Origin of the sequence: Halomonas nitroreducens, from assembly GCF_003966155.1 — a bacterium.
In the GTDB taxonomy this organism is placed as follows: domain Bacteria; phylum Pseudomonadota; class Gammaproteobacteria; order Pseudomonadales; family Halomonadaceae; genus Halomonas; species Halomonas nitroreducens.
In genome coordinates, this window is record NZ_RXNS01000017.1 from 1 (window position 1) to 97,865 (window position 97,865).

Annotated in this window: 95 protein-coding genes, 2 tRNA genes and 2 pseudogenes; 31 read left to right on the top strand and 68 right to left on the bottom strand. The window is 65.9% G+C overall.

Translation table 11 applies throughout. From position 1 onward, the window contains the following. Positions 1 to 657: 657 nt before the first annotated feature. The 4 genes and pseudogenes from EKG36_RS16060 to EKG36_RS20975 form a co-directional block, all read right to left on the bottom strand. Complete coding sequence (locus tag EKG36_RS16060) at positions 658 to 1,998, bottom strand: flippase (protein WP_185827581.1); 1,341 nt, start codon at positions 1,996 to 1,998, stop codon at positions 658 to 660. Between the two features lie 228 nt (positions 1,999 to 2,226). Then, complete coding sequence (locus tag EKG36_RS16065; protein WP_126485932.1) at positions 2,227 to 3,024, bottom strand: GumC domain-containing protein; 798 nt, start codon at positions 3,022 to 3,024, stop codon at positions 2,227 to 2,229. A 1,066-nt stretch (positions 3,025 to 4,090) separates the two neighbouring features. Continuing rightward, a pseudogene (locus EKG36_RS16070) lies at positions 4,091 to 5,028 on the bottom strand (IS481 family transposase). A gap of 369 nt (positions 5,029 to 5,397) precedes the next feature. Further along, on the bottom strand, positions 5,398 to 5,871 hold the full coding sequence (locus EKG36_RS20975; protein WP_281274433.1) for a pilin: 474 nt from the start codon (positions 5,869 to 5,871) through the stop codon (positions 5,398 to 5,400). A gap of 356 nt (positions 5,872 to 6,227) precedes the next feature. Here EKG36_RS20975 and pilB point away from each other — a divergent pair, with 356 nt between their 5' ends. Both pilB and EKG36_RS16085 read left to right on the top strand, forming a co-directional pair. Beyond that, entirely contained in the window at positions 6,228 to 8,021 is a 1,794-nt protein-coding gene (pilB, locus tag EKG36_RS16080; protein WP_126485934.1) for a type IV-A pilus assembly ATPase PilB, read from the top strand. Positions 8,022 to 8,178: 157 nt separating this feature from the next. Next, positions 8,179 to 9,411, top strand: coding sequence for a type II secretion system F family protein (locus EKG36_RS16085; protein ID WP_126485936.1), 1,233 nt, complete (start codon positions 8,179 to 8,181; stop codon positions 9,409 to 9,411). A gap of 122 nt (positions 9,412 to 9,533) precedes the next feature. On the opposite strand, the gene EKG36_RS16090 is transcribed toward EKG36_RS16085, so the two are convergent. Then, on the bottom strand, positions 9,534 to 10,205 hold the full coding sequence (locus EKG36_RS16090; protein ID WP_126485939.1) for a TetR/AcrR family transcriptional regulator: 672 nt from the start codon (positions 10,203 to 10,205) through the stop codon (positions 9,534 to 9,536). Between the two features lie 267 nt (positions 10,206 to 10,472). On the opposite strand from EKG36_RS16090, the gene lexA reads away from it, so the two are divergent. Then, the gene (lexA, locus tag EKG36_RS16095; protein WP_126485941.1) at positions 10,473 to 11,135 is read left to right on the top strand and encodes a transcriptional repressor LexA; all 663 of its coding nucleotides are present in this window, start codon (positions 10,473 to 10,475) and stop codon (positions 11,133 to 11,135) included. 47 nt (positions 11,136 to 11,182) lie between these two features. After that, positions 11,183 to 12,241, top strand: coding sequence for a DNA polymerase IV (dinB, locus tag EKG36_RS16100; protein WP_126485943.1), 1,059 nt, complete (start codon positions 11,183 to 11,185; stop codon positions 12,239 to 12,241). Between the two features lie 26 nt (positions 12,242 to 12,267). On the opposite strand, the gene EKG36_RS16105 is transcribed toward dinB, so the two are convergent. The 4 genes from EKG36_RS16105 to purU all read right to left on the bottom strand — a co-directional run bounded on the left by EKG36_RS16105 (position 12,268) and on the right by purU (position 14,907). Beyond that, positions 12,268 to 12,615 carry a hypothetical protein gene (locus EKG36_RS16105; protein ID WP_148113487.1) on the bottom strand — a complete coding sequence of 116 codons (348 nt, stop codon included), beginning with the start codon at positions 12,613 to 12,615 and terminating at the stop codon, positions 12,268 to 12,270. Positions 12,616 to 12,808: 193 nt separating this feature from the next. Further along, positions 12,809 to 13,240, bottom strand: a complete 432-nt coding sequence (locus EKG36_RS16110; protein WP_126485947.1) for a low molecular weight protein-tyrosine-phosphatase — start codon at positions 13,238 to 13,240, stop codon at positions 12,809 to 12,811. Between the two features lie 128 nt (positions 13,241 to 13,368). Continuing rightward, positions 13,369 to 14,040 carry an energy-coupling factor ABC transporter permease gene (locus EKG36_RS16115; protein ID WP_126485949.1) on the bottom strand — a complete coding sequence of 224 codons (672 nt, stop codon included), beginning with the start codon at positions 14,038 to 14,040 and terminating at the stop codon, positions 13,369 to 13,371. 12 nt (positions 14,041 to 14,052) lie between these two features. Further along, the gene (gene purU / locus EKG36_RS16120; protein ID WP_126485951.1) at positions 14,053 to 14,907 is read right to left on the bottom strand and encodes a formyltetrahydrofolate deformylase; all 855 of its coding nucleotides are present in this window, start codon (positions 14,905 to 14,907) and stop codon (positions 14,053 to 14,055) included. Between the two features lie 441 nt (positions 14,908 to 15,348). Between purU and EKG36_RS16125 the strand changes: the two genes are divergently transcribed. Next, positions 15,349 to 16,941, top strand: coding sequence for a ribonuclease J (locus EKG36_RS16125; protein ID WP_126486105.1), 1,593 nt, complete (start codon positions 15,349 to 15,351; stop codon positions 16,939 to 16,941). A gap of 76 nt (positions 16,942 to 17,017) precedes the next feature. Here the strand turns inward: EKG36_RS16125 and EKG36_RS16130 are convergent, their stop codons facing one another. From EKG36_RS16130 to mobA, 7 genes are all read right to left on the bottom strand, one after another. Continuing rightward, entirely contained in the window at positions 17,018 to 17,308 is a 291-nt protein-coding gene (locus tag EKG36_RS16130; protein WP_126485953.1) for an H-NS family histone-like protein, read from the bottom strand. A 233-nt stretch (positions 17,309 to 17,541) separates the two neighbouring features. Beyond that, positions 17,542 to 18,534 (bottom strand): GTP 3',8-cyclase MoaA, encoded by a 993-nt coding sequence (gene moaA, locus EKG36_RS16135; protein ID WP_126485955.1) that lies wholly within the window; start codon positions 18,532 to 18,534, stop codon positions 17,542 to 17,544. Beyond that, positions 18,531 to 18,986, bottom strand: a complete 456-nt coding sequence (gene moaE / locus EKG36_RS16140; protein WP_126485957.1) for a molybdopterin synthase catalytic subunit MoaE — start codon at positions 18,984 to 18,986, stop codon at positions 18,531 to 18,533. Before moaE ends, moaA begins: the two co-directional genes overlap by 4 nt. Positions 18,987 to 18,990: 4 nt before the next feature. Beyond that, entirely contained in the window at positions 18,991 to 19,803 is an 813-nt protein-coding gene (gene moaC, locus EKG36_RS16145) for a cyclic pyranopterin monophosphate synthase MoaC (RefSeq protein ID WP_126485959.1), read from the bottom strand. Between the two features lie 12 nt (positions 19,804 to 19,815). Further along, positions 19,816 to 21,069: a bifunctional molybdopterin-guanine dinucleotide biosynthesis adaptor protein MobB/molybdopterin molybdotransferase MoeA gene (locus EKG36_RS16150; protein WP_126485961.1), complete on the bottom strand. Its 1,254-nt coding sequence runs from the start codon at positions 21,067 to 21,069 to the stop codon at positions 19,816 to 19,818. Then, the gene (mobB, locus tag EKG36_RS16155; RefSeq protein WP_126485963.1) at positions 21,066 to 21,653 is read right to left on the bottom strand and encodes a molybdopterin-guanine dinucleotide biosynthesis protein B; all 588 of its coding nucleotides are present in this window, start codon (positions 21,651 to 21,653) and stop codon (positions 21,066 to 21,068) included. The genes EKG36_RS16150 and mobB overlap by 4 nt, the downstream gene beginning before the upstream one ends. Beyond that, a complete protein-coding gene (gene mobA, locus EKG36_RS16160) occupies positions 21,650 to 22,255 on the bottom strand; it encodes a molybdenum cofactor guanylyltransferase MobA (protein WP_126485965.1) in 606 nt (201 codons plus the stop codon). The genes mobB and mobA overlap by 4 nt, the downstream gene beginning before the upstream one ends. A 205-nt stretch (positions 22,256 to 22,460) precedes the next feature. Here mobA and EKG36_RS16165 point away from each other — a divergent pair, with 205 nt between their 5' ends. From EKG36_RS16165 to EKG36_RS16175, 4 genes are all read left to right on the top strand, one after another. Further along, entirely contained in the window at positions 22,461 to 23,045 is a 585-nt protein-coding gene (locus EKG36_RS16165) for a cupin domain-containing protein (protein WP_126485967.1), read from the top strand. A gap of 217 nt (positions 23,046 to 23,262) precedes the next feature. Beyond that, complete coding sequence (locus EKG36_RS16170) at positions 23,263 to 25,845, top strand: EAL domain-containing protein (protein ID WP_126485969.1); 2,583 nt, start codon at positions 23,263 to 23,265, stop codon at positions 25,843 to 25,845. A 175-nt stretch (positions 25,846 to 26,020) separates the two neighbouring features. After that, a complete protein-coding gene (locus EKG36_RS20840) occupies positions 26,021 to 26,347 on the top strand; it encodes a hypothetical protein (protein WP_246007537.1) in 327 nt (108 codons plus the stop codon). Positions 26,348 to 26,568: 221 nt separating this feature from the next. Next, positions 26,569 to 27,990 (top strand): sensor domain-containing diguanylate cyclase, encoded by a 1,422-nt coding sequence (locus EKG36_RS16175; protein WP_246007538.1) that lies wholly within the window; start codon positions 26,569 to 26,571, stop codon positions 27,988 to 27,990. Between the two features lie 200 nt (positions 27,991 to 28,190). On the opposite strand, the gene EKG36_RS16180 is transcribed toward EKG36_RS16175, so the two are convergent. The 8 genes from EKG36_RS16180 to EKG36_RS16215 form a co-directional block, all read right to left on the bottom strand. Continuing rightward, complete coding sequence (locus EKG36_RS16180) at positions 28,191 to 29,432, bottom strand: uracil-xanthine permease family protein (RefSeq protein WP_126485971.1); 1,242 nt, start codon at positions 29,430 to 29,432, stop codon at positions 28,191 to 28,193. Between the two features lie 125 nt (positions 29,433 to 29,557). Beyond that, entirely contained in the window at positions 29,558 to 31,198 is a 1,641-nt protein-coding gene (locus tag EKG36_RS16185) for a glycerol-3-phosphate dehydrogenase/oxidase (protein WP_126485973.1), read from the bottom strand. A 146-nt stretch (positions 31,199 to 31,344) separates the two neighbouring features. Then, positions 31,345 to 33,084: an ABC transporter substrate-binding protein gene (locus EKG36_RS16190; protein WP_126485975.1), complete on the bottom strand. Its 1,740-nt coding sequence runs from the start codon at positions 33,082 to 33,084 to the stop codon at positions 31,345 to 31,347. Between the two features lie 310 nt (positions 33,085 to 33,394). Next, the gene (locus tag EKG36_RS16195) at positions 33,395 to 33,667 is read right to left on the bottom strand and encodes a DUF2160 domain-containing protein (RefSeq protein ID WP_126485977.1); all 273 of its coding nucleotides are present in this window, start codon (positions 33,665 to 33,667) and stop codon (positions 33,395 to 33,397) included. Between the two features lie 12 nt (positions 33,668 to 33,679). Further along, positions 33,680 to 34,573 carry a carbohydrate ABC transporter permease gene (locus EKG36_RS16200; RefSeq protein WP_221766104.1) on the bottom strand — a complete coding sequence of 298 codons (894 nt, stop codon included), beginning with the start codon at positions 34,571 to 34,573 and terminating at the stop codon, positions 33,680 to 33,682. 1 nt (position 34,574) lies between these two features. Beyond that, positions 34,575 to 35,456, bottom strand: a complete 882-nt coding sequence (locus tag EKG36_RS16205) for a carbohydrate ABC transporter permease (RefSeq protein ID WP_126485979.1) — start codon at positions 35,454 to 35,456, stop codon at positions 34,575 to 34,577. Next, entirely contained in the window at positions 35,449 to 36,549 is a 1,101-nt protein-coding gene (locus EKG36_RS16210) for an ABC transporter ATP-binding protein (protein ID WP_126485981.1), read from the bottom strand. The genes EKG36_RS16205 and EKG36_RS16210 overlap by 8 nt, the downstream gene beginning before the upstream one ends. Before the next feature lies 1 nt (position 36,550). Next, positions 36,551 to 37,639, bottom strand: coding sequence for an ABC transporter ATP-binding protein (locus EKG36_RS16215; protein ID WP_126485983.1), 1,089 nt, complete (start codon positions 37,637 to 37,639; stop codon positions 36,551 to 36,553). Between the two features lie 785 nt (positions 37,640 to 38,424). On the opposite strand from EKG36_RS16215, the pseudogene EKG36_RS20845 reads away from it, so the two are divergent. Both EKG36_RS20845 and EKG36_RS20615 read left to right on the top strand, forming a co-directional pair. Continuing rightward, positions 38,425 to 38,577: pseudogene (locus EKG36_RS20845) on the top strand (IS21 family transposase); the annotation flags it as partial. A gap of 155 nt (positions 38,578 to 38,732) precedes the next feature. Then, the gene (locus EKG36_RS20615; RefSeq protein ID WP_246007539.1) at positions 38,733 to 39,095 is read left to right on the top strand and encodes a S24 family peptidase; all 363 of its coding nucleotides are present in this window, start codon (positions 38,733 to 38,735) and stop codon (positions 39,093 to 39,095) included. A gap of 6 nt (positions 39,096 to 39,101) precedes the next feature. Here the strand turns inward: EKG36_RS20615 and EKG36_RS16230 are convergent, their stop codons facing one another. From EKG36_RS16230 to EKG36_RS16285, 12 genes are all read right to left on the bottom strand, one after another. Next, positions 39,102 to 39,425 carry a rhodanese-like domain-containing protein gene (locus EKG36_RS16230; RefSeq protein WP_126485988.1) on the bottom strand — a complete coding sequence of 108 codons (324 nt, stop codon included), beginning with the start codon at positions 39,423 to 39,425 and terminating at the stop codon, positions 39,102 to 39,104. Between the two features lie 25 nt (positions 39,426 to 39,450). Continuing rightward, positions 39,451 to 39,888 carry a hypothetical protein gene (locus tag EKG36_RS16235; RefSeq protein ID WP_126485990.1) on the bottom strand — a complete coding sequence of 146 codons (438 nt, stop codon included), beginning with the start codon at positions 39,886 to 39,888 and terminating at the stop codon, positions 39,451 to 39,453. Positions 39,889 to 39,979: 91 nt separating this feature from the next. Then, entirely contained in the window at positions 39,980 to 42,418 is a 2,439-nt protein-coding gene (locus tag EKG36_RS16240) for a heavy metal translocating P-type ATPase (RefSeq protein WP_126485992.1), read from the bottom strand. A 130-nt stretch (positions 42,419 to 42,548) separates the two neighbouring features. Further along, entirely contained in the window at positions 42,549 to 42,929 is a 381-nt protein-coding gene (locus EKG36_RS16245; RefSeq protein ID WP_126485994.1) for a hypothetical protein, read from the bottom strand. Positions 42,930 to 42,933: 4 nt separating this feature from the next. Beyond that, positions 42,934 to 43,602 carry a MerR family transcriptional regulator gene (locus EKG36_RS16250; protein ID WP_126485996.1) on the bottom strand — a complete coding sequence of 223 codons (669 nt, stop codon included), beginning with the start codon at positions 43,600 to 43,602 and terminating at the stop codon, positions 42,934 to 42,936. Positions 43,603 to 43,691: 89 nt separating this feature from the next. After that, on the bottom strand, positions 43,692 to 44,075 hold the full coding sequence (locus EKG36_RS21120; RefSeq protein ID WP_425459608.1) for an NAD(P)/FAD-dependent oxidoreductase: 384 nt from the start codon (positions 44,073 to 44,075) through the stop codon (positions 43,692 to 43,694). A 322-nt stretch (positions 44,076 to 44,397) separates the two neighbouring features. Continuing rightward, positions 44,398 to 45,027, bottom strand: coding sequence for a uracil phosphoribosyltransferase (gene upp, locus EKG36_RS16260; RefSeq protein ID WP_126485998.1), 630 nt, complete (start codon positions 45,025 to 45,027; stop codon positions 44,398 to 44,400). A 136-nt stretch (positions 45,028 to 45,163) separates the two neighbouring features. Further along, positions 45,164 to 45,847, bottom strand: a complete 684-nt coding sequence (gene ung, locus EKG36_RS16265; protein WP_126486000.1) for a uracil-DNA glycosylase — start codon at positions 45,845 to 45,847, stop codon at positions 45,164 to 45,166. Positions 45,848 to 45,850: 3 nt separating this feature from the next. Next, a complete protein-coding gene (gene gpt / locus EKG36_RS16270) occupies positions 45,851 to 46,330 on the bottom strand; it encodes a xanthine phosphoribosyltransferase (RefSeq protein ID WP_126486002.1) in 480 nt (159 codons plus the stop codon). A 7-nt stretch (positions 46,331 to 46,337) separates the two neighbouring features. Next, positions 46,338 to 46,883 carry an adenine phosphoribosyltransferase gene (locus tag EKG36_RS16275; RefSeq protein ID WP_126486004.1) on the bottom strand — a complete coding sequence of 182 codons (546 nt, stop codon included), beginning with the start codon at positions 46,881 to 46,883 and terminating at the stop codon, positions 46,338 to 46,340. Positions 46,884 to 46,905: 22 nt separating this feature from the next. Beyond that, positions 46,906 to 48,210: an NCS2 family permease gene (locus EKG36_RS16280; RefSeq protein WP_126486006.1), complete on the bottom strand. Its 1,305-nt coding sequence runs from the start codon at positions 48,208 to 48,210 to the stop codon at positions 46,906 to 46,908. 176 nt (positions 48,211 to 48,386) lie between these two features. Then, entirely contained in the window at positions 48,387 to 49,016 is a 630-nt protein-coding gene (locus EKG36_RS16285; protein WP_126486008.1) for a riboflavin synthase subunit alpha, read from the bottom strand. Between the two features lie 464 nt (positions 49,017 to 49,480). On the opposite strand from EKG36_RS16285, the gene EKG36_RS16290 reads away from it, so the two are divergent. The 4 genes from EKG36_RS16290 (at position 49,481) to EKG36_RS16305 (ending at position 52,627) form a co-directional block, all read left to right on the top strand. Continuing rightward, positions 49,481 to 50,530, top strand: coding sequence for a methionine ABC transporter ATP-binding protein (locus EKG36_RS16290; protein WP_126486010.1), 1,050 nt, complete (start codon positions 49,481 to 49,483; stop codon positions 50,528 to 50,530). Further along, positions 50,511 to 51,164: a methionine ABC transporter permease gene (locus tag EKG36_RS16295; protein ID WP_126486012.1), complete on the top strand. Its 654-nt coding sequence runs from the start codon at positions 50,511 to 50,513 to the stop codon at positions 51,162 to 51,164. Before EKG36_RS16290 ends, EKG36_RS16295 begins: the two co-directional genes overlap by 20 nt. Before the next feature lie 99 nt (positions 51,165 to 51,263). Next, positions 51,264 to 52,061: a MetQ/NlpA family ABC transporter substrate-binding protein gene (locus EKG36_RS16300; protein ID WP_126486014.1), complete on the top strand. Its 798-nt coding sequence runs from the start codon at positions 51,264 to 51,266 to the stop codon at positions 52,059 to 52,061. Positions 52,062 to 52,159: 98 nt separating this feature from the next. Further along, positions 52,160 to 52,627 (top strand): GAF domain-containing protein, encoded by a 468-nt coding sequence (locus EKG36_RS16305; protein ID WP_126486016.1) that lies wholly within the window; start codon positions 52,160 to 52,162, stop codon positions 52,625 to 52,627. 19 nt (positions 52,628 to 52,646) lie between these two features. Here the strand turns inward: EKG36_RS16305 and EKG36_RS16310 are convergent, their stop codons facing one another. From EKG36_RS16310 to glpK, 4 genes are all read right to left on the bottom strand, one after another. After that, positions 52,647 to 53,294: a dienelactone hydrolase family protein gene (locus EKG36_RS16310; RefSeq protein ID WP_126486018.1), complete on the bottom strand. Its 648-nt coding sequence runs from the start codon at positions 53,292 to 53,294 to the stop codon at positions 52,647 to 52,649. A gap of 279 nt (positions 53,295 to 53,573) precedes the next feature. Beyond that, positions 53,574 to 53,650, bottom strand: a tRNA-Val gene (locus tag EKG36_RS16315). A 27-nt stretch (positions 53,651 to 53,677) separates the two neighbouring features. Further along, positions 53,678 to 53,754: transfer RNA gene (locus EKG36_RS16320), tRNA-Val, on the bottom strand. Positions 53,755 to 53,859: 105 nt separating this feature from the next. Then, complete coding sequence (glpK, locus tag EKG36_RS16325) at positions 53,860 to 55,368, bottom strand: glycerol kinase GlpK (protein WP_126486020.1); 1,509 nt, start codon at positions 55,366 to 55,368, stop codon at positions 53,860 to 53,862. Between the two features lie 212 nt (positions 55,369 to 55,580). On the opposite strand from glpK, the gene EKG36_RS16330 reads away from it, so the two are divergent. The 3 genes from EKG36_RS16330 to EKG36_RS16340 all read left to right on the top strand — a co-directional run bounded on the left by EKG36_RS16330 (position 55,581) and on the right by EKG36_RS16340 (position 59,213). Further along, entirely contained in the window at positions 55,581 to 56,339 is a 759-nt protein-coding gene (locus tag EKG36_RS16330; protein ID WP_126486022.1) for a DeoR/GlpR family transcriptional regulator, read from the top strand. Positions 56,340 to 56,571: 232 nt separating this feature from the next. Further along, complete coding sequence (gene glpD / locus EKG36_RS16335; protein ID WP_126486024.1) at positions 56,572 to 58,071, top strand: glycerol-3-phosphate dehydrogenase; 1,500 nt, start codon at positions 56,572 to 56,574, stop codon at positions 58,069 to 58,071. 77 nt (positions 58,072 to 58,148) lie between these two features. Beyond that, positions 58,149 to 59,213 (top strand): endonuclease/exonuclease/phosphatase family protein, encoded by a 1,065-nt coding sequence (locus EKG36_RS16340; protein ID WP_126486026.1) that lies wholly within the window; start codon positions 58,149 to 58,151, stop codon positions 59,211 to 59,213. Between the two features lie 21 nt (positions 59,214 to 59,234). Here EKG36_RS16340 and EKG36_RS16345 read toward each other — a convergent pair whose 3' ends face one another. After that, positions 59,235 to 60,614: a class II fumarate hydratase gene (locus EKG36_RS16345; protein ID WP_126486028.1), complete on the bottom strand. Its 1,380-nt coding sequence runs from the start codon at positions 60,612 to 60,614 to the stop codon at positions 59,235 to 59,237. A gap of 204 nt (positions 60,615 to 60,818) precedes the next feature. On the opposite strand from EKG36_RS16345, the gene EKG36_RS16350 reads away from it, so the two are divergent. The 3 genes from EKG36_RS16350 (at position 60,819) to ehuB (ending at position 62,806) form a co-directional block, all read left to right on the top strand. Further along, positions 60,819 to 61,187, top strand: a complete 369-nt coding sequence (locus EKG36_RS16350) for a phasin family protein (RefSeq protein ID WP_126486030.1) — start codon at positions 60,819 to 60,821, stop codon at positions 61,185 to 61,187. Between the two features lie 107 nt (positions 61,188 to 61,294). Further along, positions 61,295 to 61,834 (top strand): carboxypeptidase-like regulatory domain-containing protein, encoded by a 540-nt coding sequence (locus EKG36_RS16355; protein ID WP_126486032.1) that lies wholly within the window; start codon positions 61,295 to 61,297, stop codon positions 61,832 to 61,834. A gap of 96 nt (positions 61,835 to 61,930) precedes the next feature. Next, positions 61,931 to 62,806: an ectoine/hydroxyectoine ABC transporter substrate-binding protein EhuB gene (ehuB, locus tag EKG36_RS16360; protein ID WP_126486034.1), complete on the top strand. Its 876-nt coding sequence runs from the start codon at positions 61,931 to 61,933 to the stop codon at positions 62,804 to 62,806. Between the two features lie 3 nt (positions 62,807 to 62,809). On the opposite strand, the gene hda is transcribed toward ehuB, so the two are convergent. Continuing rightward, the gene (hda, locus tag EKG36_RS16365) at positions 62,810 to 63,511 is read right to left on the bottom strand and encodes a DnaA regulatory inactivator Hda (RefSeq protein WP_126486036.1); all 702 of its coding nucleotides are present in this window, start codon (positions 63,509 to 63,511) and stop codon (positions 62,810 to 62,812) included. Further along, positions 63,508 to 64,584: an AI-2E family transporter gene (locus tag EKG36_RS16370; RefSeq protein WP_126486038.1), complete on the bottom strand. Its 1,077-nt coding sequence runs from the start codon at positions 64,582 to 64,584 to the stop codon at positions 63,508 to 63,510. Before EKG36_RS16370 ends, hda begins: the two co-directional genes overlap by 4 nt. Before the next feature lie 156 nt (positions 64,585 to 64,740). Here EKG36_RS16370 and purM point away from each other — a divergent pair, with 156 nt between their 5' ends. Beyond that, the gene (purM, locus tag EKG36_RS16375; RefSeq protein ID WP_126486040.1) at positions 64,741 to 65,814 is read left to right on the top strand and encodes a phosphoribosylformylglycinamidine cyclo-ligase; all 1,074 of its coding nucleotides are present in this window, start codon (positions 64,741 to 64,743) and stop codon (positions 65,812 to 65,814) included. Then, a complete protein-coding gene (purN, locus tag EKG36_RS16380) occupies positions 65,811 to 66,551 on the top strand; it encodes a phosphoribosylglycinamide formyltransferase (RefSeq protein WP_126486042.1) in 741 nt (246 codons plus the stop codon). The genes purM and purN overlap by 4 nt, the downstream gene beginning before the upstream one ends. A 111-nt stretch (positions 66,552 to 66,662) precedes the next feature. On the opposite strand, the gene dcd is transcribed toward purN, so the two are convergent. The 3 genes from dcd to EKG36_RS20520 form a co-directional block, all read right to left on the bottom strand. Continuing rightward, positions 66,663 to 67,229, bottom strand: coding sequence for a dCTP deaminase (dcd, locus tag EKG36_RS16385; protein WP_126486044.1), 567 nt, complete (start codon positions 67,227 to 67,229; stop codon positions 66,663 to 66,665). A 134-nt stretch (positions 67,230 to 67,363) separates the two neighbouring features. Then, entirely contained in the window at positions 67,364 to 68,167 is an 804-nt protein-coding gene (gene apbC, locus EKG36_RS16390; RefSeq protein WP_185827585.1) for an iron-sulfur cluster carrier protein ApbC, read from the bottom strand. Between the two features lie 157 nt (positions 68,168 to 68,324). Next, a complete protein-coding gene (locus tag EKG36_RS20520; RefSeq protein WP_185827583.1) occupies positions 68,325 to 69,473 on the bottom strand; it encodes a coiled-coil domain-containing protein in 1,149 nt (382 codons plus the stop codon). Positions 69,474 to 69,769: 296 nt separating this feature from the next. Between EKG36_RS20520 and EKG36_RS16400 the strand changes: the two genes are divergently transcribed. Continuing rightward, positions 69,770 to 70,702 (top strand): YihY/virulence factor BrkB family protein, encoded by a 933-nt coding sequence (locus EKG36_RS16400; protein ID WP_126486048.1) that lies wholly within the window; start codon positions 69,770 to 69,772, stop codon positions 70,700 to 70,702. A 17-nt stretch (positions 70,703 to 70,719) separates the two neighbouring features. Here EKG36_RS16400 and EKG36_RS16405 read toward each other — a convergent pair whose 3' ends face one another. The 17 genes from EKG36_RS16405 to EKG36_RS16485 form a co-directional block, all read right to left on the bottom strand. Continuing rightward, positions 70,720 to 72,144, bottom strand: a complete 1,425-nt coding sequence (locus EKG36_RS16405; protein ID WP_221766105.1) for a phospholipase D family protein — start codon at positions 72,142 to 72,144, stop codon at positions 70,720 to 70,722. Positions 72,145 to 72,308: 164 nt separating this feature from the next. Then, complete coding sequence (locus tag EKG36_RS16410) at positions 72,309 to 72,521, bottom strand: hypothetical protein (protein WP_126486052.1); 213 nt, start codon at positions 72,519 to 72,521, stop codon at positions 72,309 to 72,311. 28 nt (positions 72,522 to 72,549) lie between these two features. Further along, entirely contained in the window at positions 72,550 to 73,194 is a 645-nt protein-coding gene (gene ureG, locus EKG36_RS16415) for an urease accessory protein UreG (RefSeq protein ID WP_126486054.1), read from the bottom strand. 10 nt (positions 73,195 to 73,204) lie between these two features. Continuing rightward, positions 73,205 to 73,903: an urease accessory protein UreF gene (locus tag EKG36_RS16420; protein WP_126486056.1), complete on the bottom strand. Its 699-nt coding sequence runs from the start codon at positions 73,901 to 73,903 to the stop codon at positions 73,205 to 73,207. Further along, positions 73,893 to 74,396 (bottom strand): urease accessory protein UreE, encoded by a 504-nt coding sequence (gene ureE / locus EKG36_RS16425; RefSeq protein WP_126486058.1) that lies wholly within the window; start codon positions 74,394 to 74,396, stop codon positions 73,893 to 73,895. The genes EKG36_RS16420 and ureE overlap by 11 nt, the downstream gene beginning before the upstream one ends. An 11-nt stretch (positions 74,397 to 74,407) precedes the next feature. Beyond that, complete coding sequence (gene ureC, locus EKG36_RS16430; RefSeq protein WP_126486060.1) at positions 74,408 to 76,120, bottom strand: urease subunit alpha; 1,713 nt, start codon at positions 76,118 to 76,120, stop codon at positions 74,408 to 74,410. Next, positions 76,117 to 76,446 (bottom strand): urease subunit beta, encoded by a 330-nt coding sequence (locus EKG36_RS16435; protein ID WP_126486062.1) that lies wholly within the window; start codon positions 76,444 to 76,446, stop codon positions 76,117 to 76,119. Before EKG36_RS16435 ends, ureC begins: the two co-directional genes overlap by 4 nt. Positions 76,447 to 76,481: 35 nt before the next feature. Next, positions 76,482 to 76,784 (bottom strand): urease subunit gamma, encoded by a 303-nt coding sequence (gene ureA, locus EKG36_RS16440; protein WP_126486064.1) that lies wholly within the window; start codon positions 76,782 to 76,784, stop codon positions 76,482 to 76,484. Positions 76,785 to 76,944: 160 nt separating this feature from the next. Beyond that, positions 76,945 to 77,859: an urease accessory protein UreD gene (locus tag EKG36_RS16445; protein ID WP_126486065.1), complete on the bottom strand. Its 915-nt coding sequence runs from the start codon at positions 77,857 to 77,859 to the stop codon at positions 76,945 to 76,947. A gap of 393 nt (positions 77,860 to 78,252) precedes the next feature. After that, positions 78,253 to 78,951, bottom strand: a complete 699-nt coding sequence (urtE, locus tag EKG36_RS16450) for an urea ABC transporter ATP-binding subunit UrtE (protein WP_126486067.1) — start codon at positions 78,949 to 78,951, stop codon at positions 78,253 to 78,255. Next, positions 78,951 to 79,790 (bottom strand): urea ABC transporter ATP-binding protein UrtD, encoded by an 840-nt coding sequence (urtD, locus tag EKG36_RS16455; protein WP_126486069.1) that lies wholly within the window; start codon positions 79,788 to 79,790, stop codon positions 78,951 to 78,953. Before urtD ends, urtE begins: the two co-directional genes overlap by 1 nt. Continuing rightward, positions 79,787 to 80,929, bottom strand: a complete 1,143-nt coding sequence (gene urtC / locus EKG36_RS16460) for an urea ABC transporter permease subunit UrtC (protein ID WP_126486071.1) — start codon at positions 80,927 to 80,929, stop codon at positions 79,787 to 79,789. The genes urtD and urtC overlap by 4 nt, the downstream gene beginning before the upstream one ends. A gap of 3 nt (positions 80,930 to 80,932) precedes the next feature. Then, positions 80,933 to 82,537: an urea ABC transporter permease subunit UrtB gene (gene urtB, locus EKG36_RS16465; RefSeq protein ID WP_126486109.1), complete on the bottom strand. Its 1,605-nt coding sequence runs from the start codon at positions 82,535 to 82,537 to the stop codon at positions 80,933 to 80,935. Positions 82,538 to 82,620: 83 nt separating this feature from the next. Continuing rightward, positions 82,621 to 83,943 carry an urea ABC transporter substrate-binding protein gene (gene urtA / locus EKG36_RS16470; protein ID WP_425459609.1) on the bottom strand — a complete coding sequence of 441 codons (1,323 nt, stop codon included), beginning with the start codon at positions 83,941 to 83,943 and terminating at the stop codon, positions 82,621 to 82,623. A 329-nt stretch (positions 83,944 to 84,272) separates the two neighbouring features. Then, complete coding sequence (locus tag EKG36_RS16475) at positions 84,273 to 85,799, bottom strand: tripartite tricarboxylate transporter permease (RefSeq protein WP_126486073.1); 1,527 nt, start codon at positions 85,797 to 85,799, stop codon at positions 84,273 to 84,275. Beyond that, positions 85,799 to 86,251: a tripartite tricarboxylate transporter TctB family protein gene (locus EKG36_RS16480; protein WP_126486075.1), complete on the bottom strand. Its 453-nt coding sequence runs from the start codon at positions 86,249 to 86,251 to the stop codon at positions 85,799 to 85,801. Before EKG36_RS16480 ends, EKG36_RS16475 begins: the two co-directional genes overlap by 1 nt. Next, a complete protein-coding gene (locus tag EKG36_RS16485) occupies positions 86,251 to 87,237 on the bottom strand; it encodes a Bug family tripartite tricarboxylate transporter substrate binding protein (protein WP_126486077.1) in 987 nt (328 codons plus the stop codon). Before EKG36_RS16485 ends, EKG36_RS16480 begins: the two co-directional genes overlap by 1 nt. A 197-nt stretch (positions 87,238 to 87,434) precedes the next feature. Here EKG36_RS16485 and EKG36_RS16490 point away from each other — a divergent pair, with 197 nt between their 5' ends. Genes EKG36_RS16490 through EKG36_RS16505 form a run of 4 tightly spaced genes read left to right on the top strand, consistent with a single transcriptional unit; the run spans position 87,435 to position 91,151 of the window. After that, the gene (locus tag EKG36_RS16490) at positions 87,435 to 88,043 is read left to right on the top strand and encodes a helix-turn-helix domain-containing protein (RefSeq protein WP_126486079.1); all 609 of its coding nucleotides are present in this window, start codon (positions 87,435 to 87,437) and stop codon (positions 88,041 to 88,043) included. Next, complete coding sequence (locus EKG36_RS16495; protein WP_126486081.1) at positions 88,040 to 88,702, top strand: response regulator transcription factor; 663 nt, start codon at positions 88,040 to 88,042, stop codon at positions 88,700 to 88,702. Before EKG36_RS16490 ends, EKG36_RS16495 begins: the two co-directional genes overlap by 4 nt. After that, a complete protein-coding gene (locus EKG36_RS16500) occupies positions 88,699 to 90,072 on the top strand; it encodes a sensor histidine kinase (RefSeq protein ID WP_126486083.1) in 1,374 nt (457 codons plus the stop codon). The genes EKG36_RS16495 and EKG36_RS16500 overlap by 4 nt, the downstream gene beginning before the upstream one ends. Next, positions 90,069 to 91,151, top strand: a complete 1,083-nt coding sequence (locus EKG36_RS16505) for an ABC transporter substrate-binding protein (protein WP_126486085.1) — start codon at positions 90,069 to 90,071, stop codon at positions 91,149 to 91,151. The genes EKG36_RS16500 and EKG36_RS16505 overlap by 4 nt, the downstream gene beginning before the upstream one ends. A 31-nt stretch (positions 91,152 to 91,182) precedes the next feature. Here the strand turns inward: EKG36_RS16505 and EKG36_RS16510 are convergent, their stop codons facing one another. From EKG36_RS16510 to EKG36_RS16530, 5 genes are all read right to left on the bottom strand, one after another. After that, a complete protein-coding gene (locus EKG36_RS16510; RefSeq protein ID WP_126486087.1) occupies positions 91,183 to 91,605 on the bottom strand; it encodes a septal ring lytic transglycosylase RlpA family protein in 423 nt (140 codons plus the stop codon). Positions 91,606 to 91,653: 48 nt separating this feature from the next. Continuing rightward, entirely contained in the window at positions 91,654 to 92,529 is an 876-nt protein-coding gene (gene cobA, locus EKG36_RS16515) for a uroporphyrinogen-III C-methyltransferase (RefSeq protein WP_126486089.1), read from the bottom strand. Positions 92,530 to 92,730: 201 nt separating this feature from the next. After that, on the bottom strand, positions 92,731 to 94,191 hold the full coding sequence (locus EKG36_RS16520; protein ID WP_126486091.1) for a sodium-dependent transporter: 1,461 nt from the start codon (positions 94,189 to 94,191) through the stop codon (positions 92,731 to 92,733). A gap of 175 nt (positions 94,192 to 94,366) precedes the next feature. Then, positions 94,367 to 95,470 carry a 4-hydroxyphenylpyruvate dioxygenase gene (gene hppD / locus EKG36_RS16525; protein WP_126486093.1) on the bottom strand — a complete coding sequence of 368 codons (1,104 nt, stop codon included), beginning with the start codon at positions 95,468 to 95,470 and terminating at the stop codon, positions 94,367 to 94,369. A 249-nt stretch (positions 95,471 to 95,719) separates the two neighbouring features. Continuing rightward, the gene (locus tag EKG36_RS16530) at positions 95,720 to 96,025 is read right to left on the bottom strand and encodes an MTH1187 family thiamine-binding protein (RefSeq protein WP_126486095.1); all 306 of its coding nucleotides are present in this window, start codon (positions 96,023 to 96,025) and stop codon (positions 95,720 to 95,722) included. Between the two features lie 130 nt (positions 96,026 to 96,155). Here EKG36_RS16530 and cfa point away from each other — a divergent pair, with 130 nt between their 5' ends. The 3 genes from cfa to EKG36_RS16545 all read left to right on the top strand — a co-directional run bounded on the left by cfa (position 96,156) and on the right by EKG36_RS16545 (position 97,808). Continuing rightward, on the top strand, positions 96,156 to 97,307 hold the full coding sequence (gene cfa / locus EKG36_RS16535) for a cyclopropane fatty acyl phospholipid synthase (protein ID WP_126486097.1): 1,152 nt from the start codon (positions 96,156 to 96,158) through the stop codon (positions 97,305 to 97,307). Positions 97,308 to 97,310: 3 nt separating this feature from the next. Beyond that, positions 97,311 to 97,556: a class I SAM-dependent methyltransferase gene (locus EKG36_RS16540; RefSeq protein ID WP_281274434.1), complete on the top strand. Its 246-nt coding sequence runs from the start codon at positions 97,311 to 97,313 to the stop codon at positions 97,554 to 97,556. 63 nt (positions 97,557 to 97,619) lie between these two features. Next, a complete protein-coding gene (locus tag EKG36_RS16545) occupies positions 97,620 to 97,808 on the top strand; it encodes a class I SAM-dependent methyltransferase (RefSeq protein ID WP_246007542.1) in 189 nt (62 codons plus the stop codon). Positions 97,809 to 97,865: the final 57 nt, after the last annotated feature.

Below are 97,865 nucleotides of genomic sequence, written 5' to 3' on the forward strand. Positions count from 1 at the left end.
CGAAACCTCAGCTTGCCAGAAATCGTGCACCTGAATCCCGAGCGGGTCCCGATGTCACAGGCATCAGGATTTTAAAGAGCCGAAGTCATTTCATGTGCCAACTATGTTGACAGGCTCCGTCACCGAACTATAACGACGGTGTCATGCAGTGTAGACCGCACCCTGCATGAGCCAACCCAAGCCTTAAAGGGGACCAACGCGTGATAGGCCATTTTGTCACCTACTCTACGCGTACTGCCGTCCCTCAGCATCTATGTCGTCGTTATACTGGCCCGGATGCATGATCAGCACGATTCGCAGGGCACGGGTTAGTGAACCTCTTCCACGAAGCCATGAGTCAGGGCGCTGCCAAGATTGCACGGGCTTGGGTCGGCGTATTTCCTTGCGGAGATCGATCACGGCCTCTCCGGCAAAAGGGAGAGGCTGACCGGTAGGCAGCAGATAGAGGCTCACATGATTCCATGAAAGTCTTTACGCCAACCTTACCGGGGCGAGGCCGCCTCATCGTAAAAATGGACCACATTAGTGTCCTGGTTTATTGCCGGCTTCGGGCAAGTAGACCATAGCAACAATCATGCTGCTCAATCTTGTCGCATTTAGGGAGTCATGAGCACACTGGGTCTTCAACCGACCACCTGTCGGTTTGGGTGCACGTTTTCAGAAAGCAAAAGTTTGTATCCCGAGCTTCGCCCTTGCCACCCTCCACATGTATACATTCCAGAAGCAGATGGTTAGCGCAGTGGCAAGTCCAGCACCAACCGTGCCATATAATGGAATCAGCAATGCGTTCATTATGATATTGATAAGTGTAGCCATGACCATGGCTCTCATGGAGTCGACTTGGTGGCCCGTCATGTTCAATAACACACCTACTGACCCAAACAGTGCGTTTACCAGCTGCCCAACCACCAACACGAGTAATGCATGGTATCCATGAGAGTATTCAGCACCAAACACAAAACCTAGGAACCACTCACCGAAAACAGCAAAAAACAGAAACACTGGCGCTGCCAGCAGGACAGAAAATCGAGAGCTTTTAGAGACAACGTTCTGCAATCGATCCATGGCGCCTTGAGCATGCAGCCTTGCCACATGGGGAGAGACAGCCATGTTGACCACTTGCAAACCAAATGACACAAGCACAGAAACTGATGCCGCCACTTTGTAGACACCGACATCTTCTGAAGTACTCAGAAAGCCCAGCATAACGACGTCGGTTTGACTATTTAGCATTTGCAGGCCAACTACCATTCCCAAGGGCACAGCCGCATAGAGCCACGCCAAGGAGTGATAGCATGCCGATGAGGCTCTGGCAATCTCGCCTGGTTTGACTTTTTTTAAGATCCACGCCCCTGCAATAAACGCTATCAAGGCAGCCGATGCATGCAGGATCATCGCTGTGACTGACGTGAGTATGTCGCCAACAGCCCAAGCCACTAGTATTAAAATGACAAAAAGCAGTGGGCGAAACACCAGCTCAGGGAGCTGTCCTAACACAACCCTCCGTAACCCTCTAAGTGCAGCGCCTCGTAGATTTCCCAGAGCAACAAGAGGAATTAACGCGAAGCTTGCCAATAGAGTTTGCCTCGTCAGCTCATTGAGGTCTCCCTCCCACAAATAGAGCCCGAGTAGCGCCACCAGAGTTATGACCCCTGAGGTGATCCATACAGCAAGCGTACTCCATCGCCACAACCCCCTCAGAAGCTCCCACTGCCCACAGGCATGTGCTTTTGCGGTCTCGCGCATCACCAACTGTGGAATCCCAAGCTGAGCGGGTATCGCCATCAGCGAAACCAAGGCATACGCAAAGGAGTATGTGCCATATGCGCCTGCACCAAGACTACGTGCCAGAAGCGTCGCGACTATAAAAGCGAGAAATGTATGACCCACCTTTACAACAGCACTGCCGGCTCCGCCCCGAAAGAGCTGGGCTTTAAGGCCGTTTCCGTGAAATTTTGCTCGGAGATGTCGAATCGACAAAACCTTACCAACATTCACAAGCCGTACCTTCTTAATAACATTCAACCATCTACCACGCGGCTTCAAAGGTGCAATTATTGGTTAACTATCTCATTAGAAACTTGCGGCGTGTAATACCGCTTCTAAATATGACTCTATCGCATGGCTAAGGCATCAAATTCCATTCAAGGAGCGGCACGCCCCCATCAGGCACTAAGAGAGGCAGCTTTATTGTAATAAAAGAGAGTGCAACCCAACCGATGAATGTCAGCCCTCAGCCAGGCTTTTTTTAACAGCAAGCACGAATTGCATCATAAACGCCGACAATACGGCAAACAGCAGACCGAAAGCGATAGACAGTGCCAGAAGTAAACTGCGGCTCATGCCAACCGGGTTTAGCCCCCGCGCTGCAACTTTCTCGACCATCCCTTCTTTCAACTGACCCAGCTGTGCCTGAAGCTCTAATATACGGCTGGAATAGCTTGCCATCAGTTGACTTGTATATTCGCTATTGGCCTCTTTTACGGCCTCCAATCCACGTTCAGTGCTTTCCAACTGGCTTTCAAGCACGGCACGCCTTTGCTCGATCAATTCTTGCTGGTTCTCCATGACACGCTCAATCAAATCTTGGTGCAGGGTCTCAACATGATCTGCGAATTGCTCGGCGGCTTCACTATTGATCACCAACAGCTTTGTATCCGCCGGATTGGAGAAATGGATGCGAAATGGCAAACTTTCTAGATTCGTCGATTCCAGCAGGCCCCGAGTTGCCGGTGCGAAATACAGGTTCTTCAGCTTCGATTCGACGCTCTTCGGCGATTCTAGCGCTACGCTGCCTCCATGATCGCTCGACAATGCTGCCTGTTCGGCCAAATGGTATATCGTGACGTATTCGTATTGACGGGGCATCATCGCGATGTAACCAAGGGCCATCACCATGAACAGGGAGAACACGACAGCCATTATTTTCCATCGCAAAATCAATATTTTAGCAAGATCAACAAAGGATATTTCATCCTCTTTCGAGGTTGAAAGGCGGCCTTTGCCAGAATATTGGTCACTCATATGCAATCTCTTGTGTCTGAAAGAGAAGCAGGCACGCTACCGCCCTGGGATTCTCCCGGGCTTGTTCCCACGCCCTTCAAAAACAGGGGTATCGCCGGGCAAGCCTCGCTCCCGTCCCGATACCCGTCGATGATGCCGCCATTCTACGCAAGTGCTCGAATGGGCTCTACGCTCGCTGCCGCCTCCACGGCAAAAGTGTTGGTCCGAAGCTAAGGCGACTTGGATCATGAAGGATACAGACCCACTGCCAAGGCCACAACGGCGGCAGCAGCGCTAGTTGCGCCCCACGAAGCCGATGAAGGGGACCATCAAAAGCGCAGGCCCTGCAGGGCCTAGAGAGCAAGCAGACAGCGCCTGCCAGCGTGTTTTACGCCGTCGCCGCCGTGAGGCAAGAGGCCGGTGGGCAGACCTTTGACGGGGAAATCACGGTCCAGACGGGCATTGAGCCTCACTGCCCCCATGAGACTGCCTCCTCCTCAAGGAATCATGCTGTCTCCTGCTCATCCCATCGGCACTGAGGAAGGCATTTGGCAGCTGCCCAAGTCGGAGTAATGGTGGCTATCTGGATGATGCCGCCAGCGCCCCCAGCGGTGGCATCAATCAAGCAACGCCGATTGCATGCGACTGTTTAGTACAATCGATGCCCGACACCTTCGCGCCCTGGGCCGCTGGCAGGGCTCAGCCACAGTGCGCATGAGCCCGACGGCGGGGACTATGCGCCACCTGTCCAGACCCGTTCGGGAGGGGCCCTCGGCAATCTCCAACTGGGCGGGTTGTCCCCCTTGCGCCTCATGAGCTCAAAGGCTGCGGGTACAATGAGTCGTCGCTACGATGTCAACCAGGCAATGACGCCCCGACCCCAAGGGGTAGTATCGAGATGATCCATGCCAGGCGCATCGGTTTCAGGATGCAGGCCATGCCGCGTATAGGTGGTCCCAGGAGGCTCGGCAGCTTCGCATGCCCTGGCTATCTCATCACTGGACATCCAACCGGCTGGGTGGAGGCTGTCCCTATGGCCATCGATGCGCCCCCTCGTCCGGCCATCTGCCCCGCTGGAAAGTGCGGGCTAGATGTGTAAACCCACCAGGTTGTTCACGGAATGCCCCAGCCGGCTAATGGGAGGTTGGTAGTTCAGGCTGGCATGGGGCCGATGCCAGTTGTATTGGTGGAGCCAGACGGGCAGATGCTTGCCTCGTGCCTCCGAACTCTCGTAGCGCCACGCATAGGCCCATTCACGCAGCGCGGTTTGATTGAACCGCTCTGCCTTGCTATTGGTACGGGGACTGTAGGGAGGGGGACGCTTGTGATTCAGACACAGGCGGTGAAAGGCTCTGAGCGGGTAGCAGGCGCCGTTGTCGGTCAGCACCCGCGTAAAACGGGCCCCAGTCCTCGGTAATAGCGCATGGCGTCCAACAGCGCGTAACAGGCACTCCAGCCGGTTTCATCGGGGTAGCGGGTACCAGAGGCCACCCGCGGGAGATCGTCGATCGCGATGTGGACATACTCCCACCCGGCACTAGGAGAGACCTGCTGCCTATCGCCGGTGACCCGATGTCCCGGCCGCGCGAAGCGGTCGAGCTTCTTGATGTCCAGATACAGGAGCTCCCCGGGGGCGTCATGTTCGTAGCGGTTGTCGGGCCGGGCAGGCTCAAGGGCTGCCAACCGGCTTAACCCCGCGCACCTAAGTATCCGGGCCACTGTGCTATGGCCGATGCCCAGCCGCTTGGCGATCTGGCGATAGGTCTGGCACTGCCGGCGTCGTTCGATAAGCAGCTCTCTGACCTCGTCAGAGACCACATGAGGGCAGCGCCGCGTGCGCGATGAGCGGTTCTGCAGCCCGGTCTCGCCTTCTTCCCGGTAACGGCGCACCCACTTGTAGACCGTTCGCCCGCTGACGCCCTGAGCCTGGGCGACCTCCTCCGGACGGAGCCCTTCATCCAAGACGCCATGGACCAGCAGGGCTCGACCATGTGGAGTGAGACGGGCATTCTCATGGGTGTTCATCCGGGCCTCTTGGAGGTTGGCTTGGGTCACACCTCCAATTGTCCGGGTAGGCTGCGGATGAACAACCTACCGATCGATTACAGCTAGCGATGGAAATATCATCGTGCTGTGAACCGGGAACGGGGACAGACTTCCTTCCGACATCGGCTCGCCCCCGCTATGGTCGACCAGCTCCGCCAGACCACCCACAGCGGCCTGGTGCTGGGCAGCGAACGCTTCAAGCGGCAGGTGGCCGAGTTGCTCGACCGCCGCACGACACGCGGCAAGTCCGGGCGCAAACCCCGAGACCGTGAGAGCGGAAGCGTTGGATAAAAACGGCCGGCAAGAGCCGGCCGATTTTTTCATCGGGCTCCCCCCGATTAAATACGATTATTCACATTCAGCAGGCAGGTAAGCGTCACCAATAGTAGTATTCGACGCACAATCCCACGATATATTCCCACCATTATCAGTGGCATCAAAAGACAAGATCTTACCATCAGGATCACTAGATTTAATGCCAGTCAAGGTATACTGAATCTCACCACCAGCAACAAATGCCACCTTGCTTAAATAATCGCTTTCACTGGCTTGAGTAACACCAGCTAAATCTGTATCCACAGGATTATCTTTGGCTGCGGGCCAACTACCTTCTTCAGCATAATATTCTGACATCCGTAGCTTATCACCTTGCGCCAAAGAGAAAACCTCACTCACTTTGGCTCGCGCTACATAGTCTTGATAAGCAGGAATAGCGATAGAAGCCAAAATACCAATAATCGCCACCACGATCATCAGCTCGATCAGGGTAAAGCCGCCCTGACCCCCCTTGACGTACCGCTGCATGCCTTGTCTTTTCATCATCTTCACCCCTTGCTCCATCCCGCCTGCCCAGGCTGATATCGAATAGTGGTACAGGCGAACTCGTTGCCATGCCTCGGAACCCGGTCAGGATGCCGCTCGGTCAGCCGGCTTTTCCGGGTCCCCGCAGGCGGCAAGAAGGCCGCCCTACCGTTACATTAATTTACATTTTGCCACCCTGCAAGGACAAGGTACCACATTGTGTGACCGGAGGACTGACCGCCACCATACTGACGCTTGCCGTCCTGTCGTCAAGCCAAAGGTTGAAGGCCACGGGTCTGCGCTGGGCGACCCCCATGCTTACAGGCTAGAATCAAGCAGGAAAGCCATCAGCTTCCGCGGCGAGACAATTACCCCCTATGAATGACTACCGCCCTCCCGGCCCCGAGCAGGCCTATACACCCGAGCCCGCCAGCTCGCCCCTTTCCGGCGCCGCCCACCGCAGCGGCCTGCGCGGGCTGAGCCGGCGCCTGATGCACGATGGCTACCTGAGCGAGGCCGCCGCCGCCCGCGCCGAGCAGGAGGCCCGGGAGGGCGAGATCTCGCTGCTGGAGCATGTGATCCAGTCCGGCCTGGTGCCGGCCCGCCAGGCCACCCTCACGGCGGCCTGGGAATATGGCCTGCCGATCATCGACCTGGATGCCCTGCGGCTCGAGAGCCTGCCTCCTGCGGCGGACTACCCGGACAAGATCCTGCGCCGCCTGGGCGTGCTGCCCCTCAATCGGCTCGGCCATCGCCTCACCGTGGCGGTGCCCTACCCCTCCACCCTGGCCCAGCTGGATGAGCTGCAGTTCGCCACCGGCCTGACGCCGGAGGGCGTGCTGGCCCCTGTGGACCAGCTCGGCCCGGTGCTCGAGAGCTACCTCGCCCGCAACGAGAACACCATGCTCGACGAGCTGGCCAACGTGGACGACGCCATCGGCGAGCTCAGCTACGACGAGGGCGTCACCGACGTCGTCGACGAGCAGCAGGCCGTGGCCGCCGCCGGGGACGACGCGCCCATCGTCAAGTTCGTCAACAAGATCCTGCTGGACGCCATCCGCCGCGGCGCCTCGGACATCCACTTCGAGCCCTACGAGACCAGCTACCGGGTGCGCTTTCGTATCGACGGCATGCTGCACGACGTGGCACACCCGCCCTTCGCCATGCGCACGCGCATCGCCGCCCGCCTCAAGGTGATGTCGCGCCTCGATATCTCGGAGCGGCGCCTGCCCCAGGACGGCGCCATCAAGCTGAGGATCTCCACCACCCGCTCCATCGACTTTCGCGTCAACTCGCTGCCCACCGTCTATGGCGAGAAGATCGTCCTGCGGATTCTCGACCCGGCCTCGGCGCAGCTGGGCATCGAGCAGCTGGGCTTCACCCCTGAGCAGCGCGAGATCTACGAGCAGGTGCTGGACGACCCCCAGGGCATGATCCTGGTGACCGGCCCCACCGGCAGCGGCAAGAGCGTGACCCTCTACACGGGCATCAATATCCTCAACGAGGTGGAGCGCAACATCTGCACCGCCGAGGACCCGGTGGAGATCAAGGTGCCCGGCGTCAATCAGGTGAACGTGCTGCCCAAGATCGGCCTCGACTTCGCCAGCGCCCTGCGCGCCTTCCTGCGCCAGGACCCGGACGTGGTGATGGTCGGCGAGATCCGCGACCTGGAGACCGCCGAGATCGCCGTCAAGGCCGCCCAGACCGGCCACCTGGTGCTGTCCACGGTGCACACCAACTCCGCCGCCGAGACGCTGACGCGCCTGGCCAACATGGGCGTGGCACCCTTCAATATCGCCAGCTCCGTGAGCCTGATCATCGCCCAGCGCCTGGCGCGGCGCCTGTGCAAGCACTGCAAGCAGCCGGCCGATATCCCCCGAGAGGCCCTGCTCAACCAGGGCTTCACCGAAGCCGAGGTCAGCGAGGCCACCATCTTCGAGCCGGTGGGCTGCAAGCACTGCACCCAGGGCTTCAAGGGGCGGGTGGGTATCTACGAGGTGGTGCCGATCAGCAATCCCATGAGCCAGCTGATCATGAAGCAGGGCAACGCCATGGACTTCGCCACCCAGGCCCGCGAGGAGGGCCACCCGGACCTGCGCCGCAGCGGCCTGCTCAAGGTGATGCAGGGGTTGACCAGCCTGGCGGAGGTGAATCGCGTTACCAAGGATTAACAGGGGGAAGTCGCGAGGTACAAGGAGCAAGGCGTCAAGACCTTGCGGTAAGGCGTGAGGAGCAAGGAGTGAGGTGAATGCCCCCCAGGCTTGATGCCTCGCCCCTCGCCCCTCGCCCCTCGCCCCTTACACACGATAAATCGCAGGGAACAGGACCATGGCCACAGCCACGTTACGCAAGTCGCAGAAACTCAAGCTCTACCGCTGGCGATGGACCGGCAAGGGTCCCCACGGCCGCAAGGTGAGCGGTGAGATCATCGCCGGCCGGCGCGTCGAGGTCGAGAAGGAGCTCGCCGGCCAGAACATCATGATCAAGAACATCCGCCGCAAGGGGGGCATCGGCGGCGGCATGGGCAAGATCAAGCCTCGCGATATCATGCTGTTCGCCCGTCAGATGGCCACCATGATCCGCGCCGGCGTGCCGGTGCTCCAGGCCTTCCAGGTGGTCGCCGAGAGCCTCAAGAAGCCGGCCATGTGCGCGCTGGTCCAGGAGCTGATGAACGACGTGGCCGCCGGCGCCAGCTTCTCGGAGGCCCTGAAGCGCCATCCAGAGCACTTCGACCGGCTGTTCTCCAACCTGGTGGAAGCCGGCGAGCAGTCGGGCTCGCTGGATCGCATGCTCGAGCGGGTGGCCACCTACAAGGAGAAGCTGGAGACCCTCAAGAGCCGGGTCAAGAAGGCGCTGTGGTATCCCGCCGCGGTGATCGCCGTGGGCATCGCCGTCACCGCCCTGCTGCTGATCAAGGTGGTGCCCCAGTTCGAGAGTCTCTTCCATGGCTTCGGGGCGGAGCTGCCGGCCATGACGCGCATGACCATCGAGCTCTCCGAGTTCGCCCAGGCCTACTGGCTATGGGGGCTAGGCGGCGTGGCCGCCTTCATCTTCCTGATCCGGGCAGGGATGAAGCGCTCGGAGGCCTTCACCTACCGCATGCACGCGCTGGCGCTGCGCATCCCGGTGATCGGCAAGATTCTCGACAAGTCCGCCGTGGCGCGCTACTCGCGGACGCTGGCCACCACCTTTGGCGCCGGCGTGCCCCTGGTGGAAGCCCTGGATACCGCCGCCGGGGCCACCGGCAACAAGGTCTACGAGCGGGCCGTGGAACAGATTCGCGAGGATGTCTCCACCGGCCAGCAGCTGCATTTCGCCATGCGCATGACCGAGCAGTTCCCGCCGCTGGCGGTGCAGATGGTCGGCATCGGCGAGGAAGCCGGCTCGCTGGATGCCATGCTCAACCGGGTGGCGGACTACTACGAGGAGGAGGTCGACAACATGGTCGATACCCTCACCTCGCTGCTCGAGCCCTTTATCATCGTGGTGCTGGGGGTGATGGTCGGCGGCCTGGTGATTTCCATGTACCTGCCGATCTTCGAGCTGGGGAGCGTGATTTAGGGGCGAGGGACGAGGGACGAGGGACGAGGGACGAGGAGCAAGGATAACCCTCGAACCACGTGCCTCGAACCTCGAACCTCAGCTATTGCCCCTCACTCCTTTCACCTTCCCCCACCGCCCCCTCAGCTCGCCTGGCGCACGGCCGCCGGCGGCTCCGGCAAGGGGGCGTTCATGGCCGCGACCACCACCGGGCGCAGGCGGCGTACCAGGTCGCGTACCGTGACGTGCTCGTCATAGTCCTTTTCGGCGATATCGCGCAGCGCATCCAGGCCCGAGAGGGTGAAGATCACTGTGCCCAGCATGAAGTGCAGGCGCCAGAAACGCTCGGCATCCGGCAGGTCGGGGGTGGCGCGGCGCACCAGCTCGGTGAAGCGAGTGAAGACGCTGCCATACTCGTCCTGGATGTATCGTCGCAGGTGCCCCTGGGCCTGGCTGTAGGCCAGCCCCAGCAGGCGCATGAACACCTTCAGGCTGTTGCGCTCCGCCGGTACCTCCAGCACGGTGCGCGCCATGGTCTCCAGCAGCTCCTCCAGGGGGATCTCGTCGCCCTCCCCCGCGTGCCGCGCCTCGAGCTCGTCCAGGGCGGTGTGAAAGCGCGCCGTGAAGGGATCGAGGTAGCGGGCGAAGACCGCCTGGATCAGCGACTTCTTGGAGCCGAAGTGGTAGTTGACCGCCGCGAGGTTGACCTTGGCCTTGCTGGTGATGTTGCGCAGCGAGGTCTCGGCGAAACCGCGCTCGGCGAACAGCACCTCGGCAGTATCGAGGATGCGGGTAACGGTATCGGGCTGAGCCATGGTGTGCGTCCGGGTTGGAAACATTTGTTTGAATATGTCCCGAGTCTATGACACCCAAGGGCCTTGGCTCAATGCAGAGGCGGTCACGTGTTTGAAACGTATCCCCCGTGGAGCCTGGCCGCGCGAGCGACGCCCGGCGGACTGAGGTGCCGGACGGAGGCGTGAACCGGCCAACTCGCCTTTTACTGGATGGATACCCATGCTGTATACTTGCCCAATAGACTGGCAGCATGGATGCCACCCACTGGTCCCCGCCCCGGAGGTCGCATGACTCGCCCCCTCACCCCGCGTCAGCAGAATGTCTTCGACTTCATCGTCAAGACCATGAACGAGCTGGGCTACCCCCCGACCCGGGCCGAGATCTCCCGCGCCCTGGGCTTCAAGTCGCCCAACGCCGCCGAGGAGCACCTGCGTGCCCTGGAACGCAAGGGCGCCATCCGCATGATCCGCGGCACCTCCCGGGGCATCCGCCTGCCGGCCCAGGAGCCGGAGGCCGCGGCCGCCGCTGCGCCCCCGGAAGACACGCCCCCGCAGGGCCTGCCGATCATCGGCGAGGTGGCCGCCGGCAGCCCGATACTGGCTGCCGAGCATATCGACCGCTACTGCCCGCTGCCCCCGGAATACTTCACCCCCCGGGCCGATTACCTGCTGCGGGTGCGCGGGCTGTCGATGAAGGACGTGGGCATCCTCGAGGGCGACCTGCTTGCCGTGCATCGTACCGAGCGGGTCCGCGACGGCCAGATCGTGGTGGCCCGCCTGGAGGACGACGTGACCGTCAAGCGCTTCCACCGCCAGGGCCACACCGTCACCCTCGAGGCCGAGAACCCCGACTTCGCGCCCATCGAGGTGGATCTTCGCCACCAGGCGCTGGAGATCGAGGGCATCGGGGTTGGGGTGATTCGCGGCGGCAATGGCCAGGCCCTCGGCTAACCCACGGTTTCTGGCCGGCGCCCCTCGCACCGGCCATTCCCTGACCCATGACCCAGCGAGTTCGCAAGATCCTGCATGCCGACTGCGACTGCTTCTATGCGGCCGTGGAGATGCGCGATGACCCCAGCCTCAGGGAGATTCCCATCGCCATCGGCCGCTCGCGGGAGCATCGCGGGGTCATCGCCACCTGCAACTACCCTGCCCGCACCTATGGCATCCATTCCGCCATGCCCACGGCCCGGGCCCTGCGGCTCTGCCCGCACCTGACGCTGCTGCCCGGCGACTTCGACAAGTACCGGGAGGTCTCCCGGCAGATCCAGGCCATCTTCCATGAGCTCACGCCCCTGGTGGAGCCCCTCTCCCTGGACGAGGCCTTCCTGGATGTCACCGACGTGGAGGGCTTCCAGGGCAGTGCCACCTGGATGGCCCAGTGGCTCAAGCGGGAATGCCTGGCGCGCACCGGCATCACCGTCTCGGTGGGCGTGGCCCCCTCGAAGTTCCTGGCCAAGATCGCCAGCGACTGGGACAAACCCGACGGCCTCACCGTGATTCCGCCCGAGCGGGTCGAGGGCTTCGTCGAGTCCCTGCCGGTCACCAAGCTGCATGGGGTGGGCCCGGCCACCGGCGCCCGCCTGGAGGCCCTGGAGATCGCCACCTGCGCGGACCTGCGCCGGCAGCCGCTGGAGCGGTTGCTCGAGGAGTTCGGCAAGTTCGGCCACCGTCTCTATGAACTGGCCCGAGGCATCGACGAGCGGCCGGTCAAGGTGGAACGCGAGCGCAAGTCGGTGAGCGTGGAGTCCACCTTCGACCGCGACCTGCCCGACCTGGAGACTGCCAGGGCCGCCCTGGCCCCGCTGTGCGAGCGTCTCGAGGAACGCCTGGCCCGCCACGGGCATCCCCCGCTGACCGGCATCTTCGTCAAGGTGCGCTTCGATGACTTCAACCTGACGACCCTGGAGAGCCGCGGCTTGGCGACCGACCTGGCCAGCTACCGGAGCCTGCTGGAACAGGCCTGGGCCCGGGCCCACCGGCCAGTGCGCCTGCTGGGGGTCGGGGTGCGGCTATTGCCGGAAGGTGCCCGTCAGCAGTTGAGCCTGCCGATCTGAGCCGTAGCCTCTCAGCTGTGTGGCCCTTAGCCCCTGCAGCCGGCCCTGTCGCCCCCGCCGGTCTGCGGCAAGTAAAGCCCCTGGCGGCGTGCCTCCCTGGCGATGGCGGCGTCTCCCCGGCAGCGTGCCACCCGATGGATCGCCAGGCGACGGGGCAGGAATAGCACTTCCATGAGCAGCCAGGCCAGCAGGAAGCCGGGCACCACCAGCCGGCTCCAGCCCAGCAGGGTGAACTGGCTCAGCAGGGCCAGGCTGGCCGGCGTCAGCAGCAGGCCGAACCAGACCTGGTGAAGGCCGAGAAAGCGATTGTCGTTCAGCAGCTGTCGACGCAGGGAGCGGGGGGATTCGCCCAGGGGAGACGCCTTGATGTTCACGTAGAAGCTCGCACCAGCAACCATCGAGGATGGGCTACTATGCCAGCCCCGGCACCTCGCCAAAGCCGGCTGAAGATCATCAAAACCCGACCTTCTCCCCGTATGGTTACCGTAGGGCTACATAGGAACGTGATCTGGCTACATTAGCTAACACTGTGGTCAGGCAAGGGGACCAAGCGAAGCCAGGCTCGACCTAGAGCTTCCCCTGCCAGCTGGCGACCGCCTTGACCAGCAGCTGGTGCACCTGACGATAGACCTCGGGTGAGCGCCGGTGCGGGTCGGGGATCTCCTGGTGCCCTTCCAGCCAGCGCCCCAGCAGCATCGTCTTGCCCAGCGAGGCGGCATCGAGGTGCGACACCTCCCAGCGCTGGTTCTCGGTCATCACCAGCACCAGATCCGCGGCCCTGAGCATCTCGACCGTCAGCTGGCGGGCCTGATGTCCCTCAAGGGTCAGCCCCTCGGCCTCGGCCAGGGTGACGACCGCGGGGTCGGCCTCACGCCCCTGGGGGGCGGCCAGCCCCGCCGACTCGATGCGCCGGTCGGGATAGGCCTGGCGCAGCAGCGCCTCGGCCACCGGGCTGCGACAGACATTCCCCGTGCATACCACCAGAATGCGCTCGAACATGTGCGCTCCTTGTTCAGTGTCGGCAAGCCCTTGCCCCTCGCTCCTCGCTCTTCGCCCCTCGCTCCTTACCCTCTTGCTCCTTGCTCCTCACTCCTTGCTCCTCGTCCCTTACTCCTCAGTCCTCGCCCCTATTTCGTATCGATATAGCGGTGATCGTTGAAGGTGGCCACCCAGTCGGGGTGGTAGACCATCAGGATGCTCATCAGCATGCCGGTGATGAAGGCTTCCGAGGGCATCAGCAGGGGCAGGAAGCGGGCATACTCCAGCGCCTGGTGCATGGCCTGGGCATCGGTGGCGCCAAGGGCCATCAGGCCCACTGCGGCGCCCCCAGCTCCCAACGTGGCCAGCGCGGAGCCAAAAAAACAGCCCACGAACAGGAACACCATCAGGTGGTCGGGCAGGTGCCGGTCCACCAGGCGCCAGACCACACTGATGACCAAGGCCGGCACCACCCCGGTGACCAGCACGTTGACGCCCAGTAGCGGCCATTCGACCCGCCCCAGCAGCACCATGGCAAGGTTCACCGCCACGATGGAGAGCAGCGCCAGGGGCGCCTTGAACACCAGCGTCAGCAGGGCGGTGAACATCAGGTGCAGGGTGAGCCAGTCCACCGCCTGGGCGCGCAGTTGCCACAGCAGCATGACCATCACCGTGGCCGCCAGCCAGCGGTGTTGCAGCGCATGGTCGTCGAGTAGCGCCTGCCAGGGGCGGCGGCTCAGCGCCAGGCCGACGAAGGCCAGCGAGACGCCAGCCCCCAGCCACAGCAGCCACGGCGCCAGTATCAGCTCGGAAAACGACATCGCGCCTCCGGTTCAGGCGAAGACCACGGTCTTGTTGCCGTGCACCAGCACGCGATCCTCCAGGTGCCAGCGCAGGCCACGGGCCAGCACGGCCTTTTCCACGTCACGGCCGAACCTCACCAGGTCGTTGGGGGTATGACAGTGGCTGACCCGATGAATATCCTGCTCGATGATCGGACCGGCATCGAGCTCCTCGGTGACGTAGTGGCAGGTCGCGCCGATCAGTTTCACGCCCCGCTGATGGGCCTGGTGATAGGGCTTGGCACCGGCGAAGGACGGCAGGAAGCTGTGGTGGATATTGATCACCCGCCCGGCATAGCGCTCGCACAGGCTCGGCGGGAGGATCTGCATGTAACGCGCCAGCACCACGCAGTCGGCGCGCGCCTCGTCCACCAGCCGCTGCACCTCGGCGAAGGCCGGCGCCTTGTCGTCGGCGCTCACCGGCACATGGTGATAGGGAATGCCATGCCACTCGACCAGGGCGCGAAGATCGTCATGGTTGGAGATCACCGCGGCGAGGTCGCAGTCCAGCTCGCCCGCGGTCCAGCGGTAGAGCAGGTCCACCAGGCAATGACTCTCCCGGGATACCATCAGCACCACCCGACGGCGTTGGCTGGTATCGTTGAGCGCCCAGTCCATCTCGAATTCTTCGGCGATCGGCGCGAAGGCGTCGCGCAGCGACTCATGGGACATGCCGATCGAATCGGCGAGGATCTCGTAGCGCATGAAGAAGCGCCCCGACTCGAGATCGGAGTGCTGGCTGGCCTCGGTGATGGACCCCCCATAGCCGGAAATGAAGGTCGATACCCGGGAGACGATCCCCAGGCGGTCGGGACAGGAAACCACCAGTCGATAGTAGTGTGACATCGGATGACCGTTGCTGTTGGGCGGACGAGAGAGCCCGCATTGTAGCGAAATCCTCGCGTCGGGTCAGACCGGGAGCCAGCACCGGGGATGATCAGACGGAAAACGTGAGACGCTTGATAACAGGGCAATCGCAGTCGGGTGGCGCCGGGGACAGGTCGAAGAGGGGGTCCTACGCCATGGATGGCGTCGGTAGCGCCCAGGGAGGGGTTCACAGCGCCCCCTCGTAGAACTGTCGACGGAGCAGCTCCTAGCACCAAGGCTATTTGCTATAGCCCTGCGCTTGATAAGGGCTTCGTTGTGGGCCCGGGCGACGATCCCGTATAGTGAAGACACATTTCCCGGCCACCGGCCTTCTCGATGCCCCTAGCCCGTGCCCAGATTCGTCCCCGCCGTCGCCCGCCGCTGCACTTCCTGCCGCTGGGCGGATGCGGCGAGATCGGCATGAACCTGAGCCTCTACGGCCACGCGGGAGAGTGGATCGCGGTGGATTGCGGCATGATGATCCGCCAGGACCTGCCGGACAGCCCCCTGCAGGTGCCCGACCTCTCGACACTGGCCACGCTGGGCATCCAGCCCTCGGCGCTGATCATCACCCATGGCCACGAGGATCATATCGGTGCCGCCGCCTGGCTGTGGCCGAAGTGGGGCTGCCCGATCCATGCCACGCCCCTGGCCGCCGGCCTGCTGCGTGCGAAGTTTGCCGAGCGCGGACTGCGCCAGGAGGCCATCCGGGTCATCGAGCCCGGCGATGCCCTGGAGACCGGGCCCTTCACCCTGCGCTACCTGCCGCTCACCCACTCCATTCCCGAGAGCTGCGCACTACTGATCGCCGCCGGCGAGCACCGGGTGCTGCATACCGGCGACTGGAAACTCGACCCCGAGCCGTTGATCGGCCCGCCCGTGGTTCCCGAGACCTATCGCAGCCTGGCGCCGGTGGACCTGGTGGTCGGCGATTCCACCAACGCCCTCGTCCCCGGGCACTCCCGCAGCGAGGGCGAGGTCGCACTGGCCCTGGAATCGGCGATTGGCAGCTGTCGGGGCCGCGTGGTGGTCAGCTGCTTCGCCAGCAACCTGGCCCGGGTGCTGGCCATCGCTCGCGCCGCCGACCGCTGTGGGCGCCGGGTGAGCCTGATGGGCCGCTCCATGGAACGCATGGTGGGGGTGGCCCGGGGACTCGGCTACCTGGAGGATTTCCCGCCGCTGGTACCGGTCTGTGACCTCGGTTACCTGCCCCCCGAGGAGGTGCTGGTGATTGCCACCGGCAGCCAGGGCGAGCCCCGGGCCGCCCTGTCCCGGCTGGCCCGGGGGCGCCATCGTCACTTCGAGCTGGAGAGCGGCGACAGCGTGATCTTCTCGGCTCGGGCCATCCCCGGCAACGAACGGCTGATCGAGCGCTTGAAGGCCGCCCTGGGGCGCTTCGGCGTGACCCTGATGGACGATACCAACCACCCGGAACTGCACGCCTCCGGGCATCCCGCCCAGGAGGAGCTCACCACCCTCTATGGTTGGGTGCGCCCCCGGCGCCTGCTGCCGGTGCATGGCGAGCCACGCCATCAGCAGGCCCATCGGGCGCTCGCCGCAGAGCTCGGCATCGAGGCCCCCCTCACGCCCCAGAACGGCGACCTGATCCGCCTGGATGCCGAGGGCCTGCACCTCGAGGCCCGTCATCCCCAGTCGCCCCGCATGATCCACCAGGATGAGGTCGCGCCGCTGCCGGGGTTGGGCGGCGAGGATCGCTCACGCCATGGCCAGCTTCACCTGGCCTTGACGGTGGCCGCCACCGACCATGGCTGGACACGCCTGGGTCGGCTGCTGCTCGATACCAGCCAGTCGTCGCCGGTCGACGAGGACGCCTTCACCGACTGGCTGGACGACTGCCTCGAGGATATTCACGTCGACACCCTCGCCGACCTGCGCCTCGCCCTGCGCCCGCGGCTGCTGGCCTGGATGGGCGAGCACCTGCGTCGGGTGCCGGAGATCCACCTGCAGATTCTCGCCGCCGAGTCGGAAGTCCTCTCAAGCTCGTCTGACTGAAGAGGCAAGGCAACAAAACAAAGCTCCCGCCGTGATGGCGGGAGCTTTGTTCATCGCGCGATGACAGCGCCTGGGTTCAGGCGTTGTCGGCCTTCTTCGGCGGACGGCCACGCTTGCGCCGGGGCTGCTCCGGCACCAGGTCATCGACGGAGAGACCCGCCTCATTGATCTGCTCACGGATCTCGGCCAGCTTGCGAGCCTTCAGGGCTTCCTCTTCCTGGCGACGACGCTCCTCATCGTTTTTCTGCTCGATGACCTCACCGATCACTTCGGCGAGCTTATGGAGTTGCTCCATGCTGAGCTGGCGAGCCGCGGCACGCGCCACGTTCTTGTTGCGAGCGATGCGCTCCAGGGATTCGTTGGACATTGCCCCCTCCGTATCGGGAATTCTCACGTTCGGTTGTGATCAACCGGGCCATAACGAAAGTATATTCGCAGACACCCGTTTGGCAAGAATAGCCGGCAGAAATTACCTGACCTCCGTGCGTGCCTGTGGCGGGAGGTATCGTGAGAGGGAGGAAAAAATCGGCAGAGTAAGGGAGCGTGGAGGGAGCATGACCCGCCGGAAAAGGGAGTGCCTTTCCCGGCGGGACGGCAGGATTAACCGCCGGTCATGTTCATGAAGCGCACCACCTGTACGTCGCCGTCGGTGGTGAAATGATGGCGTTCCGGCTTCAGCGGCATCGCCTTGACGATGGCGTCCTTGAGGGCATCGATATCCCCCGGATGGCGACGCAGCACGGCCCGCAGGTCCACCGAGTGCTCGTTACCCAGACACAGCAGCAACCGCCCTTCCACCGTGACGCGCACCCGGTTGCAGGTCGAGCAGAAGTTGTGGCTGTGGGGCGAGATAAAGCCCACCCGGGTCTCGCTGTCCGGCATGCGGAAATAGCGCGAGGGCCCAAGCGTCGTCTCGGTGGTGGGCAGCAGCGCATGTCGCTGCTCGATCAGCGCCTGCACCTCGTCGCTGGAGCAGAAGGTCTCGGCCCGGGAGTGATCCGAGACATCGCCGAGCGGCATCTCCTCGATGAAGCTGATGTCCACGCCTTCCCGGCGGGCAAAGTCGACCAGGTCCACCACTTCGTCGTCGTTGCGGCCCTTGAGGATGACCGCATTGAGCTTGATGCGCTCGAAGCCGGCCTCGCGCGCGGCGCGAATGCCATCGATCACCTTGGCCAGCTCGCCGGTGCGGGTCAGGCGGCGGAAGCGTTCCGGATCCAGGGAATCGAGACTGATATTGAGCCGCTCAAGCCCCGCCTCGCGCAGCCGCGGGGCGAACTTGCGCAGGCTCGCGCCGTTGGTGGTCATGGCGAAGTCCCTGAGGCCCGGCAAGGCACCGATCTCGTCCACCAGGTGGTCGATGTCGCGACGGACCAGCGGCTCCCCGCCGGTCAGGCGGATCTTCTCCACCCCCATCTCGGTGAAGGCCCGGGCCACCAGCGCGAGCTCCTCGAGGGTCAGCACCTGGGCCCGCGGCAGGAAGGTCATTTCCTCGCTCATGCAATACACGCAGCGAAAGTCGCAGCGGTCCGTGACGGAGATACGCACGTAGCGCACTCGCCTGCCGAAGTCGTCGATGAGCTCGTCGTTCATGTTGAAGTCTCCCAGCGACGGGCATCGCGATGATCGCCCTCGCGTTCGGCCACCCAGTAGGCACCGCTGGCCGTGTGTTCTTTCTTCCAGAAGGGCGCGCGGGTCTTGAGGAAATCCATGATGAAGTCGCAGGCCTCGAAGGCCGCGCGCCGATGGGCACTGGCCACCACCACTAACACGATAGGATCCCCGGGGGCCAGGCGGCCAACCCGGTGAATCAGCCGCACGCCCTGGAGCGGCCAGCGCTGCTCGGCCTCGGCGACGATGTCGGCCAGCGCCGACTCGGTCATGCCGGGATAATGCTCCAGGGTCAGGGCCTGGACCTCGGGGCGTTCGTTGAAGTCGCGCACCAGCCCGGTGAAGCTGACCACCGCGCCGATATCGCTGCGCCCGCGGGTCAGGGCCTGCTGCTCGCTGCCGGCATCGAAGCGTTCTTGCTGCACACGAATCATCTGACTAGCCCCCCGTCACCGGTGGAAAGAAGGCGACCTCGTCCTCGGCGGTCAGCGGCGTGGCGTTGCCGGCCATCACCTGATTGACCGCGCACAGTACCCGGCCTTCGTCGAGGCCGGCGAAGCGCGCATCCATGGACTTGAGCAGCGCCTTGAGGCCCGCCACATCGGCGCTTTCCAGTTCGGCGAAGGGCACCGAGACCTCGCCCACGCCGAGACGCTCGCGGAGCTCGGCCAGGCACTTGACGCGGATACAGGGCTCGCCCATGGCACAGCGTACTCCCAGCGACACCTCCCCGGTGGCACCCTCGCCGGTGACGATCGGTGCCGGCTCCATGGCAGCGGGCCCGCGCTGATAGTCGCCGGACTTGCCGCCGGTCTTGGCATCCAGGTGGATGCTGCCGATCTCCATGTCCTTGTCCACCGCCTTGCACATATCGTAGAGGGTCAGGCAGGCCACCGACACGGCGGTCAGCGCCTCCATCTCGACCCCGGTGCGACCGGTCAGCCGGCAGGTGGCGCTGACGTGCACGCAGGAAGCGGCCTCGTCCAGGCGAAAGTCGACGCTGACCTTGGACAGCGCCAGGGCATGGCACAGCGGGATCAGCTCATGGGTGCGCTTGGCGGCCTGGATGCCGGCGATACGCGCCGTGGCCAGCACATCCCCCTTGGGCAGGTCGCCATCGGCCAGCAGGGCCAGGGTCGCGGGGCGCATATGGATGACGCCGGAGGCCCGCGCCTCACGGCGACTCTCCGCCTTGTCGCCGACATCGACCATGTGGGCTTCACCGCGGGGATTGAGATGGGTCAGGCTCATGGATTCAGCGCCTCATGACAGTCGAAAAAGGGGTTGGATGGTCACCGCCTCGCCGGCCTCGACGCCGTCGCGCGCCTTGTCGAGTTCGATCAGGCAGTCGGCGGCCACCATGGAAGACAGGATGCCGGAGCCCTGGGCGCCGGTGTCGCGCACCCACAGCCGTCCGGCCTCGTCGCTGCGGGTGACCCCGCGCAGGAAGTCGGTGCGCCCGGTGCGGCTGCGCAGCGGCGTCTCGGCGAGCGCGGTCAGCCGTCGCGGGGCTGTCTCCGCCCGGCCCTGCAGCCGGCCCAGCAGGGGCACCACGAACTGCAGGAAGGTGACCATGACCGCCACCGGGTTGCCCGGCAGGCCGAGGAAGGGCACCGCGCGCTCGCCGAGCTGGCCGCAGGCCAGCGGCCGCCCCGGACGGATGGCGATGCGCCAGAAGGCCAGGCGCCCCACCTCCTCCAGCGCCTGGCGGGTGAAGTCGGCCTGGCCCACCGAGACGCCGCCACTGGTGATCACCAGGTCGGCGCGCTCGGCGGCATCGCGCAGCGCCGCGATCATCGCGGCCCGGTCGTCGGCAAGGATCCCCAGGTCGATCGGCTCGGCGCCCTGCTCGCGCAGCAGGCCGGCAAGGGTAAAGCGGTTGGCATCGAAGATGCCGGCCGGGGGCAGCGGCGCGCCCGGCGGGGTGACCTCGTCGCCGGTGGAGAACACCGCCACGCGGGGCCGGCGGTGGACCGCCACCTCGGCGAGCCCCAGCGAGGCCAGCAGGCCGAGCTCCGCGGCGCCGACCCGGGTGCCGGCCGCCAGCGCCCGCTGGCCACGGGCAATGTCCTCGCCGGCCTGGCGCACGTGCTGGCCCCGCTTCACGCGCTCGGGATGCTCGACGCGCACGGCCTCCCCTTGCGTCTCGAGCTGCTCGCGCATGATCACGGTGTCGGCCCCGGCGGGCAGCGGCGCCCCGGTGGTGATGGCCACGCAGTCGCCGGGCGCGAGGGCCGCCCCATGGGAGCGACCGGCCAGCACCTCGCCGACCCGGCGCCAGGTCGCGGGCAGCGGGTCGGCCACGGGCCAGGCCAGGGCGATGCCGTCCATGGCGGCATTGGTGTTCTGGGGCACGTCGATGGGCGAGATCACGTCCTCGGCCAGTACCCGGCCATGCAGGGCGTCCAGGCTCACCCGCTCCACCGCCAGCGACGTCGGCACCAGCTCGGCAAGCGCCGCACTGGCCTGTGCGGGCGAGAGCATACGCTCGCCGAGATCGAAGCAGGACAGCGTCATGCCGGGCGCCCCTCCCGGCGCCGGTGGCGCGCCTCGGGCCAGCGCGCGGGCCAGGCGGCCACCCAGTCGGCCAGGGCCTCGAGATCGTTGAGATCCAGGGCCTCGACACCCGCGGGCAGGGGCAAGGCGGCATCGCTGGCCACCGCCTTGACCCAGGGATCCTCGGCGACGCGCAGCGGCTTGCCCACCTCGGGGCGATACAGCTCCAGCTTGGGCAGTGGCCAGGCCTTGAAGCCTTCCACCAGGATCAGGTCCGGCGCCTGGGGCCTGACCATCTCGACCAGTTCGTCGAGGTCCGCTTCCTCGCGCCCCGGGGTCTCCATCATCATCGCGATGCGCGCCCGCGAGGCCACCACCATCGGCACGGCCCCGGCCTGGCGGAGGCGATGGCTGTCCTTGCCCGGCTGGTCGACGTCGAAGCCGTGGTGGGCATGCTTGATCACCGCCACCCGCAGGCCGCGGCGCCCGAGCGCCGGCAGCAGGCGTTCCAGCAGGGTGGTCTTGCCGGTGCCGCTCCAGGCGGCGATGCCGAGCAGCGGCAGGTCGTCGCGAAGGGTCAGGGAGGCGGGTGCCGAATCGCTCATGGGCGTGCTGGCTCCTTGCCGTGCAGCCGCTCGAGGCGCTGCTTCTCGTCAGGGGTATTGAGGTTGGCGAAGGCCGCGGCGCAGTCGGAGACATCGACGCGACACCAGGCATGCCGGGCATACCAGCGATCGATCTTGCGCTCGCCCTGGGCCAGCGCACAGGCCAGGTCGTCGACCAGGTGGCGACGGATCAAGGCCACCACCGGGTGCAGCCGCTCGCCGTCGTCGGCCACGGCGATATCCATCGCGCCGATCCCCGCCGCCAGCCGCGCCACCAGGTCGTCGGGCAGCGCCGGACTGTCGCAGGGCACCACCACCACCCAGGGCGTCCTGGCGGCATGCAGGCCGCTGTAGATGCCCATCAGGGGTCCCTGGTAGCCACCCTCGGCATCGCGGACCACCCGATCGCCCTGCTCGGCATAGGCCTCGAGGTGGCGATTGGCGTTGATCAGTACCTCGGCCACCCGCCCGACCAGCGGCGCGCAGGCATGGGCCACCAGCGGACGGCCGGCGAACGGCTCGAGCCCCTTGTCACGCCCGCCCATGCGGCGCCCCTGACCGCCGGCCAGCACCAGCCCGGTGAGGTCGTCTCGGTGGATCATGAATACTCCAGCAGATTGCTCAGGCATGTCCTCATGATGCCTTAGCCACGCGACGGGTGCCATGACCGCCGCTCACGCTCGGCCCCCGCCGTGACGCCGGTCAAGGCGCGGCTTATCGAGCCCGTCGCGACACGGTATCATCTGTCAAGAATATGCCACGACCACACATTTCAGGCTGCGGCCGACGCCGCTGACAGGAACGATGATGGATGAAGGATTCGACGTGGGCGCCCGCCTGCGCCAGCTGCGCCAGGAACGTGGCCTCTCGCAGCGCGAGCTGGCCAAGCGCGCCAAGGTGACCAACAGCAGCATCTCGCTGATCGAGCAGAACAGTGTGAGCCCCTCGGTAAGCTCGCTGAAGAAGATCCTGGATGCCCTGCCGGTGTCGATCAGCGCCTTCTTCGCCGGCGACGAGCACAGCCAGCCGCGCCCCTTCTACAAGGCCTCGGAGCTCACCGAGATCGGCGATGGCGTGCTGTCCTGGCGGCTGGTCGCCGCGCGCCGGCCGGACCGGCGCATGTCGGTGCTGCACGAGCGCTACCCGCCGGGCGCCGACAGTGGCGACGAGATGCTCGAGCACGACGGCGAGGAAGGCGGCGTGGTGGTCGAAGGTGAGATCGAGATCACCGTGAACGGCGAGGTGGCGCTGCTGAGGGCCGGCGACGCCTACTATTTCGACTCCCGCCTGCCCCACCGCTTTCGCAACGTCGGCGACCGGGAATGCGTGATCGTCAGCGCCAACACCCCTCCGTCATTCTCCGATGGCGGAGAGGAGCTTCATCACGGCTAGGGAGCGCCCGCGACAAGCCCCAAGTCCCGCTCAACCAAGCTCCGCGAGTCCCCGTCCACTCGTCCACAGGTCTCGCGGGGCGTGGCGGCCACGCGATAGCACTCATCGGATTCCTTATGCGACGATTGCAGTGTTGCCTGGTCCCCACCGCCTCCTCCAGTATTTACTTAACTAACAATCTTCCAAAAAAAACTCTCGGGAGATGTCACATGGGGGCATGTCCGTGACCGACGATTTCGCCCTGCTTGAAGCGCAGCAGGATATCCACGAACTCATTGCCCAGCAGGCACCGCTGGACAAGACGCTGGAAGCCATTGCCCACTGGATCGGCCTCCAGCACCCCGGCGCCATCGTGGCTTTCATGCGCTTCGACCCGGCGCGTTGCTCCCTCAGCCTGTTTCCCAGCCAACACTTCTCTCGGCACTTTGTGGAGCGGCTTCAGGATGTGCCCGTCGGCTCGGCAGTGGCCTCCTGCGGGACGGCCGCCTATCTGCGCCGGCAGGTCATCACGGAAGACATCCAGACGGATTCGCGTTGGGCAGCCTTCCGTAGCGCGGCCCAGGCCGAGGAGCTTCGTGCCTGTTGGTCGAGCCCGGTGATCACCACCCAAGGTGAGTTACTGGGGACGTTCGGCATCTATTATCGCGAGCCCACCGCGCCCAGCGACAAGAGCAAGAGACGGCTTCGCCAGGCCGCCGCCCTGATTGCCTTGGCGATCATCAAGGACCGCGATAGCCAGCGCCACCGCACGCTGGCCGAGTGGCACCGTTCGCTGTTCGTGAACCACCCGGATGGCGTCTACGAGTTCGATCTTGAGGGCCGATTCCAGCGCGGCAATGCCGCCCTGGAACGCATCACCGGCTACCCGGAGCAGGCCCTCGTCGGCCGCCATTTCAACGACTTTGTTGCTCCCGATTATCGCGCGCTCACCCAGGTGGCGTTCGACGCTGCCAAGGCCGGGGCATCACGCCACTATGAGACAGTAGGCGTCCATGCCGACGGTCACACCTACTACCTCGAAGTCACCAATTTCCCGGTGACCGTCGATGGCGAGATCGTCGGTGTCTACGGCCTCTGTCACGACATCACCCAGCGCAAATGCCAGGAGGCCAAACTCCGCCTGTTGCAGCGGGGCATCGAGGCCAGTCCCAATGGGGTCCTGATGGCCGATGCCATCCAGCGCAACATGCCAACGGTCTATGCCAATGAGGCTTTCTATCGTCTGACAGGCTATTCCGCGGACGAAGTGCTCGGCAGAAACTGCCGTTTCCTGCAAGGCGAAGACACAGATCCAACGGCGATCGAAGTCATCCGGCAGGCGCTGAAAGCGCGTAGTGAGGTGCAGGTCACACTACTCAATTACCGCAAGGACGGTACCCCCTTCTGGAATCGCCTGGCGATCAGCCCGGTCGTCGACGAAGCCGGCCACTGCACCCACTTCATCGGCACCCAGGAGGACATCACCCGAGAGCGCCACCAGGAAGCGCAGATTGCCTATCAGGCCACCCATGATCTGCTCACCGGCCTCCCCAATCGGACGGCCCTGGATGATTGTCTCGAGCATGACCTCACGTGGAGCCGGCAGAAACAGCACCTGCTCGCGGTCATGTACCTCGATCTTGACGGGTTCAAGGCGATCAATGACGGCCTGGGCCACCGCGCCGGCAACCAGTTGCTGGTGGCCATCGCCGACCGCCTGAGGCGACTGCTGGGGCCCCGCGATACCCTGGCGCGCCTCACCGGGGACGAATTCGCCTTGCTAATGCCTGACATCACGACTCGCGAGGCAGTGGCCGCTGCCGCCGACCGGGTCGTCGCAGCCTTCGGGCGCGTCTTCGAAATCGAAAGTCGCGCCTTGCACATCAGTGCCAGCATTGGTGTCGCCTGCAGCGACGAGGAAATCCAGCAGGCTCACGAGCTGCTGCAGCATGCCGGCCTGGCATTAGAAGTGGCCAAACGGCAGGGTCGCAATACCTGGCAGTGGCACCGGGGGAATGGAAAACGCGCGATCAACGAGTACGTGCTGTTGCGCAACGACCTCCATACCGCGCTGTACGAGAACCAGTTCGAGCTCTACTACCAACCGGTGGTCGATGCCGTCAGTGGCCGCATTCATAGTGTCGAGGCCCTGATTCGCTGGCACCATCCAACACACGGGATGGTATTTCCCGCCGTGTTCATTCCCATCGCCGAGCAAACAGGCCAGATCATCCCCCTGGGCCGCTGGGTGCTGAGACAGGCCTGTCAGACCCTCGCCAACATGCGCACCCAGGGCCAACGCGTGTTCCCGGTGGCGGTCAACATCTCGTCATTGCAGTTCCACCGGGACGGGTTCCTCGATGAGGTACAAACCATTCTTCACGAGACAGGGCTACCGCCTTCATGCCTGGAGCTGGAGGTAACCGAGAGTATCCTGTTGGAGGAAGCCGAACAGGCCATCGAGATGATCGCCACACTGCGCAACATGGGCATCAGGGTCGCCATCGACGACTTCGGCACCGGTTTCTCGAGTCTCAGCTACTTGCGTGATATGCCCATCCACAAAGTCAAGCTGGACCGCGCCTTCATCCGAGACATCCTCATCAACCGCAGCAATGCCGCCATCGTCGAGGGCATCATCACCATGGCACACCACATGGATCTGTTAGTGGTCGCCGAGGGCATCGAGGAGGTGGAGCAGCAAGAGGACCTGGTGCGTCGTGACTGCGACCTGCTTCAGGGCTACCTCTTCGCCAGGCCCATGCCGCTGGAAGAGCTCCTGGCACTGCCTGATATCCTGCCGGCAATGACCGTGACATAGTCACCAAGCCTCCTCCAGGCACCTTGAACTCCTCGAGATGCCTGGACCACGCGTGAGCCGTCATGGGGAACATGGCTCACTGCGTTCCAAGGGAAAAGCGTTTGCCAGCTTTGGCATCGTTACCTGAAGTACGTTGACAGTGCTTTCTCGCGTCATGCTGCCTGGAGATAGTTCGTTGTCGCCGACAATCCTCTTCACTCGCCTGGCACTGGCCGTGGCCGTGCCTGTCGTCCTGGTGACAGCCACCCTGTCTCTGATCTTTCAGGCGCACCTTGAAGCCAGGCTCGAGGCTGCCCAGGCGGGTGCCAAGGCGATGCTCGAAGCCGGGCACGCGTCGCTGACACGCGGCATGAATGAGAGCCTCAATCATGCCTTGGCCACGGCTGAGCTTCCCAGCCTCAAGCGCTATCTCACCCGCCCAGGAAAAACCCAGCCATCCTATCAGGCGACCACCACACCATTGCCGATGAGTCGCTGTCTTCGCTGTTCGAGACCTTGCTGACCCACTATGGGCGCTATACCAAGTTGGTCCTGATCGACCCACAAGGACACGAGTTGATACGTGTTCGCCACGGCCACCAGCCCCCCAGCAATCACCCGCCCCCTCGCATGCCGCAACTAAGTATTTTCAGGAGGCCATGACACTGTCACCCCGTGACCTCTACATCTCGCCCCCCCGGCCGCAATCTGCGGTATGACAATGTCGGTGATGGCGTGGTACCCGTGGTCAACATCGCGACGCCGGTGTTCGATGCCCAGGGGGACCGCAAGGGAGTGTTACTGCTCAGCCTGGATTGGCAGTACCTGACTGCCGGCCTGCACCACGCCATGTCCATCGACGAGGCAGCACAGCCCCTCCTGGTGGATGCCCAGGGCACTTGGTTGCTGGCCGATCAAGACGGGGCGATGCACTTCGGGAGACATGTTGCAACCGAGTTTCCTGATATTTGGGAGGTACTCTCGCGGCGCACCCGCGGACAGGCGGATCTCGGGGGTCAGCGGATACTGTTCCAGCTAGAAGACATCCGCACCCAGAACTACCACAGCCAGGCCGGCAAGGTGCATAGCTTGCCAGGCTATCACCCCTGGCGGCTGGGCATCATGTTCCCCAAACCCACGCTCGGGTCCCTGCTGTCACAGGACCTTGCCCCGCTGCTGGTCATGGCCCTGCTGTACGGTCTCTGCATCGTCTTTGGCATGTTCTGGGCGCTGAGCAGTTATCGGCAACGATTCCTCAAGCAGCAAGCCCAGCAGTACGCGACGGAAGTGCGTGATCTCTATGAACATGCCCCATGCGGTTATCACTCGCTGGATGCCGACGGCCGTATCGTCAAGATGAACCGCACCGAACTCGACTGGCTGGGCTATCGTGCCGACGAGGTAATCGGCCAGGCCCACTACCGTGACTTCGTTACCCGCGAGACCCGTGACGCCTTCGAGGCTGCCTTTCAGGAGGTCCAGGGACAGAACCAGGAAGGATCAACCGAATGCGAACTGATCACCCGGGACGGGGGTAGGCTTCCCGTGGTCATCCAGGCCACGGCCTACACCACTCGCCATGGTTTCGTACACTCCCGTGCCATGGTCTTCGACCTGAGGGAACGCAAGCAACTGGAAGACACCTTGGCCCGGCAGGCCATGACCGACCCGTTGACGGGACTCGGCAATCGGCGCTACCTGCAGGGCCAGGCAGCCATGGAAATCGCCCGCGCCAAGCGCAGCGGGCAGCCACTGAGTCTGATCGCCATCGACCTGGACCATTTCAAGCACATCAATGACGAGTATGGCCACGATGTGGGTGATAGCGTCTTGCAAGCCTTCGCCAACCAGGCCAGTAAATTGCTGCGCGAGGGAGATGTACTGTGTCGGATGGGCGGAGAGGAGTTTGCCGTCCTGCTCCCTAGCACCTCCAGCGCCCAGGCTATGCAGGTCGCCGAACGGTTGCGCAACGTGCTGGAAACCTCACCGGTTGAGGTCAGTCATGAGGTCACCGAGGACGGCTGGTTACCCTACACCGCGTCTCTGGGCGTGACCCTGGTCATGGCCGAAGAGGCCTCCCTGAAGCCAGCCATCAAGCGCGCCGACCGGGGGCTGTACGCGGCTAAGGAACAAGGCCGAAACCGGGTGCACTGGCAAGCGGTGTGACGAGAGGCGCGACGCCGGCCACCCCATCACGTCGTGACGGCTCCCCGCCCGCATCAGGGTGTCGCGGAATGTTGCTGAGCGCCCCGACATCCGCTCCCTCAAGGATGCCTCCACTGCCGGGCCGAACGTCCCCAGAGGCACCCTCGACGACGTCTCGCCCCCTCATGGCACAGCTGGCCACCCGAGCGGGCAGCGAACCATCACTCCTCGTCGGCCTTGGGCAGCACCCAGTTGAGCACGATGCCGACCAGGGCGGCGAGACTCACGCCCTGCAGGGTGAACTGCCCGTTGCCGAACTGCATGCCGCCGATGCCGAAGACCAGGATCAGCGACACCACCACCAGATTGCGCGGCGCAGTCAGGGGCTTGCCGGCGCGCACCAGAGTGTTCATGCCGACCACGGCGATGGAGCCGAACAGCAGCGTCATGATGCCGCCCATCACCGGCCCGGGAATGGTCTGCAGCACCGCCCCGAGCTTGCCGAAGAAGGACAGCAGGATGGCGATGCAGGCGGTGGTCACCATGATCCAGGGATTGAAGGCCCGGGTCAGGGTCACCGCCCCGGTGACCTCGGAATAGGTGGTGTTGGGCGGCCCGCCGAACAGTGCCGCGGCGCTGGTGGCCAGGCCGTCGCCCAGCAGGGTGCGGTGCAGGCCGGGCTTGTCGAGGTAATTGCGGCGAGTCACCGAGCCGATGGCCACCATGTCGCCGATATGCTCCACCGCCGGGGCGATGGCCACCGGGAGCATGAAGAGGATCGCCGCCCAGTGGAAGCTCGGCGCGACGAAGTCGGGCAGCGCCAGCCAGGCCGCCTGATGCACGGGCGTAAAATCGACCACGCCCATCAGCACCGCCAGCACGTAGCCGGTGGCGATGCCGCCCATGATCGGCACCAGCCGGATCAGGCCACGGCTGAACACCGCCAGCACCAGGGTCACCAGCAGGCTCGCCATGGACAGGAAGATCGCCGGGCCGTAGCCGATGGCCTCGCTGGTCTCGCCGGTGGCCATGTCCACCGCCACCGGCGCCAGCGCCAGGCCGATGACCATGATCACCGGCCCCACCACCACCGGGGGCAGCAGGCGGTGCAGCCAGCCGGTGCCCTTGAGGCGCACCAGTTGCGAGATCGCCACGTAGACCAGGCCTGCCGCCAGCAGACCGCCAAGGGTCGCGGGGATGCCGAAATTGGCCACCGAGCCCTGGATCGGCGCGATAAAGGCGAAGGACGAGGCCAGAAAGACCGGCACGCTGACCCGGGTCACGCCATGGAAAACCAGGGTGCCGACGCCGGCGGTGAACAGCGCCACATTGGGGTCGAGGCCGGTGAGCAGCGGCACCAGCACCAGGGCGCCGAAGGCCACGAACAGCATCTGGGCACCGACCAGCAGGGTGCGCACGGGGGAATCGACCGGCAGGGGGGCGGCCGCCGAGGTATCGGACATGGAATAGGCTCCTGGGCATCGGGCGGTTGACATCGCGCGGCATTCTATCAGCCTCGCCGCGGTTTGGGTGATCGCCCTGTCCAGGGCGCTCAACGCTCGCCATCCCGGCGTCGACGCCCCCTGGACTAGGTGCCCTCCCCCAGCCGTTCGTCGACCGGCGATGGCGCGTCGGCGAAATACTCGTCCATGCGCATCTGAGCCTGGTCGCCAAAGAGGATATCGCAGGCCTCGCGCAGCCCCGGCGAGGTGCGGATGGTGTCCTGGGGCACCACCAGGGAGATCTTCGAGCGACGCCGCAGGAAGTCCTCGAGCCGGGTGACCATCTCGCGGCGCCGGGTCAGCTTGAGTTCGCCACGCAGGTATTCGGTCCCCGCGATCAGCACCTCGCCCTGCCGTGGATCCTGGCGGATGTCCTCGAGTACCTCCAGGGCCTGGGTGCCGTAGCGACGCCAGAGCCGCAGGCTCAGCGGCTCGGAGGCGTGGGCCGCGGTCATGGTATCCAGGTCCATCAGGCGTGCCTGGTGCATGAAGGTCTCGCGCAGCGAGGCAGCGGGCTCGCCGTACCAGCGATAGTCCGGATGGGGCATTGCCACGCCGAGCCGTTCCACCGCCTCGACCACTTCCTCGCCGACGTTGAGGCAGTCCGTCAGCTTGCCGCCGAAGATGCTCAGGTGGCGGGCCTCGCGATCGATGTCGATGGCATGCTTGCGCGACAGGTTGAGGAAGTCCCGCTCGCCACCGCTGCTGGGCTTCACCGCCAGCGGCCGCACACCACAGCGGGTGGCGATGATATCGGCCGTGCCGAGCGGCGCGTCCAGCGCGAGGCGCTTGTTGATGTTGTCGAGCACGAACTGGATGTCGTCGTCCGTCACCTCGACCTCGGGCGAGTCGACCCGGGTATCGGTGGTGCCGATGCAGGTGCGCGCGCCCATGGGAATGACGAAGAACAGCCGCCCGTCGTCGGCGAAGAAGGCCAGCACGCGGCGGTGCTCGGTGAGGCGCGGCACGATCAGGTGGATGCCCTTGGAGAAGACATGCCGGTGCTCGGTCTGCTGGCCCGAGAGGTCGTTGTGTTGGTCGACCCAGGGGCCGGCGGCATTGATCAGTACCTTCGAGCGGACCTCGAAAGTATCGCCGTCGATGACGTCACGCACCCGGGTCACCCAGAGCTCCCCTTCCCGACGTGACCCCAGGGACTCGACGTAGTTGGCGGCCACGGCACCGAAGTCCAGGGCGCCGCGCACGAAGTTGAAGACGAAGCGCGCATCGTTGTCATGCAGGTAGGCATCGGAATACTCGAAACCGCCCAGGGCGTCGCCGGTGTCGATGATCGGTTCCCGAGCCTTGATATCGGAGGCCCTGAGGAAATGCGGCCGGCGGGTGAAGCCGCTGCCCATCAGCCAGTAGAGCCAGGTGCCGACCCAGGGGTACAGGGGATGATGGCGAAAGCCCTTGTTGATGGTGGTCAGAAAGCGAATCTCCTGCACCGTGGAGGGATAGCTCCGGATCAGGTGATTGCGGCTCTTGCAGAGCTTGCGCACCAGGGCGAAGTCGCCACTCTCCATGTACTTGATGCCGCCCCACACCAGATTGGAGGAGTGCATGCTGGTGCTGCCGGCGAAATCGCCGCGATCGATCAGCGCGACACGCGCCCCCTTGCCGCTGAGGGCGGCGGCGGCGGAGGCCCCGTTGATACCGGCGCCGATCACCAGCACGTCGAACTCCGCCTCGGGCAGCTTGCGAAGATTGGTCTGTCGTAGTTGCATGTCTGGCCCTTCTTGGAAGCAAAGCGGCCCCGCTCGGCCTGCACCGAGCGGGGCCCTGGGTCCCGTTCAGGCAACCGTTCACACTGCTGTGCTGTCCTGTCGCTTGCCGACAGGCCGAGGCAGGTCCGTGGACCTGCCCAGCGGGATCAACGTGTGCCGGCGGCCATCCACTCCTCCATCATCTCGTCGTAGGGCACGGTGGTCCCCTGCGGCATCTCGTTGTCGAGCTCGGCCTTGGGCGAGCCGTCCTGGGAGAGCCAGTGCTCGGGATCACGCTCCTCGTTGAGGTTGGGGGCATAGGTCTCGAAGACCTTGGCCCGCGCCAGGCGCGCCATGATGCTGTCCAGGTCCCCGGCCAGGTTGTCGAGGGCCTCCTTGGGGGAGATATCCCCGCTGACGGCGGGCGACAGGTTCTGCCACCACAGCGGCGCCATGCGCGGATAGTCCGGCACGTTGGTGGAGGACGGCGTCCAGTTGGACTCGTTGGGGCTGCGGTAGAACTCCACCAGGCCGCCGAGCTTGGGGGCCATCTCGGTCATCTGCTCGGAGAAGATGTCGGAGCGGCGGATCGGCGTGAGGCCGGCCATCAGCTTCTCCAGCGACACGGTCTTGGCGACCGTGAACTGGGCGAACAGCCAGGCGGCGGTACGACGGTCCTCCGGGGTGGAATCGAAGAAGGTCCAGGAGCCCACGTCCTGGTAGCCGACCTTCATGCCCTCCTCCCAATACGGCCCGGTCGGCGACGGTGCCATGCGCCACTTGGGCGTGCCGTCGTCCTCGGTGACCGGCAGACCCGGGTCGGTCATGTCGGCGGTGAAGGCGGTATACCAGAACATCTGCTGGGCGACGTTACCCTGGGCCGGCACCGGCCCTGCCTCGCCGAAGGTCATGCCGCTGGCCTCGGGCGGCGCATACTGCTCCAGCCAGTCGACCATCTTGGTAACGGCGAACACCGAGGCCGGCGAGTTGGTGGCCCCGCCACGGCTCACGCTGGCCCCCACCGGCTCACTCTGCTCGTTGACGCGGATGCCCCAGTCATCGACCGGGTTGCCGAAGGGCACCCCGGGGCTGCCCATGCCGGCCATCGACAGCCAGGAGTCGTGGAAGCGCCACCCCAGCGACGGGTCGCGGCGCCCGTAGTCCATGTGGCCGTAGACCTTGGTGCCGTCGATCTCGCCGACGTGCTCGGTGAAGAACTCGGCGATGTCCTGGTAGGCGGTCCAGTTGGTGGGCACGCCAAGGTCGTAGCCGTAGAGCTCGCGGAATTGCTTCTGCAGGTCCTCGCGCTGGAACCAGTCGTAGCGGAACCAGTAGAGGTTGGCGAACTGCTGGTCGGGCAGCTGGTAGAGGCTGCCATCCGGCCCGGTGCCGTACTGCAGGCCGATGAAGTCCTCGAGGTCCAGGGTCGGCAGCGTGTAGTCCGCCCACTCGTTCTCCATGGCATTGGAGAGGTTGACGGTGGTGCCATAGCGGATGTGGGTACCGATGGCATCGGAGTCGTTGACGTAGGCGTCGTAGATGTTGCGCCCCGACTGCATCTGCGTCTGCATGTTGTTGACCACATCACCCTCGCCGATGATGTTGTGGGTGACGTCGATGCCGGTCAGCTCGCCGAAGGCCTCGGCGAGCACGTCGCGCTCGTAGATATGGGTCGTCAGGCCCTCGGCGACGGTGTTGATCTCCATGCCGCGGAAGGGCTCGGCCGCCTTGGCGAACCACATCAGCTCCTCGATCTGCTGCTCGCGGGAGAGCGTCGACTCCTGGAAATGCTCATCGACCAGTCGCTCGGCGATGGCGCGGGCATCGTGATTGTCGGCGTGCAGGGCACCGCTGGCCAGCATCACACCGGCCGCCAGCAGAGAGAGTCGCATTGTTGTCGCTTTCATATTGACCTCTTCGGTTGTTGTGCAGGGGTGTTGCAGTTAGCCGTGTGCTCGAGCTGGTCCGTCGACAGGTCTGCGAGGGGGCGCTGTGAACCCTTCCCTGGGCGCTACCGACGCCCTGCGGCGCTCTCGCGTCCCGCTTCGCTTGCAGGGCCGGTGCTGGCCATCCATGGCCAGCCCGTTCGGAGCAGTGCTCCTCACCCCTGGCGTAGGCCCCCTCTTCGACCTGTCCCCGTCGCCCCTCGACAACCAATTGCATTGCCCTGGATCGTCGTGGTCGTTCATCCGTGAACGTTCGGTTCCATGCGTGCTGTCAGCCCCAGCGCATCAACACCAGCATCCACAGGATGGAGGCACCCAGGGCGAGCCAGATACTCAGCGGCGTGAACCCCACCACCAGCAGATGGATGTAGGCGGCGGAGAGCAGGCCGATGAACAGCCGGTCTCCCCGCGTGGTCGCGATCGGCAGGAAGCCCTTGCGCTCGATCGAAGGTGAGGCGACTTCCCAGGCGGTCATGCCGGCCAGCATGGCCGCGATGGTCGAGAAGAAGATCGTGGTCGGCGTGGTCCAGACCATCCATTCCATATCGCGTCCTCCTCAGGTCCGGCCCAGGGCGAAGCCCTTGGCGATGTGGTTGCGAACGAAATAGACGACGACGATGCCCGGCAGGATGGTCAGGGTGCCGGCGGCGGCCAGCGCCCCCCAGTCGATCCCCGAGGCGCCCTTGGTCTGAGTCATGACCGAGGCGATGGGCTGGGCATTGGTGGCGGTCAGGGTGCTGGCCAGCAGCAGCTCGACCCAGGAGAACATGAACAGGAAGAACAGCGTGACGCCGATCCCCGAACTGATCATGGGAATGAAGATCCTGACGAAGAACTTCGGGAAGCTGTAGCCGTCGATGAAGGCCGTCTCGTCGATCTCCTTGGGCACGCCGCTCATGAAGCCCTCGAGGATCCACACCGCCAGGGGGATGTTGAACAGGCAGTGCGCCAGGGCCACGGCGATATGGGTATCGAAGAGCCCGACCGTGTAGTAGAGCTGGAAGTACGGCAGCAGAAATACCGCCGGCGGCGCCATCAGGTTGGTCAACAGCCAGAAGAACAGGTGCTTGTCGCCAATGAACTGGTAGCGGCTGAAGGCATAGGCCGCCGGCAGGGCCACCGCGATGCTGATCGCCATGTTCATCACCACATAGGTGATGGAGTTCACATAGCCCATGTACCAGCTCGAGTCGGTGAAGATCTTGGCGTAGTGCTCGAGGGTGAAGTCCTCGGGCCACAGGGTCAGTCCGCCGAGGATCTCGGTGTTGGACTGGAAGGACATGTTGAGCAGCCAGTAGATCGGCAACAGCACGAAGACGATGTAGGCCGCCATCAGGCCTCGCTTGCGCCACTGGCGACTCAGCGGGCGTGCCTGGCGACGGCGCCGAGCATCGGCGGAGGCGGCACGCTTGCGCACGGCCTCGGGGGTGGTGGGCATCGAATCGGTCATGTCAGGCCTCCCCATCCTGCTTGTCCTTTTGCATGTTCATGATCGCGGTGTAGAACACCCAGCTGACGAGCAGGATGATCAGGAAGTAGATCAGCGAGAACGCCGCCGAGGGGCCGAGATCCTGCTGGCCGATGGCCATGGTGGTCAGCGACTGGCTGAGGAAGGTGGTCGAGCTGCCGGGGCCCCCGCCGGTGAGCACGAAGGGCTCGGCGTAGATCATGAAGGAGTGCATGAAGCGCAGCAGCACGCCGATCACCAGTACGTTGGTCAGCTTGGGCAGCTGGATGTAGCGGAACACCGCCCACTTCGAGGCCCGGTCGATCCGCGCGGCCTGGTAGTAGGCATCGGGGATGGAGCGCAGGCCGCTGTAGCAGAGCAGCGCGATCAGCGGCGTCCAGTGCCAGACGTCCATCAGGATGATGGTCGCCCAGGCATCCACCGGGCTTGCCGTGATGTTGTAGCCGTAGCCCAGCTCGCGCAGGCTCCAGCCCATCAGGCCGATATCGCCGCGGGTGAAGATCTGCCAGATGCTGCCCACCACGTTCCAGGGGATCAGTAGCGGCATGGTCACGAGTATCAGCACCGCCGAGGCCTGCCAGCCCTTCTTGGGCATGATCAGGGCGATGCCGATCCCCAGTGGCACCTCGATGGCCAGCACCGTCAGCGAGAAGGCGAACTGGCGCAGCACCGCGGCCTGCAGGGCCGGGTCGTTGAGCATCTCCTTGAACCACTCGGTCCCCGTGAAGAAGCGGGTGTTGGCATCAAAGACATCCTGGACCGAGTAGTTGACCACGGTCATCAGCGGGATGATGGCCGAGAAGGCCACCAGCAGCAGCATGGGCAGGATCAACCACCATGCGCGGTTGTTGCGGACTTTAGTCATGGTCGATCTCCACGCGGTATTCGTCGACGTACAGGCCGAGGCGATCGTCGGGGAAACGCAGGAAGGCCCGCCCGGTCGGGGTCGGCTGATCCTCCTCGATACGCGCCTTGAGGGCGGTATCGCCGAGCTTGAGGTAGACGATGGAGTAGGTGCCGAGGTCCTGGGCGTGCTCGACCTCGGCTTCCATGCCGCCCTCCACCGGGGACTGGTGGACCTCGATGAACTCGGGGCGAATGCCCAGCTTGACGTTGCTCGAGCGGGCAGTGTCGATGGCCCGACGCACGCCCTGCCCCACCGCCAGTGCCGTGTCGCCGGCCATCACCCGGCCATTGCGCAAGGCGACATCGAGGAAGTTCATGCCGGGGCTGCCGATGAAGTAGCCCACGAAGGTGTGATTGGGGGTCTCGAACAGCTCGCGCGGGGTGCCGAACTGCACCACCTGCCCCTCGTACATCACGGCGATCTTGTCGGCGAAGGTGGAGGCCTCGAGCTGGTCATGGGTGACGTAGACCATGGTGATCTCGAAGCGCTGGTGAATCTCCTTGAGCTTGCGGCGCAGCTTCCACTTGAGCTGGGGGTCGATCACGGTGAGCGGCTCGTCGAAGAGGATCGCCGAGACATCGTCGCGCACCAGCCCACGGCCCATGGAGACCTTCTGCTTCTCGTCGGCGGTGAGGTTCTTGGCCTTGCGCTTGAGCTGCGCCGTCAACTCCAGCACGTCGGCGACCTCCATCACCCGCTCGTGGACCCGCGCCTCGGGGGTCTTCACGTTGCGTAGCGGAAAGGCCAGGTTGTCGTAGACCGTCATGGTGTCGTAGATGACGGGAAACTGGAAAACCTGGGCGATATTGCGCGCCTCGGGCGGCAGCGCATTGACCCGCTGGCCGTCAAACAGCACGTCACCGCTCGAGGGCTCCAGCAGGCCGGAGATGATATTGAGCAGGGTCGACTTGCCGCATCCGGAGGGCCCGAGCAGGGCATAGGCCCCGCCCTGGTGCCAGACGTGATCCATCTCGCGGATGGCATAGTCCTCGGGCGAGGCGGGATCGGCAAGATAGGTATGGGCGAGGGATTTCAGGGTGATCTCGGCCATCTCACATGCCTCCCAGGTGAGTCGGGATATGCACCACGGCGCCCTGCCGGTCGAAGGCATAGACCTTGTGGGTCGGGAAGTAGAGCGTCACCGGGGCGTCGACCGAAAACTCGTGCACGCCCTCGAGATGCACCGTCATGTGGAAGCGCTCGTTGTGCACGTGCAGGAAGGTCTCGGAGCCGCTGATCTCGGCCAGGTCGACGATCATCTGCACCTCGATGTCATCCTCGGCCCTGGGCGTGAGCGAGATGTGCGAGGCCCGCACGCCGAAGCGATATTCCCCCGGGGGTAGCGAGCGCAGGTCGTCGTTGATGGGGAAATGCAGGCGACTGTCGAAGGTGACCTCCGCGCCGGAGACGATGCCCTCGACGATGTTGATCGGGGGCTCGGAGAACATCTCGGCGGTGAGGATGTCCCGGGGGCGGTGGTAGACGTCCTCGGTGCGGCCATACTGCAGCAGTCGCCCCTGGTGGAGAACCGCGGTATTGCCGCCCAGGGCCAGGGCCTCGGCGGGCTCGGTGGTGGCGTAGACGGCGATGCAGTTGCGCTCGCTGAACACCGCGCGCAACTCCTCACGGAATTCCTCGCGCAGCTTGTAGTCGAGGTTCACCAGCGGCTCGTCGAAGAGCACGATATCGGCGTCCTTGACCAGCGCGCGGCCCATGGCGGTGCGCTGCTGCTGGCCACCGGACAGCTCCAGGGGCAGGCGGTCGAGGAAGGCCTCGATATGCAGCATCTCGGCGATCTCGCGGACCCGCCGGTCGATCTCGCGCCGCTCGACCTTGGCCAGCTTGAGCGGCGAGGCGATGTTGTCGTAGACGCTGAGGCTCGAGTAATTGATGAACTGCTGGTAGACCATCGAGACATTGCGCTTGCGCACCGAGCGGCCGGTGACATCCTCGCCGTCCATCAGCACCCGGCCGCGAGACGGGGTATCGAGGCCGGCCATGAGGCGCATCAGCGTGGTCTTCCCGGACAGGGTGCGGCCCAGCAGCACGTTGAAGGAACCCGGCTCCAGCTCGAGGCTCAGCCCATCGATGTGCGTCTCGCCGCCGACCACACGATCGATGTGTTCAAGGATCAGGGACATACGGTTCTCGGCTTTCGTTGTTGTTGAGGGTATTCGGGAACGACTGAGGGAACCCTAGCCGAGATTCGGATACCACCACAAATGTAAACAACCGAAAACCGACACCGACCCCTGGATAATGCCGGGCTACCGAATATATACACCTGATTAGTAACGTTTTTATGGCTGCATTGAACTTTTGTCCAAGACCGCAATGCTGTGGGTGGGAAACATACGCTCGAGAAGTGAATGCTCGCCAGTGATCGAATTCGAACATAATGAAGAAACAGCCGAAGAATAGGCCAATGCCAGGGGGGGGGCGCACTGGGCAGTACAGGAAGTGCTGGTACCGCCCCGTCGTCGATCTATGCAGTTTATCGGGGCTGAAGTGGCGGAGGGGATCCGGGCGGACACCGGTCTGCGGATCAGATCTGTATCGCGAGCCGACCCACAGGCACCCGCAGATCAATGGGCTGGCTGCTGATCGAGGAGACCATGGCGATTACGCTCTGCGAGGGCGACGGTCTCGCCACCTTGGTGGATGGGACACGCACAGGGAGGGGCTGGACAGGACGCGGCCTGCCGGCACGAGACCGGTGCGTCTTCCGCGCCATCGTGACCGCCCGTTCCGATCTATCGTGACCGACTATTCCGTTTCATCGTGACCGATGTCGACCTGTTTCCCCGGACTCCGCGGTCACGATGCCGGAATCACCGGCCACGTTCCCGGAATCTCACCTAACTCGCTGGAATGATTCGGTCTTTTACGGCATATCCCTCCTTTTGCCTTGGCCCCTGGAGGGGACATGCCAGTACCGAGGTTTCCCATGCGAACCATCACCGAGGTGTTGCGCCTCAACTACGACGTCGGCCTCAGCCACGAGACGATTGCTCGGGCCTGCGGCCTCTCCAAGGGCGTGGTCAGCAAGTACGTCAGCATGGCGCAGGTCGCCGGCGTGACCCCGAGATCTACCATCTGCCCAGCACCGACTGCCCAGCACCGACGTACCGCGCCCTGCCTCACCCGCTGACCACCATCTGCGTGGGCATCTCCGGCTTTCCTTCTCCAGCGGAGGGCTACGTCGGGCGCCCCCTGGTCTTCAACGAGAGGCTAGTGAAGCGCCCCGCAGCCAGCTTCTTCATGACCGTCATCGACGATAGCATGGAAGGCGTCGGCATCCAGGACGGCGATACCCTGATGGTGGGCCAACAGCCCTCCCAGGGCGAGGGGAATCACCACGAAGTTGCCGAGCAACAGGGCTGCCAGGAAGCGCCAACCCTTCATCCCTTGGTCGATCCGCGTCAAGGGAACCTGGGATCAGGTGGCATAGAGCAAACTGCCAAACAGCGGCCAGAGGAAGGCTTCCAGCCGGGATGTCATGTCCGGCTGGCCCAGCCCGATGGCCAAGCCCCCCAAGATACTGATCAGGTAGATCCAGGATTGGTATCGTTCCACGCAGCCGCGCATGGGACATGATCCCTGTCAGTCTTGCAGTGGTAAGCCGTCAGCCAGCCAGGCCCGTTTACCGCCCCTATAGTGGTAGACCTCGGTATAGCCGAGGCGGGCCAGGCGTTCGGCGGCACGACCGGCACGCTTGCAGTCTTCACTGGCGCAGTACACGACGATGGTCGCCTGCTTGTCGGGCAACCATCGGGGTGCTTCGTTGAGGATGTCGTCGGACACGATATTGATGGCGCCCGGCAGGTGCCCCTTGGCGAAGCTATCGGCCGGCAGGGTATCCACCAGAATGAAATCCCGGCCGCGGCTCTGCCAGTCTCGCAGCGTGTGGGTATCGATCGTTGTCATGACGCCTCCTGGTTACGCGCAGGCATTAGTTGCCGAAGTAACGGTCCAGTCCCCACAGCAGCAGGCCGAACAACAAGTGCGGCAGAGCGGAGGCCGGAATCAGCTGAGGACCGATCGCCAGACCCGCAACTCCCCAGCCTACCACGGGGAAGAACACCACCAGGATCACCCCCCATAGCACGGCGGCTAGACCCAGCGCGGTCAACAGGGTCTTGCGCGGGAAATAGCGCACGAACACCACCGACCAGAAGGTCACATAAGCCGTATGAAAGAGCAGACCGACCGGTAAGGGCAGGGACCGGCCCAGCAGGGTCTCGGCGAAGGCCAAGGAAGGTGGCTTCGGGAAAGGCGAGACGCCGGTTTTCAGCAAGGCTACCATCACGATGGCGGTCAACACCGATACCGCGATCCCGATGCCGATAGCTCTGAGCCAGGAAGGTTTGTGGGAGGTTGCCTGGATCATTTTCTACTCCTTCATATGCCTGAATCGGTGAATATGAGCCCTGTATGCTGTAAGTGTGGTGGAATCATTGCGAATAGGCCGAGGCATGGCTTCACGGCACTCTCGAGCGTACGCTGGCCACGGCATCGAACAGCAGTGCCGGCCGTTGCCATAGGGAGTTGACGAAGATGGCGGTCACACTGGCGGCCATGGCCACCATGGCCCACACCGGGTAGATCAGGCCGGTAGATGCCAGCGGAATGCCAATGCCATTGAACAGGAACGCCAGCGAGACGTTCTGCAGCATCTTGCGATACCCCCAGTGGCTGATCCGCCAGGCGGTCACCACGCTGCTCACCTGTGCGTTGAGGATGATGATGTCGGCGGCGTCGATGGCGATGTCGGTGCCGCTGCCCATGGCGATGCCCACGTCCGCCTGCATCAGCGCCGGGGCGTCGTTGATGCCGTCGCCGACCATGGCCACCCGCTCCCCGTGCTGCATCTCTCGCAACACGTCGGCCTTCTGCTCCGGCAGTACGCCGGCGTGGACGGTGTCGATGCCCACCAAGCCGGCGATATGCCGGGCGGTGCGTTCGTTGTCGCCGGTCAGCAATGCAGTCTCGATGCCCAGGGAGTGGAGCCGGTGCACGGTCTCCGCGGCATCGGTACGCAGGCCGTCACCCAGGGCAATGGCCCCCAGCAGCTGTTCGCCACGGGCGACGACGATGACCGTGTGGCCCTGATGCTCGGCGCTTTCGATGCCATCGCTCACCGATGCCAGGGCGATGCCCTGTTCGACGAGAAAGGCCGGACTGCCTACCGATACCGGTTCGCCTTCCACCTGCGCGGTGACGCCTTGGCCGGCGTGTGCCTGGAACCTGTCGACATCGGGAATCGCCAGATCCCGAGACAGAGCCGCTTCGACCACGGCACGCCCCAGGGGATGTTCCGAGGCGGACTCGACCGCAGCCGCCAGCGACAGCAGGGTGGCGTCGTCGCCATCGACACTGCTGATGTCGCGTACCGCGGGGCGGCCCTCGGTCAGGGTGCCGGTCTTGTCGAACACCACGGTGGTTACGCGTCGCAGGGCCTGAAAGGACTCGCCGGTGCGCATCAGCACGCCATGATCGGCCGCCTCGCCGGCGCCCCGCACGATGGACAGCGGCGCGGAGATGCCCACCGCGCAGGGATAGCCCATCACCAGCACTGTCAAGGCGGCGAACACGGCCCGTTCCAGGTCGGACGTGCTTCCCCAGAGTAGCGGCACACTCATCCAGAACACGAAGGCCAGTGCCGAGACGATCAGCACCGTGGGGGTATAGACCCGCAGCACCCGGTCCACCAGATGCAGCAGGCCCGGCTTGAGTGCCCGGGCATCTTCCAGGCTGCGGACCACCTGTTGGAGGAAGCTCGCCTCGCCGGTGGCTGTCACCCGCACCACCAGCGTGCCGCTGCCATTGATGGCGCCGCCGACCACCACATCGCCTACCGTCTTCTCGATCGGCAGCGGCTCGCCGGTGACCAGCGACTGATCCACGGCCGAGTCGCCCGCAATGACCTCGCCGTCCACCGGGATACGCTCGCCGGGGCAGATACGCACCCGCATGCCGGTTTCTACCTGTGCCACCGGCAGGTCACGGTCGCCGCCCTCGCTGATGACGTGGGCGGTCTCCGGCTGGAGGTCAAGCAGGCGGCGTACCGACTGGGAGCGGCGGGTCTTGACGATCAGCGAGAGCCACTCGGAAAAGAGATGGTAGGTCAGCACCATGACCGAGACGGCGAAGAAGGCGGCGGTGGGGTAGCCGTCGGGCCTCAGCACCAGACCGATACCGCCGCCGACCAACCCTGCGAAGGCCCCGATTTCCACGAGTACGTGTTGGTTGAGAATGCCGCGGCGCAGCGCCTGATAGGCCATGACCAGCATCTGCCGTGCGATACCGAACACCATGGCCACCGCCAGGATCGCGACCAAGATCGCCTCCTGGCCCGCCAGCAGGCTCCCGGCGCGTAGCGCGAACAGGACCAGCCCGCCCAGAGCCAACAGCGCGCTACCGCCCAGGGCGACTCGGGTGCCCTGGCCACGCAGGACGGCATAGCCGAAGATCACCAGGCTGACGTAGACCAGGGTGGATAGCCCCAGGGTCCAGGGCGACGTAGGATCGACGATAAGGCCCACCGCCGCCAGGCTGGTGGCCAGTGCCACCAGGAAGCGATTGCGTTCACGAGCCAGCTCGCGCTCCTGGTGAGCGTAGGGTTCGATCTTGCGAGGGTCGCTAAGGGTGTAGCCGATAGCCTGCAGGGTACCCATCAGCGTCTCGGCGCTATTCTCGCGCGTGTCGTACTCCACCAGGGCTTGTTCGTGGGTGAGGCTGACCGCCACGCGGCGTACCCCCGGTTTCTGTCCCAGAGCGCGCTCGATGGTGCCGGTGCACAGCGAGCAGTGCAGGCCGCCGATATGCGCCCTCACCCGCTGGATCTGCGGCTCCCCGGTGGATTCCAGACTCCAGGGCTGGAGGCCTTCCTCGATTGTGGTTGACGCTGTCGCACGCATCGCCTGCCTCGTGGTGAAAATGAGGTCATGCGTCAAGGATAGGGGCCGTACTTTGCTACAGGGTCAAGCGCCAATGGGTTTCAATGGGCAACGCTACAGAGGCACAGCAGAGGTGGAGCCGGTCAAGCCCTCACGTCGAGGAGAAGGCCAGCCCCAGGCTGCCCGGGGTCCCGGAGAGGCGTGGCAGGAAGCGGTTCACGCGGGCCAGGAGCCAGGGCGCGCGCCCACCGAGGTACAGCAGTCCCACGCCCGCATAGAGACTTCCCAGCAGGGCCCAGAGACCGTGCTGAAGCCCCATGAACGCACTGCCGATCAGTGCCGCGAGCACCCCGAGCCCGGCCATCAACGCGGCCCGGCTCAGGGTGAACAGCAGCGTCTGGACTGCCTGCATTCGGCGAGGCAGCCGTTCGAGATGGCGGATGAACAGCAGATGGCTACCGACCGAACAGGGCTCGACGAAGCCCAGCAACCCGAGTCCGGCGGCCAGCGGCAAGGCAGCTGCAAACCCCAAGACGCTAGCCTGCCTCTGTCACGAGGCTTGCTGAATACCCGGCGCCCTGCACCGCCTCGGCGAGCCGCTCACCGGAGGTCTGACTGGTGTCGACGGCCACCTTGGCCTCGCCGTTTTCATGGGAGACCGAGCACCCCTTGACCCCCGGCTGCTGCTCGAGAACATGGCGGACGATCTCCGCACACCCATCGCAGTGCATGCCCTTGATCGTGAGTCTTACTGTCTGCATGTCAGGCTCCTTTCGCTCGGCCGGCTCGCTGGCCAGCCTCTGGTCGTGCTCCAGGGCGTCGATGATGGAGCAGCACCGCAATGGGCCTTGTCCGGGACAGCGGTCGAGCAGCGCCATCAGCCCTCGACGGATATGCCGGAGCCGCTCGATCTTGTGGTCCACATCCTGGAGTTTGGCGGTGGCTCGCTGCCGAACCTCGATGGCATCGGTGCCGTGGCTGGCACGCAGCGAGAGCAGCTCGGCGATCTCGCGCAGGGAGAACCCGAGATGCTGGGCGCGGCGAATAAACTGCACCCGCTGCACCGTCTCATCTGGATAGACCCGATACCCCCCACTCTTGGGGCGAAGCGGCTGTTCGATGAGCCCGCGTCGCTCGTAGAAGCGAATCGTCTCGACCCCAACCCCCACCGCTTGGGCTACTTTGCCGATGGTCATGTCGCTCATGCCGGCACCTGCGCAGTCTCCGAAAAGAGTTTACAGGCCGTACCATGGTACGGTGACAAGGAGTGGACAGGAGCCAGCGAGGCAGTCATTCACCCCGCACAGCAGGACAACTGCGTCACGTCCTTGGTGAAGGTCTGGGCGCAAAGCTTGAGGCCTTCCACCATGGTCAGGCAGGGAAACAATGCGTCGCCGATGGCCTGCACCGTCATGCGGGCGCGTAGCGACATCACCGCCGCCTGGATCAGCTCCCCGGCCACCGCCTGCACGCCCAGCAACCGCCCCGAGTCACGTTCGGCCACCATCTTGATGAAACCACTGGTGTCGAAATTGACCAGCGCTCGCGGGACGTTCTCCAGGTCAAGCACGCGGGACTCCACGCTGAAGCCTTGCGCGAGCGCCTCGGCTTCCGTCAGGCCAGCGGTGTCCACCTGGGGATCGGTGAAGACCACCGCCGGCATGGCACTGAGATCCAAGGTGGCGTCGCCCTCCGTCATGTTGACGGCGGCCCGGCTGCCCCCGGCGGCGGCGACATAGACAAATTCCGGTTGATCGGTGCAGTCACCGGCGGCGTAGAGGCTCGGTGCCGTGGTTTGAGGTGCTCATCCACTAGAATCGCCCCACGCACGGTTTCTACGCCGATGCTGGCCAGGTTCAGGGCCACGGTATTGGGTGTCCGTCCAGTGGCCACCAGCAGTAGATCCGCCCGCCAGGTGCCGGCGTTGGCGTCGCCCCCGGCAGACCGAAGACGTGGCCGACCGGCGCGATGCCGGTCGGCCAGCCAGGGCGCGGGCTGCCTCAGCGGGTACCGAAGATCTTGTCCCCCGCATCACCGAGCCCCGGCACGATATAGCCGTTCTCGTCGAGGTGGTCGTCCACGGCGGCGGTGTAGATCTCGATATCCGGGTAGGAGGCCTGCACGCGCTTGATGCCTTCCGGGGCGGCCACCAGCACGATCACCTTCATGTGCTTGCAGCCCCGGTCACGGAGCATGTCCAGGGTCGCTACCATGGTGCCGCCGGTGGCCAGCATCGGGTCGATGACGATGGCCATGCGCTCGTCCAGGTCGCCCGCGAACTTCGAGAAATACGGCACCGGTTCGAGGGTCTCCTCGTCGCGGTACAGGCCCACCACGCTGATCCGGGCACTGGGGATCAGGTCGTTCACGCCCTCGAGCATACCGAGGCCGGCGCGCAGGATCGGCACGATGGTGACCTTCTTGCCCTTGAGCTGCTGCACGGGGATCGGCTCGCCGCTCCAGCCGGCAATCTCCCGCGTCTCCAGCTCGAGGTCCTGGGTCGCCTCGTAGGTGAGCAGCTTGGCCAACTCGCCGGCCAGTTCACGGAAACTCTTGGTACTGATGCCGGCTTCGCGCATCAGACCCAGCTTGTGCTGGACCAGGGGGTGCTGGATGGCATGAACGCTCATGGCGGACCTCTTCGGCGGGGATTGGATCGATGGCAGCCTTTGTCACATGCCGGGCATGTGCAAATCGGGCGCCATTCTAACCGCATCCCGCCGCCAGGTTAAGCTGGCCGAGGCCGGCCTGTCGCGGCCGCCCCGGTCAGGGAGTCTCGGGCAGCTGCCAGTCGATCGGCGTCCGGCCATGCTCGACCAGGAAGGCGTTGGCCCGGGAGAAGTGGTGGTTGCCGAAGAACCCCCGGTGGGCCGAGAGCGGCGAGGGATGCGGTGACTCCAGCACCAGATGCCGGCGGGTATCCACCAAAGCCTTCTTCTGGCGGGCATGGCTGCCCCAGAGCAGGAAAACCGAAGGGGCGGCGTGCTCGTTGACCGCGGTGATGGCGCGGTCGGTGAAGGTCTCCCAGCCCTTGCCGCGGTGGGACCCGGCGTTGCCCTGCTCCACTGTCAGCGAGGTATTGAGCAACAGCACCCCCTGACGGGCCCAGCTCTCCAGATAACCATGATTCACCGGCTGGAAGCCTACGTCTGCGGCCAGCTCCTTGTAGATATTGACCAGGGAGGGCGGGATACGCACCTCGGGGCGCACCGAGAAGCACAGGCCATGGGCCTGGTTCGGACCGTGATAGGGATCCTGGCCGAGGATCACCACCTTGACCTGGTCAAGGGGCGTCAGCTCGAAGGCCCGGAACCAGTCCGAGGAGTGCGGGTAGATGACCTTGCGGGCCGCCTTCTCGGCGGCCAGGAAGTCGCGCAGCGCCTGCATGTAGGGCGCCTCGAACTCGCCATCTAGCCAGTGCTGCCAGCTGTCGGGAAGGGGGCAGCTCATGGCTCAGCGCTTGACCTGGTCGGCCAGCGGCTCGACATAGGCCACGCCCATGTCCCAGGGAAACTGGATCCAGCAGTCCTGGGCCACCTCGGTGAGGTACTGGTCGACCAGCGGCCGCCCCTCCGGCTTGGCATAGACGGTCACGAAATGCGCCTTGGGCAGCATCTCGCGCACCTTGCGGGCGGTCTTGCCGGTGTCGACCAGGTCATCGACCAGCAGCCAGCCGTCGCCGTCGTGATCGACGCCCTTCATGACCTCGAGGCCGCCCTGCTCCATGCCCTCGTAGCTCTTGATGCAGACGGTGTCGATCAGCCGCACGTTGAGTTCACGGGCGATCAGCGCCGCGGGAATCAGCCCGCCCCGAGTGATGGCGACGATGCCCTTGAAGTCGCGCTCGACCAGACGATGGCAGAGCTCGCGAACGTCCCGGTGCAGCTGGTCCCAGGACACGGTGAAATGCTGGTGGTAGCGGTGGGTGCTCATGGCGGTGTCACTCGTCCTCGGTGAAGGAGCAGACGGAGAAGACACTATAGCCGGCATCGCGGATGCGCTGGGAGCCACTCAGGTCCGGCAGGTCGACGATCGCCGCGGTCTCCACCACATGGCCGCCGGTGCGGGTGATCAGCTTGGCCGCGGCCAGCATGGTCCCGCCGGTGGCGATCAGGTCATCGACCACCAGGATGCGGTCGCCCTCGCGGAAGGCGTCGGAGTGGAGCTCCACCTCGGCTTCGCCGTATTCCAGGGTGTAGGTCTCGCTGATGGTCTTGAACGGCAGCTTGCCCTTCTTGCGCACCGGCACGAAGCTGCAGCCCAGCTCGTAGGCCAGCGGCGCCCCGACGATGAAGCCCCGGGCATCGATGGCGGCGACGGCATCGATATCCATCTCCTGGTAGCGGTGCACGAAGCTGTCGATCAGCTTGCGAAAGGCGGCGCTGTTCTGCAGCAGCGGCGTGATATCGCGGAAATTGACGCCCGACTGCGGCCAGTCGGGGACGGTCCGGATCACGGACTTGATGTAGTCACCGTAGATGCTCATCACGATTCTCGGTTGGTCAGTGTCAGTCGAGGAACAGGAACTTGCCGGCGAAGATCAGCGCCAGCACCACCACGGCCGGGTTCAGGTCGCCAAAGCGCCCGGACAGGGCCTTGATGGCCGCGTAGCTGATAAAGCCCAGCGCGATACCCTCGGCGATGGAAAAGGTCAGCGGCATGGCCAGCGCGGAGATCAGTACCGGCGCGGCCTCGGTGGCATCGTCCCAGTCCGCGTGGGTCAGGCTGCCGGCCATCAGCACCGCCACGTACAGCAGGGCACCGGCCGTGGCATAGGCGGGGATGGAGCCGGCCAGCGGCGAGAAGAACAGGCTGATCAGGAACAGCACGGCCACCACCACGGCGGTCAGGCCGGTGCGCCCGCCGGAGACGATGCCGGCGGTGGACTCGATGTAGCTGGTCGTGGTCGAGGTGCCGAGCGCGGCCCCGGCCATGGAAGCGCCACTGTCGGCCATCATGGCCCGGCCGATGCGCGGCAGCTTGCCCTGCGCGTCGAGCAGGCCACCACGATGGGCCACGCCGATCAGCGTCCCGGAGGTGTCGAAGAGATCGACGAACAGGAAGGCGAAGACCACGCTGAACATGGCGATGTCGAAGGCCCCGGCCAGGTCCAGCTGCATGATCGTCGGCGCGATCGACGGCGGCATGGACATCACCCCGGCGAACTCGTTGTGGCCCAGAATCATGGCCAGGATGGTGATGCCGAGGATGCCGATCATCACCGCGCCGGTGATTCGCAGATAGGCCAGGGCCGTGATCACGAAGAAGCCGAGCAGCGCATAGAGGGCCGAGGGCTCGGAGAGATCGCCAAGCGCCACGTAGGTGGCCGGATTGGCCACCACGATGCCGGCGTTCTTCAGCGCGATCATCGCCAGGAACAGGCCGATACCCGCGGCAATGCCCATGCGCAGCGACATGGGAATCGAGTTGATGATCCACTCGCGGATGCGAAAGATGCTGAGCAGGAAGAAGGTGAAGCCCGAGAGGAAGACTGCGCCGAGCGCCGCTTCCCAGGTGTAGCCCATGCCGAGCACCACGCCGTAGGTAAAGAAGGCATTGAGCCCCATGCCCGGCGCCAGGGCAATGGGATAGTTGGCCCACAGCCCCATGATCAGACAGCCGATGGCCGATGCCACGCAGGTGGCCACGAAGACCGCGCCATAGTCCATCCCCGACTCCGAGAGAATGCTCGGGTTGACGAAGATGATATAGGCCATCGTCAGGAAGGTGGTGATGCCGGCGATGACCTCGGTCTTCACGTCGGTATCGTGCTCGGTGAGCTTGAAGTGGTTGTCCAGAAGGCGTTTCAGCATGAGATTCGTCCTGCGCGGGGGCGATGTCGCGTCCGGGTGCGAGAAAAGCCGCACATGGTAGCGGATGGCGACTCGTGTTGCGAGACGCCCGCGGGCAACCGGTGCGGCGAGACTCCCTGTATATAAGTGACTTCCTGGTACGATGCCAGCCGCACCGCCAACGCAGCCTGAACGCCTCAGTGACCGCGGGCGGCCAGGACGCGCTCTACGGTCTCGACAATGGCCTGGGTCTGGGGATCGATCTCGATATTGACGTAGTCGCCCGGCACCCGGTCCACCAGCACGGTCCGCGCCAGGGTCTCGGGGATCAGGTCGACGCAGAAGCGCGGGCCATGTCCGGCTGTCGCCTGGCGCGCCTCGCCGATGGTCAGGCTGGCGCCATCCACGCCGATGTAGCCCTTGTCGAACAGGAAGCGCCCCAGGGCGTGGGGCAGCTCGAACCACAGGCGCCGGTTGTTGGGCGCTTCGTCAAGCTCCACCAGCTCGGCCATGGCCATGACATGCCCGGACATGGCGTGGCCGCCGATCTCGTCGCCGAAACGGGCGGCACGCTCGAGGTTGACCCGGTCGCCCACCGCCAGCTGCCCCAGGTTGGTCACTCTGAGGGTCTCCCGCATCAGGTCGAAGCTGACCCGCTCGCCGTCGATGGCGGTGACGGTCAGGCACACCCCGTTGTGGGCCACCGAGGCGCCGATCTCGAGGCCCTCGCCAAGCGCCGGGGGCAAGGCCAGCACATGGGTGCGGAACGCCTCCGCTTCCTGGATGGCCACCACTTCCGCGGTGCCCTGCACGATGCCTGTGAACATGCCCTCTCCTCTCGCGTGGCCGGGGCCGCCGGAAGGCGACCGCAAAGCCGATAGTGTAGGGAAGCCCTGGCCACCGCGTCCATGCCGCTGGCTGTCGGCCCGCATCAAGCGGGCCGGGCGGGACAACGCGTTCGCCAAGGTCGTGGCACCGGCCCATGCACAGCAATTCTTGCTGCCATAAGGATATTTTCAGTAAAAACCGCCACCCTGAAGCGCCTCGGGCCTCAACATGGCCCAAAGCGTTTGACATACGCTTGTTCGAGACCTAGGATAGCCCGCTACATTTTGAAGGCGCCGATTTGTACCCGGATTGCGGGCGCCGACGTCGCGGGGCCCCGTGCCTCGCGACGTGAAGTGCAGCTAAAAGGGTGTGTCCAGCGTTGATGGCCACCCGTCAGGGTGGCCTTTTTTTGCCCGCTCACCTGCTCGCCCGCACCGGTCCCGGCGCTACCTCGGTGGCCCAGATGATTCGACTGCAAAACGTTTCCAAGACCTATTTCAGCAAGGGCAAAGACGCCGGCGTCGAGGCGCTCAAGACGGTCGACCTGCACGTGCCCAAGGGACAGATCCATGGCGTGATCGGCTTGTCCGGCGCGGGCAAGTCAACCCTGATCCGCTGCGTCAACCTGCTCGAGCGCCCCACCACCGGCAGCGTGACGGTGGACGGCCAGGAACTCACCGGCCTCACCGGCGACGCCCTCAACCAGGCGCGCCATCGCATCGGCATGATCTTCCAGCACTTCAACCTGCTGACCTCGCGCACCGTCTTCGCCAACGTCGCCCTGCCCCTGGAGCTGATGGGCATGAAGAAGGCCGAGATCGCCGAGCGGGTCACCCCCTTGCTCGAACTGGTCGGCCTGGCCGACAAGGCGCGCCAGCACCCGGCCCAGCTGTCCGGTGGCCAGAAGCAGCGGGTGGCCATCGCCCGGGCCCTGGCCAGCCGACCCCGGGTGCTGCTCTGCGATGAAGCCACCTCGGCCCTTGACCCGCACACCACCGGCTCGATCCTGGAACTGCTGCGCGACATCAACCAGCAGCTCGGCCTGACGATCCTGCTGATCACCCATGAGATGGAGGTGGTCAAGTCGATCTGCCATCGGGTCAGCCTGATCTCCGGTGGCGAGCTGGTCGAGGAGGCCGAGGTCGGCGACTTCTTCACCGCACCGCGCACCCAGCTGGGGCGCGACTTCCTCAACGACTTCCTGGAACTCGAGCCACCCCGAGCGCTGATCGAGCGCCTGGAGGCCGCCCCCGGCCCGCACAGCCACCCGGTGGTACGCCTGGCCTTCTCCGGCGATGCCGTCTCCACGCCATTGATCTCGCGACTGGCCCGGGAGTGCGGCGTCGACGTCAGCATCCTCCAGGCCAAGGTGGAGTCCATCCAGGACCGCACCCTGGGGCTGATGATCGCCGAACTGATGGGCGACGCGGATGACACCCGCCGCGCCCTGAGCTATCTGGAAACCCACGACCTGCAGGTGGAGGTGCTCGGCCATGTCCAGCGCGATGATTGAACTGATCCTCGAGGCCACCCTCGACACCCTCTACATGGTGGCCGTATCGGGGCTGATCGCCGCCCTGCTGGGCATCCCGCTGGGCGTGATGCTCTACGTGACGCGCCCCCGGCAGATTCTCGCCCAGCCGGCTCTCAATGGGGTGCTCGGCGTGATCACCAATATCGGCCGCTCGGTGCCTTTTATCATTCTGATGGTGGCGATCATTCCCTTCACCCGGGCGCTGGTGGGCTCCTCGATCGGTACCAATGCCGCCGTGGTGCCACTGACCATCGCCGCGATCCCCTTCATTGCTCGCCTGGTCGAGGGCGCCTTGAACGAGATCCCGCCTGGCCTGGTCGAAGCCGCACAGTCCATGGGCGCGACCCCCTGGCAGATCATTGCCAAGGTGCTGCTGCCCGAGGCCCGGGGCGGCATCTTCACTGCCCTGACGGTGACCATCGTCACCCTGGTCAGCTACTCGGCCATGGCCGGCGCCGTGGGTGGCGGCGGCCTCGGCGACCTGGGCATCCGCTATGGCTACAACCGCTTCAATCCCACCATCATGCTGATCACCGTGGTGATCCTGGTGGTGCTGGTGCAGGGCTTCCAGAGCCTGGGGGATTACCTGGTGCGAAAGAGCGATCACAAGTGAATCGATCTGCCTGATAACCAAAAAGCATTACCCATTGACTGCTTATTCCATTATTATCGCGAGCAACCATCAACACAGCCTCGCTAGGGAGACAGTGACATGCGCAACGCCCTGATCGGCACCCTCGCCGCCTCAGCCCTGACGCTGGCCATCGGCCAGGCCAATGCCGATGAGCACAGCATCAAGGTAGGCACCGTGGCCGGTCCCGAGACCGACGTCATGCAGGTGGCGGTCGACATCGCCGAGCGCGAGTACGGCCTGGAAGTCGAGCTCGTCGAGTTCACCGACTACGTGACGCCCAACGCCGCCCTGGCCGATGGCAGCCTGGATGCCAACGCCTACCAGCACGAGCCCTACATGCAGTCCATGGTCGAGGACCGCGGCTACGACTTCGCCATTGCCGGTCGCACCTTCGTCTATCCGATCGGCGCCTACTCCGAGAAGTACGACAGCCTCGAGGCGCTGCCGGACGGGGCCACCATCGCCCTGCCCAACGACCCGACCAACGAGGGCCGTTCGCTGATCCTGCTGCACAACCAGGGCCTGATCACCCTCAATGACCCGAGCAACCTGGAAGCCACCCCGCTGGACATCGTCGAGAATCCTCACGACTTCGACTTTCGCGAGATCGAGGCGGCCCAGCTGCCCCGCGTCCTGCCCGACGTGGACATGGCCTTCATCAACAACACCTTCGCCCAGCCGGCCGGCCTGAGCCTGGACGACGCCCTGGTCAAGGAGGGCCCCGAGTCGCCTTACGTGAACATCATCGCAGTGCGCGCCGGTGACGAGGATCGCGAAGCCATCCAGCAGCTGGTCGACGCCTACCAGCGCGACGAGGTCGCCGCCAAGGCCGAGGAACTGTTCAAGGGTGCAGCGGTCCCCGGCTGGAAGGAGTAAGTCGAGGCTCGCTGACGCCAGCGATGCTCGACATATGACTGTTGCATGATCGCCACGGGCCGGCATATCGCCGGCCCGTGGCCGTTGAAGGAGTGACCATGCCCACTGACGCCCCCGACTATGCCCTGCTTGCCCGCCAGCTGGATGCCCTGCTCGACGACCGGGACTGGCTGACCAACAGCGCCCAGACCTGCGCCTTCCTGATGCAGGAACTGCCGGCGCTCAACTGGGTGGGCTTCTACCTGCAGCGCGAGCCCGAATTACTCGCCCTCGGCCCCTTCCAGGGCAAGCCGGCCTGCCACCCCATCCCCTTCAGCAAGGGCGTCTGCGGCGCCGCGGCGCGCACCCGCGAGACCCAGCTCATCGACGACGTCCACGCCATCGCCGACCATATCGCCTGTGACAGCGCCTCCAATGCCGAACTGGTGGTGCCGGTGGTATGCGACGATCGCCTGTGGGGGGTCCTGGATCTCGACAGCCCCGAGCGAGGCCGCTTCAGCAAAGCCGACCAGCACGGGATCGAGCAGCTGGTGAAAGTCTTTATCGCCAGCACCGATCTGACCTGAAAGTCGCCGCTACCGAGGATCAGAGGTATCTAAGCAGCCAGCGGGCGGCGTGCTCCTGAACCGCCTCCAGGGTGCCCGGCTCCTCGAAGAGATGGGTCGCGCCGGGGACCACGACCAGCTCACAGCGCCCCGGGATCCGCTGACGTGCCAGCTCGTTGAGGCGCAACACCGTCGGGTCGTTTTCACCGACCAGCAGCAGCGTCGGCGCCTGCACCGAGCCCAGGTGATCGCCAGCGAGATCCGCCCGACCACCGCGGGAGACCACCGCCCTCACCCGCTCGGGTCTTGCCGCGGCGGCAATCAGTGCCGCCGCCGCCCCAGTACTGGCCCCGAATAGCCCGATCCCCAAGTGGCGTGTCTCGCTCGCCTGGCTGACCCGGTCCACAACGCCGATCAGGCGGCGCGAGATCAGATCGATATCGAAGCGCAGCGCCCGGGTACGCTCGTCGATAACATTCTCGTCCGGGGTGAGCAGGTCGAAGAGCAGCGCCGCCAGGCCCTGGTCAGCCAGGAAGCGGGCCACCTGCTGGTTGCGCGGGCTGAAGCGGCTGCTGCCGCTGCCATGGGCGAAGACGACGATGCCCATAGGCTGCTCCGGCATCAGCAGATCGCCCTCCAGCGTGGCATCGTCCAGCGCCAGCTCGAAAAGGTGATGAGCTACCACCATGGCGCACCTCCCGCAGTCGCGGAAACGGCAAGCATTGCGAGCTGTCGCGAGACGCCCGCCTCTCCTTGAAAGCTAGCCTTCGCCGGCCAGGGCGTTCAAACGTCGGGGCGACTGAAAACGCTGGCCCGCCAACAGGGCATCGTCTCGGTCACACGGCTGAGGGACGACATCAAGCCAACGCTTCCGGCGCCGGCCCGCGCGTCGGCTGGTGGCATAGGGGCAGGCGGCCACAACGGAAGACGCCCCCATGGCGGTGGGCCATGGGGGCGTCTCGGGATCTGGTAGGACCAAGCGGATTTGAACCGCTGACCTCCACGATGTCAACGTGGCGCTCTAACCAACTGAGCTATGGTCCTGCAAACAACAAGTTGCCGGGGAAACGCTGGTAGGACCAGGCGGATTTGAACCGCCGACCTCCACGATGTCAACGTGGCGCTCTAACCAACTGAGCTATGGTCCTACGTTTGCGGCGACGTTCGCCGTGACAACGGTTGCGTATTCTACTGTCTCGTACGGGAAATGCAACCCCTTTCTTCCCGCCACGAGGTGATCAAGTGGCGCCGGATCAGGGACTTGGGGTGTCCTGCTCCGGAGAGCAACGCACCCGATCCACGGCCTCGAGCCAGCCGGCATAGAGTCGCTCGCGTTCCGCCTCGTCCATGGCCGGGGTGAAGCTGCGCTCGCAGTGCCAGAGGGCGGCGATCTCGTCGAGATCCCGGTACCAGCCTAGCTGCAGGCCGGCCAGGTAGGCTGCCCCCAGGGCGGTAGTCTCGAGGATTCCCGGGCGGTCCACCTGCACCCCCAGCATGTCGGAGAGGAACTGCATGACCCAGTTGTTGGCCACCATGCCACCGTCCACCCGCAGGGTTCCTGGCGGCGTGCTCATATCGTCGCTCATGCATGCCTGCAGGTCCCGCGTCTGATAGCAGACCGCCTGCAGCCCTGCGGCGACGATCTCGGCGATGCCGGTATCCCGGGTGAGGCCGAGGATGGCACCCCGGGCCTTGGGATCCCAGTGCGGTGCCCCCAGGCCGGTGAAGGCCGGCACCAGGTAGACGCTGTGACCGCTCTTGGTCTCGCCGGCCAGTGACTCGGTCTCGGCGGCGTCGGCGAACAGCTTGAGCCCGTCCCGCAGCCACTGGACGGTGGCCCCGGCAACGAAGATGCTGCCCTCCATGGCATAGGTCGGCACGCCGTTCAGACGATAGCCCACGGTGGTCAACAGCCGGTTGCGGGAGACCTCGGCCTGCTCCCCGGTATTGACGATCATGAAGCAGCCGGTGCCGTAGGTGCTCTTGCCCATGCCCGGCGTGAAGCAGGCCTGTCCCACCAGGGCCGCCTGCTGGTCGCCGGCGACCCCGGCGATCGGCAAGGCCTCGCCCAGCAGATCGGCACGGGTCTGGCCGAAGTCGTCACTGGAATCGCGGACCTCGGGCAGCAGGCTGGCCGGAATGTCGAACAGTGCGAGCAGCTCCGGGTCCCAGCGCTGCGCATGGATGTCGAACAGCGCCGTGCGCGAGGCATTGGTGGCATCGGTGGCATGCACCCGACCGCCGGTCAGTCGCCAGATCAGGAAGGTATCGACGGTGCCGAACGCCAGCTCGCCGCGTTCCGCTCGCTCCCGAGCCCCCTCGACGTTGTCGAGCAGCCAGGCAAGCTTGGTGGCCGAGAAGTAGGGATCGATGAGCAGCCCGGTGCGCGCCTGGACGAGGTCGGTGTGCCCCGCTTCGCGCAGCGACTGGCAGCGATCGGCGGTGCGCCGGTCCTGCCAGACGATGGCGTTGTAGAGGGGCACGCCGGTTTCCCGATCCCACAGCAGAGTCGTCTCGCGCTGGTTGGTGATACCGATGCCGGCGATCTCCTCGAGGGCCACACCCTGGCGCTCGATCACCTCGCGACAGGTTGCCACCACGCTGTCCCAGATCGCCTCGGGGTCGTGTTCCACCCAGCCGTCGGCGGGAAACTGCTGGGGAAACTCGCGCTGGGCGGTCGCGATGCTGCGCCCGTGGCGATCGAAGAGGATCGCCCGGGAGCTGGTCGTGCCCTGGTCGATGGCAAGCAGGTAAGAAGCCATGGCGATGCATCCTGGTGTCGTTGAGCCGGAAGGCACTTTCGTTTTCCACAACGAAAATGTTCGCTTATGATCAAAAGACTACGCTAGTGGCCGATGGCGCTCAATTGACAACCTCGCTATCGCACTACGACTTTCGACGCATGATGCTAGGGGGATATGCCCCTGCAACGGCCGATGGGATGGCGTAGAATCCTGGCGATCAAGGAGTCAGCATGAACCCACAGCAGCGCCAAGACAGCATCGTCGACCTAGTCCGCCGCCAGGGCTATGCCAGCATCGAACAGCTCACCGAACATTTTGCGGTCACCCCCCAGACGATCCGCCGCGACCTCAACCGGCTGTCCAGCGAGGGGCAGCTGCGCCGCGTCCATGGGGGCGCCGGCCTCGAGTCGAGCACGGTCAACACCGCCTACTCGATGCGCAAGACCCTCAACCTGGAGGCCAAGCAGCGCATCGCGGCGCTGCTCGCCAGCCATATCCCGGACCACGCCTCGCTGTTCATCAACATCGGCACCAGCAACGAGGTGGTCGCCGAGGCGCTGCTGGACCACCACGGGCTCGAGGTCATCACCAACAACCTCAACGTGGCCGCCATCCTGCAGCGCAAGGACGACTTCAACGTCATCATCGCCGGCGGCCAGGTCCGCTCCCGGGACGGCGGCATCATCGGCGAGGCCACCATCGACTTCATCAACCAGTTCAAGGTCGACTTCGGCATCATCGGCATCAGCGGTATCGATGAGGACGGCTCGCTGCTGGAGTTCGACTACCAGGAAGTGCGGGTCGCCCAGGCCATCATCGAGAACTCCCGGCAGGTCTACCTGGCTGCCGATCACTCCAAGTTCCAGCGCAACCCCGTGGTGCGTCAGGGCAACCTCTCCCAGCTTGACGCCCTGTTCACCGACCGCCAGCCCTCCGAGCGCATCCTGCAGCTGCTGCAGGCTCACGACGTCACCCTCCACCTCGCCTGATCGCCGGCCCGCCCTTGCGGCGGGCCCCTCGTCCGCCGGCGCCGGTGCCGCGTCCTCCCCCTGGTCAGGGCCATCGCAGGTCGTCGGGGCTGATCCGCCGACTCCAACCGCTATCGCCTTGTCGCTCGGGCCTCATCTCTTGATGTTCGATTTCAATTGCTCTATTTTCGCTTTCAAACATATCGTGATCACCCTCAGACATTCCGGCCTCCCTGCCGGAGCGGAGCACCCGATGGCAACGACGCGCGACATGCTGGATCTCTTCGTGATAGGTGGTGGCATCAACGGTGCCGGCATCGCCGCCGATGCCGCCGGGCGAGGCCTCTCGGTGGGCCTGTGCGAGCAGGCCGACCTGGCGGGCGCCACCTCGTCGGCCAGCAGCAAACTGATCCATGGCGGTCTGCGCTACCTGGAGCACCACGAGTTCCGCCTGGTGCGGGAAGCGCTGCGGGAACGCGAGGTCCTGCTGACCAAGGCCCCCCATATCATCTGGCCGCTGCGTTTCATCCTGCCCCACCGCTCCCACCTGCGCCCGGCCTGGATGCTGCGCGCCGGTCTGTTCCTCTACGATCACCTGAGCAAGCGCCAGCAGCTGCCGGGGTCGCGCGGCATCAGGCTCACACCGGCCCAGGGCATGAGCCCGGACATCCGCCGCGGCTTCGAGTATTCCGACTGCTGGGTCGATGACGCCCGCCTGGTGGTCCTCAACGCCCTCCAGGCCCGGGAGCTGGGAGCCGAGATACAGGTGCGCACGCGCTGCCTCGACGCCCGCGAGGTCGACGGCCACTGGGAGATCGAGCTTGAGGACGTGGCGTCCGGTCATCGCTTCCTGCGCCGGGCCCGCGCCCTGGTCAATGCCGCGGGCCCCTGGGTGGAAGAGGTGGTCAAGGGCAAGGCCCACCGGCCATCCCGCTACGGCGTGCGCATGATCCAGGGCAGCCACCTGATCGTGCCCCGCCGCAACCGCGACGACCGGGCCTACATCCTGCAGAACACCGACCAGCGCATCGTCTTCGTGCTGCCCTATGAGGAGGACTTCAGCCTGGTGGGCACCACCGACCGTCACTACGACGGCGACCCCGCCCGCGTCGAGGCCACCGAGGAGGAGATCGACTACATCCTCTCGGTGGTCAACGATCACTTCCGCAGCCCCCTGACGCGGGACGATGTCATTCGCACCTTCGCCGGGGTCCGCCCGCTATGCGACGATGAATCCGCCGAGCCCTCCGCCATGACCCGGGACTACACCCTGGATCTCGATTCCAACGGCCCGCCCCTGCTATCGGTGTTCGGCGGCAAGATCACCACCTATCGCAAGCTCGCCGAGGCGGCCATGAGCGCCCTGGCCCCACACCTGCCGGCGATGCAGGGCGCCTGGACGGCCGAGGCGCCCCTGCCGGGCGGGGACATCGGTGACCAGGTGCGCTTCCGCGAGCGTCTGGCCACCGACTTCCCGTTCCTGAGCCCGGACCAGGTGCGGCGTTTTTCCCGCAGCTACGGCTCGCTGTGCCTGCGCTTCCTGGCCGGCCATCGCTCCCGGGAGTCCCTGGGCGAGGACTTCGGCGCGGGCCTGACCGCCGCCGAGGTGGAATATCTGATGGCCGAGGAATGGGCCCGCGAGCCCCAGGACATCCTCTGGCGCCGGACCAAGCTCGGCCTGCGCCTCTCTCCCCTCCAGGTCGAGCAGCTGACGCGCTACATGGCCCGCCATCGAGACGAGTTCGCAGCCTGAGAGCTGTCCCGTTACCCTCTGGAGGACGGGGGCGACGCGATCACGCCTGGCGGAAGTCAACTCGGGGGTAGCGCATCATGATCGAATGGGGGCTCGGCGGAATCGCCGCCGTGCTGCTGCTGGCCAGCCTGATTGCTCGAGTGCCCGGGCACTGGTGGTGGCTGCGGGCCTGCGAGTTCCCGCGCCTGCAGATCGGCCTGGGTGGCGCGGGCTGCGCCCTCGCCTCGCCCCTGGCAGGCTCGGGCGTGGCGCCCTGGATCGCCGTGGCGGGTGGCGTCGTGCTCGCCGTTCAGCTGCGCTACGTCCTGCCCTGGACGCCGCTGTGGCCTCTCCAGGTCAAGACCGCCCGGGATGATCGCCCCGATCGCTGCCTGACCCTGCTGGTGGCCAATGTGCTGACGCCGAACCGCAACAGCGACACCCTGCTGGCAATCATCCACGAGCAGGATCCGGACCTGATCCTGACCCTGGAATCCGATGACTGGTGGGGGCAGCAACTGGACGTGGGACTCGCCAGCAAGTGGCCCCATGCCGTACGCATCCCCCTGGACAACCTCTATGGCATGCACCTGTATTCGCGTCGGCCGCTGGTCGACCCCAAGGTCAAGTGGCTGATCCAGGACGATATCCCGTCCATCCACTGCGGCGTCGAACTCGAAAGCGGCGACCGGATCCGCTTCCATGCCCTGCACCCCCGGCCGCCGGCCCCCAGCGAGAGCGAGGAGTCGCTGTGGCGGGACGGCGAGCTGATGCTGGTGGCCAAGCTGATCCACCAGGATCCCGAGCCCACCGTGGTGGCGGGGGATCTCAACGACGTGGCCTGGTCACGCAGCACACGGCTTTTCTGCCGGGTGAGCGGCATGCTCGACCCGCGGCGGGGGCGTGGCATGTTCAGCACCTTCCATGCGCACTATCCCCTGATGCGCTGGCCCCTCGACCATATCTTCGTCAGCGAACACTTCACGCTGAAGAGGATGCAGCGCCTGCCCCGCTTCGGCTCGGATCACTTCCCGATCCTGGCCACCCTGTGCTATCGCCCCGCCCGGGCCGACGAGCACGAGAACCCGACGGCCACCACGGAGGAGCATCGCGATGCCAAGGGCACCGTGGAGGAGGCCCGGGAGCGGGACCAGGACGCCTGAGCCCGCCGCCCCCGGCCGCCGCTACTCGGGGATCCCGCCTCGGGTCAGTGCCGCCGGGTCGAGCAGTCTCTCGAGCTCCTCCCTGGAGAGATCGGTCTCCTCCTCGGCCACCTCGATAATCGGCCGCCCCGCCTGGTAGGCCTTCTTGGCGATGGCCGCGGCGGCATCGTAGCCGATCACCGAATTGAGCGCGGTCACCAGGATCGGGTTGCGCGACAGGGGACCGCTCAGGTGTTCCTCGCGGACCTGGAAGGTGGCGATGGCCCGATCGGCCAGCAGCCAGGCCGTGTTGCGCATCAGGGTGATGGCGGTCAGCAGGTTGTGGGCCACCAGCGGCAGCATGACATTGAGCTGGAAATTGCCGCTCTGGCCGGCCACCGTCACCGCGGTATCGAGACCGATTACCTGGGCCGCGGCCTGGGCCGCCGACTCGGGGATCACCGGGTTGACCTTGCCGGGCATGATCGAGCTGCCGGGCTGGAGGGCCTCGAGTTCGATTTCGCCGAGGCCCGCCAGGGGGCCGGAGTTCATCCAGCGCAGGTCATTGGCGATCTTCATGATGACGCAGGCGAAGCCGCGTAGCTGCCCGGACAGCTCCACGGCGGCATCCTGGGCACCGAGGCTGGCAAAGAAGCTGTCGTTGGGCGACAGCGCCAGGCCAGTCTGTTCGCTGAGGTCGCGTGCCATCCGCTCGGCGAACTCCGGGTGGGCATTGATGCCGGTGCCGACCGCCGTACCCCCCTGCGCCAGCCGGCAGAGGCGTACCATGGCACTGTCGAAACGCTCGATGGCCTGGCCCACCTGGCTGGACCAGCCGCCGAGCTCCTGACTCATGCGCAGCGGCATGGCATCCATCAGGTGGGTACGCCCGGTCTTGACCACACCGTCGAGGCCTGCGGCACGCACGTCGATCGTCTCGTGCAGGTGGACCAGCGCCGGCCGCAGTTCCCGGGTCACCTCCAGAGCGGCGGACAGGTGAAGGGCCGTGGGAACGACATCGTTGCTGGACTGCCCCATGTTGACGTGGTCATTGGGGCTCACCTGGAGGTCGCCATGGCTGGCCAGGGTGGCGATGACCTCGTTGACGTTCATGTTGCTCGAGGTGCCCGAGCCGGTCTGGAAGACATCCACCGGAAACTGGCCATCGTGGTCGCCGGCGATCACCGCCTCGGCGGCCGTCACGATGGCCGCCGCGCGTTCGGCATCGAGCAGCCCCAGGTCGCGGTTGACCCTCGCCGCGGCGAGCTTGATGCGCGCGATGGCATGGATGAAGGCCGCGGGCATGGCCTCGCCGGACACCGGGAAATTGTTGACCGCCCGCTGGGTCTGGGCGCCGTAGAGGGCACTCGCCGGCACCTCCAGCTCGCCCATGCTGTCGCGTTCGATACGCTGCTGGCTCATGATCGGCTCCTCGTGACTGGCTGCCCTGTCACCATGGTGTCCGCCGAGACGCCTTGCAAGGCGTTCCGGGGTCGGAATGAAAGAATGTGGGGCGTCGATGTTGCACTGCACAAATCTCTTTGCTATTGTGCACTGCAACAGACAAGGGAAGGCATCGGCAGACCGCCCAGGCCTTCACCCAGCCACCCTCAGGAGGGTCAGACGATGCAAAACTTCGATACCAAGCAGTTCACCCAGCAGTTCGAATCCATGTTCTTCGGCCCGGCTCGCGCCTACACGACCCTGTCCGTGGACTTCGCCGAGAAGCTGGCCAACGCCCAGCTGGAAGCCGGCAAGGCCTACACCGACACCGGTCTGGCTCAGATCCGCGCCCTGCTCGACGTCAAGGATGCCGAAGGCCTGCGCAGCTACATGGAAGGCCAGCAGAAGATCGCCAAGGACCTGACCGAGCGCCTGAAGGGCGACGCCGAGAAGGTTGTCTCCCTGCAGCAGGACTTCGTCCAGCAGAGCCAGAAGCTGACCGAAGACAGCGTCAAGCAGGCCACCGAGACCGCCACCAAGGCCGCTCAGTAAGCCTGACGTCGCCTTCGGCGACCGACAAGGGGGCCACCGCTACCGCGGTGGCCCCTTTTTTGGTTACTCTCTCTGCCGCACAGGGCCAACCCCACCGGGAGAGTGCAATGAGATACCCCATCCTGACTGCCTTGCTGGGCCTGATCCTGACCGGCTGCCAGATGCTGCCCCCCGGCGGCGCCCCCCAGCGCGAGGGCCCCGCCGAGGTCATCGACATCGGCGAATCGAAGGGGCAGACCCGCGGTCGCGTGCCCCGCCAGGTGGCCTTTCCCGCCGAGGAATACGCCGCCCTGGAGAAGGTCGGCAGCGCTGCCTTGAGCGGCCGGCTGACCCTGGACACCACCTCGGGCAAGGTGGTGGGCGCCGGCGAGACGATCTCGGTGGCCCCGGTGACCACCTATTCCGCCGAGGCCGCCGAGCAGGCCCTGGCCGGCCGCGCCGTCGAGCCGGCGGATCCCCGGGCGCGGGCCTATACCCATACCACGCGCACCGATGCCAACGGCCACTTCCTGCTGCGCGGCCTGCCCGCCGGTGAGTTCTACGTCTCGGGCAGCCTGGTGGACCCCGCCAGCGGCAAGCGGCGCGTGGTGATCCACCAGGTCTCGCTGGCCCCCGGCCAGCATCGCCAGGTCCAGCTCCGACGCTGACCCGGCCTCCATGGCGGCCTTATCCGCCGCCATCTACCCTGAAGGCTGATACAGGCATCTCTTAACCGAGGTGCCGGCTCGGACGGGAGATTCGACATGGACCGCAGCACCGACCGCCCCTTTGCCGCGCCCGGGACCCGCTGGGCGCTTGCCCTGACCCTGGCTTTTACCCCTCCCGCCATGGCGGCGACCCTGGCGGAACTCCAGGAAGCTGGCAGCATCCGCGTCGCCGTGGCCAACGAGGTGCCCTACGGCTACCTGGACGAGGACGGAGAGGGACGCGGCGCCGGCCCCGAGGTGGCCCGGCACGTCCTGGAGGAGCTCGGGATCGACCAGATCGAGTGGGTGGTCACGGCCTTCGGCGAGTTGATCCCGGGACTCGAGGAGGGGCGCTTCGACATGGCCGCCGCCGAGATGGCCATTCGCCCGGCTCGCTGTGAGCGGGTGCTGTTCTCGGCGCCCAACACCTCCTATGGCGAGGGACTGCTGGTTCGGGCCTCGAACCCACTGGAGATCGGCGGCTATGCCGATTTCGCCGAGCGCGACGACATCCGCGTCGCCGTCCTCGATGGCGCGACCCAGATCGACATCATGGAAGCGCTGGGGGTCCCGGACACCCAGGTGGTCAGAATCGCCAAGAACGAAGCCGCCATCGATACCCTGCTGGAGGGGGACGCGGAGGCCTATGCCGGCACCGGCCTCACGGTGAGCCAGCTGGACGACAGCAGCTCGGAGGTCGAGGTAGTGCAGAACTTCGAGGATCCGAAGGTCGACGGGCAGCTGGTGCGCAGCTGGGGCGCCTTCACCTTCCCCCCGGAGGCCCAGGCGCTGCGTGACGCCTTTACCGAGGAATTACTGGACTACCGCAATACCCGGACCTGGCAGGACACCCTGGAGACGCACGGCTTCACCCAGGACGACATCCTCAACGCCTTTCGCTTCGATACCGACTGGCTATGCGGTCGGCAGTGACTCCTACCAGCCCAGCGCCTGCTTGACGAAGGGAATGGTCAGCTTGCGCTGGGCCGACAGCGAGGCGCGGTCGAGGGTCTCGAGGGCCTCGAACAACGCCTCCAGACGACGGGGCCCGCGGTGCAGGATGTAGCGCGCCACCTCGTCGGGGAGCTGCATGCCGCGCACCCGGGCACGCAGCTGCAGCGCCTCCAGCCGCTCGCCGTCATCGAGTCCCTGGACATGGAAGGTCATCCCCCAGGTCAGCCGCGAGGCCAGATCCGGCAAGGCGACACCCAGCTGCCGGGGCGGCGCGGAAGCGGCGATCACCAGGCGTCGCCCCTCGTCACGCAGGCGGTTGAAGGCATGGAACAGGGCCTCCTCCCAGCGCTTGCGGCCCACCACCCGGTCGAGGTCGTCGATGGCCACCAGGTCCAGGCGCTCGACTTCCTCGAGCATCAGCGGCGGGAAGTGGCCGAGCTCCTCCAGCGGCAGGTAGAGGGCACGGCAGTCGCGGTCGGAAGCCGCGTGGCAGGCTGCCTGGAGCAGGTGACTGCGTCCCACGCCGTCGCCCCCCCACAGGTAGAGAAAGGGCTCCCCGTCGTCGTCCAGCTGGTGCTTGAGGCGATCGACCAGGGTCGCACTGGGTCCCGGGTGGAAGTTGGCGAAGGTGGCATCGTCGCGCAGCCCCACGCCCAGCGGCAGCTGTGCGGGTGCACGGCTCATGGCGACTCCTCGTCCTGGGGCCGATGGCCCGCGTCATAAAGTGAACTGTTTTTATAATGCTCGTGGAGATAACGCAACACCACCATCACCACGGCGGCCACCGGCAATGCCAGCAGCACCCCGGTGAAGCCGAACAGCTGACCCCCCGCCAGCACGGCGAAGATCACCGCCACGGGGTGCAGCCCGATCTTGTCGCCCAGCAGCTTGGGTTGCAGCAGGGTGCTCTCGACGAGCTGGCCAAAGCCGAAGACGCCCGCCACCGCAAGCAGCATCAGGATATCGCCGAACTGGAAGAACGCCACCAGGCCGGCCACCGAGATGCCCACGATCACCCCCAGGTAGGGGACGATGCTGGCCAGACCGGAGAGCAGGCCGATCAGCAGGCCGAACTTCAGACCCAGCAGGGTCAGGCCGATGGCGTAGATCACGCCCAGGCACAGCATGACGATCAGCTGGCCGCGCAGGAAGGCGGACAGCACCTCGTCGCACTCGCCGGCCAGCCGCACTGCGGCGGGCTCCCAGCTGCGTGGCAGGGAGCCGCGCAGCTTGGCCACCAGCTCATCCCAGTCGAGCAGTAGGTAGAAGGTCACCACCGGGATCAGCGCCAGGTTGCCTACCCAGGCGGCCAGCGCCAGGCCCGACTTCGACACCTGGGCCAGCAGGGTGGCGGCGACGGTGCCTGTCTCCCGCCAGTTGTCCAGCAGGGCCTGGCGCATCTGGTCGAAGTCGGTGGAAAGGTCGATGCCGGTCAGCGACTGCAGCTTGGGCAGCACGCTGCTCTGCATCCAGTTCAGGGCTACCGGCATCAGTTCCACCAGCTGGCCGAGCTGGCGGCCCAGCACGGGAATCACCAGCAGCAGGGTCAGCACGATGGCCAGTGTCAGCAGCAGGAAGACTACCGACACCGAGAGCCGGCGTGACAGCCCGTGCTCCTCCAGCCGGTCGGCCAACGGGTCGCCCAGGTAGGCCAGGACCATACTGACGAAGAACGGCATCAGCACCGGCTCGATGCTGATGAAGAACCACAATCCCAGGGCCGCGATCACGGCCACTATCCACCCCTGTCTGCGCATCGCGCTCTCCCTGTGTGATGCCTGGCCCGGCGGTGCGAGCCGCGCGTCGTGATGCTACAATTCCTGCCCACTCTTGCCCACCGTGGCGCCCCCGCGCGCGGGCCTGCCACGGCGTCGGGACGACTCTTCGACAGCAATGTTCACACAGGACAGGTCATGACCGATTCCACCAACCGCCCGAGCGGGGCTTCCCTCAGCTACAAGGATGCCGGCGTCGACATCGATGCCGGCAACGCCCTGGTCGACCGCATCAAGGGCGTCGCCCGCCGCACCACTCGCCCCGAGGTGATGGGCGGCCTGGGCGGCTTCGGCGCCCTGTGCCAGCTGCCCAGCGGCTATCGCGAGCCGGTGCTGGTGACCGGCACCGACGGCGTGGGCACCAAGCTGCGCCTGGCGATGGATCTCGGCCGTCATGACACCATCGGCATCGACCTGGTGGCCATGTGCGTCAACGACCTGGTGGTTGCCGGCGCCGAGCCGCTGCTGTTCCTCGACTACTATGCCACGGGCAAGCTGGATGTGGACATCGCCGCCGACGTGGTGACCGGCATCGGCGAGGGCTGCGAACAGGCCGGCTGCGCCCTGGTGGGCGGCGAGACCGCCGAGATGCCCGGCATGTACGAGGGCAGCGACTATGACTTGGCCGGCTTCTGCGTCGGCGTCGTCGAGAAGGACGAGATCCTCGACGGCCAGCGGGTCGCCGAGGGCGACGTGCTGCTGGGCATGGCCTCCTCCGGCCCCCACTCCAACGGCTACTCGTTGATCCGCAAGATCCTCGAGGTCTCGGGCGCCTCCCTGGACACCGCCATCGACGGCCAGCCGCTGGGCGAGGCACTACTGGCCCCGACCCGCATCTACGTCAAGCCGCTGCTGTCACTGCTCAAGGAAACCGACGTGCCGGTGCATGCGCTCTCGCACATCACCGGCGGCGGGCTGCTCGAGAACCTGCCGCGGGTGCTCCCGGAGGGGGCCGCCGCGCGCATCGACGTGGCCAGCTGGACTCGCCCGGACGTCTTCGACTGGCTGCAGGAACAGGGCAACGTCGACGAGCACGAGATGCACCGGGTGCTCAACTGCGGTATCGGCATGGTGCTGGTGGTCCCGGCGGAGAAGGCCGACCAGGCTCGCGCCCACCTCCAGGGCCTCGGCGAGACGGTGCATCGCATCGGTGAGATCGTCGCCCGCGGCGAGGACGAGGACACGGTCCGGCTGGAGAACCTCAAGGCATGAGCGAGACCGGCTACCAGAGCGACACTCTGCAGGACTTCACCCCCGAACCCACCGAGGCGCGCCGGGTGGTGGTGCTGATCTCGGGCAGCGGCAGCAACCTGCAGGCGCTGATCGACGCCCAGGAACATGACGAGCTCGGCGGCGAGATCGTCGCCGTGGTCTCCAACCAGCCCGACGCCTATGGCCTCAAGCGGGCCCGGGATGCCGGCATTGACGCCGTCGCCCTGCCCCACCGGGAGTACGAAAGCCGCGAGGCCTTCGACGGGGCGCTTATCAAGGTCATCGAGCGCCACGAGCCCGATCTGGTGGTGCTGGCCGGGTTCATGCGCATTCTCACGCCGCGCTTCGTCCAGCGCTTCCTGGGACGCATGCTCAATATCCATCCATCCCTGCTGCCGGCCTACCAGGGGCTGCATACCCACGCCCGAGCCCTGGCCGACGGCGTGGCCAGCCATGGCTGCAGCGTGCACTTCGTCACCGAGGAGCTCGACGGCGGACCGGTGGCCCTGCAGGCCGAGGTGGCTATCGCCCCGGACGAGACCGAGGACAGCCTCAAGGCCAAGGTGCAGGCCCGGGAACACCTGATCTTCCCCATCGCGGTGCGCTGGTTCCTCGAGGGCCGCCTCAAGCTGGCCGGCGACGCTGCCAGCATGGACGGCACCCCCCTGCCGTCCAGCGGCATGCGCCTCTCCCACGCCGACGCGGCCGAGGAGCTGGACGAGGACGCCGAGGAGTAAACTGGAAGCTGGAAGGCAACCTAAAGAAAACCGCCCCATGGCAAGCACCAGGGGCGGTTTTTTCTTCCAGCTTGAAGCTTATGGCTTACAGCTCCCGGGCGCAGCCCGGGCTCAGGTCCGCGGCAGGGTCACCCCCCGCTGCCCCATGTACTTGCCGCCACGGTCCTTGTAGGAGGTGGCGCAGACCTCGTCGGATTCGAGGAACAACATCTGGGCCACGCCCTCGTTGGCATAGATCTTGGCCGGCAGGTTGGTGGTGTTGGAGAACTCCAGGGTCACGTGCCCTTCCCACTCCGGCTCCAGGGGCGTGACGTTGACGATGATCCCGCAGCGGGCATAGGTGGACTTGCCGAGGCAGATGGTCAGCACGCTGCGCGGGATGCGGAAGTACTCCACGGTGCGCGCCAGGGCGAAGGAGTTGGGCGGAATCACGCAGACGTCGCCCTTGATGTCGACGAAGCTCTTGTCGTCGAAGCCCTTGGGGTCGACCACCGCCGAATGGATATTGGTGAAGACCTTGAACTCGTCGGCGCAGCGCACATCGTAGCCGTAGCTGGACGTCCCGTAGGAGATCACCCGCCGATCGTTCACATAGCGCACCTGGTCGGCCTCGAAGGGCTCGATCATGCCTTCCCGCTCGGCCATGCGGCGGATCCAGTGGTCGGATTTGATGCTCATGGGGTCGTCCTGATGGGTGTGATCGAAACAATCGGGGCCGCCATGATAGCGGCCCCGCGGGCAGGCGTCACGATGGCGCCACGCCGGCTGCTGCCCAAGAAGTGGGAAGCCCCGCCCAATCGGGCGGGGAGCCATCACTCGCTAAAGGATATCTCCGGGCCTTCGTCAGCCGCCGCACCCTTGAGCTGGTCGGCCACCTGGCGGGCCATGTCACGGAAGGTGGCGGTCACCTCGCCCTCCGGCTCGGCCACCACGGTGGGACGGCCCCCGTCGGCCTGCTCGCGGACCGACAGCGCCAGCGGCAGGCGGCCCAACACCCGGGTGTCGTACTCGCCGGCGATACGCTCCCCACCGCCCTCGCCGAAGATCGGCTCGCTGTGGCCACACTGGGAGCAGATATGCAGGCTCATGTTCTCGACCACACCGAGTACCGGCACGTTGACCTTGCGGAACATCTCGATGCCCTTGCGGGCATCCAGCAGGGCAATGTCCTGGGGCGTGGTGACGATCACGGCGCCATCCACCGGCACCTTCTGGGCCAGGGTCAGCTGAATGTCCCCGGTACCCGGCGGCATATCGATGAACAGCACGTCCAGGTCGTCCCATACGGTCTGGGTGAGCAGCTGCTGGAAGGCACCGGCCACCATGGGGCCACGCCACACCATGGGCTCGCGGATGTCGACCATAAAGGCCATGGACATGGCCTGGATGCCATGGGCCTCGAGCGGCTTCATGCGGTTCTCGCCGGCGGCCTCGGGGCGCACGCCCTCGCCGACACCCAGCATCTGGGCCTGGCTGGGCCCGTGGATATCGGCATCGAGAACGCCCACGCGATAGCCTTCGGCGGCCATGGCCAGCGCCAGATTGGCGGTAACGGTGGACTTGCCCACCCCGCCCTTGCCGGACGCCACGGCGACGATGTGCTTGACCCCTTCGATCACGACTCGCTCCTTGTGCAGTTGGCGGTGCCGACCAGGCGGCAACTGGTGCCAGTATACCCGTCACGGCGCGGGGCGATGCAATGTCGGCACCTGTCTGGAAACGACAAGGGGCGCGCCGCGGCGCGCCCCCCCCCAGGCTCGAACATGTGACGGGTTACGACTCCTTGGACTCCATGGACGCGGCTTCGGCGTCTTCCGGCGAGGCCTCCTCGCCACTGATGTCCTGATCCACCTCATCGGCCGTCGTGGTCTGAGACGACTTGCCCGCCGCGCCATCGGTGGCGGTGTCGGTCTGAGACTCGTCGGAAGCCGAGGCTTGCTCGCTTTTGACGGCGGCGCCTCCGCTGCCCTCGCCAGTCGCCGTTTCGTCGGCCTCAGAGGAGCTGGATGAGGCTTGGCCGTTGCCACCAGCAGCATCAGCATCACCGGCCTTCGTCGTTGTCGTCCCAGAGGCGGCAGCACTCTCTGACGGTGAGGTCGCGGCACTCTCGGCGACACGAGTGTCCAGTTCGGCCAGCTGATCCCGCCAGGCGTCGAGCTGCTTCTGCAGCTGCTCCAGCTGGTCGCGACCTGCCTCGACCTGGGCATCGATCTCGGCCAGCTCCTCACGGCCGATCTGGATCGCCACCTTGAGGTCCTCGAACTCGTTGCGGGTCTCGTCACGCTGAGCCTGCAGGGTCTGCTGTTCCTGGTTGAGCGCTTCCAGGGAAGCCTCGAGCTCACCAATCTGCTCCTCCAGTGCGGTGTTCTCCTGGGTCATTGCCTCGCGCTGGTCGGCGGCCTGCTGGCGAGCCTGTTCGGCTTGCTCGCGGGCGGCTTCCGCCTCTTCACGAGCCGCCTGGGCCTGATCGCGTGCCTGCTCGGCGTCCTTGGCCTGCTCCTGGACATCGCCCAGGGCCGCCTCGGCCTCGGCCAGCCGCGTCTCGGCGCTCTCGGCCTCGGCCTGCATGGTCTCGAGCCGGGCACGCACCTCCTCAAGCTGAGTCTGGGCGCTACTCAGCTCGGCCGTCTTGGTCTCGAGCTCGGCCTCGGCCTCCTGTCGGCGGGTCTCCAGATCCGCGATCGTGGTCTGGAGGTTCTCGACATCGGTTTTGGCCGCATCCAGCTGGGCGAGACGTCCGGACAACGACTCGTTCTCCGCCAACGCCGTATCGAGCCGCGTCTGGAGTGACTTGCGTGCCTCGTTGCTGGAACTCACGCTGGACTGGGCCACCAAGGCCCAGACGATGGCAACCACCGCCACGGCCGCCAAGCCTCTGACGCGGTTGTCCTTGAATAGCTGTCCCATCGAGCTATCGGCCATCGGGCATTCTCCATTGATGATTGGCTGGGGCCAGCGACACCCTCGGCAGGCGCCCCGGCAACCATTTCAGCATACACCCCGAAACGCCACCGGGTCTCGACCATCGCGGTGACCGGGGGCACCGCTGGCTTCACCGGGACTCTGCCAGGCACGGCAGGCCCCTGGGAGGGCCCGCGAAGACCGCGTCCACGGCCCGGTCTCTGCCGGCCAAGGGCGTGCAGGGGCGCCGCGGCAGCATTGACGCAGAAGGCGACCCTCGGCGTATCATGCCGAAAGCCCTGCCGACCGGATCGCCCATGACCGCACCGCCGGACCGCCCCCCCCGCCGTCACCGCGTGCTCACCCTCCTGCCACGGGTGGGCCATTTCGCCTGGCGCGTCCTGGGGGCCTTCCTGCGTAACCGGGGAATCCTGCTGGCCGGCGGCGTCGGCTACAACATCCTGCTCTCCATCGTGCCGCTGTTTGCCTTGCTCGTCGTGCTGCTTGCCCAGGTGGTGGACGAGCAGCACCTGCTCAGCGTGCTGGCGATCCAGGCCCGCCACCTGGCACCGGCCCATGCCGAGGTGCTGCTGGACGCCGTGCGCACCTTGCTCGACTCCCGGGATGCCATCGGCATCCTCGGCATCCCCGTACTGCTGGTGTTCAGCTCCTTTGCCTTTCGCATGCTCGAGGATGCCCTGGCGATCATCTTCCACGCTCCGGACACCCATACAGGGCGCTCGATCTGGGTCTCGGTGCTGATGCCCTATGCCTTCATGCTGGTCCTGGGCGCCGGCCTGTTGGGCCTGACCCTGCTGGTGAGCCTGGCCAACGCGGTGAATGCCCTGTGGATGGCGGTGCTGGGCCGCGAGCTGCCCCTGGCAGGGCTCTCCAGCACTGCCCTTAACCTGACCAGTTTCGCCGGGGTCTTCCTGCTCTTCAGCGCCATCTACAAGGTTCTGCCGGTGGTACGCATCGCCTTGCGGCGCGCCGTGGTCGGCGGCTTCGTCGCGGCCCTGCTGTGGGAAGGCGTGCGACTGCTGCTGGTGTTCTACTTCGAGAACCTGTCCTTCGTGAATGCCGTCTATGGCTCGCTGGCGACCCTGATCGTGGTGCTGCTGTCCCTGGAGGTGGGCGCCGTCATCCTCTTGCTTGGCGCCCAGGTCATCGCCGAACTCGAGCGCAATGCCCGCCTCGGTGTGCCCTGGTATCTGGACTCGCGTCATGAGGCCGTGACCCACGTGGACTAGCTGATCCCGAAGCGTGACTAGAAAGTCGAGAGCCCGGTGGCTTCCATGAGCCGATAGCGCCACCAGGTCTCCGCGCTGACATCGTCCTCCTTCGTGTAAGGGTGACTGGTCGTATGGTCCGGCGTGGACTGCCAGCGACGGGTGAAGAAGGCCGCCGCCTCGCCCAGCGAGGGGTGCTGTGGCGGGCCGGTCAGCCTTACGCTGGTCTCGAGGTTAAGGTCATCCAGGTTGCGCCGGGTGAAATTGGCCGAGCCGAGGATCAGCTCTGCCTCTCCGCCATCCACCGGATGGCGAAATAGCAGCTTGCTGTGACACTGCTCGCCGCGGGTGGCGCACCAGCGCACCGCGATGCCGGCCGCCGCCAGTTCATCGGCCACCGGCCGGTTGGGAATGCCCCCCTTCGCGATGCCGAAGGCCTCCCGGTTGGGGTCGAGAAGCACCCGGACCTCGACGCCACGTCGACGCGCGGCGATCAAGGCATCGATAAGGTCGCGATGGGCCAGGTAGAAGACCGCGATATCCAGCCGATCCCCTTCCCGGGTGCGCTCCACGGCGGTCAACAGCGCATCGAGGATGGCCCCCTCGGTCAGCAACTGCAGGCGCAGGCCGGTGACGTCGTCGTCGACTGCCGGGGGCAGCGGCCCTGCCACCTCGACACCCGACCAGGCCGCCACCGAACGCTCCGAATCCAGCAGGTCCAGCGCCGCCGGGCCTTCGAAGCGCATGGCCACGTTGCCGTGAAGGCTGCTGGCATCATGGGGGTTCGCCGAGGTCACAAGCCCCGCCCAGCCCTCGCCCTGATCCACCACCAGGGTCTTGCGATGGTTGGCATTGAAGTTGGCCATGGCCAGATAGCTGCGCAGAGTCACGCGTCCCGGCCCCAGCAGGTTGGGCAACCAGCCGGCCTGGGCGCTGTTGCCGAGCCAGCGCGGCCCGAGATGCCAGAGGCCGGACCACAGGGGGTTGGACGCACGCAGCCGCGTCAGATCGGTCATGATGACCGACACGCCTGCCTGGTGCAGGCGCTGCAGGTGATCAAGCTCGAGGCCGCCATAGAGGGTGTTGAGCGGATCGGTGATGAGTACCGCCTGGAGCTCGGGATAGCGCTCACGCTGACGCACCAGCGCCTCGGTGAGCTGTGCCGAGAGGGGGCGGAACTCGTGACCCTTGGCCTGGCCGGCAAAGTCGTTGAACAGGAACATGTCGACGACCACCAGACGTTGCGCCTGGCCGATCATGTCGAGCACTTCGTCGAAGATGACCCGCCGACGATGGCGCTCTCCCTCGGCATCGTACCAGGTCTCGTCGGCGAGGAACGTCACCGTCTCGACACCGCGAACCGGATAGGCCTCACCAACACCCTCGGGAAGCGGCTTGTAGCGTTGCCAGACGCCCATGGCTGCCCACGCCAGCAGCCCGATGGCCAGTATCCACGCTCCCATGGGCATCCTCCCCCCGCGCGACCATTGCCGCCTTCGCATCCCTGACTCTCCTTCCTTGACCGGCCGGCCCACTTCGGACACCGGCCGACGACGCTCATCAGCATAACGCGCCCGCCGACAGCGTGCAGGCGGCAGGCCGCCGGGAGGCGCTTGGCGTCGCCGCCTCAGTGCGGGGAGCGTGCCCGGAGACGCCGCAGCAGGACACGCCCCAGCAGGCTGAGGCCGACGCTCGCGAGGGCGGCGACGCCCAGCAGGACCAGGGGTGAGGGCTCGCCAGCATGCTGGTGCAACGATGGGGCGCCGTGTCCCGGATGGCCGAGGACGGGGGCACTCGCCAACAGGCCAGCGAGCACGACAAGGGGGGAAAGACGAAGCATCGAAAACTCTCCTGAATGAGAATGGGGGTCAGGCGAATACGTGGTGCGCCGCGTGGGTCGGCCGGCGCTCGGGGAGCATGCCGCGATCGAGGATGAAGGCGATAATCTCCTCCACCCCGATCCCGTCATGCAGGTTGGCGAAGACGAACGGGCGCTCGCCGCGCATGCGCCGCGAGTCACGCTCCATCACCGCCAGGGAAGCATGCACCTGCTCGGCGATATCGATCTTGTTGATGATCAGCAGGTCCGACTTGGTGATCCCGGGACCGCCCTTGCGAGGGATCTTGTCACCGGCGGAGACGTCGATGACGTAGAGCGTCAGGTCGGAGAGCTCAGGGCTGAAGGTCGCCGAGAGGTTGTCACCCCCGGATTCCACCAGCACCAGCTCGAGCCCCGGATGGCGCGCCTGCAGGTCGTCGATGGCGGCCAGGTTCATGGAGGCATCCTCACGGATGGCCGTATGCGGGCAGCCGCCGGTCTCCACCCCGAGGATGCGGACCTCGGGCAGCGCCTCGTGACGCGTCAGGAAGTCGGCGTCCTCCCGGGTATAGATATCATTAGTGACCACCGCAAGGTCGTAGTGCTCGCTCAGTGCCAGGCAGAGCTGCTTGAGCAAGGCGGTCTTGCCGGAGCCGACCGGGCCGCCGACGCCGATACGCAGACAATGGGTCATGGGGAGTCTCCTAGCTTCTGAACAGGCGTGAATACTGGGTTTCGTGCTGGGCGCTGGCCAGCGCCAGCCCCGGCAGGATGGGGCCGAGCGCCTCTTCGTCCCGCGACAGGGCCGCGTCCACGGCGGCCACCAGGGACGGCCGCAGGCGCTCGACCAGCCGCTGGGCCGCGGTGTGGCCCAGCGGCAGGGCCTTGCAGGCCACCGCAAGCTGGTTCTCCAGCCAGGCCCAAGCGAACCCCAGCAGCGCCGTACGGGGGGCGATGCCACGGGCATGGGCCAGCCAGGCGAAGACGGTGACGTAACCGGCCGGGTCGGGCAGCCGCTCGGTGGGCAACAGCTCGAGGCTCGCCAGCAGGCGGAGCAGAGCGGCGCCGAGCCGGGCGTCCTCGGCGGCCAGCTCGGCGGTCTCACGGTTGGCGGCGAGCCAGTCATTCCAGCCGACGATCGCCGCGCCGTCCCGTTCCGCCCAGGCCGACATGAGCCGGGCCAGCACCGGCAGCTCGCAACGCGCCAGGCCATCATCGAGCACGCCGTCCAGCCAGCGGCCGAGGCTCGCCTCGTCTTTGACCCAGCCCAGCTCGAAGGCGCTCTCGAGCCCCTGGGACCAGGCGAAGGCGCCGATCGGCAGCGCCGGGCTGACCAGCTGCAGCAGGCCCAGCAGCGCCAGGTCCTCGCCCCCGGCCGATATCTCCGGCCGCTCAGTGGGCATGGGCATGCTCCTGGCCGTGGTGATGTGGGTGATGATGGTGCCCCTCCCCGGCCTGGGCATAGGCCCCCGGCTCGGGATGGAAGGGTGCCGCGTGTCGCTCGAGCCGGGCCCCGAGGCGCTCGGCCAGGGTCTCCAGCACATGGTCCGGCGGGAAGCGCACCCAACCGGTTCCGGCATCGCCGCCGCCCAGGGCCAGCTGCACATGGCGGTTGCCCAGGTGATAGCACAGCCGCGCCAGCGCCAGGCCGGCCTCGATGTGTGCCGTGATCACCGGCTCCACGGCGGCACACACCCTGAGGATCTCACCGCTCTCGGCACGCAGCCCCTCGCCGTCGCGCAGCACCTGGCCGCGATCAAGGAAGACCCCAACCTCGTGGCCCGTGTCGGTGGTCGCCTTGAAGCGGCCGCGGGTGCGCATCTCAAAGGGCAACGTCAGGCTGTCGGCGGCCTGGTCGTCGTCAATGGGGCCCAGACGCTCGGTCAGTTTCAGCATGGCAAGACTCCTCAGAACAGGTGGTAGCGCTGGGCCAGGGGCAATTCGGCCAGCGGCTCGCAGGTCAGAAGCTCGCCATCGCAACGCACCTCGTAAGTCTGGGGATCCACGCTGAGGTCGGGACAGGCATCATTGAGCTTCATATCGCCCTTCCTCACCTGCCTGACGTCGCGGCAGGCGGCCAGATCACTGGCAAGCCCCAAGCGGTCCTTGATACCGGCATCCAGCGAGGCCTGGCTGACAAAGGTCAGCCGGGAGCGACTCACCGCCCGGCCGAAGGCGCCGAACATGGGACGGTAGTGCACCGGCTGTGGCGTGGGGATCGAGGCATTGGGATCGCCCATGGGCGCGGCGGCGATCATGCCCCCCTTGAGGATCAGCGCCGGCTTGACGCCGAAGAAGGCCGGGTCCCAGAGCGCCAGGTCGGCGAGCTTGCCGACCTCCACCGAGCCCACCTCGTGGGCGATGCCATGGGTGAGGGCCGGGTTGATGGTGTACTTGGCGACATAGCGACGAGCCCGCAGGTTGTCGCAGCCACGCGCCTGGTCGTCAGGCAGCAGCCCACGCTGCAGCTTCATCTTGTGGGCGGTCTGCCAGGTCCGGCAGACCACTTCCCCCACCCGTCCCATGGCCTGGGAATCCGAGGCGATCATCGAGATCACGCCCAAGTCGTGGAGGATGTCCTCGGCGGCGATGGTCTCGCGGCGGATGCGCGAGTCGGCAAAGGCCACGTCCTCGGGAATCGCCGGGTCCAGGTGATGGCAGACCATCAGCATGTCGAGATGCTCGTCGATGGTGTTCACCGTGTAGGGCCGGGTGGGGTTGGTCGACGACGGCAGCACGTAGGGCTTGGCACAGGCGGTGAGGATGTCCGGCGCATGGCCGCCCCCCGCCCCCTCGGTATGGTAGGTGTGGATGCCGCGCTCCTTGAAGGCGGCCAGGGTGTCCTCGACGAAGCCCGACTCGTTGAGGGTGTCGGTATGGATGGCCACCTGGACGTCGTAGCGCTCGGCCACGCTCAGGCAGTTGTCGATGGAGGCCGGCGTGGTGCCCCAGTCCTCGTGCAGCTTGAGCCCCATGGCCCCCGCCTCGATCTGGGCTGCCAGGGCTTCCGGCAGGCTGGCGTTGCCCTTGCCGAGAAAGCCGATGTTCATCGGCAAGCCGTCGACGGCCTGGAGCATCCGGCCAATATGCCAGGCACCCGGAGTGCAGGTGGTGGCATTCGAGCCGGTGGCCGGGCCAGTACCGCCCCCCAGCATGGTGGTGACGCCGCTCATCAGCGCCTCTTCCACCTGCTGGGGGCAGATGAAGTGGATATGGGCATCGATGGCACCGGCGGTGAGGATCTTGCCCTCCCCGGCGATGACCTCGGTACCCGGGCCGATGACCAGCTGGACATCCGGCTGGGTGTCAGGATTACCGGCCTTGCCAATGGCGGCGATGCGCCCTGCCTTGAGCCCCACGTCGGCCTTGACGATGCCCCACCAATCGAGGATCAGGGCGTTGGTGATGATGGTGTCCATGACCGCGTCGTCGAGGCGCTGGCCCTGGCCCATGCCGTCGCGGATCACCTTGCCACCGCCGAACTTGACCTCGTCGCCGTAGTGGGTGGCATCGCTCTCGACCTCGATCCACAGCTCGGTGTCGCCGAGGCGCACCCGGTCGCCGGTGGTGGGGCCGTACATGTCGGCATAGGCCTGGCGGCTGATCCTGTTCCCGGTCATGCGCGGCCTCCCTGCCGATCATCCAGCGCACCCATCACCTCGCCGCGAAAGCCGAAGATGCGCCGGCTCCCCGCATAGGGAATCAGGGTCACTTCCCGGGTCTGGCCGGGCTCGAAGCGAATCGCCGTGCCGGCGGCGACATCCAGCCGGTACCCTCGAGCCCGGCCCCTCTCGAAGACCAGGGCCGGGTTGGCCTCGGCGAAGTGGTAGTGGGAGCCGATCTGTACCGGCCGGTCGCCGGTGTTGGCGACCTCGAGAGTGATCCGTTCGCGTCCCTCGCAGAGCGCGATCTCGCCGTCTTTCAGCTGATACTCACCGGGAATCATGTCGTGGCTCCTTGCAGTGGCCGTGTGGGGCCTCTTCACACAATGGGTTCATGGATCGTGACCAGCTTGGTGCCGTCCGGGAAGGTCGCCTCGACCTGGACCTCGTCGACCATCTCGGCCACGCCTTCCATCACGTCGTCGCGGCCGAGGATCTCGCGGCCCGCGCTCATCAGCTCGGCGACGTTGCGGCCATCCCGTGCGCCCTCCATGACCTCGCAGCTGATCAGCGCCACCGCCTCGGGGTAATTCAGCTTGAGGCCGCGTGCCCGGCGCCGCTCGGCCAGCAGGCCGGCGGTGAACAGCAGCAGCTTGTCCTTGTCTCTCGGGGTCAGTTCCATCGCGATAGCTCCCTAGCCATGTCGCTTTGATTCAATGCCCAGCCAGTCGCCACCAGGCTGGAAGAGCGGCGCTCCGCGCCTGAAAGCCAGAAGCGTGAAGACATCCCATCGGCGAGATACCGCATCCTTCCGGCTTCTCGCTTCGAGCTTCCGGCTGTTATCAGGTCCGCCAGATCCGCGGCACACAGGCCTCGCGGTCGATCAGCCTCGGCCTCAAGACCCTCCAGGCCGACTCGCACAGCCGCCAGGCCTCGTTTCGCTCACTGCCCAGGTAGCGCAGCAGCAGCACGCCGTGACGCACCGTCACCGCCCAGCGGGGGCTCTCGGGGAGCCGCTCGCGAAGCGCCTCGATGGCGTCGGCCTCGTCACCCAGGCCCACCGCCCACAGGGTCGCCTGGACGCTCGCGCCGCCCTGCCCCCAGCGTCCCCGGAAGCGGGGATGGGCCGGGTCGAGGAGTTGGCGTTCCAGCCATAGCGGCTGGCCGTCGCGGAGCAGGCGAAAGCGCTGCTCGATGCGTCCGCTGACATAGGGCAGCCGGCTGGCCGGGCGCCCCAGGGCGAGCACCTCCCAGCCCAGGCAACGGGCCTCGCCGGCCAGCTCGATGGTCGTGCTCTGTCCCCCCCGGGAACCATCGAAGGCGATGGTCTCCTGGGGCAGCCACTCGAGACAGCTACCGTCCGCCGCCCGCAACCGAGTGTGCTGTTCCCAGGCCACGTCGTGATGATCGGCTCGGTAGAGCTTGTTGGCGGCCGGGGTGGTCAATAGCGCATGCGCGCCCGCCTCCACCTCGGCCGAGATGCTCAGGGCATCGCCACTGACCAGGCCACCGGGCGGGTGCAGCAGGTAGAGGTGGCAGGCGCCGGAGCGGCCTGACGCGTCGCGCCCTTCCGGGTAGAAAGGCCGCTGCACCCGCAACGGGCCGCGGTGGCGGGCACGGGCCAGGCGGGTGGTGCCCTGCCGGGAGGCAAAGCCGAGCTCCAGCGATGCCGCCCAGCGGCGGCCGGCATCGAAGCGATGCCCGGCGTCCTCGGCCCCGGTCGGGGCGGCGGGTCTGGCGGGGGAGTAGGCCGTCATCGGCAACTGCCTTCTGCTTCTGGTCGGGGACGTGAGGCACGTCGAATGGCAACTACCTGCGCAAAGCAATGGCCGTACCAGCGTGAAAAAAAACAGGAAATATACATTGATATGAACGACTTGAAACGCGTACACGATGTAGGAGCGTACCCGCCACGGCCCTTGTTGCACTGATAAGGCGCAGTCACCACCTCGCCATGCACCATGAGAGACACCAGGGACAAGGCGTGGTACGACTCTGGTGCGCCGGCCCCTACCCGCAGCACTCCGTCACTTCGCTCGCCATCCACCGGCCCGATCGCGGGCGGCCTGATGCGCCTCATGCAAAGACGGCACCTCTCGGCGGCCAGGGCACGACGCCAGGCGGGCTCCGCGGAGGAGTCGCAGCCCTGCCTAGACCGTGAGGTGCTCCTTGATCAGCGACTCGCTGAGCTCGCCGATCGCGCCGCCGGCGACCCGGCGCCCCCGATCCATGATGGCGAAGCGGTCGGCATACTTGCGGGCGAAGGACAGCTTCTGCTCCACCAGCAGCACCGTCAGACCGTCCTCACGGATCAGGCGCCGTATCACCTCGCCGATCTGGGTGACGATATTGGGCTGGATCCCCTCCCCCGGCTCGTCGAGGATCAGCAGCCACGGCTCGAGCACCAGGGCCCGGCCGATGGCCAGTTGCTGCTGCTGGCCGCCCGAGAGGTCGCCGCCGCGTCGATGCTTCATCTCCTCCAGCACCGGGAACAGCTCGTAGATGCGCTCGGGGATCGACGTGCGACCGTCGCCGCGGGCCGCCAGGCCGGTACGCAGGTTCTCCTCGACGGTGAGCAGCGGGAAGATCTGGCGTCCCTGGGGCACATAGCCGATGCCCAGCCGCGAACGGTCTTCGATGCGTTTCTTGGTCAGCTCCCGATCATCCGCATAGCGAATGCTGCCCGAGGCCACCGTGACCTCCCCCATCACCGCCTTCACCAGGGTGGTCTTGCCCACCCCGTTGCGGCCCATCACGCAGGTGCATTCCCCCGCCGGCACCTCGAGGTCGAGGGACCACAGGGTGTGGCTCTCGCCGTAGTACTGGTCGAGCTTGTCGATCGCGAGCATCAGGCCACCTCCTCGTCGGCCTCGGCGCCGAGGTAGACCTCGACGACGCGGGGATCCATGGACACCTGGTTCATGCTGCCCTCGGCCAGCACGCTGCCCTGATGGAGCACGGTGACCGTGCGGGCGATGGAGCGCACGAAGCCCATGTCGTGCTCCACCACCACCACGGACTGCTGGCCCGCCAGGCCGGTGAGCAGCTCCGCCGTACGCTCCATCTCCTGCTCGGTCATCCCGGCCACCGGCTCGTCCACCAGCAGCAGCCGCGGGCGCTGCATCAGCAGCATGCCGATCTCCAGCCACTGCTTCTGGCCGTGGGAGAGGATCCCGGCCGGCCGATGACGCAACTCGACCAGGCCAATGGTGGTCATGACCTCCTCGATCCGCGCACGGATCTCGCCGGTCGTCCGCGCCGTGAGGGTGGGCAGGATGCGCTTGTCGGCGGCCATGGCCAGTTCCAGGTTCTCGAAGACCGTAAGGGCCTCGAAGGTGGTGGGCTTCTGGAACTTGCGGCCGATGCCGAGGCTGGCGATCGCCGGCTCGTTCATGGTCAGCAGGTTGTGTCGGCTGCCGAACCAGACCTGGCCGGTATCCGGGCGTGTCTTGCCGGTGATGATGTCCATCATGGTGGTCTTGCCCGCCCCGTTGGGGCCGATGATGCAGCGCAACTCACCATCGTCGATGGTCAGGTTGAGGCGGTCGATGGCGCGGAAGCCGTCGAAGCTGACCGTCACGTCCTCGAGATAGAGGATCGGGCCATGGCGCACGTCCACCGGGGAGTCGACGGGCACCAGGAAGTCGAAGACACGATCGCGATCGGCCAGCGATGTCAGGAAGTTCATGCCGAGGCCTCCCCAGGGGTGGTGGATGGATCCGGGTCGGCGCGGCGTGGCCGGCGGTAGGCCAGCAGGCCGGCGATGCCCTTCGGCAGCAGCACCGTGACCAGCACGAAGAGCCCGCCCAGGGCGAACAGCCAGGCCTCCGGCATCACGCCGGTGAACACCGTCTTGGCGTAGTTGACGAGCAGCGCCCCGATCACTGCGCCATAGAGGGTGCCGCGGCCGCCCAGCGCCACCCACAGCACGATCTCGATGGAGAAGATCGGCGAGAACTCCCCCGGGTTGATGATGCCCACCTGGGGCACGTAGAGCGCGCCGGCGACGCCGGCCAGCATCGCCGAGACCACGAAGACGAACAGCTGGAAGCGCTCCACCCGGTAGCCCAGGAAGCGCGTGCGGGCCTCGGCGTCGCGGGTGGCCACGCAGACCCGGCCGAGCTTGCTGGCGACGATCGCCCGACACAGCACATAGCCCAGGGCCAGGGCCATGCCGGTGGCCAGGAAGAGCCAAAGGCGGGTCGCGTCGGCGGTCAGGTCGAAGCCCAGCAGCTCCTTGAAGTCGGTCAGGCCGTTGTTGCCGCCGAAGCCCATCTCGTTGCGGAAGAAGGCCAGCATCAGCGCGAAGGTCAACGCCTGGGTGATGATCGACAGATACACCCCGGTCACCCGCGAGCGAAAAGCCAGGAAGCCGAACACCAGGGCCAGCAGTCCCGGCGCCAGCAGCACCGTCAACAAGGCGAACCAGGCCATGTCGAAGCCGTGCCAGTACCAGGGCAGGCTCTGCCAGTCGAGGAAAACCATGAAGTCCGGCAGCACCGGGTCGCCATAGACCCCGCGGTCGCCGATCTGGCGCATCAGGTACATGCCCATGGCATAGCCGCCCAAGGCGAAGAAGGCGCCATGGCCGAGGCTAAGGATGCCGAGATAGCCCCACACCAGGTCCACCGCCACGGCCAGCAGCGCATAGCACAGGTACTTGCCGAGCAGCGTCACGGTATAGGTGGAGACATGCAGCGGATGCCCCGCCGGCAGCGCCAGGTTGAGCAGGCTGACGACGGCCAGGGCCGCGATCAGCACGCCGAGGAACAGCCGTGTCGAGCGCTCGTGCAAGGGTCGGGATAGCCAGGATCGAGAGGCAAGCATGAATCAGCCCTCCGCCGCCCGGCCCTTCTGCGGGAAGAGTCCGCGGGGGCGCTTCTGGATGAACAGGATAATGAAGACGAGCACCAGAATCTTGGCCAGTACGGCACCGGCCCAGGGCTCGAGGACCTGGTTGATGACGCCCAGCGAGAGGCCCGCCACCAGGGTGCCCCAGAGGTTCCCCACCCCGCCGAACACCACCACCATGAAGGAGTCGATGATGTAGTTCTGGCCAAGGTTGGGGCCCACGTTGGTGAGCTGGGACAGCGCCACCCCGGCCAGGCCCGCCACCCCGGATCCCAGGGCGAAGGTCAGGATATCGACGCGAGTGGCACGGATGCCCATGGAACGGGCCATGGCGCGATTCTGGGTCACGGCGCGAACTTCCAGGCCCAGCCGCGTACGGCGCATCACCAGCATCAGGCCGGCGAAGACCAGCAGCGCAAAGCCCAGCACGAACAGACGGTTGAGGGTCAGCGACAGCCCCTCGTTGATCATCAGCGAACCGCTCATCCATTCGGGCGAGACCACGGTGCGGTTGAGCGGCGAGATCAGGGTGCGCACCAGTTGCTGGAGGATCAGGCTGACGCCGAAGGTGGCCAGCAGGGTCTCCAGGGGACGCCCCTTGAGGAACTGGATGACACTGCGCTCGATGGCGATCCCCGCCAGGGCCGCCACCAGGAAGCCGGCGGGGATCGCCAGGATCAGCGCCAGCCCCGGCTGACCGGGCAGCAGCTGCTGCATGCCCCAGGTGGTATAGGCACCGAGCATCATCAGCTCGCCATGGGCCATGTTGATCACGCCCATCACGCCGAAGGTGATCGCCAGGCCGATGGCCGCCAGCACCAGCACCGAGCCGAGCGACAGGCCGAAATAGAGCGTCTCGACGCCGCGGTTCAGCTTGAGTTTCTGCTCGATGTCGGCGAGTGCCCCGCTCGCGGCCTCGGCCAGGGCGGCGTCGTCGCTGCGCGCGGCGGCACTGAGCGCCGCTCGGGCCTCGGGATTGAGGCTGCCGGCCAGGCCCTCGACGGCCGCGGCATCGCCCTGCTCCAGGCGATGGATGGCGATGGCCTGCGCGAGCAGGCGCTTCACCTCGCCATCGGCCTCGTCGGCCACCAGCGCCTGCAACGGGGGGAGCATGGCGGCCTCGATGTTGCCGAGCAGTTCGCGGGCCGCCTCGCGGCGTGCCCCCACGTCGTCGACGCGCAGGTCGAGCACCGCCAGGGTGCTCTGCAGCTGCCCGCGCAGCGCATTGTTGATGCCGATGCGGTCGAGCTCGCGGCGTGACATCTCGCCGGCCGCCTCGAAGCTCAGGGCGTCGACGACCGGCCAGTGGCGACCGCGGTTCTCGAGCACCACGATGAAGCGACCGGTGTCTTCCTGACGCTGCAGCTTGCCGGCCAGCAGAGCCTCGAGCCAGCGCCGGGTGCGCTCGTCGCCGCTGGCGACGAGCGCCGCGATGGCCTCGCCCTTGTCGGCGTAGGAGCGGGTATCGAGGGCCTCGAGCAGGGCCTGACCGGCGGGGTCCTGGCCGGGCGTCTGGGCCTGGGCCGACGGCACCAGTCCAACGAGCAGCCAGAGCAGCAGCCCTGGCACGAGGGCGCGGATCATCCTCATGGGCATGTCCTGTGATGGGTGTCCTGAGTGGCGTGTCATGCCACCGGACCAGGGCCCCGGTCCGGTGGGAAAGCGACTTACTCGGCGGAGGCGACGTCTTCCTCGGCCTCGCTGCCGCCGCAGCTACCCTCGACGACGTTGTAGTTGCCGCATGCCAGGGGCTGACGCCAGTCGCTGATCAGGTCACGGGAGCCGTCCAGGTAGTCGGACCAGGCATCCCCGGCGACGGTGGAGGGGGTCTCCCAGACGATGGAGAACTGGCCGTTGTCCTGGATCTCGCCGATCAGCACCGGCTTGGTGATGTGGTGGTTGGGCATCATGGCCGCATAGCCACCGGACAGGTTGGGCACGCTGACCCCGATGATGGCATCCTTCACCGCATCGACCTCGGTGGTGCCGGCCTTGCGCACGGCCTCCTTCCACATGTTGAAGCCGATGTAGTGAGCCTCCATGGGGTCGTTGGTGACGGCCATCTCGTCGCCGGTGTACTCGATCCAGCTGTCGATGAAGTCGTAGTTGGCATCGGTGTCGACGCTCATGAAGTAGTTCCAGGCGGCCAGGTGCCCCACCAGGGGCGCGGTATCGATGCCGGAGAGTTCCTGCTCGCCCACCGAGAAGGCCACCACCGGGATGTCGGCGGCATCGATGCCCTGGTTGCCCAGCTCGCGATAGAACGGCACGTTGGCATCGCCGTTGATGGTGGAGACCACCGCGGTCTTCTTGCCCTGGCTGCCGAAGCGCTTGATGTCGGCGACGATGTTCTGCCAGTCGGAATGACCGAAGGGCGTGTAGTTGACCAGGATGTCCTCGTCGGCCACGCCGTGGGCCTTGAGGTAGGCCTCGAGGATCTTGTTGGTGGTCCGCGGATAGACGTAGTCGGTACCGGCCAACACCCAGCGCTCGGCCCCGACCTCGTTCATCAGGTAGTCGACGGCGGGAATCGCCTGCTGGTTCGGTGCCGCGCCGGTGTAGACGACGTTCTCGGAGGACTCCTCCCCCTCGTACTGCACCGGGTAGAACAGCAGGCCGTTGAGTTCCTCCACCACCGGCAACACGGACTTGCGCGACACCGAGGTCCAGTTGCCGAAGATGACGTCGACCTCTTGCTGGGCCAGCAGCTCGCGGGCCTTCTCGGCGAACAGCGGCCAGTCGGAGGCCGGGTCGACGACCACCGGCTCGATCTGACGACCGAGCAGCCCCCCTTCGGCATTCTGCTGCTCGATCAGCATCAGCATGGTGTCCTTGAGGGTCGACTCGCTGATGGCCATGGTGCCGGAGAGAGAGTGCAGGATGCCCACCTTGATCGGGTCCTCCTGGGCGAGTGCCGGCGTGGAGAGACCGAGGCCGATCAGCGAGGCGGCCAGCCAACGGGTGGGATGCACGGTCGGGAAGGGGATCATGGGAACTCCTTGCGAGGTGGTTGTTATCGAGGGGCAAGGGTGCGGTGACGCCGGCACCGTGCCCACCAAACCAGCGCAAGGGACGTGCCAGAATGCAACGTCCACTAACGACCCCTTGTATTTCAGCGCCTTGGAAATCGCCGGCCCAAAGCTTGCCGCGGGTCGATGGTGATGTGTGGTGCAGGATGACACCCGACATCGAACCAGGGCGGTGCCGGTGGCCGAGGACCTGCCCCCCTGTAGGGCAGGCCCAGGTCGACCACCCCAGACAGCAGAAGGGGCGCCGGTATGGCCGGCGCCCCTCATGGCACTGCAGGGAAATCAGGCGATCAGTCGCCCTCGGGCCCGCCCGTGCCGGTGGACACCTGCATGCGGCGACGCAGCAGCGGGCCGACGATATAGGGCAGGATCAGCCCCAGGCCGGCAAAGACCCAGAGCCCCAGGGCCAGGCCGCTGTCCCAGAGGATGGTCCAGTCGCCATCGGAGATATCCATGGCGTGGCGCAGGTTCTTCTCCATCTCCGGCCCCAGCAGCAGGCCGAGGATCACCGGCACCAGCGGAATCTCCAGCTTGCGCAGCACATAGCCGGCCACGCCGAAGGCCACCATGAAGTAGAGGTCGAAGGTGGTGTTGCTGATCGAGTAGATGCCCACGAAGGCGATCATGGTGACGATCGGCAGCAGGTACATCGGCGGCACCGAGAGCAGCTTGACGAAGATCCCCACCAGCGGGATGTTCAGCACCAGCAGCAGGAAATTGCCGATCAGCAGGGCCGCGATCACGCCCCAGACGATGTCGGCGTTCTGGGTGAACATCAGCGGCCCGGGGGTGATGTTCAGCGAGATCAGCAGCGCCAGCAGCACGGCGGTGGTGCCGCTCCCGGGGACGCCAAGCGTCAGCATGGGGACCAGAGCGCCGCTGGAGGCGCCGTTGTTGCCGGCCTCGGGACCGGCCACGCCGCGCGGATCCCCCTTGCCGAAGTAGCCCTTGCTGCCGACGACCTTCTTCTCGAGGGTATAGCCGATGAAGCTGCCCAGTGACGCCCCCGCCCCGGGCAGCACGCCGGCGATGAAGCCCAGCACACCGCCGCGGATGCTCGACGGCATGATGGCGCGGATATCCTTCCACGAGAGCGTGAGCTTGTTGACGCTCATCTTCTGCTTGCCGCCCCCGGCCTTCTCCTCGATGAAGAACAGCAGCTCGGAGATGGCGAACAGGCCGACGATGGCGATGATGAAGTCGACGCCCTCGTAGAGCTCGAGCACGCCGAAGGTGTAGCGCTGCACCCCGGTATTGTCGATGCCCACGGTGGCGATCATCAGCCCGATGCAGGCCGCCACCACCGTCTTCATGGGGTTCTTGCCGGTGATGCCGCCGAGGGTGGCGAAGGCCAGCAGGAACAAGGCGAAGTACTCGGCCGGGCCGAAGGTCAGGGCGAAGTCGGCGAGGATCGGCGCCAGCAGGATCAGCCCGATCGTGGCGATCAGGCTGCCCATGAAGGAGGCCACGGCGGAGATCGCCAGGGCCTCGGCGGCCTTGCCCTGCTGGGCCATGGGATAGCCGTCCAGGCAGGTCATCATGGCCGGCTCGTCGCCGGGGATGTTGAGCAGAATGGAGGAGATCCGCCCGCCGTACATGGCGCCCGCATAGACCGCGGTGAGCATGATCAGCGCCGTCTCCGGCGCCAGCCCGAGGGTGAAGGCCAACGGGATCAGGATGGCCACGCCGTTGGCCGGCCCGAGGCCCGGCAAGGCGCCGATCAGGGTGCCGAGGAAGGCCCCCAGCAGGGCGAACATCAGGTTGTGCGGCGCCAGGGCGACGCCGAACCCGTCGATCAGGTAACCCAGCGTTTCCATCAGCTCACCTCCAGGAAGGACAGCAGGCCCAGCGGCAGCGAGAGGTCCAGGGCGAAATTGAAGATCAGGAACACCACGATGCCCGCCACGGCGCCGGTCAGGTAGGCCTTGACCGGGGTGGCGCCCATGCGCCAGCACAGGGTGCCCACCGCGAGCAGGGTGCTGAGGATGAAGCCCAGCGGCTGCAGCAGCATGGTGTAGAACACCAGCACCACCACGGCGATGATCAGCTCGACGCCGGTACGGCTCCAGGGCCAGGCATTGTCGGGGTCGGGGCGCACGATCAGGTAGAGGCTGGATAGCGCCAGCACCACCGTCAGCAGGCGTGGAAAGGTCTCGGGACCGACGGATTCGGCCCCGCCGAACGGCTCGGGGAACAGGGTGGTGCCCCAGCCGTACGCGACGGCCAGGGCGATCATCAGGACCCCGAAGATGCGGTCGTTGAAGGTCATTACTGGATCAGCCCGATGTCTTTCGAGAGTTGCTCGATGTCAGTGATCTGGTTGGCGACGAACTCCTCGAACTCGCCGGCGGTCATGTGGAATGGCATCAGGCCATTGTTTTCCATGACATCCTTCCACTCCTGGCTCTGGTAGATGGTGTCCATGGCGTCGATCCAGTACTGCTTGGCGTCGTCGGAGATGTCGGCGGGCATGTAAAAGCCGCGCCAGTTCGGCCCGATGGCGTCGATGCCCTGCTCGCGCGCGGTGGGGATGTCACTGAAATCGCCGGGCAGGCGTTCCTCCGCGAGCACCGCGAGGACTTTGAGATCTCCCGACGCCATAAAGCCCTGGGCTTCAGTGATGTCGCCGGTGAAAGCGTCCACATGGCCGCCGACCACCTGGGTCATGGCCTCGCCGCCGTTGTTGTACGACAGGTAGGGAATCCGCGGCAGGTTCTCGACGCCGGCCTTCTGAGCGGCGATCAGCACCTTGAGGTGATCCCAGCCGCCCTTGGCACTGCCGCCGGCGAACTTGACGCTGCGCGGATCCTCCTTGAGGGCATCCATCAGCTCCGGCAGGTCGTCATAGTCCGACTCCGCGGCCACCGCGATGACGCCGTAGTCGGCCCCCAGCGCACCGATCCAGTTGACCATGTCGGCAGTCATGCCCGGGAACTGGCCCTGGGCCAGGCGGGTGGTGGTCGCGGTGGACGCGGCGACCAGCAGCTGGTCATCACCGGCGCGCTTGCTCACGGTGTGGGCGAAGGCCACGCCACCGCCGGCACCGGCCATGTTGACGGTCTGCACGCTGCCCGGCACCAGGTCGAGCTCCTCCAGCACATTGCCCACGCTGCGGCAGGTGAAATCCCAGCCGCCGCCCGGGTCGGCGGGCGCCAGGCATTCGACCTTGCCCTCGGGTTCGAAGGCCATGGCGGACCCGGCGCTAACGGTGAAGGCGGCGACGGCGAAGAGCTTGAGCGGCGTTCTCATGGACATTGTTGTGGTCCCCTGATGTGGGTGGATCGAATTGGGTCTTGTAGGAGGCTGACGCCTGGCTTACAATTCTGTAAGGCAGAACTTCGTTCCTCAGGATAGAAAGCTAGGCGTCCCCCCAGAGCGGGTCAACGCCTGGCGGGGCATTTGCGACCAAAGTTGCATCGGCATCGCGCCCGCACCATGACGGGAGGAAAGGCATGGCACAGGATCGCGTCGAGGCCGTGGAGCGGGCCCTGACGGTACTCGAGACCTTCGACTCGCCCCAGGAGGCCTTCACCCTGGCCGAGCTGGCCGAGGTCACCGGGTTCTACAAGAGCACCCTGCTTCGGTTACTGGGATCGCTCTCGCGCTACGACTATGTCCAGCGTGGCAGCGACGGGCGCTGGCGGCTCGGCCACAGCCCGGTGCGTCTGGCACGCCGCCATGCCCCGACCCGCCACCTGGCAGCGCGGGTCCAGCCGCAGCTGGACCGCCTGGCGGCCGATATCGGCGAGACCGCGGCCCTGCTCGAGGCGCACCCCGGCGAAGTCGAATGTCGCCTGGTGGCGCTACCCAGCGCGGCCCTGCGCCACGACCTGCATCCCGGCAGCCGCTGGTCGACCCGCCGGGAAGACGACCCACGCCCCGCCCTACCCGGTGGCCACATGGAATGCCTCGCCCTGTCCACTGGCCCCGGCGAACCGCGCCTCTGGCTGTCGCTGTCAGGTCCTGCCGGCCGTCACCCGGCCGGGGCATGGCGCCAGGCCCTGGAGGCGGCGCGCGGGCGCCTGGAAACGCCGCCGATGGAACAGGAGACGAGCCCATGAGGTTGCTGCTGGTGGAAGATGATCGACTGCTGGCCGAGACGCTTCTCGATGCCCTGCGCCTCGAGGGACACGCCGTCGACCACCTGGCGGATGGCGATGCGGCCCGGGATCGGCTGGCCAAGCCCGTCCCGGGCCTGTCGCTGGTGCTACTGGACCTCAACCTGCCCGGCTGCGGAGGGCTGGAAGTGCTGTCGGCCCTGCGCGCCCATGATCGTGACACCCCGGTGCTGATCCTCACCGCTCGCGGCGCCATCGAGGACCGGGTGCGCGGGCTGGACCTGGGGGCCGACGACTACCTGGCGAAACCCTTTGCCCTGGACGAGCTCGAGGCCCGGGTGCGGGCGCTGCTGCGCCGCCGCGAGCGTGGTCAGCTGCTGCAGGTCGGCCCCCTGAGCTTCGATGGCCTGGCCCAGCGCTTTACCCTCGATGATGCGCCCCTCGCGCTGCCGCCCCGGGAACAGCGGCTGCTGGCCTGCCTGATGCGCCACGCCGGCGAGCCAGTGGACAAGGCACGCCTCGCCGAGGAGGCCTTTCAGGACCAGCCCATGGGAGACAATGCCATCGAGGTCTACGTCCATCGCCTGCGCAAGCGCCTGACCGATACCGGGGTGGCCCTGCGCACGGTACGCGGGCTGGGGTACCTGCTGGAGGCCACGTGATCCGCCGTGACAGCCTCTACCGGCGGCTGCTGACCTGGCTGCTGCTGCCCCTGCTGGCCCTGGGCGGGCTGATGGTGCTGCAGGCCTGGGTGGAGGCCCGCCGCACGGCCGACCGCGCCTATGACCGACTGCTCGAGGCCGCCACCCTGGCGATCGCCGAGCAGGTGCAATGGCAGGAACAGCGCCTGTGGCTCGACCTGCCTCCCGCTGCTCTGGAGATGCTGGCCACCGACGCCGAGGAGCGGGTCTTCTATGCCCTCTATGATGCCCAGGGCGACTTCGTCACCGGCAACGCCGAGCTGCCCGCCGATCCCCGCCAGGTCGGCGAGCGCGGCGATACCCTGCTCTACCGCGACATCGACTGGCACGGCCTGGCGGTGCGGCAGGGTATTCGCCGGGCGCGGCTGGAGGACTGGCGACAGCGTGAGCGCTTCGAGGTGCGGGTTGCCCATACCCGCGAGGGTCGCGAGCGGCTGGCCGCCGAGCTGCTGCGGGGCAACCTGGCCTACATCCTCACCATGGCAGCGTTGGCGGTGGGGATCCTGCTGTTGGCGATTCGTGCCGCCCTGGCCCCCCTCACCCGGTTGCGCCGTGCCATCCGCGCCCGCGACCCGCGCACCCTGTCCCCCCTGGAGCTGAGCCTGCCCAGGGAGCTCGCCGAGCTGCGCGAGACCCTGAACGATCTGCTGGCGCGCATGCGCCGGGTACGCGCCAACCAGGAACGCTTCATCGGCGACGCCTCCCACCAGCTGCGCACCCCCCTGGCGGGCCTGTCGGCGCGGGCCGAGCTGGCCCTGCGCCAGGACGACCCGGCCCGCTGGCGGGAGGCCCTCGAGGCCATGCACGCTACCAGCGTGCGCACCTCGCGCCTGGCGATCCAGCTGCTGTCGCTGACTCGCCTCGACAATCCCGAATACCGTCCCGAGCTGGCCTCGCTGGACCTCAACGCCCTGGCCCGCCAGGCCGTCAGGACCCATTGGCATGCCTGCCACCGGGACGGGATCGACCTCGGTGTCGAGACCGCGCCGGCGCCGGTGCGCATCAGGGGACTCGACTGGCAGCTGGAGGAGGCGCTGGGCAACCTGATCGACAACGCCAGGCGCTATGGCGCCCGACACGTCACCGTGCGCACCCACGCCTCGCCGCCGGCCCTGGAAGTGGAAGACGACGGGCCCGGCATCTCCCCCGGGCGCCGCCTGCTGATGCTGCGTCCCTTCCATCGCGGCAGCGAGGACTCCGACGGCTCCGGACTGGGGCTGGCCATCGTCGACGGCATCGCCCGCACCCATGGCGCCCGCCTGACCCTCGAGGACGCCAGCGGCGGCCACGGGCTGCGGGTCGTGCTGCGCTTCCCGGGAGACACGCCATGAGGTCAGGTTTCGCTACCCTGCTGCTGCTGTGGCTGTGTGCGGCTCCCCTCGCCATGGCGGAGGAGCGCCTGCACTATCCGGCGGCCCCTGTCGCCGGTCAGGCCACGGGGCAGCTGGTGATCCACGGTGCCCTGGACCTGGTGCATATTCGCCCCTTGCTGGAGCGCTTCCATCGGCAACACCCCGGCATCGAGCTTACGTACCGCAACCTGGGCACCCTGCCGCTGTATGAGCGCTTCCTGGCCACACCCGACGAGGTCGACGTGCTGATCTCCTCGGCCATGCCCTGGCAATACCGACTGGCCAACGATGGTCACGCCCAGCCCCTCGGCTCGGCGGCGGCCGCGGCCTGGCCGGACTGGGCCCGCTGGCGCCAGGAGCTGTTCGCCTTCACCTTCGAGCCGGTCGTGATGGTGGTCCGCCGCGAGCTGATCGAGCGTTTCGGCCGCCCGCAGAGTCATGCCGACCTGCTCGCCCTGCTCCAGCGCCATGGGACGGCGCTGGCGGGCCGGGTGGTGACCTATGACCCGTCGCGCAGTGGGGCCGGCTACACCTATGCCATCGAGGAATCGCGGCTGTCGCCCCGCTACTGGGATCTGGTGGCCGCCTTCGGCCAGACACGGGCCCAGCTGGTGGATACCACCGGCGAGATGCTGGCAGGGCTTGCAGAGGGACGCTACTGGCTGGGCTATAACCTGCTGGGCAGCTATGCCCGGCGGGTCGTGGCGCAGGACCCGGCGCTCGAGATGGTGATTCCCGACGACTATGCCCTGGTCACCCAGCGCCTGGCGCTGATGCCGCGCCAGGCGCCTCACCCGAGGAGCGCCCGACGCTTCCTGGACTTCCTGATCGGCCTGGAGGGCCAGCGGGTGATCGCCGAGCAGACCGCACTCGGCGCGGTCCACCCGGAACTCGAGGGCCAGGGAACCGCGGACCGCCTGCGCGCGACCCATGGGGAGGCCCTGCGGCCCCTGGCGCTGGGCCCGGGGTTGCTGGCGACCCTGGATGACCTCAAGCGACAGGCCTTGCTGGCGCGCTGGCGGCGGGAGTTCTCGCGGGACAGCGCGGCAGGCGACTGACTCGTCGACCCGCCCGCTGGGCAGGGCGCCGTCAGCGTACGTAACTGAGCTGGACGGGGGCGGTCCCGCGGCCGAGCATGCCGAGGGCACGGGCGGCCCGCTTGGAGAGGTCGATCACCCGGCCACTGACGAAGGGGCCACGGTCGATGATCTCGACCTCGACCTGGCGGCCGGTATCGCGCCGGGTCACCAGGACCTTGGTGCCGAAGGGCAGAGTGCGGTGGGCGGCGGTAAGGGCCTGCTGGTCGAAGGGCTCGCCGCTGGCCGTGGTGCGGCCCTGAAAGCGATCGCTGTAGAAGGAGGCGACGCCCTTCTGGATCGCGACATCGTCGCCGCTGGATTGATGGGCCAGCGAATCCCCTGCACAGCCGCTCAACAGCAGCAGGGACAGCCCGAGACACGCCAGACGCCACCCATGGGGACGAGTCGAGCTCGCCTTGCGGGAATCCACCATTCGTCACCTCACAACGACTTGTACGCCGATGTCGATCTCCCCGCGACTTCAGGCGCCTTGAGACGTGTCAGACGGCGTCGGGTGCTTTCCCTGCAACCAACCCAGGCTGCCGGCACGATCGTTGTCGAACCAGGCCAGCGTGTCATGCAACGTCACCACGGTGCCGACGATAATAAGTGTCGGCGGCCGAATAGTACCCAGCTCGATGGCCGGGGGCAAGCTCGCCAGGCTCCCCACATGCACCCGCTGGCGGGCGGTGGTGCCCTGCTCGATCAGGGCGAGGGGCGTATCGGCGGCCAGGCCATGAGCCTTGAGCTGCTCGGCGATGATCGCCAGGCTGCCGAGCCCCATGTAGAACACCAGGGTCTGCCCCGAGCTCGCCAGGGCCGCCCAGTCGAGGTCGCAGCCGCCATCGCGCAGATGACCGGTGATGAAGCGCACCGACTGGGCATGATCCCGATGGGTGAGGGGAATGCCGGCATAGGCCGCGCATCCCGAGGCCGCGGTGATGCCCGGCACAACCTCGACCTCGACGCCTGCGGCCACCAGCGTCTCGAGCTCCTCCCCGCCACGCCCGAAGATGAAGGGATCGCCGCCCTTGAGGCGCACTACCCGCTTGCCGGCACTCGCCCAATCGACCAGCGCCTGGTTGATGCCCTCCTGGGGCACGCTGTGGTCCGAGCGCGCCTTGCCCACGTAGAGCTTCCAGGCCGCAGGATTGGCCAGGGCAAGGATCTCGTCGCTGACCAGGCGATCGTGGAGGATCACCTCGGCGGCCTGGAGACGCCGCAAGGCCTTCACGGTCAGCAGTTCCGGATCCCCCGGCCCGGCGCCGACCAGGCTGACCCGGCCCGGCGCCAGCTCGGAGACCGCCGCGGGCAGCCGCAGGGTGTCGGGCCCCGGGGAATCACTTGCGCCACTCATATTCCATATTTCCAAGGTCAATGGGATTTAATATGCGATAAAGTAATTAATTTGCCGCCGGATTGCCACTAATGACTCTGCGCAAGCATATAACCGCTCCATCGACCCCACCCCTGATGCGCATGGCTCTCCCCCTACCCTGCCAACGACATCGCCCCCGCAAAAGCGGGGGCGATGTCGTTGGCCGTTGGCAATATCGGTTCAGGCGCCGAAGGCGCGCTTGAGCCGCGGGCTCGCCAGTTCGCCGACCAGGGTGATCACCACCAGCGCCAGCAGCAGCCAGGGCCAGTGGCTCCCGAACTGCAGCTTGGCGATCCCCAGCGCATCGACGAAGATCACCAGGATCCCCAGCGGGCTGACATAGCGGACCATGAACAGCCACAGGCCATGCACGACCGGCGACAGGCCGAGTTCCTCGCGCAGGCTCTCGCTCTTGAGCACAAAACCCGCCAGCAGCACCATGCCCAGGCCGCCGAGCGGCATCATCCAGCGGGAGGTGAGGTAGTCCAGCCAGCCGAAGAAGTGCTTGCCAGCCAGGGTCCACTCGGCTCCCACATTGAACGAGAGCATGGCCAGGGTGCTGATCACCCACAGCAGGATGCCGGTGCCCCAGGAGGCGGTGCGCCGTGAGATGCCCTTGTTATCGGTGAGCCAGGACACGGTGGCCTCGACCATGGAGATCGACGAGGTCAGCGCCGCCATGGACAGCATCACGAAGAACAGGATGCCGAACAGGGTACCCAACGGCATCGCCTGGAAGGCCAGCGGCAGACTCATGAAGATCAGGCCCGGGCCGCTGCCAGGCTCCATGCCGTTGGCGAAGATCACCGGGAAGATCGCCAGGCCGGCCATCAGGGCCACCAGGGTATCGGCCACCGCCACGGTGAGGGTCGTGCGGCCGATGGAGGCGTTGCGTGGCAGGTAGCTGCCGTAGGTCAGGATAGCGCCGGAGGCCAGCGACAAGGTGAAGAAGGCATGGCCCATGGCCGCCAGCATGCCTTCGCTGGACAGGCTGCCGGCATTGAAGGCGAACAGGAAGTGCAGTGCCTCGCCGAAGCCGCCGGAGAGGGCGCCGTAGGCGATCATGATCACCAGCATGACGACCATCCCGGGCATCATCCAGCTGACACTCTTCTCGATGCCGCCCTGCACGCCCTTGCCGACGATGACCATGGTGGCGACGGTCACCAGGGTGCTCCAGAAGCCCAGGTTGAACGGGCTCTCGTTGTTGGCGCCGAAGATCGCTGCCATGTCGTCGACACTGGAGCCGGCCAGGCCCCCGGTAAGCATCTTCCACAGGTAGGAGAACGACCAACCGGCCACGACCACGTAGAAACACAGGATCATGAAGCCGCAGAGCATGGCCATCCAGCCCAGCAGCGACCACAGCGAGGTCCCGCCGGACTCGCTGGTCACGCGGCGGATGGCGTCGATGGGACTGCCGCGGCCGCGACGGCCCAAGGCGATCTCGGTCATCATCACCGGCACGCCGATCGCCAGGATGCAGGCCAGATAGACCAGCACAAAGGCACCGCCGCCATATTCGCCGGTCATGTAGGGGAACTTCCAGACGTTGCCCAGGCCCACTGCGGAGCCGGTCGCCGCCAGAACGAAGCCCCAGCGGCCAAGCCACTGGGTACGGTTTTGCGCGTCGTTTGTCATGTCACACCAGGGATCACGGAACTGTTGTTGTCACCCGCCACGAGGCATGGAGCCAGCCAGGGCTCCCATTGTGACGGATTTTATCGTGAATGGGCAGGGAGACGGGGGATTGTTCTGGCTATCATCGCCCTGCCCATCGATCCCGGCAGGTCTGCCGGGATCGACGAGGAGTGGATCAGTCGTCGGCGTTGAGCACGCCGCGACGGATCTGGTCTTCCTCGATGGATTCGAACAGGGCCTTGAAGTTGCCCTCGCCGAAGCCGTCGTTGCCCTTGCGCTGGATGATCTCGAAGAAGATCGGCCCGATGACCGTCTCGGTGAAGATCTGCAGCAGCACCCCCTGGTCCGGGCCGCCATCCACCAGCAGGTTCAGCTCGCGCAGGTCTTCGCGGTTCTCCTCGTGATTGGGCACCCGCTCGTCGACCTTCTCGTAATAGGTGTCCGGCGTGGTCAGGAAGGTGATGCCATTGGCCTTCAGGTCGCGCACCGTGGCGTAGATGTCATCGGTGGCCATGGCCAGGTGCTGGATGCCCTCGCCGTTGTACTCGCGCAGGAATTCGGCAATCTGCGAGTTGTCGTCGGCGGACTCGTTGATGGGGATATGCATCTTGCCACAGGGCGCGGTCATGGCGCGGGAGTGAAGCCCGGTCTTCTTGCCGGCGATGTCGAAGTAGCGAATCTCGCGGAAGTTGGCCACGCGAGTGTAGAAATCCGCCCAGACGTCCATCTGGCCGCGATCGACGTTGTGGGTCAGGTGGTCGAGCACCTCGAGGCCCACGCTGTGGTCCTGGGGCGTGCGTCCGGGGATCGCCACGAAGTCGATGTCGTAGATGGTGCGCCCCTCGCCGTCGACCTTGTGGTCGACGAAGTACAGCAGCGAGCCCCCGATGCCCTTGACGGCGGGAATGCCCACCTCGCCCTTGCCCACCGGGGTCTCTACCGGCTTGGCGCCGCAGGCCACGGCATGCTCGTAGGCCTGCTTGGCATCGGCCACCTTCCATGCCATGGCACAGGCGCTGGGACCATGGACACGGGCAAACTCGGCGGCGTGGCTGTTCGGTTCGGCATTGAGCACGAAGTTGATGCCCTCCTGCTGGAACAGGGTGACGGCCTTGGAGCGATGCTTGCGGGTCTCGGTGAAGCCCAACTTGAGAAACAGCTGGCGCAGGGCCTCGATGCCCTCCTCGGTCGGGGCGGTGTACTCGACGAACTCGAAGCCATCGGTGCCGATGGGGTTGGCGGTGCTGACGGTCTGGCTCGTCTTGGCAGGGGCGTTCATGAAGACCTCCGGGTCGTTTGTGGTTGTCGTCTCCGGGCTCATCGGCCCTTGGATGCCACCAGACTAGTGCCCTCCCGCCCCCGCCGGAATGGCCGTCTTCCGCCTGCCCGGCGCCGCGACGCAGGCTGCCGGCCCCCTTTCGTCAAGCAAGCGTTACACCCCCGTCGATGCCATGACTGGTGTCGCCGGCACGGCAAGTTTTCCTGACATAGCGTCAGGTAAACGTTACAGCTCTACATCCGCCCCGCGTCACCTCGAGCGCAGCAGCGCCTCGACGCTCGTCACCTTGTCGTCCATATGCTGCTCCCGGTCGGTGCGGGTTCCCAGTTTCAGGGTAGTGGTGATGCGCGGCGCGCCCATGTCGTGCACCACCTCGTGACATCGCTTGACCACGGCCATCACCTCATCCCAGGGCCCCTCGATATTGGTGCCGTAGGCGTGCATGCAGTGCTCGAGACCCGATTCCCGGATGACCTCCTGACAGGCCGCCACCTGGGCAGACACCGAGACACCGACGCCCAGCGGCACCACGCAAAGATCACAGATGACGTGCATAACACCTTCTCCTCGTTGAAGCGGACGGCGGCATATGAATGCGCGCCTTAATCAGTCGTCTATGATGATGGGAAACGCGATTACATCGCCAGTATCCGGCATCCAGCCACTGCGGGACCAGGAGGACTCCATGACCAGTGACTCACGCCTCGGCCCTGTCGCCCTGCCCGATACCCGGGCCCGTCACGTTGTCGAGAAACTGCTGAACGGCTCCGGCGTAAGCCTCAACGGCGATGCTCCCCAGGACATCCGCGTCTATCATCCCGACTTCTTCTCCCGCATTCTCCACCAGGGCACCCTGGGGCTCGGCGAGTCCTACATGGACGGCTGGTGGGACTGTGAGCGCCTCGACCAGATGGCGAACCTGATGTTGCGCCATGGCCTCGGCGAACATTCCCAGAGCCCCTCCGAGCGACTCATGTATCGGCTGCAGTCCGGGTTCTTCAACCTGCAGAGCCGGGCCCGGGCCTACATCGTCGGCGAGGCCCACTATGACCTCGGCAACGACCTCTTCCGGCGCATGCTGGATGACACCATGTGCTACTCCTGCGGCTACTGGAAGGCCGCGGACGGCCTCCACGAGGCCCAGAAGGCCAAGCTAGAGCTGGCCTGTCGCAAGCTCGACCTGAAACCGGGCATGCATGTGCTGGATATCGGCTGCGGCTGGGGAAGCCTGGCCGAGCATGCCGCAAGGCATCATGGCGTACATGTCACCGGCATCACCATCTCCCGGGAGCAGGCCGAGCTCGCCCGAAAGCGCTGCGAAGGCCTGCCCGTGGAGATTCTGCTGGAGGACTATCGCGACCTGGAGGGGCGCTTCGACCGTATCGTCTCCATCGGGATGTTCGAGCATGTCGGCCACCGCAACTATGAAACCTACTTCGAGACGGTCCGCCGTCTGCTGCCGCCGGAAGGACTCTTCCTGCTGCACACCATCGGCTCCAACAACTCCGACATCAGTGCCGACCCCTGGATCAACCGCTATATCTTCCCCAACGGCGTGCTGCCTTCGGTCATGCACATCGCCAAGGCCAGTGAACGCCACCTGCTAATGGAGGACTGGCAGAACTTCGGTGCTGACTACGATCACACCCTGATGGCCTGGCTCGAGAACTTCGATGCCCACTGGCACGAGATCGCCGATCGCTACAACGAACGGACCCGGCGCATGTTCCGCTACTACCTGTCCGTGTGTGCCGGCGCCTTCCGTGCCCGCAACCTGCAGCTATGGCAGGTCGTCTACTCGCTGGGACGCCCGGGACGCTACGACGCGCCCCGCTGAGTACTGCCTGGATCGGGGGACTGGCGCTGTCGATACCCCCGCGCCGACTATGATCACCCCCTGATGGCCTGGCGCGAGACCTTCGATGCCCACTGGCACGAGATCGCCAATCGCGACAACGAACGGACCCGGCGCATGTTCCGCTACTACCGGTCCGTGTGTGCCGGTGCCTTGCGTGCCCGCAACCTGCAGCTATGGCAGGTCGTCTACTCGCTGGGACGCCCGGGACGCTACGACGCGCCCCGCTGAGTCCTGCCTGGATGGTGGGGGGACTGGCGCTGTCGATACCCCCGCGCTCACTATGATCACACCCTGAGGGCCTGGCGCGAGACCTTCGATGCTCACTGGCACGAGATTGCCGATCGCGACAACGCACGGACCCGGCGCATGTTCCGCTACTACCGGTGCGTGTGTGCCGGCGCCTTCCGTGCCCGCAGCCTGCAGCTATGGCAGGTCGTCTACTCGCTGGGACGCCCGGGACGCTACGACGCGCCCCGCTGAGTCCTGCCTGGATGGTGGGGGGACTGGCACTGTCGATACCCCCGCGCCGACTACGAT

Coding starts and splice junctions, on each gene's coding strand:
- EKG36_RS16065 (WP_126485932.1), bottom strand. CDS start 3,024: ATGAGTGACCAATATTCTGGCAAAGGCCGCCTTTCAACCTCGAAAGAG.
- EKG36_RS20975 (WP_281274433.1), bottom strand. CDS start 5,871: ATGATGAAAAGACAAGGCATGCAGCGGTACGTCAAGGGGGGTCAGGGC.
- pilB (WP_126485934.1), top strand. CDS start 6,228: ATGAATGACTACCGCCCTCCCGGCCCCGAGCAGGCCTATACACCCGAG.
- EKG36_RS16085 (WP_126485936.1), top strand. CDS start 8,179: ATGGCCACAGCCACGTTACGCAAGTCGCAGAAACTCAAGCTCTACCGC.
- EKG36_RS16090 (WP_126485939.1), bottom strand. CDS start 10,205: ATGGCTCAGCCCGATACCGTTACCCGCATCCTCGATACTGCCGAGGTG.
- lexA (WP_126485941.1), top strand. CDS start 10,473: ATGACTCGCCCCCTCACCCCGCGTCAGCAGAATGTCTTCGACTTCATC.
- dinB (WP_126485943.1), top strand. CDS start 11,183: ATGACCCAGCGAGTTCGCAAGATCCTGCATGCCGACTGCGACTGCTTC.
- EKG36_RS16110 (WP_126485947.1), bottom strand. CDS start 13,240: ATGTTCGAGCGCATTCTGGTGGTATGCACGGGGAATGTCTGTCGCAGC.
- EKG36_RS16115 (WP_126485949.1), bottom strand. CDS start 14,040: ATGTCGTTTTCCGAGCTGATACTGGCGCCGTGGCTGCTGTGGCTGGGG.
- purU (WP_126485951.1), bottom strand. CDS start 14,907: ATGTCACACTACTATCGACTGGTGGTTTCCTGTCCCGACCGCCTGGGG.
- EKG36_RS16125 (WP_126486105.1), top strand. CDS start 15,349: ATGAACCTGAGCCTCTACGGCCACGCGGGAGAGTGGATCGCGGTGGAT.
- EKG36_RS16130 (WP_126485953.1), bottom strand. CDS start 17,308: ATGTCCAACGAATCCCTGGAGCGCATCGCTCGCAACAAGAACGTGGCG.
- moaA (WP_126485955.1), bottom strand. CDS start 18,534: ATGAACGACGAGCTCATCGACGACTTCGGCAGGCGAGTGCGCTACGTG.
- moaE (WP_126485957.1), bottom strand. CDS start 18,986: ATGATTCGTGTGCAGCAAGAACGCTTCGATGCCGGCAGCGAGCAGCAG.
- moaC (WP_126485959.1), bottom strand. CDS start 19,803: ATGAGCCTGACCCATCTCAATCCCCGCGGTGAAGCCCACATGGTCGAT.
- EKG36_RS16150 (WP_126485961.1), bottom strand. CDS start 21,069: ATGACGCTGTCCTGCTTCGATCTCGGCGAGCGTATGCTCTCGCCCGCA.
- mobB (WP_126485963.1), bottom strand. CDS start 21,653: ATGAGCGATTCGGCACCCGCCTCCCTGACCCTTCGCGACGACCTGCCG.
- mobA (WP_126485965.1), bottom strand. CDS start 22,255: ATGATCCACCGAGACGACCTCACCGGGCTGGTGCTGGCCGGCGGTCAG.
- EKG36_RS16165 (WP_126485967.1), top strand. CDS start 22,461: ATGGATGAAGGATTCGACGTGGGCGCCCGCCTGCGCCAGCTGCGCCAG.
- EKG36_RS16170 (WP_126485969.1), top strand. CDS start 23,263: ATGTCCGTGACCGACGATTTCGCCCTGCTTGAAGCGCAGCAGGATATC.
- EKG36_RS16180 (WP_126485971.1), bottom strand. CDS start 29,432: ATGTCCGATACCTCGGCGGCCGCCCCCCTGCCGGTCGATTCCCCCGTG.
- EKG36_RS16185 (WP_126485973.1), bottom strand. CDS start 31,198: ATGCAACTACGACAGACCAATCTTCGCAAGCTGCCCGAGGCGGAGTTC.
- EKG36_RS16190 (WP_126485975.1), bottom strand. CDS start 33,084: ATGAAAGCGACAACAATGCGACTCTCTCTGCTGGCGGCCGGTGTGATG.
- EKG36_RS16195 (WP_126485977.1), bottom strand. CDS start 33,667: ATGGAATGGATGGTCTGGACCACGCCGACCACGATCTTCTTCTCGACC.
- EKG36_RS16200 (WP_221766104.1), bottom strand. CDS start 34,573: ATGACCGATTCGATGCCCACCACCCCCGAGGCCGTGCGCAAGCGTGCC.
- EKG36_RS16205 (WP_126485979.1), bottom strand. CDS start 35,456: ATGACTAAAGTCCGCAACAACCGCGCATGGTGGTTGATCCTGCCCATG.
- EKG36_RS16210 (WP_126485981.1), bottom strand. CDS start 36,549: ATGGCCGAGATCACCCTGAAATCCCTCGCCCATACCTATCTTGCCGAT.
- EKG36_RS16215 (WP_126485983.1), bottom strand. CDS start 37,639: ATGTCCCTGATCCTTGAACACATCGATCGTGTGGTCGGCGGCGAGACG.
- EKG36_RS16230 (WP_126485988.1), bottom strand. CDS start 39,425: ATGACAACGATCGATACCCACACGCTGCGAGACTGGCAGAGCCGCGGC.
- EKG36_RS16235 (WP_126485990.1), bottom strand. CDS start 39,888: ATGATCCAGGCAACCTCCCACAAACCTTCCTGGCTCAGAGCTATCGGC.
- EKG36_RS16240 (WP_126485992.1), bottom strand. CDS start 42,418: ATGCGTGCGACAGCGTCAACCACAATCGAGGAAGGCCTCCAGCCCTGG.
- EKG36_RS16250 (WP_126485996.1), bottom strand. CDS start 43,602: ATGAGCGACATGACCATCGGCAAAGTAGCCCAAGCGGTGGGGGTTGGG.
- upp (WP_126485998.1), bottom strand. CDS start 45,027: ATGAGCGTTCATGCCATCCAGCACCCCCTGGTCCAGCACAAGCTGGGT.
- ung (WP_126486000.1), bottom strand. CDS start 45,847: ATGAGCTGCCCCCTTCCCGACAGCTGGCAGCACTGGCTAGATGGCGAG.
- gpt (WP_126486002.1), bottom strand. CDS start 46,330: ATGAGCACCCACCGCTACCACCAGCATTTCACCGTGTCCTGGGACCAG.
- EKG36_RS16275 (WP_126486004.1), bottom strand. CDS start 46,883: ATGAGCATCTACGGTGACTACATCAAGTCCGTGATCCGGACCGTCCCC.
- EKG36_RS16280 (WP_126486006.1), bottom strand. CDS start 48,210: ATGCTGAAACGCCTTCTGGACAACCACTTCAAGCTCACCGAGCACGAT.
- EKG36_RS16285 (WP_126486008.1), bottom strand. CDS start 49,016: ATGTTCACAGGCATCGTGCAGGGCACCGCGGAAGTGGTGGCCATCCAG.
- EKG36_RS16290 (WP_126486010.1), top strand. CDS start 49,481: ATGATTCGACTGCAAAACGTTTCCAAGACCTATTTCAGCAAGGGCAAA.
- EKG36_RS16295 (WP_126486012.1), top strand. CDS start 50,511: ATGTCCAGCGCGATGATTGAACTGATCCTCGAGGCCACCCTCGACACC.
- EKG36_RS16300 (WP_126486014.1), top strand. CDS start 51,264: ATGCGCAACGCCCTGATCGGCACCCTCGCCGCCTCAGCCCTGACGCTG.
- EKG36_RS16305 (WP_126486016.1), top strand. CDS start 52,160: ATGCCCACTGACGCCCCCGACTATGCCCTGCTTGCCCGCCAGCTGGAT.
- EKG36_RS16310 (WP_126486018.1), bottom strand. CDS start 53,294: ATGGTGGTAGCTCATCACCTTTTCGAGCTGGCGCTGGACGATGCCACG.
- glpK (WP_126486020.1), bottom strand. CDS start 55,368: ATGGCTTCTTACCTGCTTGCCATCGACCAGGGCACGACCAGCTCCCGG.
- EKG36_RS16330 (WP_126486022.1), top strand. CDS start 55,581: ATGAACCCACAGCAGCGCCAAGACAGCATCGTCGACCTAGTCCGCCGC.
- glpD (WP_126486024.1), top strand. CDS start 56,572: ATGGCAACGACGCGCGACATGCTGGATCTCTTCGTGATAGGTGGTGGC.
- EKG36_RS16340 (WP_126486026.1), top strand. CDS start 58,149: ATGATCGAATGGGGGCTCGGCGGAATCGCCGCCGTGCTGCTGCTGGCC.
- EKG36_RS16345 (WP_126486028.1), bottom strand. CDS start 60,614: ATGAGCCAGCAGCGTATCGAACGCGACAGCATGGGCGAGCTGGAGGTG.
- EKG36_RS16350 (WP_126486030.1), top strand. CDS start 60,819: ATGCAAAACTTCGATACCAAGCAGTTCACCCAGCAGTTCGAATCCATG.
- EKG36_RS16355 (WP_126486032.1), top strand. CDS start 61,295: ATGAGATACCCCATCCTGACTGCCTTGCTGGGCCTGATCCTGACCGGC.
- ehuB (WP_126486034.1), top strand. CDS start 61,931: ATGGACCGCAGCACCGACCGCCCCTTTGCCGCGCCCGGGACCCGCTGG.
- hda (WP_126486036.1), bottom strand. CDS start 63,511: ATGAGCCGTGCACCCGCACAGCTGCCGCTGGGCGTGGGGCTGCGCGAC.
- EKG36_RS16370 (WP_126486038.1), bottom strand. CDS start 64,584: ATGCGCAGACAGGGGTGGATAGTGGCCGTGATCGCGGCCCTGGGATTG.
- purM (WP_126486040.1), top strand. CDS start 64,741: ATGACCGATTCCACCAACCGCCCGAGCGGGGCTTCCCTCAGCTACAAG.
- purN (WP_126486042.1), top strand. CDS start 65,811: ATGAGCGAGACCGGCTACCAGAGCGACACTCTGCAGGACTTCACCCCC.
- dcd (WP_126486044.1), bottom strand. CDS start 67,229: ATGAGCATCAAATCCGACCACTGGATCCGCCGCATGGCCGAGCGGGAA.
- EKG36_RS20520 (WP_185827583.1), bottom strand. CDS start 69,473: ATGGCCGATAGCTCGATGGGACAGCTATTCAAGGACAACCGCGTCAGA.
- EKG36_RS16400 (WP_126486048.1), top strand. CDS start 69,770: ATGACCGCACCGCCGGACCGCCCCCCCCGCCGTCACCGCGTGCTCACC.
- EKG36_RS16405 (WP_221766105.1), bottom strand. CDS start 72,144: ATGGGAGCGTGGATACTGGCCATCGGGCTGCTGGCGTGGGCAGCCATG.
- EKG36_RS16410 (WP_126486052.1), bottom strand. CDS start 72,521: ATGCTTCGTCTTTCCCCCCTTGTCGTGCTCGCTGGCCTGTTGGCGAGT.
- ureG (WP_126486054.1), bottom strand. CDS start 73,194: ATGACCCATTGTCTGCGTATCGGCGTCGGCGGCCCGGTCGGCTCCGGC.
- EKG36_RS16420 (WP_126486056.1), bottom strand. CDS start 73,903: ATGCCCACTGAGCGGCCGGAGATATCGGCCGGGGGCGAGGACCTGGCG.
- ureE (WP_126486058.1), bottom strand. CDS start 74,396: ATGCTGAAACTGACCGAGCGTCTGGGCCCCATTGACGACGACCAGGCC.
- ureC (WP_126486060.1), bottom strand. CDS start 76,120: ATGACCGGGAACAGGATCAGCCGCCAGGCCTATGCCGACATGTACGGC.
- EKG36_RS16435 (WP_126486062.1), bottom strand. CDS start 76,446: ATGATTCCCGGTGAGTATCAGCTGAAAGACGGCGAGATCGCGCTCTGC.
- ureA (WP_126486064.1), bottom strand. CDS start 76,784: ATGGAACTGACCCCGAGAGACAAGGACAAGCTGCTGCTGTTCACCGCC.
- EKG36_RS16445 (WP_126486065.1), bottom strand. CDS start 77,859: ATGACGGCCTACTCCCCCGCCAGACCCGCCGCCCCGACCGGGGCCGAG.
- urtE (WP_126486067.1), bottom strand. CDS start 78,951: ATGCTCGCGATCGACAAGCTCGACCAGTACTACGGCGAGAGCCACACC.
- urtD (WP_126486069.1), bottom strand. CDS start 79,790: ATGAACTTCCTGACATCGCTGGCCGATCGCGATCGTGTCTTCGACTTC.
- urtC (WP_126486071.1), bottom strand. CDS start 80,929: ATGCTTGCCTCTCGATCCTGGCTATCCCGACCCTTGCACGAGCGCTCG.
- urtB (WP_126486109.1), bottom strand. CDS start 82,537: ATGATCCGCGCCCTCGTGCCAGGGCTGCTGCTCTGGCTGCTCGTTGGA.
- urtA (WP_425459609.1), bottom strand. CDS start 83,943: ATGATCCCCTTCCCGACCGTGCATCCCACCCGTTGGCTGGCCGCCTCG.
- EKG36_RS16475 (WP_126486073.1), bottom strand. CDS start 85,799: ATGGAAACGCTGGGTTACCTGATCGACGGGTTCGGCGTCGCCCTGGCG.
- EKG36_RS16480 (WP_126486075.1), bottom strand. CDS start 86,251: ATGACCTTCAACGACCGCATCTTCGGGGTCCTGATGATCGCCCTGGCC.
- EKG36_RS16485 (WP_126486077.1), bottom strand. CDS start 87,237: ATGTCCATGAGAACGCCGCTCAAGCTCTTCGCCGTCGCCGCCTTCACC.
- EKG36_RS16490 (WP_126486079.1), top strand. CDS start 87,435: ATGGCACAGGATCGCGTCGAGGCCGTGGAGCGGGCCCTGACGGTACTC.
- EKG36_RS16495 (WP_126486081.1), top strand. CDS start 88,040: ATGAGGTTGCTGCTGGTGGAAGATGATCGACTGCTGGCCGAGACGCTT.
- EKG36_RS16505 (WP_126486085.1), top strand. CDS start 90,069: ATGAGGTCAGGTTTCGCTACCCTGCTGCTGCTGTGGCTGTGTGCGGCT.
- EKG36_RS16510 (WP_126486087.1), bottom strand. CDS start 91,605: ATGGTGGATTCCCGCAAGGCGAGCTCGACTCGTCCCCATGGGTGGCGT.
- cobA (WP_126486089.1), bottom strand. CDS start 92,529: ATGAGTGGCGCAAGTGATTCCCCGGGGCCCGACACCCTGCGGCTGCCC.
- EKG36_RS16520 (WP_126486091.1), bottom strand. CDS start 94,191: ATGACAAACGACGCGCAAAACCGTACCCAGTGGCTTGGCCGCTGGGGC.
- hppD (WP_126486093.1), bottom strand. CDS start 95,470: ATGAACGCCCCTGCCAAGACGAGCCAGACCGTCAGCACCGCCAACCCC.
- EKG36_RS16530 (WP_126486095.1), bottom strand. CDS start 96,025: ATGCACGTCATCTGTGATCTTTGCGTGGTGCCGCTGGGCGTCGGTGTC.
- cfa (WP_126486097.1), top strand. CDS start 96,156: ATGACCAGTGACTCACGCCTCGGCCCTGTCGCCCTGCCCGATACCCGG.